107 protein-coding genes and 1 riboswitch (1 of these 108 running past the window's edge) are annotated in these 113,161 nt (G+C 71.5%); of the genes, 51 read left to right on the forward strand and 56 right to left on the reverse strand.

The features are described from left to right. Positions 1-83: 83 nt before the first annotated feature. Positions 84-698, forward strand: coding sequence for a TetR/AcrR family transcriptional regulator (locus AC3X7R_RS12425; protein ID WP_489965979.1), 615 nt, complete (start codon positions 84-86; stop codon positions 696-698). Positions 699-777: 79 nt separating this feature from the next. Here the strand turns inward: AC3X7R_RS12425 and AC3X7R_RS12430 are convergent, their stop codons facing one another. Continuing rightward, complete coding sequence (locus AC3X7R_RS12430; protein WP_489965980.1) at positions 778-1,827, reverse strand: CDP-glycerol glycerophosphotransferase family protein; 1,050 nt, start codon at positions 1,825-1,827, stop codon at positions 778-780. A 158-nt stretch (positions 1,828-1,985) separates the two neighbouring features. Here AC3X7R_RS12430 and AC3X7R_RS12435 point away from each other — a divergent pair, with 158 nt between their 5' ends. The 3 genes from AC3X7R_RS12435 (at position 1,986) to AC3X7R_RS12445 (ending at position 5,051) form a co-directional block, all read left to right on the forward strand. Then, a complete protein-coding gene (locus tag AC3X7R_RS12435; RefSeq protein WP_489965981.1) occupies positions 1,986-3,488 on the forward strand; it encodes a mannitol dehydrogenase family protein in 1,503 nt (500 codons plus the stop codon). Continuing rightward, a complete protein-coding gene (locus tag AC3X7R_RS12440; protein WP_489965982.1) occupies positions 3,485-4,243 on the forward strand; it encodes an HAD family hydrolase in 759 nt (252 codons plus the stop codon). The genes AC3X7R_RS12435 and AC3X7R_RS12440 overlap by 4 nt, the downstream gene beginning before the upstream one ends. Positions 4,244-4,358: 115 nt before the next feature. After that, complete coding sequence (locus tag AC3X7R_RS12445; protein ID WP_489965983.1) at positions 4,359-5,051, forward strand: ANTAR domain-containing protein; 693 nt, start codon at positions 4,359-4,361, stop codon at positions 5,049-5,051. Here the strand turns inward: AC3X7R_RS12445 and AC3X7R_RS12450 are convergent. From AC3X7R_RS12450 to AC3X7R_RS12460, 3 genes are read right to left on the reverse strand one after another with little or no spacing between them, the layout of a single operon-like run. Beyond that, positions 5,048-5,722 (reverse strand): TetR/AcrR family transcriptional regulator, encoded by a 675-nt coding sequence (locus tag AC3X7R_RS12450; RefSeq protein WP_489965984.1) that lies wholly within the window; start codon positions 5,720-5,722, stop codon positions 5,048-5,050. The genes AC3X7R_RS12445 and AC3X7R_RS12450 overlap by 4 nt on opposite strands. A 43-nt stretch (positions 5,723-5,765) precedes the next feature. Beyond that, positions 5,766-6,440, reverse strand: a complete 675-nt coding sequence (locus tag AC3X7R_RS12455) for an ABC transporter ATP-binding protein (RefSeq protein ID WP_489965985.1) — start codon at positions 6,438-6,440, stop codon at positions 5,766-5,768. After that, on the reverse strand, positions 6,437-7,576 hold the full coding sequence (locus AC3X7R_RS12460) for an ABC transporter permease (RefSeq protein WP_489965986.1): 1,140 nt from the start codon (positions 7,574-7,576) through the stop codon (positions 6,437-6,439). The genes AC3X7R_RS12455 and AC3X7R_RS12460 overlap by 4 nt, the downstream gene beginning before the upstream one ends. A 194-nt stretch (positions 7,577-7,770) precedes the next feature. Here AC3X7R_RS12460 and AC3X7R_RS12465 point away from each other — a divergent pair, with 194 nt between their 5' ends. Both AC3X7R_RS12465 and AC3X7R_RS12470 read left to right on the forward strand, forming a co-directional pair. Beyond that, positions 7,771-9,510, forward strand: coding sequence for an ABC transporter ATP-binding protein (locus AC3X7R_RS12465; protein ID WP_489965987.1), 1,740 nt, complete (start codon positions 7,771-7,773; stop codon positions 9,508-9,510). Between the two features lie 86 nt (positions 9,511-9,596). Beyond that, the gene (locus AC3X7R_RS12470; RefSeq protein WP_489966488.1) at positions 9,597-11,438 is read left to right on the forward strand and encodes an ABC transporter ATP-binding protein; all 1,842 of its coding nucleotides are present in this window, start codon (positions 9,597-9,599) and stop codon (positions 11,436-11,438) included. Positions 11,439-11,462: 24 nt separating this feature from the next. Here the strand turns inward: AC3X7R_RS12470 and AC3X7R_RS12475 are convergent, their stop codons facing one another. From AC3X7R_RS12475 to AC3X7R_RS12490, 4 genes are read right to left on the reverse strand one after another with little or no spacing between them, the layout of a single operon-like run. Next, entirely contained in the window at positions 11,463-13,745 is a 2,283-nt protein-coding gene (locus tag AC3X7R_RS12475) for a DUF5005 domain-containing protein (RefSeq protein ID WP_489965988.1), read from the reverse strand. 60 nt (positions 13,746-13,805) lie between these two features. Further along, positions 13,806-14,276, reverse strand: coding sequence for a hypothetical protein (locus AC3X7R_RS12480; protein WP_489965989.1), 471 nt, complete (start codon positions 14,274-14,276; stop codon positions 13,806-13,808). A 59-nt stretch (positions 14,277-14,335) separates the two neighbouring features. Continuing rightward, positions 14,336-15,418 carry a DNA polymerase IV gene (locus AC3X7R_RS12485; protein WP_489965990.1) on the reverse strand — a complete coding sequence of 361 codons (1,083 nt, stop codon included), beginning with the start codon at positions 15,416-15,418 and terminating at the stop codon, positions 14,336-14,338. A 54-nt stretch (positions 15,419-15,472) separates the two neighbouring features. Beyond that, entirely contained in the window at positions 15,473-16,114 is a 642-nt protein-coding gene (locus AC3X7R_RS12490; RefSeq protein ID WP_489965991.1) for a trimeric intracellular cation channel family protein, read from the reverse strand. A gap of 85 nt (positions 16,115-16,199) precedes the next feature. On the opposite strand from AC3X7R_RS12490, the gene AC3X7R_RS12495 reads away from it, so the two are divergent. Both AC3X7R_RS12495 and AC3X7R_RS12500 read left to right on the forward strand, forming a co-directional pair. Further along, positions 16,200-16,862 carry a DUF2238 domain-containing protein gene (locus AC3X7R_RS12495; protein ID WP_489965992.1) on the forward strand — a complete coding sequence of 221 codons (663 nt, stop codon included), beginning with the start codon at positions 16,200-16,202 and terminating at the stop codon, positions 16,860-16,862. 9 nt (positions 16,863-16,871) lie between these two features. After that, positions 16,872-17,618, forward strand: coding sequence for an acyltransferase (locus AC3X7R_RS12500; protein WP_489965993.1), 747 nt, complete (start codon positions 16,872-16,874; stop codon positions 17,616-17,618). Here AC3X7R_RS12500 and AC3X7R_RS12505 read toward each other — a convergent pair. After that, positions 17,598-19,094 carry a gamma-glutamyltransferase gene (locus tag AC3X7R_RS12505; protein WP_489965994.1) on the reverse strand — a complete coding sequence of 499 codons (1,497 nt, stop codon included), beginning with the start codon at positions 19,092-19,094 and terminating at the stop codon, positions 17,598-17,600. The two genes, AC3X7R_RS12500 and AC3X7R_RS12505, sit on opposite strands and share 21 nt — an antisense overlap. Further along, positions 19,091-20,617, reverse strand: coding sequence for a sulfatase family protein (locus tag AC3X7R_RS12510; protein WP_489965995.1), 1,527 nt, complete (start codon positions 20,615-20,617; stop codon positions 19,091-19,093). The genes AC3X7R_RS12505 and AC3X7R_RS12510 overlap by 4 nt, the downstream gene beginning before the upstream one ends. Before the next feature lie 234 nt (positions 20,618-20,851). On the opposite strand from AC3X7R_RS12510, the gene AC3X7R_RS12515 reads away from it, so the two are divergent. From AC3X7R_RS12515 to AC3X7R_RS12575, 13 genes are all read left to right on the forward strand, one after another. Then, positions 20,852-22,234 carry a hemolysin family protein gene (locus AC3X7R_RS12515; RefSeq protein WP_489965996.1) on the forward strand — a complete coding sequence of 461 codons (1,383 nt, stop codon included), beginning with the start codon at positions 20,852-20,854 and terminating at the stop codon, positions 22,232-22,234. Next, positions 22,231-23,280: a hemolysin family protein gene (locus tag AC3X7R_RS12520; protein WP_489965997.1), complete on the forward strand. Its 1,050-nt coding sequence runs from the start codon at positions 22,231-22,233 to the stop codon at positions 23,278-23,280. The genes AC3X7R_RS12515 and AC3X7R_RS12520 overlap by 4 nt, the downstream gene beginning before the upstream one ends. Before the next feature lie 62 nt (positions 23,281-23,342). Next, positions 23,343-23,891 (forward strand): cardiolipin synthase ClsA, encoded by a 549-nt coding sequence (gene clsA / locus AC3X7R_RS12525; protein ID WP_489965998.1) that lies wholly within the window; start codon positions 23,343-23,345, stop codon positions 23,889-23,891. Further along, on the forward strand, positions 23,888-24,805 hold the full coding sequence (locus tag AC3X7R_RS12530; protein WP_489965999.1) for a DUF881 domain-containing protein: 918 nt from the start codon (positions 23,888-23,890) through the stop codon (positions 24,803-24,805). The genes clsA and AC3X7R_RS12530 overlap by 4 nt, the downstream gene beginning before the upstream one ends. Continuing rightward, entirely contained in the window at positions 24,802-25,134 is a 333-nt protein-coding gene (locus AC3X7R_RS12535; RefSeq protein WP_489966000.1) for a small basic family protein, read from the forward strand. Before AC3X7R_RS12530 ends, AC3X7R_RS12535 begins: the two co-directional genes overlap by 4 nt. Further along, positions 25,127-25,861 (forward strand): DUF881 domain-containing protein, encoded by a 735-nt coding sequence (locus AC3X7R_RS12540; protein ID WP_489966001.1) that lies wholly within the window; start codon positions 25,127-25,129, stop codon positions 25,859-25,861. Before AC3X7R_RS12535 ends, AC3X7R_RS12540 begins: the two co-directional genes overlap by 8 nt. A 55-nt stretch (positions 25,862-25,916) precedes the next feature. After that, positions 25,917-26,303 carry a glycine cleavage system protein GcvH gene (gene gcvH, locus AC3X7R_RS12545; RefSeq protein WP_489966002.1) on the forward strand — a complete coding sequence of 129 codons (387 nt, stop codon included), beginning with the start codon at positions 25,917-25,919 and terminating at the stop codon, positions 26,301-26,303. A gap of 108 nt (positions 26,304-26,411) precedes the next feature. Then, positions 26,412-26,930 (forward strand): zinc-ribbon and FHA domain-containing protein, encoded by a 519-nt coding sequence (locus tag AC3X7R_RS12550; protein ID WP_489966003.1) that lies wholly within the window; start codon positions 26,412-26,414, stop codon positions 26,928-26,930. 65 nt (positions 26,931-26,995) lie between these two features. Then, on the forward strand, positions 26,996-27,694 hold the full coding sequence (ftsR, locus tag AC3X7R_RS12555) for a transcriptional regulator FtsR (protein ID WP_489966004.1): 699 nt from the start codon (positions 26,996-26,998) through the stop codon (positions 27,692-27,694). A 31-nt stretch (positions 27,695-27,725) separates the two neighbouring features. Further along, positions 27,726-28,193: a bifunctional nuclease family protein gene (locus AC3X7R_RS12560; protein ID WP_489966005.1), complete on the forward strand. Its 468-nt coding sequence runs from the start codon at positions 27,726-27,728 to the stop codon at positions 28,191-28,193. Between the two features lie 196 nt (positions 28,194-28,389). Then, positions 28,390-28,992, forward strand: coding sequence for a MerR family transcriptional regulator (locus AC3X7R_RS12565; protein WP_489966006.1), 603 nt, complete (start codon positions 28,390-28,392; stop codon positions 28,990-28,992). Between the two features lie 46 nt (positions 28,993-29,038). Further along, a riboswitch (glycine riboswitch) is annotated at positions 29,039-29,135 on the forward strand. Between the two features lie 77 nt (positions 29,136-29,212). Further along, positions 29,213-32,086, forward strand: coding sequence for an aminomethyl-transferring glycine dehydrogenase (gcvP, locus tag AC3X7R_RS12570; RefSeq protein WP_489966007.1), 2,874 nt, complete (start codon positions 29,213-29,215; stop codon positions 32,084-32,086). Next, positions 32,083-33,333, forward strand: a complete 1,251-nt coding sequence (locus AC3X7R_RS12575) for a serine hydrolase domain-containing protein (RefSeq protein ID WP_489966008.1) — start codon at positions 32,083-32,085, stop codon at positions 33,331-33,333. Before gcvP ends, AC3X7R_RS12575 begins: the two co-directional genes overlap by 4 nt. Before the next feature lie 91 nt (positions 33,334-33,424). Here AC3X7R_RS12575 and AC3X7R_RS12580 read toward each other — a convergent pair whose 3' ends face one another. After that, the gene (locus AC3X7R_RS12580) at positions 33,425-34,819 is read right to left on the reverse strand and encodes a metallopeptidase TldD-related protein (RefSeq protein WP_489966009.1); all 1,395 of its coding nucleotides are present in this window, start codon (positions 34,817-34,819) and stop codon (positions 33,425-33,427) included. Then, a complete protein-coding gene (locus AC3X7R_RS12585) occupies positions 34,816-36,336 on the reverse strand; it encodes a TldD/PmbA family protein (RefSeq protein WP_489966010.1) in 1,521 nt (506 codons plus the stop codon). Before AC3X7R_RS12585 ends, AC3X7R_RS12580 begins: the two co-directional genes overlap by 4 nt. Before the next feature lie 35 nt (positions 36,337-36,371). On the opposite strand from AC3X7R_RS12585, the gene AC3X7R_RS12590 reads away from it, so the two are divergent. After that, the gene (locus tag AC3X7R_RS12590; RefSeq protein ID WP_489966011.1) at positions 36,372-37,073 is read left to right on the forward strand and encodes a sulfotransferase family protein; all 702 of its coding nucleotides are present in this window, start codon (positions 36,372-36,374) and stop codon (positions 37,071-37,073) included. A gap of 40 nt (positions 37,074-37,113) precedes the next feature. Here AC3X7R_RS12590 and AC3X7R_RS12595 read toward each other — a convergent pair whose 3' ends face one another. From AC3X7R_RS12595 to pepN, 4 genes are all read right to left on the reverse strand, one after another. Further along, the gene (locus tag AC3X7R_RS12595; protein WP_489966012.1) at positions 37,114-40,146 is read right to left on the reverse strand and encodes an AAA family ATPase; all 3,033 of its coding nucleotides are present in this window, start codon (positions 40,144-40,146) and stop codon (positions 37,114-37,116) included. Continuing rightward, the gene (locus tag AC3X7R_RS12600) at positions 40,146-41,312 is read right to left on the reverse strand and encodes an exonuclease SbcCD subunit D (RefSeq protein ID WP_489966013.1); all 1,167 of its coding nucleotides are present in this window, start codon (positions 41,310-41,312) and stop codon (positions 40,146-40,148) included. The genes AC3X7R_RS12595 and AC3X7R_RS12600 overlap by 1 nt, the downstream gene beginning before the upstream one ends. Before the next feature lie 57 nt (positions 41,313-41,369). Beyond that, positions 41,370-42,167, reverse strand: a complete 798-nt coding sequence (locus tag AC3X7R_RS12605; protein WP_489966014.1) for a formate dehydrogenase accessory sulfurtransferase FdhD — start codon at positions 42,165-42,167, stop codon at positions 41,370-41,372. A 70-nt stretch (positions 42,168-42,237) separates the two neighbouring features. Further along, positions 42,238-44,700 carry an aminopeptidase N gene (gene pepN / locus AC3X7R_RS12610; RefSeq protein ID WP_489966015.1) on the reverse strand — a complete coding sequence of 821 codons (2,463 nt, stop codon included), beginning with the start codon at positions 44,698-44,700 and terminating at the stop codon, positions 42,238-42,240. Positions 44,701-44,782: 82 nt separating this feature from the next. Here pepN and AC3X7R_RS12615 point away from each other — a divergent pair, with 82 nt between their 5' ends. Then, positions 44,783-45,241 (forward strand): OsmC family protein, encoded by a 459-nt coding sequence (locus AC3X7R_RS12615; protein WP_489966016.1) that lies wholly within the window; start codon positions 44,783-44,785, stop codon positions 45,239-45,241. A gap of 48 nt (positions 45,242-45,289) precedes the next feature. Here the strand turns inward: AC3X7R_RS12615 and AC3X7R_RS12620 are convergent, their stop codons facing one another. Further along, positions 45,290-45,970, reverse strand: a complete 681-nt coding sequence (locus AC3X7R_RS12620) for a peptidylprolyl isomerase (protein WP_489966017.1) — start codon at positions 45,968-45,970, stop codon at positions 45,290-45,292. Positions 45,971-46,004: 34 nt separating this feature from the next. Next, positions 46,005-47,144 carry a matrixin family metalloprotease gene (locus AC3X7R_RS12625; RefSeq protein WP_489966018.1) on the reverse strand — a complete coding sequence of 380 codons (1,140 nt, stop codon included), beginning with the start codon at positions 47,142-47,144 and terminating at the stop codon, positions 46,005-46,007. 191 nt (positions 47,145-47,335) lie between these two features. On the opposite strand from AC3X7R_RS12625, the gene bsh reads away from it, so the two are divergent. Together bsh and AC3X7R_RS12635 are read left to right on the forward strand one after the other, a co-directional pair. After that, positions 47,336-48,283 carry a choloylglycine hydrolase gene (bsh, locus tag AC3X7R_RS12630; RefSeq protein ID WP_489966019.1) on the forward strand — a complete coding sequence of 316 codons (948 nt, stop codon included), beginning with the start codon at positions 47,336-47,338 and terminating at the stop codon, positions 48,281-48,283. Positions 48,284-48,409: 126 nt separating this feature from the next. Then, positions 48,410-49,375: an alpha/beta hydrolase gene (locus AC3X7R_RS12635; protein WP_489966020.1), complete on the forward strand. Its 966-nt coding sequence runs from the start codon at positions 48,410-48,412 to the stop codon at positions 49,373-49,375. A 145-nt stretch (positions 49,376-49,520) separates the two neighbouring features. Here the strand turns inward: AC3X7R_RS12635 and AC3X7R_RS12640 are convergent, their stop codons facing one another. Continuing rightward, positions 49,521-50,543, reverse strand: coding sequence for a cyclase family protein (locus AC3X7R_RS12640; protein WP_489966021.1), 1,023 nt, complete (start codon positions 50,541-50,543; stop codon positions 49,521-49,523). Positions 50,544-50,756: 213 nt separating this feature from the next. On the opposite strand from AC3X7R_RS12640, the gene AC3X7R_RS12645 reads away from it, so the two are divergent. Both AC3X7R_RS12645 and AC3X7R_RS12650 read left to right on the forward strand, forming a co-directional pair. Further along, positions 50,757-51,242, forward strand: coding sequence for a VanZ family protein (locus AC3X7R_RS12645; RefSeq protein ID WP_489966022.1), 486 nt, complete (start codon positions 50,757-50,759; stop codon positions 51,240-51,242). Positions 51,243-51,292: 50 nt separating this feature from the next. Continuing rightward, a complete protein-coding gene (locus AC3X7R_RS12650) occupies positions 51,293-51,901 on the forward strand; it encodes an FMN-binding negative transcriptional regulator (protein ID WP_489966023.1) in 609 nt (202 codons plus the stop codon). Positions 51,902-51,940: 39 nt separating this feature from the next. On the opposite strand, the gene AC3X7R_RS12655 is transcribed toward AC3X7R_RS12650, so the two are convergent. Continuing rightward, entirely contained in the window at positions 51,941-52,369 is a 429-nt protein-coding gene (locus tag AC3X7R_RS12655; RefSeq protein ID WP_489966024.1) for an SRPBCC family protein, read from the reverse strand. A gap of 84 nt (positions 52,370-52,453) precedes the next feature. Here AC3X7R_RS12655 and AC3X7R_RS12660 point away from each other — a divergent pair, with 84 nt between their 5' ends. After that, positions 52,454-52,957 carry a hypothetical protein gene (locus AC3X7R_RS12660; RefSeq protein WP_489966025.1) on the forward strand — a complete coding sequence of 168 codons (504 nt, stop codon included), beginning with the start codon at positions 52,454-52,456 and terminating at the stop codon, positions 52,955-52,957. A gap of 54 nt (positions 52,958-53,011) precedes the next feature. On the opposite strand, the gene AC3X7R_RS12665 is transcribed toward AC3X7R_RS12660, so the two are convergent. From AC3X7R_RS12665 to AC3X7R_RS12705, 9 genes are read right to left on the reverse strand one after another with little or no spacing between them, the layout of a single operon-like run. Continuing rightward, positions 53,012-55,390, reverse strand: coding sequence for an ATP-binding cassette domain-containing protein (locus tag AC3X7R_RS12665; RefSeq protein ID WP_489966026.1), 2,379 nt, complete (start codon positions 55,388-55,390; stop codon positions 53,012-53,014). Positions 55,391-55,436: 46 nt separating this feature from the next. After that, on the reverse strand, positions 55,437-56,369 hold the full coding sequence (locus tag AC3X7R_RS12670) for an urea transporter (RefSeq protein ID WP_489966027.1): 933 nt from the start codon (positions 56,367-56,369) through the stop codon (positions 55,437-55,439). Between the two features lie 48 nt (positions 56,370-56,417). After that, positions 56,418-57,395: an urease accessory protein UreD gene (locus tag AC3X7R_RS12675; protein ID WP_489966028.1), complete on the reverse strand. Its 978-nt coding sequence runs from the start codon at positions 57,393-57,395 to the stop codon at positions 56,418-56,420. Positions 57,396-57,399: 4 nt separating this feature from the next. Beyond that, entirely contained in the window at positions 57,400-58,035 is a 636-nt protein-coding gene (gene ureG / locus AC3X7R_RS12680) for an urease accessory protein UreG (RefSeq protein ID WP_489966029.1), read from the reverse strand. Positions 58,036-58,073: 38 nt separating this feature from the next. Further along, positions 58,074-58,781 carry an urease accessory protein UreF gene (locus tag AC3X7R_RS12685; RefSeq protein WP_489966030.1) on the reverse strand — a complete coding sequence of 236 codons (708 nt, stop codon included), beginning with the start codon at positions 58,779-58,781 and terminating at the stop codon, positions 58,074-58,076. 7 nt (positions 58,782-58,788) lie between these two features. Beyond that, positions 58,789-60,513, reverse strand: a complete 1,725-nt coding sequence (ureC, locus tag AC3X7R_RS12690; RefSeq protein WP_489966031.1) for an urease subunit alpha — start codon at positions 60,511-60,513, stop codon at positions 58,789-58,791. Next, on the reverse strand, positions 60,513-60,974 hold the full coding sequence (locus AC3X7R_RS12695) for an urease subunit beta (RefSeq protein WP_489966032.1): 462 nt from the start codon (positions 60,972-60,974) through the stop codon (positions 60,513-60,515). Before AC3X7R_RS12695 ends, ureC begins: the two co-directional genes overlap by 1 nt. Continuing rightward, positions 60,968-61,831 carry a sirohydrochlorin chelatase gene (locus tag AC3X7R_RS12700; RefSeq protein WP_489966033.1) on the reverse strand — a complete coding sequence of 288 codons (864 nt, stop codon included), beginning with the start codon at positions 61,829-61,831 and terminating at the stop codon, positions 60,968-60,970. The genes AC3X7R_RS12695 and AC3X7R_RS12700 overlap by 7 nt, the downstream gene beginning before the upstream one ends. Before the next feature lie 2 nt (positions 61,832-61,833). Beyond that, on the reverse strand, positions 61,834-62,139 hold the full coding sequence (locus tag AC3X7R_RS12705) for an urease subunit gamma (RefSeq protein WP_489966034.1): 306 nt from the start codon (positions 62,137-62,139) through the stop codon (positions 61,834-61,836). A 284-nt stretch (positions 62,140-62,423) separates the two neighbouring features. Between AC3X7R_RS12705 and AC3X7R_RS12710 the strand changes: the two genes are divergently transcribed. Genes AC3X7R_RS12710 through AC3X7R_RS12720 form a run of 3 tightly spaced genes read left to right on the forward strand, consistent with a single transcriptional unit; the run spans position 62,424 to position 66,865 of the window. Further along, positions 62,424-62,969, forward strand: a complete 546-nt coding sequence (locus AC3X7R_RS12710; RefSeq protein ID WP_489966035.1) for a fluoride efflux transporter FluC — start codon at positions 62,424-62,426, stop codon at positions 62,967-62,969. Between the two features lie 14 nt (positions 62,970-62,983). After that, on the forward strand, positions 62,984-63,343 hold the full coding sequence (locus AC3X7R_RS12715) for a fluoride efflux transporter FluC (RefSeq protein ID WP_489966036.1): 360 nt from the start codon (positions 62,984-62,986) through the stop codon (positions 63,341-63,343). Between the two features lie 42 nt (positions 63,344-63,385). Next, the gene (locus AC3X7R_RS12720; RefSeq protein ID WP_489966037.1) at positions 63,386-66,865 is read left to right on the forward strand and encodes an FUSC family protein; all 3,480 of its coding nucleotides are present in this window, start codon (positions 63,386-63,388) and stop codon (positions 66,863-66,865) included. Positions 66,866-66,955: 90 nt separating this feature from the next. Here the strand turns inward: AC3X7R_RS12720 and AC3X7R_RS12725 are convergent, their stop codons facing one another. Next, complete coding sequence (locus AC3X7R_RS12725; protein WP_489966038.1) at positions 66,956-67,453, reverse strand: DUF1269 domain-containing protein; 498 nt, start codon at positions 67,451-67,453, stop codon at positions 66,956-66,958. Positions 67,454-67,641: 188 nt separating this feature from the next. On the opposite strand from AC3X7R_RS12725, the gene AC3X7R_RS12730 reads away from it, so the two are divergent. The 4 genes from AC3X7R_RS12730 (at position 67,642) to AC3X7R_RS12745 (ending at position 71,944) form a co-directional block, all read left to right on the forward strand. Further along, entirely contained in the window at positions 67,642-69,168 is a 1,527-nt protein-coding gene (locus AC3X7R_RS12730; RefSeq protein WP_489966039.1) for a UDP-N-acetylglucosamine 1-carboxyvinyltransferase, read from the forward strand. A 36-nt stretch (positions 69,169-69,204) separates the two neighbouring features. Next, positions 69,205-70,002 carry a glycerophosphodiester phosphodiesterase family protein gene (locus AC3X7R_RS12735; protein ID WP_489966040.1) on the forward strand — a complete coding sequence of 266 codons (798 nt, stop codon included), beginning with the start codon at positions 69,205-69,207 and terminating at the stop codon, positions 70,000-70,002. Beyond that, on the forward strand, positions 70,003-71,367 hold the full coding sequence (locus AC3X7R_RS12740; protein WP_489966041.1) for an MFS transporter: 1,365 nt from the start codon (positions 70,003-70,005) through the stop codon (positions 71,365-71,367). It begins immediately after the preceding gene. A 190-nt stretch (positions 71,368-71,557) separates the two neighbouring features. Next, on the forward strand, positions 71,558-71,944 hold the full coding sequence (locus tag AC3X7R_RS12745; protein WP_489966042.1) for an RNA polymerase-binding protein RbpA: 387 nt from the start codon (positions 71,558-71,560) through the stop codon (positions 71,942-71,944). Between the two features lie 32 nt (positions 71,945-71,976). Here AC3X7R_RS12745 and AC3X7R_RS12750 read toward each other — a convergent pair whose 3' ends face one another. The 7 genes from AC3X7R_RS12750 to kdd all read right to left on the reverse strand — a co-directional run bounded on the left by AC3X7R_RS12750 (position 71,977) and on the right by kdd (position 78,969). Continuing rightward, positions 71,977-72,471: an FxsA family protein gene (locus AC3X7R_RS12750; RefSeq protein WP_489966043.1), complete on the reverse strand. Its 495-nt coding sequence runs from the start codon at positions 72,469-72,471 to the stop codon at positions 71,977-71,979. Positions 72,472-72,478: 7 nt separating this feature from the next. Continuing rightward, positions 72,479-73,240: a polyprenol monophosphomannose synthase gene (locus AC3X7R_RS12755; protein WP_489966044.1), complete on the reverse strand. Its 762-nt coding sequence runs from the start codon at positions 73,238-73,240 to the stop codon at positions 72,479-72,481. A gap of 10 nt (positions 73,241-73,250) precedes the next feature. Then, positions 73,251-74,768 carry an apolipoprotein N-acyltransferase gene (lnt, locus tag AC3X7R_RS12760; RefSeq protein ID WP_489966045.1) on the reverse strand — a complete coding sequence of 506 codons (1,518 nt, stop codon included), beginning with the start codon at positions 74,766-74,768 and terminating at the stop codon, positions 73,251-73,253. A 364-nt stretch (positions 74,769-75,132) separates the two neighbouring features. Further along, entirely contained in the window at positions 75,133-75,549 is a 417-nt protein-coding gene (kal, locus tag AC3X7R_RS12765; protein ID WP_489966046.1) for a 3-aminobutyryl-CoA ammonia lyase, read from the reverse strand. Beyond that, positions 75,546-76,307 (reverse strand): lysine 5,6-aminomutase subunit beta, encoded by a 762-nt coding sequence (kamE, locus tag AC3X7R_RS12770; RefSeq protein WP_489966047.1) that lies wholly within the window; start codon positions 76,305-76,307, stop codon positions 75,546-75,548. The genes kal and kamE overlap by 4 nt, the downstream gene beginning before the upstream one ends. After that, positions 76,304-77,929, reverse strand: coding sequence for a lysine 5,6-aminomutase subunit alpha (gene kamD, locus AC3X7R_RS12775; protein WP_489966048.1), 1,626 nt, complete (start codon positions 77,927-77,929; stop codon positions 76,304-76,306). Before kamD ends, kamE begins: the two co-directional genes overlap by 4 nt. Next, positions 77,926-78,969, reverse strand: coding sequence for an L-erythro-3,5-diaminohexanoate dehydrogenase (gene kdd / locus AC3X7R_RS12780; RefSeq protein WP_489966049.1), 1,044 nt, complete (start codon positions 78,967-78,969; stop codon positions 77,926-77,928). The genes kamD and kdd overlap by 4 nt, the downstream gene beginning before the upstream one ends. Positions 78,970-79,121: 152 nt before the next feature. Here kdd and AC3X7R_RS12785 point away from each other — a divergent pair, with 152 nt between their 5' ends. Both AC3X7R_RS12785 and AC3X7R_RS12790 read left to right on the forward strand, forming a co-directional pair. Next, a complete protein-coding gene (locus tag AC3X7R_RS12785) occupies positions 79,122-80,576 on the forward strand; it encodes a KamA family radical SAM protein (RefSeq protein ID WP_489966050.1) in 1,455 nt (484 codons plus the stop codon). 177 nt (positions 80,577-80,753) lie between these two features. Further along, positions 80,754-81,713 (forward strand): type IV toxin-antitoxin system AbiEi family antitoxin, encoded by a 960-nt coding sequence (locus AC3X7R_RS12790; RefSeq protein WP_489966051.1) that lies wholly within the window; start codon positions 80,754-80,756, stop codon positions 81,711-81,713. A gap of 96 nt (positions 81,714-81,809) precedes the next feature. Here AC3X7R_RS12790 and AC3X7R_RS12795 read toward each other — a convergent pair whose 3' ends face one another. Further along, positions 81,810-82,268, reverse strand: coding sequence for an Lrp/AsnC family transcriptional regulator (locus tag AC3X7R_RS12795; protein ID WP_489966052.1), 459 nt, complete (start codon positions 82,266-82,268; stop codon positions 81,810-81,812). 305 nt (positions 82,269-82,573) lie between these two features. On the opposite strand from AC3X7R_RS12795, the gene urtA reads away from it, so the two are divergent. From urtA to AC3X7R_RS12860, 13 genes are all read left to right on the forward strand, one after another. After that, positions 82,574-83,818, forward strand: a complete 1,245-nt coding sequence (urtA, locus tag AC3X7R_RS12800) for an urea ABC transporter substrate-binding protein (RefSeq protein WP_489966053.1) — start codon at positions 82,574-82,576, stop codon at positions 83,816-83,818. A 102-nt stretch (positions 83,819-83,920) separates the two neighbouring features. After that, positions 83,921-84,805 carry an urea ABC transporter permease subunit UrtB gene (gene urtB / locus AC3X7R_RS12805; protein ID WP_489966054.1) on the forward strand — a complete coding sequence of 295 codons (885 nt, stop codon included), beginning with the start codon at positions 83,921-83,923 and terminating at the stop codon, positions 84,803-84,805. Next, complete coding sequence (urtC, locus tag AC3X7R_RS12810; RefSeq protein WP_489966055.1) at positions 84,802-85,941, forward strand: urea ABC transporter permease subunit UrtC; 1,140 nt, start codon at positions 84,802-84,804, stop codon at positions 85,939-85,941. The genes urtB and urtC overlap by 4 nt, the downstream gene beginning before the upstream one ends. Beyond that, positions 85,938-86,693: an urea ABC transporter ATP-binding protein UrtD gene (urtD, locus tag AC3X7R_RS12815; protein ID WP_489966056.1), complete on the forward strand. Its 756-nt coding sequence runs from the start codon at positions 85,938-85,940 to the stop codon at positions 86,691-86,693. The genes urtC and urtD overlap by 4 nt, the downstream gene beginning before the upstream one ends. Next, a complete protein-coding gene (locus AC3X7R_RS12820; protein ID WP_489966057.1) occupies positions 86,693-87,376 on the forward strand; it encodes an ATP-binding cassette domain-containing protein in 684 nt (227 codons plus the stop codon). Before urtD ends, AC3X7R_RS12820 begins: the two co-directional genes overlap by 1 nt. Before the next feature lie 3 nt (positions 87,377-87,379). Continuing rightward, the gene (locus tag AC3X7R_RS12825; protein ID WP_489966058.1) at positions 87,380-87,682 is read left to right on the forward strand and encodes an urease subunit gamma; all 303 of its coding nucleotides are present in this window, start codon (positions 87,380-87,382) and stop codon (positions 87,680-87,682) included. Positions 87,683-87,689: 7 nt separating this feature from the next. After that, a complete protein-coding gene (gene ureB, locus AC3X7R_RS12830) occupies positions 87,690-88,028 on the forward strand; it encodes an urease subunit beta (protein ID WP_489966059.1) in 339 nt (112 codons plus the stop codon). Then, entirely contained in the window at positions 88,021-89,724 is a 1,704-nt protein-coding gene (locus AC3X7R_RS12835) for an urease subunit alpha (RefSeq protein ID WP_489966060.1), read from the forward strand. The genes ureB and AC3X7R_RS12835 overlap by 8 nt, the downstream gene beginning before the upstream one ends. Positions 89,725-89,727: 3 nt before the next feature. Then, positions 89,728-90,435, forward strand: coding sequence for an urease accessory protein UreF (locus AC3X7R_RS12840; RefSeq protein WP_489966061.1), 708 nt, complete (start codon positions 89,728-89,730; stop codon positions 90,433-90,435). Further along, complete coding sequence (gene ureG / locus AC3X7R_RS12845; protein WP_489966062.1) at positions 90,428-91,159, forward strand: urease accessory protein UreG; 732 nt, start codon at positions 90,428-90,430, stop codon at positions 91,157-91,159. The genes AC3X7R_RS12840 and ureG (AC3X7R_RS12845) overlap by 8 nt, the downstream gene beginning before the upstream one ends. Positions 91,160-91,277: 118 nt before the next feature. Further along, positions 91,278-91,967, forward strand: a complete 690-nt coding sequence (locus AC3X7R_RS12850; RefSeq protein ID WP_489966063.1) for an urease accessory protein UreD — start codon at positions 91,278-91,280, stop codon at positions 91,965-91,967. A 17-nt stretch (positions 91,968-91,984) separates the two neighbouring features. Next, complete coding sequence (locus AC3X7R_RS12855) at positions 91,985-92,890, forward strand: 5'-3' exonuclease (RefSeq protein ID WP_489966489.1); 906 nt, start codon at positions 91,985-91,987, stop codon at positions 92,888-92,890. 55 nt (positions 92,891-92,945) lie between these two features. After that, positions 92,946-93,608 (forward strand): SDR family oxidoreductase, encoded by a 663-nt coding sequence (locus AC3X7R_RS12860; RefSeq protein ID WP_489966064.1) that lies wholly within the window; start codon positions 92,946-92,948, stop codon positions 93,606-93,608. On the opposite strand, the gene AC3X7R_RS12865 is transcribed toward AC3X7R_RS12860, so the two are convergent. The 9 genes from AC3X7R_RS12865 to pafA form a co-directional block, all read right to left on the reverse strand. Next, positions 93,598-96,393 (reverse strand): DEAD/DEAH box helicase, encoded by a 2,796-nt coding sequence (locus AC3X7R_RS12865; RefSeq protein ID WP_489966065.1) that lies wholly within the window; start codon positions 96,391-96,393, stop codon positions 93,598-93,600. The two genes, AC3X7R_RS12860 and AC3X7R_RS12865, sit on opposite strands and share 11 nt — an antisense overlap. Further along, on the reverse strand, positions 96,390-97,271 hold the full coding sequence (locus AC3X7R_RS12870; RefSeq protein ID WP_489966066.1) for a diacylglycerol kinase family protein: 882 nt from the start codon (positions 97,269-97,271) through the stop codon (positions 96,390-96,392). The genes AC3X7R_RS12865 and AC3X7R_RS12870 overlap by 4 nt, the downstream gene beginning before the upstream one ends. Positions 97,272-97,280: 9 nt before the next feature. Beyond that, entirely contained in the window at positions 97,281-97,706 is a 426-nt protein-coding gene (locus AC3X7R_RS12875; protein ID WP_489966067.1) for a hypothetical protein, read from the reverse strand. Positions 97,707-97,719: 13 nt separating this feature from the next. Next, the gene (tatC, locus tag AC3X7R_RS12880; RefSeq protein WP_489966068.1) at positions 97,720-98,559 is read right to left on the reverse strand and encodes a twin-arginine translocase subunit TatC; all 840 of its coding nucleotides are present in this window, start codon (positions 98,557-98,559) and stop codon (positions 97,720-97,722) included. A gap of 8 nt (positions 98,560-98,567) precedes the next feature. Continuing rightward, the gene (gene tatA / locus AC3X7R_RS12885) at positions 98,568-98,819 is read right to left on the reverse strand and encodes a twin-arginine translocase TatA/TatE family subunit (RefSeq protein ID WP_489966069.1); all 252 of its coding nucleotides are present in this window, start codon (positions 98,817-98,819) and stop codon (positions 98,568-98,570) included. A 36-nt stretch (positions 98,820-98,855) separates the two neighbouring features. Further along, a complete protein-coding gene (locus tag AC3X7R_RS12890; protein ID WP_489966070.1) occupies positions 98,856-99,848 on the reverse strand; it encodes a helix-turn-helix transcriptional regulator in 993 nt (330 codons plus the stop codon). Then, positions 99,845-100,822, reverse strand: a complete 978-nt coding sequence (locus AC3X7R_RS12895; protein ID WP_489966071.1) for a helix-turn-helix transcriptional regulator — start codon at positions 100,820-100,822, stop codon at positions 99,845-99,847. The genes AC3X7R_RS12890 and AC3X7R_RS12895 overlap by 4 nt, the downstream gene beginning before the upstream one ends. Positions 100,823-100,864: 42 nt before the next feature. Next, a complete protein-coding gene (locus AC3X7R_RS12900) occupies positions 100,865-101,803 on the reverse strand; it encodes an FKBP-type peptidyl-prolyl cis-trans isomerase (protein ID WP_489966072.1) in 939 nt (312 codons plus the stop codon). A gap of 73 nt (positions 101,804-101,876) precedes the next feature. Then, complete coding sequence (gene pafA, locus AC3X7R_RS12905) at positions 101,877-103,238, reverse strand: Pup--protein ligase (protein ID WP_489966073.1); 1,362 nt, start codon at positions 103,236-103,238, stop codon at positions 101,877-101,879. A gap of 102 nt (positions 103,239-103,340) precedes the next feature. On the opposite strand from pafA, the gene AC3X7R_RS12910 reads away from it, so the two are divergent. Then, the gene (locus AC3X7R_RS12910; protein ID WP_489966074.1) at positions 103,341-104,345 is read left to right on the forward strand and encodes a M28 family metallopeptidase; all 1,005 of its coding nucleotides are present in this window, start codon (positions 103,341-103,343) and stop codon (positions 104,343-104,345) included. On the opposite strand, the gene AC3X7R_RS12915 is transcribed toward AC3X7R_RS12910, so the two are convergent. The 9 genes from AC3X7R_RS12915 to AC3X7R_RS12955 all read right to left on the reverse strand — a co-directional run. Next, entirely contained in the window at positions 104,338-105,519 is a 1,182-nt protein-coding gene (locus AC3X7R_RS12915) for a CapA family protein (RefSeq protein WP_489966075.1), read from the reverse strand. The genes AC3X7R_RS12910 and AC3X7R_RS12915 overlap by 8 nt on opposite strands. Positions 105,520-105,671: 152 nt before the next feature. Continuing rightward, complete coding sequence (gene prcA, locus AC3X7R_RS12920) at positions 105,672-106,583, reverse strand: proteasome subunit alpha (protein ID WP_489966076.1); 912 nt, start codon at positions 106,581-106,583, stop codon at positions 105,672-105,674. 37 nt (positions 106,584-106,620) lie between these two features. Further along, a complete protein-coding gene (prcB, locus tag AC3X7R_RS12925; protein ID WP_489966077.1) occupies positions 106,621-107,457 on the reverse strand; it encodes a proteasome subunit beta in 837 nt (278 codons plus the stop codon). After that, entirely contained in the window at positions 107,458-107,655 is a 198-nt protein-coding gene (locus tag AC3X7R_RS12930) for a ubiquitin-like protein Pup (RefSeq protein ID WP_489966078.1), read from the reverse strand. It abuts the gene before it with no gap. 41 nt (positions 107,656-107,696) lie between these two features. Beyond that, entirely contained in the window at positions 107,697-109,202 is a 1,506-nt protein-coding gene (gene dop / locus AC3X7R_RS12935) for a depupylase/deamidase Dop (RefSeq protein ID WP_489966079.1), read from the reverse strand. Positions 109,203-109,218: 16 nt separating this feature from the next. After that, positions 109,219-109,569, reverse strand: a complete 351-nt coding sequence (locus AC3X7R_RS12940) for a hypothetical protein (protein WP_489966080.1) — start codon at positions 109,567-109,569, stop codon at positions 109,219-109,221. Further along, positions 109,566-111,311 carry a proteasome ATPase gene (gene arc / locus AC3X7R_RS12945; RefSeq protein WP_489966081.1) on the reverse strand — a complete coding sequence of 582 codons (1,746 nt, stop codon included), beginning with the start codon at positions 111,309-111,311 and terminating at the stop codon, positions 109,566-109,568. Before arc ends, AC3X7R_RS12940 begins: the two co-directional genes overlap by 4 nt. A gap of 123 nt (positions 111,312-111,434) precedes the next feature. After that, on the reverse strand, positions 111,435-112,412 hold the full coding sequence (locus AC3X7R_RS12950) for a tRNA (adenine-N1)-methyltransferase (RefSeq protein ID WP_489966082.1): 978 nt from the start codon (positions 112,410-112,412) through the stop codon (positions 111,435-111,437). Positions 112,413-112,422: 10 nt separating this feature from the next. Beyond that, a protein-coding gene (locus AC3X7R_RS12955) for a site-2 protease family protein (RefSeq protein ID WP_489966083.1) crosses the window boundary here: on the reverse strand, positions 112,423-113,161 show its 3' portion. Its footprint extends 425 nt past the window's final position; 739 of the gene's 1,164 nt are visible here — the last part of the coding sequence; the start codon falls outside the window, past its right edge — the gene reads right to left on this strand; its stop codon occupies positions 112,423-112,425.

Below are 113,161 nucleotides of genomic sequence, written 5' to 3' on the forward strand. Positions count from 1 at the left end.
GTCAGGCGAGATAATAAGTCACATGGCGTAACATGGTGAAAACGTAGGATCGGGGCGAGTCGTCAGTCGATGGAGAGGGAGTCATGCCGCGTCCGGATACCCGGGAGCCGCTTCTGGACGCCGCCGAGCGGCTCTTCGCCGAGCACGGCATCCCGACCGTCTCGGACCGCCAGGTCGCGGAGGCCGCCGGCAACAGCAACCACTCGGCGGTGCGCTACTACTTCGGCGGGCGCCAGGGCCTGCTCGACGCGTTGCTGGAGCGTCACTACGCCGCGGTCGAGCCCGCGCAGCGTCGCATGTTCGAGCGGTCCGACTCCTTGCTCGGCGACGTCCGTGCCCTGGTCATCCCGCTGACGGACGCGCTCGCCGCCCTGCCCACGCCCTCCTGGCGGGCGCGGTTCCTCCGTCAGGCGATGAACGACCCGGCCACGGCGGAGCTGATGCGCAAGGAAGGGGGGCGACCCGCCGTCTCAGGCCTGATCGTCGCCTCCGCCGCGGAGCGACTCTCGCAGCTGGACCGCACCATCGTGGAGGGGCGGGCCCGGCTGACGGTTCACCTAGTCAGCACCGCCTGCGCGGAGATCGAGGAGCGGGCGCAGGAGTCGGGCGAGCCGCCCCAGTGGACGGTGGTGGGGACCTTCCTCTGCGACGCGGTCGCCGGTCTGCTGCAAGGACCGATCACCAGCGGCAGACCGTGACCGGGTCTCCGGGCGTGGTGATCGACCAGATGATCGCCAGCACCGGATGCCGGCTGCCCCGGGCAGGGCTGCGTGCTGGTCAGAGTCCGAGGCGGTCCAGCAGGCGATCCGTCGCGTGGCCGTCCTCGAGCGAGCAGTACCTCGACCGGAACGCGGCATAGCGTTCGGTGGCTGCGGGCGGGTCGAGCAACGTGGCGACGAGCTGGTCGAGAGTGCTCACCAGAGGGCCGGGAGCCTCCGGGACGAGGTCGAAGTAGAAGCCGCGGACCGAGTCGCGGAAGTGGGCTAGGTCGTAGGTGTAGAAGACCAGCGGCTTGCCCGTGACGGCGAAGTCGAACATCGCGGAGGAGTAGTCGGTGACCAGGACGTCGGCCACCAGGTAGAGGTCGACCAGGTCGGGGTAGAGCGAGACGTCCCGCACCCCGGGCAGCTCGGGGATGCGACTGCGGCCGGTCACCAACGGGTGGAGCCGGGTGAGCACGACGTGCGACGGACCGAGCCGGGCGACCAGCTCCTCCAGGTCGAGGCCGAGGGGGACCTCCGGGGCACCCTCGGCGAACGCCTGGTCGTCTCGCCAGGTCGGGACGTAGAGCACGACGACGGCGTCGTCGTCGAGCTGCAGCTCCCTGCGGAGCCGTGCCGCACGCAGATCCCGGTCCGGAGCGCTGAGGGCGTCGTTGCGGGGATACCCGATCTCGAGCACCTCTCCGTCGTACCGGAAGCCCCGACGCAGGCGGGGAGTGCTCGCCGGGTTGGGCGAGACGAGGAGGTCCCACCGCGCGACGTCACGGTCGAGCCGGGCGAGACGGCCGGGCGGTGCCCACAGGACGTCGTGGTGGATCCGCTTGAGGGGGGTGCCGTGCCAGGTCTGGACGTACGTGGTGTCGCGGCCCTTGGTCCACTCGACCTCGGTGTGCGTGTTGGCGATCACCAGATCCGCGGACTCCAGCGCCGCCGTCGCGTCCGGGCTGTCCACGGGGACCGTCTTGGCCGAGGCGGGGAAGGAGTCGAGGTGCTCGGGGGCGGCCAGCCACAGGTGGTGCAGGGACGACCTGCCTGCGAGTCGTTCGTAGACAGCGCGCGGGTTGTCGGAGTAGCGCCCGTGGAAGCTGTTGTAGACGATCTGCACCCGCGCAGTGTGCCAGACCAGCGCGGCGCCGCACGTTTGCTCCGGGATGCCGGGGGTACTGCCCGGTTGCCTCACGCCCACGAGTCCGGGCAAAGCAGGAGGCAGCAGCGGTTCGATCTACCCCCGGCCGATGCTTCCCTGCCGCGAGAAGGGGTCTGATGGACCTGCGCAACGACACCCTCCATCTCCACCAGCACCGGATCAGCGTCCCCACCTACGACCGTGCCGCCCTTCGGCGTTCGGTCGTCCACCTCGGGGTCGGTGGCTTCCACCGAGCTCACCAGCTGGTCTACCTCGAGGGTCTGGCTCGCGGCGGCAACCGCGAGTGGGGAGAGACCGGTGTCGGGATGAACTCCCGGGCGATGAAGCAGGCCCTGCACCCGCAGGATGGTCTCTACACCGTCGTGGAGCGGGGTTCCTTCGGTGAGCGGGCCACCGTGGTGGGCGCGATGCGCGACTATCTCTTCGCCCCCGACGACCCACGGGCGGTGCTCGACCGGCTGGCTCACCCCGACACCCGGCTCGTCACCCTGACGGTCACCGGGGACGGCTACCAGCTGGATGAGAACGGCGAGCTCCGCGGCGACGACCGTGGGGCCAGGGAGGGCGGCGTCCCCACCACGTGGTTCGGCTACGTCGTCGCCGCGCTGGGCCGGCGACGAGCCGCGGGCCTGGGTGGGTTCACGGTCCTGTCCTGTGACAACCTCGCCGACAGCGGCGCCGCGGCCCGTGCGGCCGTCGTGGGCTGTGCGCGTGCCGCGGACCGCACCCTGGCCAGGTGGATCGAGCACCACGTGAGCTTCCCCGGGAGCATGGTGGACCGGATCACGCCGGTCACGGGGGAGGGGGAGAGGCGACTGGTGGCCGACAGGTTCGGTGTCGTCGACCGGGCCCCGATCCTCACCGAGCCCTTCACCCAGTGGGTGGTCGAGGACACCTTCGCGGCAGGCCGACCGCCGTTGGAGGACGTGGGGGTCCAGTTCACCACGGACGTCGCCCCGTACAAGCTGATGAAGTCGCGCCTGCTCAACGGCACGCACAGCGCCATGGCCTACCTGGGTCACCTGGCCGGCCACCGCAGCACCGCCGAGGTGATGAGGGACCCGGTGATGCACCACTACCTCGATCGCCTGATGTGCCAGGAGATCACCCCGCTGCTGGGTGAGGTCCCCGGCATCGACCTCTCCTCCTACCGCACGACCCTCCTGGGGCGCTTCGCCAACGAGCACCTCAGCGACGGGCTGGACCGGCTGAGCCGCCGCGGCTCCACCAAGGTCCCGGCGTACCTGCTGCCGTCCCTCATCGAGGCACGTCGCGCGGGGCGGCCCGCTCCGCTGCTCACGCTCGCGGTCGCGGGATGGTTCCGCTACCTCCGTGGCGAGGACCTCCTCGGGCGGCCCATCGAGGTCGCCGACCCGCGCCGCGACGAGCTCGTGCCGTTGGCCAGGGCGGGTGGGGGAGACCCGGCCCCGCTGCTGGGGGCCCGCTCGGTGATGGGGGCCCTCGGGGACGACGTGGGACTGCGACAGGAGCTCGCCTCCGCGCTCCACGACCTGGAGCGGCTCGGCGTGACGGGGGCCGTCGAGAAGTGCCTGGCCCGCCGGGTGAGACTGGTCCGACCGCTCAGGACGAGCGTGCTCGAGGACATGGGGATCGCATGAGCCAGCTGAGGATGACCGACCGGGCCGCCCTGTCCGAGGTGGAGGCCGTCACGACCCTGCTGTGCGATGCCGACGGAACGCTCTTCCCGTCGGAGGAGCCGGCCTACGCGGCTTCCGCGGGCGTGACCAACAGGTTCCTCGCCGCCCTGGGAGAGACACGGTCCTACGCTCCGCACGAGCTCCAGGAGCTCACGAACGGGAAGAACTTCAGAGCAGCTGCTGCGGAGTTCGCCGCGCACTATGGGGCGTCCGTGTCACCCGCGGAGATGGACGGGTGGGTCTCGGCCGAGAAGGACGTGGTCACCGCGCACCTGCGCGAGGTCCTGCGCCCCGACCGGGCCATCGGCGAGACGCTCGACGTGCTGCGGACGCGGTTCCTGCTCTCGGCCGTCACCTCCAGTGCCCTCTCCCGGCTCGACGCGTGCCTGGAGGTCACCGGGCTCGCCGGCCACTTCCCGGCGGGGCGCCGGTTCAGTGCCGAGGACTCCCTGCCCCGGCCGTCGAGCAAGCCGGACCCGGCCGTCTACCGGCTTGCCGTGCGAGCGCTCGGGATCGATCCGCGGGAGGGCCTGGCGATCGAGGACTCCGTCAACGGCACCCGGTCGGCGGTCGCTGCCGGCATCCGGACCGTGGGCACGGTCGAGTTCCTTCCTCCGGAGGAGAGGCCGGTCCGTGAGGCGGAGCTGCTCGAGTCAGGCGCCGTGGCCGTGGTGCACAACCTGAGCGACCTCTCGGTGCTGCTCGGCATCGGCTGACCCCTGCCCGGCCTGGAGGCCTGCTGTGTGGTGCGGGCGCACGGAGCGGCCGGTCGACCTCGGCATGCCGTGGACGGAGCGGGGTACGGAGCGACAGAGCGGACAGGGGTGGCGCATGAGACCAGTGCCGGAGACGGCTGAGGTGCTGCGGGACATGAGGGAGAACCATCAGGAGGGCTTGGCGCTCGCACTGCTGGGTGCGGCACGACGAGCCGAGGCGATCGTGCCCGAGTGCGTCGGCATGAGCGTGGGCCTGGTCGCTGACGGCGTCACCTTCACGCTCGTGACCGAGGAGCCCGAGCCGGCTCCCGAGGCGGCGCTGGATCCCGACCGGGAGCCACCCCTCGACCCAGCGGACCGTGCCGAGGTGGCCGCGGCCAGTGACCTCTTCGACGAGGGCTGCTGGCTGGTGCAGGCTCGTGCCAGCGCCGCAAAGGGGGTTGCCGCCACCCTCTCCCTGCCCATCCTCGACCACGGTGAGGTGGTCGGGAGCGTGAGTCTCTACGCCTCCACGCCGGGTGCGTTCGAGGGACGACACGAGGCGCTCGCTGAGGCATTGGGAGCCTCCGCCGAGGCGGTGGTGCGAAATGCGGACCTCTCCTTCGACACCCGGCGGCTCGCCGCGGAGTCGGCGCCCCGGAGGCGGAGCGTGACCGAGGTGGAGGTGGCGGTGGGAGTCCTCATGGGGCTCCACGGGTTGGACGCCGAGTCCGCCCGCGCGCGTCTGCGCCAGAGCGCTGCCCAGGCTGGGATCACCGAGGCCGAGGCTGCGCGCATCGTCACCGGATCGGGTGAGGACTCGACCTAGAGGTCAGCCGCCCCGTGGTCCGCCGACGAGGCGACGGACCCTTCTCCGCCGCCGCCGGTCGCCGCCGGGCCGGGGAGGTACCCGACGAGCAGCCGGCGAAGACGGGCCATCGCCAGCTCGCGTGGCGCGGCCGGGCCCGTGCAGCCTGAGGAGTCGTCCCCGACCGGCCGGACACCGCGCGAGGCGTGCACGATCATCGCCTCGATCAGGTCCGCGACTTCGGCCTCCTCGGGCTCGCCGAGCGCCCTGAGTGCCGCGCGGAGGGGGATCTGGAGCTGCTGGTGGAACCGCTCCATCGGCGCCTGGAGGACCTCGGGCTCCACCGCGTGGGCCAGGGCGCGGGCGAGGGACCGCTCAGGACCGGTCATCAGCTCCAGGTTGGCCTCGATGTAGGCCCAGACGCGCTCGCCGGGCGTGGTTGCGGCGTCGACCCGGTCCTGGACCCGCCGCGTCCAGTCCGGGAACACCTCGGCGACGACCGCTTCCAGGAGCGCCTCCGAGGAGCTGAAGTACTGGTAGACGCTGCTCCTCGCCAGGCCGGCGCGGCGTCCGACGGACGCGATCGAAGGGGCCCGCCCGGTCTCGGAGAGGAGTGCGCGTGCCGCCGAGATCAGCGCCTGACGGCGACGCGCGAGGTGCTCGGCCACGGTGGGTGCCTCGATGCGCGGCATGCGTGTCTCCCCCCTCGTCCGCACAGGACCCGACGGGACTGGGTCAGCCCCGCGCGAGTGCCAATCTGCCGTCGAGCATTTCATAGACCTGGTCGCAGTGGTGCAGGACGTCGTGGTCGTGGGTGACCATCACCGTCCCGACACCGTGCTCGTGGGTCTCCCGGGCCAGGAGCTCGACGACCTCCTGGCTGCGCCGCCTGTCCAGTGCCGCGGTGGGCTCGTCGACCAGCAGGAGCTGCGGTCGGGTGCTGAGAGCCCTGGCGATGCCGACCCGTTGGCGCTCGCCGCCGGAGAGCTCGTGCGGTCGGCGCTTCGCCTTGTGCTCCATGCCGACCTCGGCCAGCAGGGACAGCGGGTCGCGGGGTGCCGAGGCGCCGCCGAACGTGCGCGGCAGCCGCACCTGGTCGATCGCCGTCAGCGACGGGACCAGGTTGGTGCTCTGGAAGACGAACCCGATGCGGTCACGGCGCAACGTGTTGCGCTGCTTGCGCGTGGCGGCGACGAGGTCGATGTCTCCCAGCCTCACCTCGCCGGACGACGGAGTGGTCAGCGCCCCGGCCACGGCGAGCAGGCTCGACTTGCCGGACCCGGACGGGCCGACGATGCCGACGAGCTCCCCCGGCGCGACGGAGAGGGTGACCCGGTCCAGCGCGGTGACGGTCTCATCGCCGTCACCGAGGGTGAGGGTCACGTCGGAGAAGGTCAGAGCGGCGGTCATCGGTTGCCTCCGAGGGCGGTGAGGGGGTCGACCCGGGTGATGCGGAGCACTGCCACGCCGGCACCGAGGGCCCCGAGGCCGAGCAGCAGGGCGGCGGCGACCGCGATGGGGCCCGCCTCCAGCGCGAAGGGCATGTCCGTGGCCGCGATCGCGGTCCCGAGCCCGACGCCGACGGCGATCCCGAGTCCGGCGGAGAGGACCAGGAGCGTGATCGCCTGGATCAGGCTCTCGAGCAGCAGGTAGCCGGTGCTCGCCCCGAGGGCGCGCAGGACGGCGATCTCGCCGCGACGCTGGATGGTGAGGACGGTGAAGAACGCTCCCACCACGAGGGCGGAGATGGCGTAGAGGAAGACCTGGATGAGCTGGAGCGTCGAGGTCTCGGCGGTGTATCCGGGGGAGGCGTTGAAGGACTCCTCCAAGGTCATGGAGGTGGTGCCCGCCGCCTCGTCGCCGGCGGTGAGGTCGACCGCGTCAGGGTCGTCGGCCTGGACCGCCACGGCGGTGATCTCCTCGTAGGCCCGATCCGGGACGCTGTCGCCGCTGCGGGCTCCAGCCTTCGCCTCCTGCCAGCTCTTGAGCGAGATGTATCCGACGTCGACGTGGCCGTAGGTGTGCTGGTCGGCGAGGATGCCGACCACCTTGAGCTCCTGGCCGCTGGGGTCGAGGATCACGGTGTCGCCCAGCGACACGCCTGCGTCGGCCGCGGACCCGGAGATCACGATCTCGCCCTCGCCCTCCAGGGGGCGACCCTCGTCGACTGCCGGGTCCATGAACGAGCCGAGCTCGACGCCGAACAGGGCCAGGTCGATCTCCTCGCCTCCATCGGTCCGCCCGTTGACCAGGGTGTTCCCGAAGGGGGCCGCCGCGGTGACACCGGGCTGCCCGGCCCAGACGTCCACGGCGTCGGAGCTCAGCACGCTGCGGGAGTAGGCCGCGCTCTCGTCCACGTCCTCCTGGAAGGCGAGGGAGGTCGCGGGCAGGCGCTGCAGTCCGGAGACCCCGTCGTTGACCAGACCGACCGACAGGCCGCTGAGCAGCACCATCAGGACGGAGATCAGGGCGACGACCGAGCCCATCAGGACGAAGCGTCCGCGGGCGAAGGAGAGCTCCCGCAGGGCCAGGAACGAGGGCCTCACAGGACCCACCTCTTTGTCGACTGCATGTCGGCAAACGTACCGACAGCGTGTCGACAAACAAGCAAATCCATCCGTGACCCCAACCACACGACTACCGTGGGTACCGCGACCCGCGTCGCCACGTCCCTCAGGAGTCCCGTGTTACTCAGTCTGCCCGGTCGCCACCTCCTTCCGCCGCACCCAGGTGGCGGGACGTGCTGATCCGGCTGCTCCGCGAGCACCTGTCGCCCTACCGGTGGTGGCTGCTGGCGGTCATCGCGTTCCAGGGCATCGGCGTGCTCGCCGCGCTCTACCTGCCCAGCCTCAACGCCGACATCATCGACCGCGGCGTGACCACCGGGGACACCGGCTACATCGTCCGCACCGGGATCGCCATGCTGGCCGTCTCCCTCGTGCAGGTCGTCGGCTCGGTCGGCGCCGCCTGGTTCGGCGCCCGGACCGCGATGAGCCTCGGGCGTGACCTGCGGGCGGCCCTCTTCCACCGGGTCGGGAGCTTCTCCGCCCGCGAGCTGGGGCAGTTCGGCGCCCCCTCCCTCATCACCCGCACGACCAACGACGTGCAGCAGGTCCAGATGCTGGTGGCGATGGCGTGCATCATCGCGGTCACGTCGCCGCTGATGATGGTGGGCGGGGTCGTGATGGCCCTGCGGGAGGACGCCGGCCTGGGCTGGCTGCTGGCCGTCGTGGTGCCGGCCCTGTTCCTCGCCGTCGGCCTGGTGGTGAGCCGGATGGTGCCCAGCTTCCGTCTCATGCAGGTCCGCATCGACGCGGTGAACCGGATCCTCCGCGAGCAGATCGCCGGGATCCGGGTGGTGCGTGCCTTCGTCCGGGAACCCTACGAGACCAGGCGGTTCGCCGAGGCCAACGACGACCTCACCGAGGTCGCGGTGCGCGCCGGTCGCTGGATGGCCACCCTCTTCCCCCTGGTGATCCTGGTGGTCAACGTGGGGAGCGTGGCCGTGATCTGGTTCGGCGGCCACCGGGTCGATGCGGGGGAGACGGGGGTCGGTTCGCTGACCGCCTTCCTGTCCTACCTGATGCTGATCATGATGAGCGTGATGATGGCGACCTTCATGCTGATGCAGGTGCCGCGGGCCGCGGTCTGCGCCGATCGGATCACCGAGGTGCTGGACACCCGCACCTCGCTCACTGCGCCGACGGAGCCGCTCCCGCTCGATCCCGAGCGCCGCGGCTGGGTCGACCTCGACTCGGTCTCGTTCGCCTACCCCGGGGCCCAGGAGCCGGTCGTGCGGGAGGTCTCGTTCTCGGCCCGCCCCGGTCAGACCGTCGCGGTGGTGGGCTCCACCGGCTCCGGCAAGAGCACCCTGATCAACCTGATCGCCCGACTCGTCGACGTCAGTGGCGGGGAGGTCCGGGTCGGCGGCCACGACGTACGCCGGGTGGCGCCCGAGGACCTGTGGGCGGGGATGGGGCTGGTGCCGCAGAAGGCGTGGCTCTTCAGCGGCACCGTGCGCAGCAACCTGCTCCACGGCCGGCCCACGGCCACCGAGGAGGAGCTGTGGGCGGCCCTGGAGATCGCCCAGGCGCGCGACTTCGTGGAGGCACTGCCTGAGGGACTGGACGCCCCGGTCTCGCAGGGCGGCACGAACTTCTCCGGAGGTCAGCGGCAACGGCTCGCGATCGCCCGGGCGCTGGTGCGCCGCGCGGCCGTCTACCTCTTCGACGACTCCTTCTCCGCCCTGGACGTCGCCACCGACGCCCGCCTCCGCGCGGCGTTGCGACCGGCGACCAGGGAGGCGTCGGTGATCGTGGTCGCCCAACGGGTCTCCTCGATCCTGGAGGCCGACCAGATCGTGGTCCTCGACGACGGCCGGGTCGTGGGCCGAGGCACCCACGAGGAGCTGCTGGTCGACTGCCCCACCTACCAGGAGATCGTCGCCTCGCAGCTCGGGACCCAGGAGGCGACGGCGTGAGCGGGGACCGTCGGCCCCAGGGGCTCAGGACCACGGAGCGGATCACGCCTCCGGCCGGTGGCCCGGGCCACGGACCCGGGGGCGCCATGGTGGCGCAGAAGGCGGCGACCTTCGGTCCCTCCGCGAAGCGGCTGGTCGGCAGGCTGCGGCCCGATCGGGTCACCGCGCTGCTGGTCGTGCTCTTCGGTGCCGTCTCGGTCGGCCTCACCGCCGTCGGTCCCCGGATCCTGGGGCACGCGACCGACCTGGTCTTCGCCGGCTTCCTCGGTCGCGAGATCCCGCCCGGCACGCCCGACTCCGAGCTTCCCGAGGCGATCCAGGGCCAGGGCGTGGTGCCCGGTGCCGGCACCGACTTCGGCGCGGTCGGGCAGGTCCTCCTGATCGTCCTGGGGGTCTACGCCGCCGCCTCGTTGCTCGCCTGGCTGCAGGGTTTCCTGGTCAACGACGTGGTGCAGAAGACGGTTCGCCGGATGCGCGGCGAGGTGGAGGAGAAGCTGCACCGGCTCCCGTTGGCGTCGGTCGACAGATCGTCGCGCGGCGAGCTGCTGAGCCGGGTCACCAACGACATCGACAACGTCAGCCAGACCCTGCAGCAGACGATGAGCCAGCTCCTCACCGCGGTGCTGTCCCTCGTCGCAGTGCTGGGGATGATGCTGTGGATCTCGCCCGCGCTGGCTCTCGTCTCCCTGGTCTCGGTGCCGCTCTCCCTGCTGCTGACCCGCGCGATCATGAAGCGTTCCCAGGGCAAGTTCGTCGCGCAGTGGCGACGCACGGGCGCCCTGAACTCCCAGGTCGAGGAGGCGTTCTCCGGTCACGCCCTGGTGAAGGTCTTCGGTCGGCAGGACGAGGTGGAGAGGACGTTCGCGGAGGAGAACGAGGGCCTCTTCAGGGTCAGCTTCGGCGCGCAGTTCGTGAGCGGCCTGATCATGCCGGCGATGATGTTCCTCGGGAACCTGGGCTACGTGGTGATCGCGGTCGTCGGCGGCCTCCGGGTGGCGAGCGGGTCGCTCACCCTCGGCGAGGTCCAGGCGTTCATCCAGTACGCCCGGCAGTTCAACCAGCCCCTGACGCAGGTCGCCTCCATGGTCAACCTGCTGCAGTCGGGCGTAGCCTCCGCCGAGCGGGTCTTCGAGCTCCTCGACGCCGACGAGGAGCCGGCCGACCCTGCGCCCACCGGGGCGGTGGTCAGTCGGGGCGAGGTGGTCTTCGAGGACGTCTCCTTCGCCTACGACCCGGAACGCCCCCTGATCAGCCACCTGTCGCTGGTGGCGCACCCGGGGCAGACGGTCGCGATCGTGGGCCCGACCGGGGCCGGCAAGACGACGCTGGTCAACCTGGTGATGCGCTTCTACGACCTCGACGGGGGACGCATCACGGTCGACGGCCACGACATCGCGGCCCTGCCGCGCGCCGAGCTCCGCGGGCGCGTCGGGATGGTCCTCCAGGACGCCTGGCTCTTCGGCGGCACCATCCGCGACAACATCGCCTACGGCCGTCCCACCGCCACCGAGGAGGAGGTGCTGGCCGCGGCCCGTGCCACCTTCGTGGACCGGTTCGTGCACTCGCTCCCGGACGGGTACGACACCGTCATCGACGAGGAGGGCTCCAACCTGTCCGCCGGGGAACGGCAGCTGGTGACGATCGCCCGGGCGTTCCTCATCGATCCGGCGCTGCTGATCCTGGACGAGGCGACCTCCTCGGTCGACACCCGGACCGAGCTGCTCCTGCAACAGGCGATGGCCGCCCTTCGCACCGACCGCACGTCGTTCGTCATCGCCCACCGGCTCTCCACGATCCGCGACGCCGACCTCATCCTGGTGATGGAGGACGGAGCGATCGTCGAGCAGGGCACCCACGACGAGCTGGTCGCGGCGAAGGGAGCCTACGAGCGCCTCTACCGGGCCCAGTTCGCGGCAGCAGCCACCTGAGGGCGGCGCTGACCCGGCTGGCGGTCAGGGGAGGGGGACCCGCATGAAGCGCGGGCGATACTCCATCGGGTCGGCGAGCACCTCACCGATCGAGGTGCGGTTGCGGCTGTAGGAGACGATCACGCTGCCGGCCTGCGGCAGCAGGTCAGGATGGGCCAGCGGCATGTACCTGAGGTGACCGGTGTCGACGTTGGAGGGAAGCGGGGCCACCGGGCTCCCCTCGTCGAAGGGCCCCCATGGCTCCGGGGCGCTCCACACGACCACGTCGGATCCCAGGAACTCGTCCCGCTTGCTCAACGCGTACCAGGTCCCGTCGCGCTCGAAGACCGACAGGGTCTGCGACGTCCCTCCCTGGGCGGAGATGAGCTCCACGGCGTCCTCCTCCGACGCCGACCAGCCCTCGCCGTCCCAGTAGCGCCAGGCACCGAGGTCCTGGACCTGGTCGGGACGCACCCGGGCCAGGCGCAGCGCGTATCCGAAGGTGAGGTCCTCGGTGCTGCTCGCCGTCCCGTAGACGTAGGCCCAGTCGTCGTGGACCACCGAGGCGGCGCCCCAGGTGGGATGCGTGACGTCTGCCCGGTCGGGGCCGAGGTCGGTGACCGAGACGAGCTGGGGCGCGCGTCCGGGAGCCACGATGAAGACGGCCACCGCCCCGCCCAGGTTCTCGAAGTCGAACGGGCCGTCCCCGGTGGTGCGGACCCGCTGGGCCGCGACCGCCACCAGGTCGTAGCCGGGTCGAGGGCTCACGTTGACCGACATCGGCCAGTAGCCGACGGTCTCCCCGGCCCTCCCGCTGGGACGATCAGGGATGACGGCCCCGCCGTCAGCGGGCAGGACCCCCTGGATGCAGCCCGGGTCCAGGAGCAGCATCGAGTTGCGGACGAAGGTCTGGGTACCGTCCTCGAGCCGGCGCAGGGTGTCCCCGAAGACGAGCAGCCGTCGTCCGTCCTGGAGGAGAGCGCTCGCGCCGACGTCGCCCCCTCGGAACACTCCGGTGCCGCGGACCTTCCGCGAGATGCGGTTGAGGTCGTCCACGGTGTCCACGCGCCCGGTGGCGACGCACCGGGTCTGCGTCGCACCGTCAGGCACCGGGGCAGCCGCGGGAAGGTCGCCCGGGGCGACCAGGGTGAGGAGCAGCGCGAGCAGCGCGGCACTCGGGAGGACCACGACCGCGACCCGGAGCCGCCACCAGCGCACTCTCGGCGGCCGGGAGGACGACGAGCGGGCTCCCGATCCGCCGAGCGCCGTCCCCGGATCCGGACCTGAGGCCGCGCGTGCCCGCTCCCGGCGAGCAGCCGCCATCGCCAGGGTGGCGAGCGCGAACCAGGCGGCCAGGACGAGCGCCGCCCGCGTCGCGCCGGCCCCACCGAAGAGCGCGACCCCTTCGAGGGCCTGTCGCGTGGCACCCGCGGGGCTCCAGTCCTCCAGCAGTCGCCAGGGCTGCGGGAGCACGGAGGCGTCCATGCCCAGCAGCAGCGGCGTGGACAGGACGACGAAGAGCGAGACGCTCAGCGCCATGCCACCGAGTCCGAACAGCGCTCCAAGGGCGAGGGTGAGGGTGGCCGGAAGCAGCATCGCCGCCCCCAGGATGCCCGCCAGGGCCACCTGCTGGGTCCCGGACACGTCGAAGACCGACAGCGCGGCGGCGGCGCCCAGGAGCAGGCTGGCCACGGCCAGCGCCGCCACCCGGCGCCCCCCGCTGCGAAGCCTGGCCGGGGCGGGCCCGAAGAGCAGCGAGACGACCATGGCGACGAGGATCCCCAGCACGCTCGCGGCGACGCCGAGCGCCGAGGTCGTCGTGCGGGGGACGTCGGAGGACGAGGTGGTGGAGACCCGCATAGTGCGTCCGTTGGTCCGCAGGACCTGCCGGACCTGCTCCTCGACGGCCTCGTTGAGCTGCGGCGCGCGACTCTCGTTGAGGATCAGCTCGTCCTCGGTGTGCGCCAGGTCCATCACCAGGGCACCGACGACGCGGCCCTGGGCGACGTCGCGCAGCGCGGCCGCGCGGCTCGTCGCGGGCACCCCCGCGAGGGGGGCGCCGGGGAGCCCGTCGGCCTTGGCCACCAGGGCGGAGCTCACCACCGCAGGCGCGACGATCGAGAAGGGGGCCTCGTGCAGGCGTGGCTCCGCGGCGGGCGGCACGAGCAGGGCGAGCAGGAGACCGGGCACGAGCAGGAGCGCCGAGCAGAGCACGAGGACCCGCGGCGGAAGGGCGTGGGCGAGCTGGGCGCGCCAGTCGGCCCGGCTCAGCGGCGAGCGCCCCGAGGGCGACCGGCGCGGGGCTGGGCGCTGCCCTCGTGGACTCACCGGACCATCATGGTTCACGGCGAGGGCGCGGCTGACACCCCCGGGACAACGGCGCCCGGATCAGTCCGTGAAGGGGACGGCCTTGCGGACGGCCTTGCCCGAGGCCTTCGCCCCGCTCTTGGCAGCACCGACGATGCCCTGGCTCAGCAGCGTCAGCCCCGCGCCCACCAGCCACACGTCCTTGGCGACCGCGATGCCGTCGGGGCTCGGGCGGATCCCGTCGTCCAGGGTCATCGAGGGCGTCCTGAGATACATGCCCACCAGGCTCGCGCCGAAGCCGGTCAGGGCGGCGCCGGCCACGGTGGCGGGAACCATCGGGGCCAGCAGGGCGGCCCCCACGGCGATCTCGCTGTAGGCCAGGAGCTGAGTGAAGCTCTGGGGCTTCATCTCCTTGAAGAGCGCGGGGTAGGCGCCGACCGCGGCACCGTGCAGGTACTGCGCCGTGCCTTCGTCGGCGCCCAGCTTCCCGACGCCGGAGTTGAGGATGAAGGCGCCGGTGGCGACTCGCAGCGGCACGTGGGTCGGGTGCATTTCGTCTCCTGGATCGCGAGCTGGTGAGCGGACTGGTTCGACCATAGTCGTCGGGCCCGTCAGGGGACAGGACCGTGGCGCCGTCCGGTGGTCCGGGCGGCTCGGTCGCCGGCGGGCACCATCTCGGCGCGCACCCCCAGCAACCGGATGGGACGGTCGTCGTCCAGGTCGTGGAGGAGCTCCAGGGCGGTCGCGGCGAGGGTGGCCACGTCGTAGGTCGGCTCCGCCAGCTTCCGGACCCGGGTCGTGGTGAAGAACGGCGCGAACCGGACCTTCAGGCCCACCCGCAGGCAGGCCCTGCCCTCCTGCCGGATGTCGGCGACCACCTGCTCGGCCAGGGCGGTCACCGCCGACCTCACCTCCTCGGGGTCCACCAGGTCGTGCTGATAGGTCGTCTCCCGGCCGTGCGCCCTCGGCACCCAGGGAGTGTCGTCCACCCGGGTCCGGCCCTGCCCGCGCCCCACCCGGCCGTAGTGGGGGCCCATGGTGGGGCCGAACTGGGAGACCAGGCTCTCCTCCGGCGCCGCGGCGAGCTCACGCACCGTGCTGATGCCGAGAGACTGCAGGCGGGCGCCGATCCTGGGGCCCACACCCCAGAGGGCGGTGGTGGGGCGGTCGCCCATCACCTCGAACCAGTTCTCCGCGGTGAGCCGGAAGGTGCCGCGCGGCTTCCCGAAGTCCGTGGCGATCTTGGCACGCAGCAGCGTGTCGCCGATGCCGACCGAGCAGTGCAGACCGGTGGCGCCGAGCACGGCGGACTGGAGCTCCCGGGCGACCGACTCCGGGTCGTCGGTGCGGAGCCCCACGAACGCCTCGTCCCACCCGAGGACCTCCACCACCGCGTCCGGGCGGGAACGCAGCGTCGTCATCACCGCCTCGGAGGCCTCCTCGTAGACCGGGCGGTCGACCGGCAGGAAGACGGCGTCGGGGCACCGCTTGAGGGCGGTGCGCAGCGGCATGCCCGAACGGATGCCGAACTCCCGTGCCTCGTAGGAGGCGGTGGAGACCACGGCCCGCTCGTGCGGGTCGCCGCGTCCCCCGACCACCAGCGGGAGTCCCGCCAGCTCCGGGCGGCGCAGCAGCTCGACCGCGGCGAGGAACTGGTCCATGTCGACGTGCAGCACCCACTCAGCGCCTGACATGGGGGGAACGGTAGCGCCGACGGCCTCGCCCCGGGAGGCCTCCCGCCGGATGGCTCAGGCGGTGTCCCGCCAGCCACGGGGGACAGGGGCGTTCAGCTGGAACCGGACCCCCACCATCCGGATGACGAAGCAGAGTGTCGCGCCACCCACCGCGGCCGGAACGCCGTACACGCCGGCCTGCTCGGTCACGGCGACGACGAGCGCCCCGGCCAGGGCCGGGATGGCGTAGAGCTCGCTGCGCAGCACGACCGGGACCCGGCCCAGCATCACGTCGCGCAGCGTCCCTCCTCCCACCGCCGTGACGGTGCCCAGGATGGCGGCCTGGGCGAGGCCCACCCCCGCGCCGAAGTCGAGTGCCTTGCTGGCGCCGGTGACCGCGAAGAGGCTGAGGCCGGCGGCGTCGAGGACCAGGACGGTGCCGACGTACCGGTCCAGGTGCGGCCCGAAGAGGAAGGCGATCAGGCTGCCGGCCGCGGCGACGGCGAGATAGCGCCAGTCGCTGAACGTGGCCGGGGGCTGCGCCCCCAGGAGCACGTCGCGCAGGATCCCGCCCCCCAGGGCGGTCATCATGCCGAGGGTCAGGACGCCCACCAGGTCGAGCCGGGCCACCCGGATGGCGATCAGGGCGCCGTTGAGTGCGAAGGCGAACGTGCCGGCGAGGTCGAGGGCCAGGAAGAGGGGAGACGGGGTGCCCATCGGACAGGTGTAGCACCCCCGCCTGCACATCGCGGCTCTGTCTTGATGACGCCCGGGTGCGCGGGTCCGGGTAGCATCCCGCCGAGTGAGCGTCGAGACGAACCCCAGCCCTCCGCCCGCCATGGGTGCCGTCCGGCAGCTCGACGTGGTGTTGAAGGGCCTGCTGCTCCTGATGCTGGCCTTCACCGTGATCGACCCCGCCTGGGCCAACCTGGAGGGGAAGGCCGCGGAGCTCCGCTCCATCACCTACCCGATGCTGGCCTTCACGGTGCCGGCCCTGTGGTGGGCCTTCTACCGGGACCGGGCGGCGTTCCCGTGGCTCCCCGACCTGCTGGTCACGATCACCTGCTTCTCCGACATCCTGGGCAACCGCCTGGACCTCTACGACAAGATCGTCTGGTTCGACGACTGGATGCACTTCTTCAACCTGGTGCTCATCGGTGCGGCCGCGGTCATGTTGACCCTGCCCCACGGCACCAGCCTGATGCGGTGCCTCGAGCGCTCCCTGGCGATCGGGTCGACGGGCGCGATCGCCTGGGAGATCGGTGAGTACTTCGCCTTCATCAGCGGTTCGGAGGAGCGTCGGTTCGCCTACGTCGACACCCTCGGCGACCTCGGCCTCGGGGTCGCCGGCGCCGTGGTGGGCGCCGTGGTGGTGCACCGGACCTGGCAGCGCGGGATCGCCCTGCCCGACGGTCCCGTGGTGGAGCTCGTAGGTTCACCCTCGGGCACCGCTACCAACGGGTAATCTCGCGCGGTGACCTCCCTGCAACGCCTCGTCAACCGCGCCCTGCACCGGGTCCACGCGCTGGTCGAGTGGTACGGCGCCATCGCGCCGGGCACAGATCGGGGCGACGAGTTCGGCTCACTCGGGCTGGGGAGCTGTCTGGCGTTCCCGCCCGGCTCGCTGATGGGGGTGGGCTCCATCCACATCGGGGAGCGGACCCTGGTGGGCAGGGGCTGCACCCTCTCGGTCGGCTACACCGAGGACGACCGCAACCGGCCCGCCCGGGGCCTGGTGATCGGGGACCGGTGCGTCATCGGCGCCCGCTCGACCCTCACCGCCCACGAGTCCATCGTGCTGGGCGACGACGTGTGGCTCGGGCAGGACGTCTTCGTCTCCGACGCCTCGCACGGATACCAGGACCCCGAGACCCCGATCGGGATGCAGCTGGGCGCACACCAGCCGGTGCGGATCGGGTCCGGAAGCTGGATCGGCCACGGCGCCATCGTGCTGCCCGGGACCGAGATCGGTCGCAACGTCGTGGTGGGGGCGGGCTCGGTGGTCCGCGGGACCGTGCCGGACCACTGCGTCGTGGTCGGCGTCCCGGCTCGGGTGGTGCGACGCCACGAGCCCGGACTGGGCTGGGTCAGCGCCGACGGGTCCGGCGACGTGCGCCCCGCCCTCTCCGCCGACGAGGTCGCGACGGCCCTGGCCACCCTGGAGGAGACCCACCCCGCGCGGACCCAGCTGAGGGACCGGCTACGAGCCCTGGCCGGCTGAGGGGTCGAGCACGGTGCGGACGCCGCCCTCCCGGCGCGGATCCGCCGCCGCCAGGAGCCGACCGTCCGGGTGGGCGAGGGTCGCGCCGACCCCGCCGAAGTACATCGAGAGCGCCGACTCGACCTGCACCTCCTCCTGAGGGGTCCCAGCCCGGTGCACGTGCACCCGGGGGTGGTTGACCGCCTCCTGGAGGCCCATGCCGCCGACGAAGCCGGCCAGCACCTGGACCACGGCGGTCGAGATCCGACTCGCGCCGGGGGAGCCGATGGCGAGGACCGAGCCGTCGTCGTGCCGGGCGACGGTGGGGGCCATGTTGGACTGGAGCCGGGTGCCCGGTGGTGCCGCGTGCAGCCCGCGCACGTTCAGCTCCTGCTCGCCGAGGCTGTTGTTGAGCCAGATGCCGGTCCCCTCCGCGACCATCCCGGAGAAGTAGCCGGAGGAGACGGTGACCGCGCACGCCCGGCCCTCGCTGTCGGCCGTCGAGACGTGGGCGGTCGAGCCCGAGCCGAGCACCTCCGGGCCACCGCCGTCGAGCAGGGCCAGAAGCTCCTGCGCCGCGGCCTCGGGGTCCTCGGCACGGTCGAGGTGGGTGTGCCGGTGGCCCAGCACGGCCCGTTGCACGCGGACCAGTCGGGCGACCTCGGCCTCGTCCCAGCCGCCGTGCGGGTGCCCGTCGAGGAGGCGCAGCATCGCGGCGACGCAGACGCCGCCGACCGACGGTGAGGGGGTGGTCGAGAGCACCCACGGCCCGGTCCGCTGCAGGATCGACGTCCTGATCACGGGCCGGTAGGAGGCGAGGTCCTCGGGTCCGAGGAGACCGCCCCGAGCACGGACATCGGCGCCGATGGCACGGCCGAGGTCGCCGGAGTTGAGGGCGTGGGGTCCGACCCTGGCCACGTGCTCGAGGGAGTCGACGAGTCCCGGCACCACGAGCGGGTCGGTGGTCACGTTGCCCTGCACGTCGTGGATCGCCGCGGCACTGACCGGGTCCCAGCCGAAGATGCTCTGGTGGACGTGCTCCAGGTAGTAGCGGGAGGCCGCACCGAGCCGGAAGCCGCCGCGGGCGACCTCCACCGCCGGCGCCACGACCTCCGCCCAGGGAAGTGCCCCTTCGCGAGCGTGCGCCTCGCCCAGCGCGAGCACCGCCCCATGGGTGGCCACCGAGCCCGGCCCGATGGTGATGTCGGTGCCACCGCCGTACTGGGTGTGGATGTCCCAGGTGGCGGTGCCTGCGGGGGCGCGGAGGCCGCGGCCGGGCATGTCCATCCAGCCGTCCACCGTGTAGGCGGCCGTGTCACCGGGGGGCTGCACCGTGACGAACCCGCCGGAGCTGAGGGAGACGAGGCCGACCTCGTTGACCATCGTGACCAGGACGGCAGCCACGGCCGCGTCGATCGCGTTCCCGCCGGCGCGCACCACCTGCTCCCCGGCGTCCGCCGAGGCTTCGTTGGGAGCGGCGATCGCGACGTCGGTCATGGCAGCACGCTAGCCGTGGGCTCGGGCACTGGGCCGAACCACCGGTTGCAGGCGGGTCCGGCACAGGTGAGCAGGGCGCTGCGGCGGCGGTCCAGCTCGGCCCGGACCTCGACGTAGGCCGGGTCGTCGGCCCGGTTGACCAGCTGGAAGGGGTCCTCGTCGAGGTCGTGCAGCACGGAGCCGCTTCCGTCCTCCCGGGCAGCGTAGAGGTAGCGCGAGGTACGGACCCCCCGCAGGTCCCACCCGTCTCCGTCGCTGCGGCCGGTCTGCACCAGGACCGTGTCCCGCCGGAGCCCCGCAGGTCCGGGCCAGGACCCCGACGTCGGCTCCGGGGCCGAGGATGACGGGTCACGGAGCAGCGGGGCGAGGGAGACGCCGTCCTGGAGACGTCGGGGGGTCACCCCGCTCAGGTCCGCGAACGTGGCCGGCAGGTCGACGAGAGTCACCGGTGCCTCGGAGGTGGAGCCGGCCGGGACGCCGGGGCCCGCGACCAGCAGCGGCACCTGCAGGGCCTCCTCGAGGAGCAGGTTCTTCCCCACGCGCCGGTGCTCGCCGAGCAGGTAGCCGTTGTCGGAGGTGAAGAAGAGGTAGGTGTTCTCCCACTCGTCGGTCTCCTTCAGCGTCCGCACCAGACTGGCGACCGCCCGGTCGACCGCCTGCAGGCTGCGGACCCGGGCCCGGAACTCCGCGCGCAGGTGGCCCGGGCGGCGCTGCGGCCGCCGCACGTCGACCCGGCCTCGGGCATCGACCTGGTCCCGGTTGAAGCTCGGCTTGTCGAAGACCGGGGGCCGGAGCCCGGAGAACCGGCCTCGGTCCCGCGGTGCCGCCGGGGGAGGGGTGCGGCGGCCGGTCTCGTCGAAGCGGTAGTGGGGCGCCAGGTGCCAGGACATGACCAGGAACGGCTCGTCGGCCGCCGAGAACTCCTCGACCATGCGGTTGGTTGCCTCCTCGATGACCTCGGTCACGTAGGAGTCCCGGTAGTGCTGCTCGTCGGTCCCGTCGTGGAGGCTGAAGTCCCGGTAGTCGTAGATGCCTCGGGTCAGTGCCGACCAGCGGCTCCACCCGGGCTGGGCGCCGTCTCCGGCGGCGTACTTGTTCAGGTACTTGCCGACGAAGCCGGTCCGGTAGCCGGCGCTGCGGAACCAGTCGCCCAGGGTCCGCGCGGGGTCCAGGGACCCGACGCCTCCGTGCGGCCCGTTGTTGTGACGCACCCCGTTGTTCTGCGCGTACTGCCCGGTGAGGAGCTCGGCGCGCGCCGGGCAGCACAGCGGGTGGGGCGAGAGGGCGTCGGTGAACTCCAGCCCGCCGTCGCGGAGGGCCTCGCGCGTCAGCGGCATCCACCGGAGCTCGGCGTCGCTCTGGTCATCGGTCAGGACCAGCACGATGTTGGGGCGGTCGTCCCGCGGGACGCCCCCGGACTCGGGGCGCTCAGCACTCGTGCGGTCGGTGAGGGTCACGGTGCCCAGGCCGGCCAGCAGGACGAGGACGGCACCGGTCGCGACGTGCTTCCAGGGTCTGGGCATGACGACGTGGAGCTCCCCGCCTCCGAGTGGGTCCGGACGACCCGTGCGGCAGCCGGGCCGGAGACGCCAACCATACGGTGACCCCGCTAGAGTGGCTCCATCGTTCGCCCGGATCCGAAGGAATGCCCCACAGCTCATGGACGGCCCTCAAAGTAGCCATCCCTTCCCGCCCTCCGTCGCGAGCCGCACCACACGGGTCGGACTCGCCGCGCATCCGCTCGGGGGTGCCGACCGGTGACGCCGTGGATCCTCCTCGCCGTCTCCCTGCTGCTGATGGGCGCCTGTGGGCTCTTCGTGGCCGCCGAGTTCTCCCTGGTCACGGTGGACCGCAGCGAGGTCGACCGGCTGGTGGAGCAGGGCGACCAGGGCGCCGCCGGGGTCCAGCAGGCGCTGCGCACCCTCTCCACCCAGCTCTCCGGGGCACAGGTGGGGATCACGATCACCAACCTCGCCATCGGCTTCCTCGCCGAGCCGGCGGTCGCGCAGCTGGTCGACGGTCCGTTGCTCGCCCTGGGGACGCCGGAGTCGTGGGTGACCCCCCTGGCGGTGGCGCTGGGGCTGGTGCTCTCGACCTTCTTCACCATGCTCGTCGGTGAGCTGGTGCCCAAGAACCTCGCCATCGCGGTCCCGCTGGCCACCGCGCGCGCCACCCAGGGCTTCATGCGGGGCTTCACCAAGGTGATGGCCTGGCCGATCCGTGGGCTCAACGAGTCCGCCAACTCGCTCGTGCGCAGGCTCGGGGTGGAGCCTCAAGAGGAGCTCCGCTCGGCGCGGAGCAGCCAGGAGCTGGCCTCGCTCGTGCAGCGCTCGGCCGACGAAGGCACCCTCGACGCCGAGACCGCCGAGCTGATGGAGCGGTCCGTGGAGTTCGGCACCCGGACGGCGGGCGAGATCATGACTCCCCGGGTGCGCACCACCAGCATCGACGTGGGGGACCGTGCCGCCGAGGTGATCGCGCTGGCCCGCCAGACCGGCCACTCCCGGTTCCCGGTGCTCGACGGCGAGGACACGGTCGTGGGGACGGTGCACGTCAAGCACGCCGTCGCCCTCCCGGTGCACGAGCGACCGACCACGCGGGTGAAGCACATCATGGTCAAGCCGATCGTGGTGCCCGACTCCCTGCGACTCGACCCGCTGCTGGCCCTGCTCCGCCAGGACGGCTTCCAGATGGCCGTGGTCCTCGACGAGTACGGCGGCCAGGCCGGCATCGTGACCCTCGAGGACGTGGTGGAGGAGATCGTCGGCGACATCTCCGACGAGCACGACCGCCTCGGTGACCGCGCCCGGCGCCGACGGGACGGGACCTGGTCCCTCTCCGGGCTGCTGCGACCTGACGAGGTCGAGGACGCGACCGGGATCGAGCTGCCCGAGCACGAGGACTACGACACCGTCGCCGGCCTGGTCGTGCGCGAGCTGGGCCGGGTCCCCTCGGCGGGAGACACGGTGCACCTGGCGGTCCCGGTGCGGGACGGGGAGGGCGACCTGCAGGAGCGGACGGTCACGCTGACCGTGGAGCGGATGGAGGGGCTTCGGGTGGACCGCGTCTCCCTGACACCCCCGTCGCCGGTCGGCTCCTTGCCGTCCCCGGCGGGCGCCACCGAGGGAGGTGCCTCGTGAGCGATCTCGTCGCCATCCTCCTGGCCGTCCTGCTGCTGGCCCTCAACGCCTTCTTCGTCGGGGCGGAGTTCGCCCTCATCTCGGCCCGACGCAGCCAGATCCAGCCGCGCGCGGAGGCGGGCTCGGCGATGGCCCGGACCACCCTGCGGGCCATGGAGCAGATCTCCGTGGTGATGGCGGGCGCCCAGCTCGGCATCACCATCTGCTCCCTGGGTCTGGGCGCCGTGGGGGAGCCCGCGGTCGCCCATCTGTTGGAGCCGGGCTTCGCCCGGCTGGGCGTCCCGGAGAGCCTGGTCCACCCGATCTCGTTCGTGATCGCCATGACGCTCGTGGTCTACCTGCACGTGGTGCTGGGCGAGATGGTGCCCAAGAACCTGGCGATCGCCGGTCCCGAGCGCTCCGCGCTGGTCCTGGGCCCGCCGATGATGGTGGTGGTGGCCCTGCTGCGACCGGTGATCGTGACGATCAACGCGTGCGCCAACGCCATCCTCCGCATGCTGCGGATCGAGCCGAGGGACGAGGTCGCCTCCACCTACACCCGCGAGCAGGTGGCCGCCCTGGTGGAGGAGTCACGCGGGGAGGGCCTGATCGAGGCCGACGAGTACAGTCGTCTCGCCGGGGCCCTGGGCTTCACCGAGAAGTCGGTGGGCTCGGTCCTGATGCCGACGCAGAGCCTGACCACGGTCCCCCGGGGGAGCACCGTGGCGACGGTCGAGGAGGTGTGCGCCGCGACCGGCTACTCACGGTTCCCGGTCGCGAGTGAGGACGGCGAGCTCCTGGGCTACCTGCACATCAAGGACGTGCTGGAGTCCGACGAGGCACGCCGCCAGCGGGTGGTGGACGACAAGTGGATCCGGCCCTTCGCCACCGTCCGGCCCGAGGTGCCGCTGCACACGGCGCTCGAGTCGCTGCAACGGCGTGGCGCCCACATGGGCCGGGTCATCGCTCCCGACGGCTCCCTGCTCGGACTCGTGACGCTCGAGGACGTGCTGGAGGAGCTGGTGGGGGAGATCCGCGACGCGGCTCACCACGACGAGCCGGTGTGAGCGCCGGTCAGGATCCGCTCGCTAGGGTTCACCGCGTGTGGACGGTCCCGAACATTCTCAGCATGCTGAGGCTGGCCAGCATCCCCCTCTTCCTGTGGCTGGTCCTGGGTCCCGAGGCGGACGGCTGGGCGCTGGGGCTCCTCATGCTCTCGGGCGTCACCGACTACCTGGACGGCTACCTCGCCCGGGTGCTCGACCAGCGCTCCGCGCTCGGTGAGCTGCTGGACCCCATCGCCGACCGTCTCTACATCCTGGCTGTGGTCGTGGGGCTCGCCCTGCGCGACGTCATCCCCTGGTGGGTGGCGCTCGCCCTGCCGCTGCGCGACCTGGCGCTGTGGGGCCTGGTCCCGCTGCTGCGGACCAGGGGCTACACCGCGCTGCCGGTCCACTTCCTCGGCAAGGCGGCGACCTTCAACCTGCTCTACGCGTTCCCCCTGCTCCTCCTCGGCGAGGGGGACGGGGTGGTGTCCACCCTCGCCAACGTCTTCGGCTGGGCGTTCGCACTGTGGGGGATCGGGCTCTACTGGTGGGCCGGGCTGCTCTACGCCTGGCAGGTGCGCACCCTGCTGCTGACCACCCCGCCGCTCCCACGTGAGGAGAGGCACCTGTGACCGGCCCGACGAAGAGGGCCGCGGGTGCCGCCGGCACCCCGGAGGACCCCGGGCCGGCGGCGCTTCCCCAGCACGTGACGCTGCCGCTGCTGTCGCTGATCACCGAGCAGTCGATGGACCAGGACTACCAGCACGCCGCCGCGCGACGGAAGCAGCAGCCCGTCGGGGACGACGACGAGGAGCGACGTCGGCGGCAGCGCCTGGTGACCGGCGCGGTGGTCGCCGTCTTCGGCGTCCTCGTCGCCGTCGCGGCTGTGCAGACCTCGCGCAACGCCGACGTCGACGCGCTGGGCCGGGCCAGTCTCGTCTCCCGGATCCAGGACGGCCGGACCGAGGTGCGCGGCCTGCAGGACCTGGCCGGAGAGCTGAGGGCGAGCAACGCCGCGGCCGAGGAGGGTCTGCGCGAGCTGCGGGAGAGCGAGGCCGAGGTCAGCCAGCGCGTCAGCCGCCTCGGCGTGCGGACCGGCTACCTCGCGGTGCGGGGCGCCGGCGTGCGGGTGACGGTCGACTCGGCGACGGGCGCGGTCGGCGACGACGTGCTCAAGGACGACGATCTCCTCTTCCTGGTCGACGGGCTGTGGGCTGCGGGGGCAGAGGCGATCGCCATCAACGGGCAGCGGCTGACCACCCTCTCCTCGATCCAGAACTCGGCGTCCGCCATCCACGTCAACGTGCGGCCCCTGACACCGCCGTACGTCGTCTCGGCCATCGGGAACCCGGAGACCCTGGAGGCGCGCCTGCTGCGCACCACGCACGGCGGAGTCTTCTACGCCCTGGCGCGTTCGTTGGAGTTCAGGTTCGAGATCGAGGATGATGACGACATCGAACTGCCGGCAGCCCGCGTGCGTCCACTGCCGCACGCCCGCGAGAGCGCCTCAGGGCCCTCCGAGAAGATGAAGGAGTTGGGACCGTGATCGCCGCACTCGGGCTGCTGCTCGGCATCCTCGCGGGCCTGTTGCTCCAGCCGGACATCCCGCAGGGGCTGGAGCAGTACCTGCCCATCGCCGTGGTGGCGGCACTGGACGCGGTCTTCGGCGGGCTGCGCGCGTTCCTCGACGGCATCTTCGACGACAAGGTCTTCGTCGTCTCGTTCGTCAGCAACGTCATCCTGGCCGCCAGCATCGTCTTCGTCGGCGACAAGCTGGGGGTCGGTAGCCAGCTGCAGACCGGAGTCATCGTCGTGCTGGGCATCCGGATCTTCTCCAACTCAGCGGCGATCCGCCGCCACCTGTTCCATGCCTGAGCCGGGCGGAGGCCGCCAGCGGCTGCGCAGCGCGCTGAGCCGCCCCTCCCGCTCCCAGGTGGTGGTGGCCGTCCTGCTCGCGGTCCTCGGGTTCGCCGCGGTCGCCCAGGTGCGCAGCACCGAGCTCGACGACACCTATGCGGGCCGGCGCGAGGAGGACCTGATCGAGATGCTCAACGGCCTGACGGGCACCTCGGACCGGGCACGGCGGGAGATCGCGCGGCTGGAGGGTGAGCGCCGCAACCTGCAGACCGACTCCAACGCCCGGCAGGCGGCGCTCGAGCAGTCCGCGGAGAAGCTGAAGACGCTCAACATCCTCGCCGGGCTCGTCCCCGTCAGTGGCCCCGGGCTGCGCATCACCATCACGGAGGACGTGACCCCGGTGCGGATCGACCGGCTGCTCGACATGGTCCAGGAGCTCCGCACCGCCGGTGCGGAGGCGATCGAGTTCAACGACACCGTGCGGCTCGTGGCGCAGAGCTCGTTCGAGGAGGTCGACGGCGTCGTCCAGGTGGACGGCGTGGCGCTCGAGCCCCCCTACGTGATCGAGGCGATCGGCGAGCCGGGGACGCTCGCGGGTGGGGTGAACTTCCCCAGTGGCCCGATCGCGGCGCTGCGTGGGCAGGACGGCGCGGACGTGGACATCGACGAGCCCGGCCAGGTCGTGATCGAGTCGGTGCGCGACCTGCCGAAGGCCGGCTTCGCGGAGCCCGCCCAGGGGCAGTAGCCTCGACGACCACCGCCTTCGGGTCCGTCGAGGATCCGCGAGCAAGAGGAGACGCATGTACCCGGAGGACCTGAAGTACAGCTCGGAGCACGAGTGGGTGCGGAGCTCGGAGGAGGCCGCCCCGGTGCGGGTGGGGATCACCCAGTTCGCCCAGGACGCGCTCGGAGACATCGTCTACGTCTCGCTGCCCGAGGTCGGCGACCTGGTCACCGCGGGGGACACCTGCGGCGAGCTCGAGTCGACGAAGTCGGTCAGCGACATCTACGCCCCCGTCAGCGGCGAGGTGGTGGCGCGCAACGAGTCGCTCGACGCCACACCCGAGCTGGTCAACAGCGACCCCTACGCCGGCGGGTGGCTCTTCGACGTCGCCCCCAGCGACCCGAGCGAGCTCGATGCCCTGATGGACTCCACCAGCTACCAGCAGAGCCTCGACCCCAGTTGAGCCTCCTGCGGTTGCGCAAACTGGTAGTTTCATAGGAACCTTCACCCTCAGTCGGGCCTTGAGAGTTATGGCCCCTCATCCGGCCCCGGACACGGAAGCGGAGGACACATGCCGTTCTGCACGGCCTGCGGAAAGCCCAACCCCGACGACGCACGGTTCTGCGCGCAGTGCGGCTCTCGGCTCACGGGCGGAGCGGGTGAGGAGCCCCAGGACTCCGGCGCGACGGACTCCACGGCGACGATCTCGATCCCGCACGAGCGGGCCGAGAGCTCGGACCGGGCACTCAGCCCGGTCGACGCGGCCGCCGTCGACGCCCTTCCGACCGGATCGGCCCTCCTCGTGGTGCAGCGTGGTCCGGGTGCGGGGAGCCGTTTCCTGCTGGACACCGACATGGTCGCCGCCGGTCGCCACCCCGACTCCGAGATCTTCCTGGACGACGTCACGGTCTCGCGTCGGCACGCGGAGTTCCGCCGCGACGGAGACACCTTCCGGGTCAGCGACGTCGGCAGCCTCAACGGCACCTACGTCAACCGGGACCGGATCGACTCGGTGGAGCTGACGGACGGTGACGAGGTGCAGATCGGCAAGTACCGACTTGTCTTCTTCGCCGGTCACGTGACCGGCTGAGGCGGGACGGCGTGGTCTCCCCAGCCTCCCCAGCTTCCTCCCCGCGTCCCTCCCCCCGGGGGCGGATGAACATCGGGCAGGTGCTCGACGTCCTCCGTCCCGACTTCCCCGGGATCACGATCCCCAAGATCCGGTTCCTCGAGGACAAGGGCCTGATCAAGCCCGAGCGCACCCCGGCGGGCTACCGCAAGTTCTCGCACGAGGACGTCGAGCGCCTGCGCTACGTCCTGCGGATGCAGCGCGACCACTACCTGCCGCTGAAGGTCATCGGGGAGCACCTCGACGCGATCGACCGCGGACTCGAGCCGCCGCCCATCGAGGCGGTGGTGCCGACCGTCCCCAAGGTGGCGCTCTCCAGCGACGGACTGCCGTCGCCGGAGTCCTTCTCCCGGCGCTCGGACGTGCGGCTCTCCCGCCGCGAGCTCGTCAAGATCGCCGAGATCACCGACGAGATGCTGGGGCAGCTCGAGCAGTTCGGGCTGATCACGCCGCGAGCCGGCACCGGTCACTACGACACGGACGCGCTGGTGATCGCGCGCACCGCCCGGGAGCTGGCGGACTTCGGGTTCGAGCCGCGACACCTGCGGGCCTTCAAGACCTCGGCCGACCGCGAGGTCGGCCTGGTGGAGCAGGTCGTGGCGCCGCTCAAGCGCGGACGTGACGCCGCCGCGCAGGCCCGGGCCGAGGAGGCCGTCAGCGAGATCGCGACGCTCTCGGTGCGTCTGCACGCGACCCTGGTCAAGAACGGGCTGCGGGGATCCTGACCCGTCTTCGCCGTCGGAGTAGGGTGACGGTGTGCGCGAGGTAGACGTCATCGGAGTCCGGGTCGAGATGCCCTCGAACCAACCCATCGTGCTGCTGCGCGAAGTGGCTGGCGACCGCTACCTCCCCATCTGGATCGGGGCGGTGGAGGCGACGGCGATCGCCTTCGCCCAGCAGGGCGTCGTCCCGCCGCGTCCCCTCACGCACGACCTGATGAAGGACGTCCTCGACGCGACCGGCGCACCGCTCGCCGAGGTGCGGATCACCGAGGTGCGTGACAACGTCTTCTACGCGGTCCTGGTCTTCGACTCCGGCGCCGAGGTGAGTGCGCGTCCGTCCGACTCCATCGCCCTGGCGCTGCGCACCGGCACCCGGATCGTGGTGGACGAGGGGGTCCTCGAGGAGGCCGGGCTCGCCGTCCCGGCCGAGCAGGAGGACGAGGTGGAGCGCTTCCGGGAGTTCCTGGACCAGGTCACGCCCGAGGATTTCGAAGCACCCTGACGCTGTCGCGTCCATCACCCTCATCCTGAGGTTGAGGGTTGCGACACACCGCGTGGCGCGTTGACCGCCCGGGAGTGGAGGCTTACCTTGGACTGTCTTCGTTGTAACTCCAACGTTGTGGTTGCCCTCAAGCATCCGCACACGTCCTTCCCCCAAGGGAGTTACGCTGAGCGGAGTAGACGACGGAGGGTCCCCAGTGGGCGTTGACGAGAACCAGCAGGGCAAGGTGGACGGCCTCGAGGCCGAGCGCGCCGCCGAGGTGGCCGAGGAGCAGGGTCTCCTCTTCACCGACGACGTGTCCCCGCTGCCCAGCGACGCCGGCTACCGCGGCCCGACGGCCTGCAACGCGGCAGGGATCACCTACCGCCAGCTCGACTACTGGGCCCGCACCGGGCTCGTGGAGCCCACCGTCCGCGGCGCCACCGGGTCGGGCTCGCAGCGGCTCTACTCCTTCCGCGACATCCTGCTCCTCAAGGTCGTCAAGCGGCTCCTGGACGCCGGCATCTCGCTCCAGCAGATCCGCACCGCGGTCCAGCACCTGCGGGCTCGCGGCACCGACGACCTCACGCGCGTCACGCTGATGAGCGACGGCGCCTCGGTCTACGAGTGCACCAGCAACGACGAGGTCATCGACCTCCTCCAGGGCGGCCAGGGCGTGTTCGGTATCGCCATCGGCGGTGTCTGGCGCGAGATCGAGGGCACCCTCTCGGAGCTCCCCAGCGAGCGGGCAGCCTCGGACTCCGGGCCGCTGCCCGGCGACGAGCTGGCCGCTCGTCGTGCTGCCCGCCGCACCGGCTGAGACGGTCGCCCGTCGTCCCTGCGGGTGATAGGTTCGTGGCCGCTGACGATCCCGCGCGGGAGAGTCCTGGTGGTACCCGCACCAGCGCCGAAGGGGCAATTCCTCCCCGGAACCTCTCAGGCACCAAGGACCGCGTGGTCAGGCAGCTCTGAAGCGTTGCGAGCACCGGGCGTGACAGAGGGGGAGGACGACCAGTCCTCGTCCGACCCTGGAGCGTGACATGTCCGACCAGACCACCCCGTCCTCCCTCTCGGGGACCGCTCCCTTCGTGGAGCGCCACATCGGCACCCGTCAGGACGACGTGACGGCGATGCTGAAGGTGCTGGGCCACGAGTCGCTCGAGAGCCTGATGGACGCCGCCGTCCCGCCGGCCATCCGCTCCGTCGAGCCGCTGCGGCTGCCCGAGCCGCTCACCGAGGCGGCGGCCGCGGCCGAGCTGCGGAGTCTCGCCTCCGCCAACCGGGTCGCCGAGAGCATGATCGGGCTGGGCTACCACGGCACCGTGACGCCCGCCGTCATCCGGCGCAACGTGCTGGAGGACCCCGCCTGGTACACCGCCTACACGCCGTACCAGCCGGAGATCTCCCAGGGCCGGCTGGAGGCTCTGCTCAACTTCCAGACCGTGATCGCCGAGCTGACCGGCCTGCCGACCGCCAATGCCTCGCTCCTCGACGAGGGGACGGCGGTGGCGGAGGCGATGACCCTGGTCCGGCGGGCCCAGCGCAAGGTGCGCGGTCCCTTCGTGGTCGACGCGGACGCACTGCCCCAGACGTGCGAGGTGGTGCGGACCCGGGCCCGGGCCATGGGCATCGAGGTGATCGTCGCCGACCTCGCCGGCGGACTGCCCGAGGGGGAGCTGAGCGGAGTGCTGGTGCAGTACCCCGGAGCCTCCGGACGGGTGCTCGACCCGCGTCCGCTGCTCCAGGAGGCCCACGAGCGTGGCGCCCTGGGTGTGGTGGCGGCCGACCTGCTGGCGCTCACCCTGCTGGAGGCTCCCGGCGAGCTGGGTGCGGACGTCGTGGTGGGCTCCTCGCAACGCTTCGGCGTTCCCCTCTTCTACGGCGGTCCGCACGCCGGGTACATGGCGGTCCGTGCGGGCCTCGAGCGGCACCTGCCCGGCCGCCTGGTGGGCGTCTCGGTGGATGCCGAAGGCCGCCCGGCCTACCGGCTGGCGCTGCAGACCCGCGAGCAGCACATCCGACGCGACAAGGCGACCTCCAACATCTGCACCGCGCAGGTGCTGCTGGCCGTGGTGGCCGGCATGTACGCGGTCTACCACGGGCCGGACGGCCTGCGGGAGATCGCTCGGCGTGTGCACGGCCATGCGGTCTCGCTGGCTGCCTCGCTGAGGTCCGCCGGCCTGGAGGTGGAGCACGCGGAGTTCTTCGACACGCTCTCGGTGCGGGTGCCCGACGCCGCCGAGCGGATCGTCGGGCGGGCCCGCGAGCTGGGGCTGCACCTGCGCCTGGTGGATCGGGACAGGGTCGGGATCTCCACCTCGGAGACGACCACGGAGGCGACCCTGGGCAAGGTGCGGCAGGCCTTCGGCCTCGGGCCCGAGCAGGCCGCGGACGTCGTCGGCGCCGAGGCGCTGCCCGAGTCGCTCCGCCGCCAGACGCCCTACCTCACCCACGCGGTCTTCGGCACGCACCGCAGCGAGACGCAGATGCTGCGCTACCTGCGCAGGCTCTCGGCCCGCGACTACGCGCTGGACCGCGGGATGATCCCGCTCGGGTCGTGCACCATGAAGCTCAACGCGACCACCGAGATGGAGCCGATCAGCCTGCCCGGCTTCGCGGACCTGCACCCGTTCGCACCGGCGCAGGACGCGGCCGGCTACCACCGCCTGGTCTCCGACCTGGAGTCGTGGCTCGCGGAGGTGACCGGCTACGACCAGGTGTCGGTGCAGCCCAACGCGGGCTCGCAGGGCGAGCTCGCTGGGCTGCTCGCCATCCGCGGCTACCACGAGGCGAACCACGACGGATCGGCTCCGGTCCGCGACGTCTGCCTCATCCCGTCCTCGGCCCACGGCACCAACGCCGCCTCGGCGGTGATGGCCGGGATGCGGGTCGTGGTGGTCAAGGCGGGGGACGACGGGTCGGTCGACCTCGACGACCTGCGGGTCAAGTGCGAGGAGCACGCCGCGACCCTGGCCGCGATCATGGTCACCTACCCCTCCACGCACGGCGCCTACGAGGACACCATCACCGAGCTCTGCGACGTGGTGCACGAGCACGGCGGCCAGGTCTACGTCGACGGCGCCAACCTCAACGCGCTGCTCGGCTACGCCCGGCCCGGCGAGTTCGGCGGGGACGTCTCCCACCTCAACCTGCACAAGACCTTCTGCATCCCGCACGGCGGTGGCGGGCCCGGGGTCGGACCGGTGGCGGTGCGAGCCCACCTCGCCCCCTACCTGCCCTCCCACCCCGACCACCCGGTCGCCTCCCGGCGCGAGGGCATCGGACCGATCAGTGCGGCCCCCTACGGGTCGGCCGGGATCCTCCCGATCTCCTGGGCCTACGTGCGGATGATGGGGGCCGAGGGCCTGACCAGGGCCACCGCCCACGCCGTGCTGGCGGCCAACTACGTCGCCGCCCGCCTGGAGGAGCACTTCCCGGTGCTCTACCGCGGCCACTCGGGCCTGGTGGCCCACGAGTGCATCCTCGACCTCCGGCCGCTCACGCGCGAGACAGGGGTGACGGTGGACGACGTCGCCAAGCGCCTCGTGGACTACGGGTTCCACGCCCCGACCATGTCGTTCCCGGTCGCGGGCACGCTGATGGTGGAGCCGACCGAGTCCGAGGACCTCGCGGAGATCGACCGCTTCGTCGAGGCGATGATCGCGATCCGCGCCGAGATCGACCGGGTGGCTCGCGGCGAGTGGAGCCCGGAGGAGTCGCCGCTGCGCAGGGCCCCGCACACCTCCGCCGCGGTGGTGGGGGAGTGGGACCGTCCCTACCCCCGCGAGCTCGGGGCCCTCCCGACCGGACCGGACCCCGACAAGTACTGGCCTCCCGTGGCCCGGATCGACCAGGCCTATGGTGATCGGAACCTGGTCTGCTCCTGTCCGCCTCCGGAGGCCTTCACCGAATGATCGAACGTCGCCAGAGCTGCCTGGACCTCGCGCAGTCGCGGGGCCGGCTCTCCTCGGTCCTGGGCGCGGTCTTCGACCGCTACGGAGTGGTCTGGGCCGGTGCCTCGGGGGAGGGCGCCGGGCTCGACGGGCAGTACCGCATCGGCTCCATCACCAAGACGATGACCGCGGTGCTGGTGATGCAGGCGCGCGACGCGGGGCTCCTGGACCTCGACGACCCGGTCGGGCGCCACCTCGGCGCCGTCGGCTACGCGGAGGCGACGCTGCGCCAGCTGCTGAGCCACACCGCGGGCATCCAGAGCGAGCCGTGCGGTCCCTGGTGGGAGCGCAACCGGGGGAGTGACTTCGCCGCGCTGGCGGCGGCGAACGACGGGTCGTGCCGGGTCGCCCGGCCCGGTGAGCTCTTCCACTACTCCAACCTGGGCTACGCGCTGCTGGGCGAGGTCCTGGTGCGTGCCACCGGGACCTCCTGGCGGCAGCTGGTCGTGGAAAGGCTGCTCATCCCCCTGGGGATGACCCAGACGTCCTACCTGCCGCGCCCCAACGCGCAGCCCGGCTGGAGCGTCGACCACTTCACCGGCGTACGCCGGCTCGAGCCCCTCACCAACACCGGGGCGATGGCGCCGGCCGGACAGCTCTGGTCGACGGTGGCCGACCTGGTCCTGTGGGGGCAGTTCCTCTCCGGTGCCAGGCCGGACATGCTCGACCCCGGCTCCCTCGCGGAGATGCTGCGGCCGGTGACCGAGGACTACGGCCTCGGCGCCCGTCTGCTCACCTCCACCGGCGGGATCCTGGTGGGGCACAACGGGTCGATGCCCGGCTACCTCGCGGCTCTCTACGTCGACCCCGGCTCGGGGATCGGTGCCACGGTGCTGACCAACGCCACGACCGGCATCGACCAGGCGCAGACGGTGCTCGACCTCATCGACGGGGACTTCGTCGACGAGGTGATCGAGCCGTGGGTCCCCACCGCGGAGGTCCCGTCCCTCCTCGCGGGGATCCCGGGGCTCTGGTTCTGGGGCAACACCGCGATCGAGGTGACCTGGCGCAACCAGCGCCTGGAGCTGCGCTCGATGACGCCTCCGGGCGGGCTGGACCGCTTCGAGCTGCGGGAGGGCGCTCTGGTGGGCGTCGAGGGCTACCACCGCGGTGAGACCCTCCACGTGGTCCGCAGGGACGACGGAGAGGTCTCACACCTCGAGGCCGCCACCTTCGTCTACACCCGGACGCCGTACGGCCTGGACTAGCCTGCCGCGATGAGCGGGACCGACCCACGGCAGCACCCGGCACACGGGACCTACGCGCTCCGACGGGCGGTCGGCTCGCTCCCCGCCAGGATCACAGGGCCTGCGAGACGCTCGACATGTTGAAGTCGGGCACCCGCAGCGCCGGCATCGCGGTGCGGCTGAAGTAGTCCTCACCCCACTCACGGCTGAACGCGGGCACGGTGGCGCTCGCGGCGGTGAAGCGGGAGAGCAGGTCGACCGGGCTCTCGTTGAACCGGAAGTTGTTGACCGCTCCGGTGATCTCCCCGTCCTCGACCAGGTAGACCCCGTCTCGGGTCAGCCCGGTGAGCAGCAGCCGCTGAGGGTCCACCTCCCGGATGTACCACAGGCAGGTCAGCAGGAGTCCCCGCTCGGTCCCGGCCACCAGGTCGCCCACGCTGCCGGCGCCTCCGTCGACCTCCAGGACCAGGTTGTCGATCCCCGGTGTCGTCGGCTGCCCGGTGAGGGTCGCGGAGTGCCGGGTCTGGACCAGCGCCGCCAGCCGCCCGTCCTCCACCCAGGGCGAACGGGCGAGGGACAGGCCGTTGTCGAAGACGGAGGAGGTGTTGCTCGAGGCGGGCGCCACCACGAACGGCGCGCACTCCAGCCCGGGGTAGGCGGGGTCGGAGAGGAGCCGCACCCCTGGAGCCACGATCTGCTCGCCGATCCGGGTGCCGCCCTCCCGTCGGCTGAAGACGGACTGGCCCTCGTGAGCCACCCGTGCGCCCGCGCTCCAGTAGGCGTCGATCATCAGGTCGGCGACCGCGGTGGGCGGCAGGATCGTGTCGTAGCGTCCGGCGGGGAGGTCCACCCGGCGTCGGGCCCACTCCAGGCGGGTCGCGAGCTCGGCGTCGAGCCGCAGGGCGTCGACGTCGGTGAAGTCGCGGGTCGCGCCTCCCACCCAGGCGCTGCGCGACAGGTCCGCGCTCTTGCCGGTGCAGCCGTAGTGGCCGGTGGGCTGGACGTGGCGCAGCCGGAGACCGGTGGAGGAGCCCAGGTAGGTCGTCGTCATCTCGTGGCTGACGAACCCGTAGAGGATGCGCTGGTCGGAGGATGCCATGCCGAAGGCCTCGCCCAGTGCCGGGGCGAAGGCACCGTAGACCCCGGCGTCGGTGCCTGGAGCCGCCTCGTCCCAGTCGGGGGAGACGGCCCCGGAGGCGAGGGATCCGGCGTCCTCCGCCGGCCCCGAGTCGCGCGCTGCCGCGTCGGCGGCAGCCACCAGGGCAGTGACCTGGTCGGACGAGGTGGCCGTGGAGGACGCGGAGCCGGTCGCCGTCCCGGACCCGGACCGGACGAAGGAGATCACCGTGACCTGGACCCGGTGCATCACCCCGTTGGTCGTCAGCGTGTTGTTCGCCCAGCGCAGGTTGGCGCTGGTGGTGTCCTGGACGAGGACCGTGCAGTCGTCCGCCGTCGACGCGGCGAGTGCCGTCTCGACGAGCTGCTGGGGGCTGGGGGAGAGGGTCATGCGCCGGCCTCCTCGGAGGTGTTCAGGATCCGCACGCCCCGGAAGAGCGCGCTCGGGCACCCGTGACTGACCGCAGCGACCTGCCCGGGCTGGGCCTTGCCGCAGTTGAAGGCGCCGCCCAGCTGCCAGGTCTCTGGTCCGCCGACCGCCTCCATCGATCCCCAGAAGTCGGTGGTGGTGGCCTGGTAGGCGACGTCGCGCACCTGGCCGGCCACGCGGCCCCCCTCGATGCGGAAGAAGCGCTGACCAGTGAACTGGAAGTTGAACCGCTGCATGTCGATCGACCAGCTGCGGTCCCCGACGACGTAGAGACCGTGCTCGACACCGGCGATGAGCTCGTCGGTGGAGGGACCGTCCGTCGCGGGCTGAAGGGAGACGTTGGCCATCCGCTGGATGGGGACGTGGCCGGGGGAGTCGGCGTAGGCGCACCCGTTGGACCGGCCCTCGTTCAGCTCCGGCTTGGCCCGGGCCATGGCCCGGTCCAGCTGGTAGCCGACCAGGATGCCGTCGCGGACGATGTCCCACGACTGGGTCTGCACGCCTTCGTCGTCGTACCCGGTGGTGGCGAGACCGTGCTCGACGGTCCGGTCGCCGGTCACCTGCATCACCGGGGAGCCGTAGACCAGGGAGCCGAGGCGGTCGTAGGTGGCGAAGGAGGTGCCCGCATAGCTCGCCTCGTAGCCCAGCGCCCGGTCGAGCTCGGTGGCGTGCCCGATCGACTCGTGGATGGTGAGCCACAGGTTGGAGGGGTCGATGACCAGGTCGTAGGTGCCGGGCTCGACGCTCGGCGCACGCAGCTTCTCACCGAGCAGGTCGGGGACCTCGGCGAGCTCGGAGTCCCAGTCCCAGGTGCCCCCGGTGAGGTACTCCCACCCGCGACCGACCGGCGGTGCCAGGGTGCTCATCGAGTCGAAGGTGCCGGAGCGGTCGTCCGAGCCCATCGCCTCGAACGTCGGCATCACCCTGACCCGTTGCTGGGTGGTCCGGGTGCCGCTCAGGTCGGCGTAGTACTTGTGCTCCAGCACCTGCTGGAGGCCGGCGGCGGCATGCTCCACGACAGGGTGCCGGGTGAGGCGGGCGGTCCAGTCGCGCAGCACGTCGACCTTCTCCCGGGTCGGCACGGTGAACGGGTCGATCTCGTAGGAGGAGCTCCAGGTGACGTCGGCGTGCACCGGCTCGGGCGCGAGCTCGACGGGGGCGGAGGTCATGGTGGCGGCGAGCTCGGCCACGGCCAGCGCCTGCTCGGTGACCCGGCGCACCTCCGGGGCCGTCAGGGAGACGCCGCTGGCGAAGCCCCAGGCTCCGCGGTGCACGACGCGCACCGCGAAGCCGAGGTCCTCCACGTCGCTGGCCCCCTGCAGGGCGGCGTCGCGCACCGACAGGTGCTGGTAGCGGTTCCGCTCCAGGCGGAAGTCGGCGTGGCTGGCTCCCCGGTCCGCGGCGAGCTCCAGCGCGACCCGGCCGAGCTGGTGCAGGGGCAGGCTCACGAACGTCGGATCGATCTCCCGATGGTCCATGGGGCGACCCTAGTGCCCCCGGTAGGGTCTCGCCCATGACCGCACCGGCCTGGCTCGGCATCGGGGCCCAACGCTCGGGGACGACCTGGTTCACCGACCTCCTCTGCCAGCACCCCGGGGTCGGGCTGGGCGTGAACGGCAAGAAGGAGCAGCACCTCCTGCACAAGGTGGGCGACGGGGTCGAGCCCCCCTCGGCGTACGCTGCTCTCTTCCCCGCGGACGGCCTGGCCCGGGGGGAGTGGACCCCGCAGTACCTGCGCCACTCGTCCGCCCCGTTCACCGCCGCCCGGGTCCTGGGCCCCGAGGCGCCGGTCCTGGCGATACTCCGCGACCCCGTCGAGCGCTTCCTCTCCGCGATGCGGCTCGCCGCCACCCGTGCGAAGTCGCCGTGGCCCTACCCGGTGCCGATCACGGTGCAGACCTTCAGCGGCTTCTACGCCGACCAGCTGGCGATGTGGGCCCACGCGGTGGGCCGTGAGCGGATGGTGGTGATGGTCTACGAGCAGGTCCGGCGCGACCCCCAGGCCGCCGTCGGGGCGGTCTGGGCCCGCTTGGCTCTCCCACCCGTTCCGCTCCAGGACGTGGACCGGCCGTCGAGATCCAGCAGCAACGCAGAGTGGAGCCCACCGGAGGGACTGGTGGAGTCGCTCAGGGTGCTCTACCGCCCCCAGGTCGCCCGCCTGGCCGACGAGTGGGAGCTCGACGTCTCGGACTGGACGACGACCACCGGGGCCTGACCGCGGGCGGCGACGCCCCGTGCGACACCGCGTGCGCGGGCTACACCCCCACCGTGGAGAGCGTGGAGCCGGCGCGGCCCTTGTGGACACGTAGCTGGGCGGGGATCCGCTCGCGCATCTCCGTCACGTGGCTCACCACACCGATGACCCGGCCCCGGTCGCGCAGCGCGTCGAGGGTGTCCAGCACGTCGTCGAGGGTGTCGGCGTCGAGCGAGCCGAAGCCCTCGTCGACGAAGAGGGTGTCGAGGTCGGCCCCGCCCGCCTCCTCGGTGATGACGTCTGCCAGCCCGAGTGCGAGGGCCAGCGAGACGACGAACGTCTCGCCCCCCGAGAGGGTGGCCGGGTCGCGCGCCTCACCGGACCAGTCGTCGCGGACCAGCAGGCCCAGCCCTCCCCGGGTCTCCCGGTTGCCCCGCCGGCCGGTGTGCTCGAGGGAGTACCGCCGGTCGCTCATCCCGGTCAGGCGGGCGTTGGCGGCGGCCACCACCTGGGAGAGCCGGTAGGCCAGCACGTAGGCGGCGAGCCGCATCTGCAGCCGGTTGTCGACCGACTTGCCCTCGACGAACGCAGCGAGATCGGCCACCGTGCGGTGCTCCTCGCGCAGCGGACGCCAGGCCGTCAGCAGGTCGTGCAGGTCCGTGACCAGGACGCCGATCCGCTCGGCCCGGATCCGGTCCGCGTCGTGGCGGGCGCGCAGCCGGTGCAGCTCCTCGCGGAGCTCCTCGTGCCGCCTCGCCAGCGCCTCGAGATCGGGGGCCTCCTCCTCGGCGAGGGCGACCACGTCAGGCTCGGCCAGCACCGCGAGGCACCGGGTCCGCTCGTCGCGGTAGTGCTCGACCTCGGTGCGCAGCCGCTCCACCGCGACCGGATCCCGGTGACCGGACCGCGCTCGGTCCACCTGGTCGAAGCCGTGCTCCGCCAGGCAGCGGGCGAGCGCCTCCTCCTGCTCGGTGGCTCGCCGTCCCGCCTGGGCCGCCAGGGTCTCGGCCTCGACCGCCCGGGCGACGAGCCGGTCGAGGTCCTGCACCTGGGCGATCAGGGCGCCGACGTCCGGGAGGCCGGTGCCCGCGAGCACCTCCTCGCGTGCCCGGGTGACCTCGGCCAGCTCCCGCTGCAATCCGTCGCGGCGCTCCATGAGCCGTGAGACCTCGGCGGTGGCGACGTCCAGCTCTGCCCGGGCACCTTCGAGACGGGCCTCGAGGTCGGAGAGCCCGGAGCGCAGCTCCTCGGCGCGCTCGCTGGCCTCCTCAGCCTCGGCGAGGGCAGCCGCGCTGGCCTCCCACGCCTCCGAGAGGCGCCCTGCGTCGTCGTCGCCGGCGACCGCACGCACCACCTCGAGCTGCGTGCGGAGCTGCTGGACCTGCTCGTCGTGGACGAGCTGGGTGGCCTTCGCGTCGTCCACCTCGCGGAGGGCGAGGCGCTCCGCCTCCGCGTCGGGGGCACCGGGCGAGGCGGCGGCCGGACTCGGGTGGCTGCACGAGCCGCAGACCGGGCAGGAACCGCCGACCGCGAGCGCCCCGGCGATCTCCGCTGCCATGCCCTGCAGGCGCGCCTCGCGCAGGTCCAGCCAGGTCTCGGTCAGCTCCTGGGTGCGGGCGACGCTGCCGCGGCGCGCCTCCTCGGCGGACTCCAGGTGCTGTTGGAGGACCTCGACCCGCGCATGGGCCGCGACGCGCGCGCGCAGCGCCTCCACCTCACGCCGACGAGCCTGTGTCGACCCCGCGAGCGCGGCGCTGGAGGCCAGCGCCACCCGCAGCCGCTCGATCCGGGGCGGCACCGCGGCCACCTGCTCCTCGCGCTCGCGCCGGGACCCGACCGCCGCCGCGAGCGCGTCGTCGGCCTCCGCCGCGGCGCCGGCCAACGAGCCGATCCGCTCGTCGTGTCGCCGGAGGGGGGCAAGGGCCTCGAGCCGGGACCGCACGGTCTCCCGGAGTGCGGAGAGCGGCGCGTCGGCGCCCACCGGCTGTGCCACGGACAGGGACGATCGGGTGCCCGGGTCTGCGAACGCCTCGGTCACCTCGTCGCGCAGCGCCTGGAGGCGCAGCCGCGCGGCGCTCGCCTCCCAGGTGACCCGTTCGGTGGCCTCGGCGAGCGGGATCACCGCCGCGGCGCGCAGCGCGACCTCAAGCTCCCGGGTGCGTCGCTCGTGCGCGTCCTGGGACTCCAGCAGCCGCAGGTGGGCCGAACGCGCGGCGTCCCGGCGGGCCAGGAGGTGGCTGGTCCGGGTGGCCGCGTCGAGCTCCTGGCGTGCCTGCTCCTCGGCGTGGCTGGCAGCGGGCACCAGGCCTGCGCCCTCCTGGAGCCGCTCCTCCGCCGAGGCGCGCAGGCCGTCGGCCCAGGAACCCAGGGAGCCGTCGGCGGCGGGGGCCTCCATCGCGTCGAAGTCCCACTCGGCGGCCGGGGGCTCACCAGCGGCCTCGGAGAGCCGGTTGACGCGTGCCACGACCTCGTCGTGCTGACGGCGCGACCGCCGGTGCAGCTGGAGTCTCCGGTCACGGAGCCACCCCTCGACGCGGGAGAAGCGCCCGGTGTGGAAGAGCTGCTGGAGCACCGCCTGGCGCTCGTCGGCGCGGGCACGGAGGAAGGCCTGGAAGCCACCCTGGGGCAGCATCGCCACCTGGCAGAACTGCGGCATGGTCATGCCGACGAGACCGATGACGAGGTCGCCGACCTCGTCGAGGCGACTGGAGAGCAGCACCTCCGCGCCGTCGACCAGCTCGGTCATGGTCACCGAGGCCTGCTGCTGCGTGGTCCCGGTACCGCGCTGCTTCGGTCGCTGCCAGGCCGGGGAGCGGACGAGGCGGAAGCGCCTGCCGGCCAGCGTGGCCTCGAGCGTGACCTGCGGGGCGACGTGGGCGGGGGCCTGGTCGGCGCGCAGGCGCTTGGCGACGCTCCGGTCGCCCGGCACGTCGCCGTAGAGCGCGAAGCAGACCGCGTCGAGGACGCTGGTCTTGCCCGCCCCGGTGGCGCCGGTCAGCAGGAAGAGACCGGAGGCGCTGAGCGCGTCGAAGTCGACCGCGGCGGTGTCGACGAAGGGGCCGAACGCGGTGACGGAGAGGTGGTGGAGCCGCATCAGCTCTCCCCGCCCGCGGTGACGAGGGTGTCGGCGACGTCGTCGCGGGACGCCTCGCACGCCTCGCGCAGCAGCCGGGCCTCGTCCTCGTCGGCCGGCTCGCCGCGCAGCTCCTCCACGAAGGCCAGGGCGATCGCGTGGTCGCTGAGCCCGGCGGTGCGCGCCTGCGGCGTCGGGCTCCCGTCGGTGCCTCCGGCGAAGCCGAGCACCAAGGTGTGGGGGAACCGGGTGCGCAGCTGGTCCATGGCGCGCAGCGGGCGCACCGGGTCGGTCAGGGTCGCCTGGACCCAGGACCCTTCGTGCTCGGCGAGAGCCGGCTCGGTGAGGAGCTGGGCGAGCTCGCCCTCGAGACGGACCAGGCGACGCGGCGTGGGGGCTGGGACGAACTCCGATCCCACGATCCCGTCGGCTCCGAGGTCGACCAGCCAGCACCCCTTGACCTGGTCGGCCTCGGAGAACGAGTAGGCCAGGGGGGAGCCGCTGTAGCGCACGGAGTCGCTCAGCTGCTGCGCCCCGTGCAGGTGACCGAGGGCGGTGTAGGTGATGGAGTCGAAGAGCGAGCTGGAGACCATGGAGACGCCACCGACGCTGATGTCCCGCTCGGAGTCGGACGGGGCGCAGCCGGCCACGAAGGCGTGCGCCAGGACCACCGACCGACTGGTGGGCGGGCGCGTCTCGAGGTCGGCGCGGACCCGCCGCATCGCCTCGGCGAGAGCCGCCTCGTGGCTGCGCCGCTCGAGCGCCCAGGGCCCACGCAGGGCATCGGGGTCCAGGTAGGGGATGCCGTAGACCAGGACGGGACCGTGCTCGTCCGCCAGCTCGACCGGCGTGCCCACGGTGGCTGCGTCGGTGCGGATGTGGACCCCGGCGGCATCGATCAGCCGGGACCCGAAGCCGAGCCGCAGCGCCGAGTCGTGGTTGCCGCTGGTGACCACGACCTTGGCGCGGGACGCGGCGAGGCGCGCGAAGGTGTCGTCGGCGAGCCGGACGGCGTCGACGTGGGGCAGCGCCCGGTCGTAGACGTCGCCAGCGACCACGACGAGGTCGACCTCACGGGACTCCACGACCTCGACCAGGTGGTCGACGAAGGCGCGCTGGTGCTCGAGCATCCCCTCACGGTGGAAGGAGCGCCCGAGGTGCCAGTCGGAGGTGTGGAGGATGCGCACGGGACGAACCTAGAGCGGTCCACCGACAGGGTGGCGCACCCACGCCGCAAGGGAGCCTCAGGCGTACTGGACGGCCCGGCCCGGGCGGGTGAATCCGTAGAGCGTCAGGCCGGCACGCCGCGCCAGGTCGACCGAGAGGCTGGTGGGCGCGCCGACGGCGACCAGGGCCCCGGTCCCCACCGCCACCGCCTTCTGGACCAGCTCGAAGCCGGCCCTGCCGCTGACCACCAGCACCGCCGCCGCCGGGTCCTCCCCGCCCAGCAGGCGGGCGCCGGTGACCTTGTCCACCGCGTTGTGGCGACCGACGTCCTCGCGCACGACCAGGCAGTCCCCGTCGGCGGTGAAGAGCCCGGCCGCGTGCGAGCCTCCTGTGCGGTCGAAGAGCGACTGCCGCTCCCGCAGCAGGTCGGGCAGCCGGCGCACGACCCCGGGGGAGGGGAGGGGGCCGTCCCAGCGGGTGCCCTCGGGGGCCTTGAGCGCCTCCTCGACGCTCTCCTTGCCGCAGACGCCGCACGCGGAGGTGGCCTGGCCGGGGTGCAGGTGGGCGTGGGCGGGCAGCGTGGGCGGGACCCCCGCCAGGGTGAGGGTCACCACGTTGAACTCCTGCTCGTGGCTCAGGGAGCGGTCGGTGCAGTAGGCCACCCGCTCCAGAGCCCCCGGGAGCAGGATCCCCTCGTGCCTGGCCCAGCCCGCGGCGAGCTCGAAGTCGTGCCCGGGTGTCCGCATGGTCAGCCAGGCCCTCTCGGCGGGTCGTCCCGGCCAGCCCAGACGCAGCTCGAGCGGCTCCTCGGTCACCACCCGGTCCTCCCTGGCACGCTCCGCGGGCCGGTCGTCGGAGAGGGTGTGCTCGGTCACCCGGATCCGGACACTGGGACCCGGGCGCCGGGGGAGACCGTCGGGGAGAGCCGGCACGGCCGGGGACCCCTCAGCCCTTCCCGAAGGCGTGCCGCACCGCGATGCGCCGGCAGAGCTCGTCGACGAGGTCCACCACGTTGCGTCGCACGGTGGGGTCGAGCGAGCCGTCCTCGGTGAGCAGCCGCGCACGCTCCGCCCACTCCGAGGACAGGTGCGTGAGGGGGAAGAACGAGCGGACAGCCGTGCCGAGCACCCAGCCCGCGTGCGCCTCGGGCAAGGCGGGCAGCGCCGCGAGGAACCGGTCGGCGTACTCCTCGGTGAGCTGCTCCTGGCCGACACGCCACATCCCCAGACCGGCGGCCTCGAGCTCGTAGTTGGAGACGTCGGCCTGCCCGGTGAACCGCTCCCAGGCCCAGGACTTGGCCTCGGCTGTGGGCAACGAGGCCTGCGCGCGGGCGTGCTCGACCCGGGAGCGCGCCGTGGGCTCCTGCGCCAGTGCCTCGTCGAGCTCCGCCACGTCGGTGGCACCCAGCGTCGCGAGCCTGACCAGCAGTGCCCACCTGAGGTCGGCGTCGAGGTCGAGACCGTCGGGGAGGTCGCCCGCGAGCCACGCGCGGAGCCGGGCCTCGTCCGTGGCGGTGGAGACGGTGGACTGGAAGGCTGCCAGCTGGAGGGTGCTTCCGGGCTCCGCGGTCTCGGTGCGCGCCCGCATCACCGCGTGGATCCGAGCGACGGCGGCCTCGGGGTCGTCGCTGAGGCCCGCGGCCCGGCTGATCGCCCAGGGCATGGTGTAGTGCAGCGCGTCGTCGTTCTCTTCCGTCGCCATGCCGGCCTCGACGAGGTCGAGGACGTCGGCGGGAGGGAGCAGCCCCTGGTGGAAGGTGCTGCGGACGCTGTTCCAGACCCCGGCGCGCAGCCGCTGGTCGTCGAGCCGCGGGAGGCGGCTCTTGAGCGACTGCACGCTCTCGGCGTCGAGCAGGGTGACCGCCCAGGTCTCCTCGAAGGGGTCCAGCACGACGGCGCTGCCGACCTTCGGCGCGAGGACCTGGTCGAGCGGGGTCTCGGCGCCTTCGACGCGGACCGGATGAGCCTCCCACCCGGCGGAGTCGATCACGGCGAGGCGGAACGTGTGGGTCCGGTCCGCGGGGTGCTCGGCCGGGGGCGTGCGGCGCAGGGTCCAGCCCTCGCCGACCTCCAGGGCGTCGGGCCCGGCCGTGCGCAGCCAGGCGTCGGTGAAGCCGCTGAGGTCGCTCGCACCCGCGCGCTCCCACGAGCCGAAGAGGTCGTGCATGGTGGCGTTGCCGAAGCGGTGGGAGTCGAAGTGGTCGATCACGCCACGGAAGAAGACCTCGTCGCCCAGCGTCGCGTTGAGCTGCTTGAGGATGCTGGAGCCCTTGGTGTAGGAGATCCCGTCGAAGTCCTGCAGCGCGGCGGTCGCGTCGACGGCCCCGTTGCCGGCGACCGGGTGGGTGCTGGGTCGCTGGTCGGCGACCAGGCCCCACTGACGTCGCGCGTAGGCGTTGTGGGTCCAGGCGTCGTCGTACTCGGTGACGTCGGCGGTCACCCGGTTGCCCATGTACTCGGCGAAGGACTCGTTGAGCCACAGGTCGTCCCACCACTTCGGGGTGGTGATGTTGCCGAACCACTGGTGCGCCATCTCGTGGGCGACCGTCGTGGCCCGCTGGATGCGCAGGCCTCGGGTGACCTTGCTGGAGAAGACCATCGAGTCGCGGAAGGTGATGCAGCCGGGGTTCTCCATCGCGCCGGCGTTGAACTCCGGGACGAAGGCCTGGTGGTAGGCGCCGAAGGGGTAGCGGATCCCGAAGAGGCGGTGGAACTCGTCGAAGCACGACCGGGTGAGGGTGAAGAGCTCGTCGGCGTCCTTCTCCAGGTCGGCCGCAAGGCTCTGGCGGGCGCTGAGCCCCAGCGGGATCCCGTCGTGCTGGTCCGCGAGCAGGTGGTAGGGACCGGCGACGAGGGTCACGAAGTAGGTGGAGAGCGGGGGAGTGGTGGTCAGCTCCCACCTCCCGGGCTCCACCTGCTCGGCGGCACCGTTGCCGAAGACCTTCCAGTCGGTCGGGGCGGTCACGTGGAAGGTGAACGGCGCCTTCAGGTCAGGCTGGTCGAAGCAGGCGAAGATGCTCGGCGCGGCGTCCATGAAGGACATCCCGTAGACGTAGCGGCGCCCGTCGGCCGGGTCCACGGAGTGATGGAGACCCTCACCGTCGTTGCGGAAGGCCATCACCGCCTCGACCTCCAGCTCGTGGTGCCCTGCCTGGGTCTCCAGGGGGAACCGGCCGCGATCGAGCAGTCCGGGGTCCAGCGGGCTCCCGTTGAGGCGGATCCGGAGAAGGCGCTGGGGCTTGAGGTCGAGGAACGTCGGACCGCCCTCGCTCCGGAACCGGATCAGGGTGCGGGAGGCGAACGTCAGCTCGTCGCTCGCCAGGTCGAGGGTGACGTCGTACGAGGTGACGTCGAGCAGCTCGTAGCGCCGTTGGGCCTCGACGTGCTGCAGGCTCTGGTGAGTGGTCACCCGGTCGAGCGTAGTCCCGGCCCCCTCGACCTGTGGTGACCAGTGGGCGCGACGAGGGGGGCACAGAACCTATGCTCGGGCGATGACCGAGCTGCCGACCACCCCGCCCGCACCCGAGGACTCGCACCGCGCCGTCACGCTCTCCCGGATCGGGGAGCGGAGGTACCGCGCCGACAACGGACGTGGGGGAGAGACGTTCATGGGCGCGGGAGGTCTCGATCCCGACTTCACGCCGGTCGAGCTGCTGCTGGCCGCCATCGCGGGCTGCAGCGCCGTCGACGTGGACATCATCACCGGCCGCCGCTCACCCGCGACCTCCTTCGAGGTCACGTGCGAGGGGGAGAAGGTGCGCGAGGACGACGGCAACCGGCTCCGGGACCTCCGGGTGACCTTCGACCTGACGTTCCCCGACGACGAGGCCGGACGCAGCGCCCGCGCCGAGATGGAGACGGCACTCAGGCTGACCCGCGACCGGCTCTGCAGCGTCAGCCGGACCGTGGCCCTCGGCACGCCCGTGGAGTTCCGTGACGCGGGCGCCTGAGCGGGCGCACGGTCTCACGGGTGCGTGCCTGGCCCGCGCCCCGGCGGCTCAGTCCGTGACGACCGAGGTGATGGTGACGGGCTCGGCCGGGGGCCCGTCGTAGCCACCGGTGGCGGTGCCCTGCGCCGCGACGTCGCGGATCACCTTGAGACCCTGCTCGTCGATCTCCCCGAAGACCGTGTAGTCCGAAGGAAGCTCGGTGTCCTCGTAGACGATGAAGAACTGGGAGCCGCCGCTGTCAGGCTGGCCCGTGTTGGCCATCGCCAGCACACCGGCGGGATAGCCGTCCTGGGCGCGCTCCAGCTCGTCGGGGATGGTGTAGCCGGGACCGCCGGTGCCGGAGGCGGTGGGGTCCCCGCACTGCAGCACGAACAGTCCGGAGGGCTGTCCCGGGGCAGCGGTGGTGAGCCGGTGGCACTCGGTGTCGTCGTAGAAGCCCTGCTCGGCGAGGGAGAGGAAGCTCTGCACGGTGCAGGGAGCCGCCTCAGCGTCCAGGACCGCGCCGATGCTGCCCACGCTCGTCTCCAGTGTCACCGGGAGCTCGCCGGCCAGCTCCGTGGTCTCTGCGGGGGGCGTGACCTCCCGGGAGGGCTCGCGCCCGTCGGAGACGAAGGCGCACTCGGTGCCGTCCGTCGCAGCCGGCTCCTCCTCCTCGCCGCACGCGGCGAGGAGGGGGAGCAGCAGGACGGACGCCACCAGGGCCAGGCCGGTGCGTGTCATCGAAGGCATGCCCCGATGCTAGAGGGGGCAGGCCCACAAAGGGTCAGGGGAGGGCGACGAGGAAGCCCGACTCCTGCGCCGAGGGCAGGTCGGCACCGCGGCGGCGGAGCTTCTTGACGCAGCCCTTCTGCTTGCCGATCTGGCGCATCCCGTTGAGGTCACCGGCACCGTAGACGTAGGGGCCCTCGACACCGGTCGCCATGATCTGGGTCGGGTCGGCGACGTGGCCCAGGCCGACGACGTGTCCCAGCTCGTGCAGGATCACGTCGTACGCCTTCATGAAGGGCCAGCCACCGGGGGTCAGCGCGTCGAAGGTGGCACCACCCTTGGTGATCTTGCCCAGCTTGCCTCGCTTGTCGCGTCCCCAGACGGCGTCCTGCGACCCGCCCCAGGCGTGGGCGCTCGAGAAGTCGAGGCTGGTCTGCTCGGGCCGGGCCCAGGCCACCACGATGTCGGTGTCGCGCTCCCACCGGCCGGTGCCGGGCAGGCCGCGGTAGATGGCCTCGGTGTAGCCCTTGAACTTGAACCGCATGCCCGTGGCGGCACCCATGGCCGCGAAGGCCTGGTGGATGGCGTCCTCGGTCCCGGCCGGCGCCTGTGCCACGTTGACCCGGTAGCTGATCGACTGGCAGGGGTTCCAGCGGAGGCGGGTCGAGGGGTTGAGGTAGGACCAGCTGTCGGGGCTGCCGGCCGGGACGAAGTCGGGGATCACGTTGACGCGCTGCGTCTTGGACTTCGCACCCGGGCTGCGCTTCTTCTTCTTGGTGACGACCCGCGACTTCATGGAGTACAGCCAGTGCGTCGGCACCTGGATGGCGTAGTCGCCCTTGCGGTTCGTCTTGGCGCTCGCGACGTTCTTCCACCCGTCGGCGTGCTTCATCTGCAGCACGACCTTGCGCTTGAGCTTGCCCTTGTCCTTGACCGTGCCGGTCACCGCGGCCAGGCCCTGGATCGGGACGGTCCCGGCGCTCCACGTGGCACGCACCTTGGTCCGGTTCTTCTTGCCCTTCTTCTTGTTCTTCTTCTTCTTCGGGCGTGCGGCGTCCTGCTGGTCGGCCGCGACGGCACCGGAGGAGGTCGAGGGCGACGGTGAGGGAGCGCGCTCCGCGCTGGCGACAGAGCCGGCGGCGGCCGGCGCCAGAAGACCGGCGAGGAGGGCGAGGGAAATGAGCAGGTGACGCACGGATGACTCCCGGAAACGGCTGGAATGGGGCTCAATCAGACCACACGGCGAGCGCTCCGACGAGAACCCACGCGCGTGGCGCTCCTGCCCGTGGCGAGGTGGTCTAGCACCGGGCCCCGGAAAGCTGGGGGTGTCGATCCAAGTGTTCCCGGCGTACGCTCCGAAGGACGACCAACGGCAGGGGCATCGTCATGTGCACGAGCATCAGGTTCTCCGACGGAAGCGGCAATCTCTACCTCGCCCGCAACCTTGATTGGACGAGCGGCTACGGCGAGCGAGTGGTGGTGACACCCACCGCGTACGCCCCGAGCTCTCCGTTCGGCGCGGTGCCGCGCATCCGGCACGCCGTCATCGGCATGGGGATCGTGGAGGAGGAGACGCCGCTGTACTTCGACTGCGGCAACGACGCGGGGCTGGCGGTGGCGGGCCTCAACTTCCCGGGCTACGCGAGCTACGCGACGGAGCCGGTCGCAGGTGCGACGAACGTCGCCGCCTTCGAGTTCCCGCTCTGGGTGGCCTCCCAGTTCACCAGCGTCGACGAGGTCGAGGCGGCGCTTCGTGACGCGGTCATCGTCGACAAGCCGATCAACGACAAGTACCCGAGCTCGCTGCTGCACTGGATCATCGGCGACGCGGCGCGCGCCATCGTCGTCGAGGCCACGAGCGAGGGCGTGCAGGTCTTCGACGACGACGTCGACGTCCTGGCCAACCAGCCGGGGTTCTCGTGGCACCACGAGAACCTGCGCAACTACCTCAACACGGCGCCAGACTTTCCCGAGGAGATGCCGCTCGGACGGGCGCACCTGGGGCCGTTCGGGTCGGGCTCGCACATGCGGGGGATCCCGGGGGACTACTACTCGCCGTCCCGGTTCGTGCGGGCCGCCTACGTCAACGCTCACTACCCGGACAAGGGGAGCGAGGAGGAGAACGTCAGCAGGGCGTTCCACACGCTGCAGCAGGTCGCGATGGTGGACGGCAGCGCAGCGATGGCCTCGGGGGAGTTCGAGAAGACCATCTACACCGGGCTCTACTCGGGGCGGACTCGGACGTACTACTGGAACAGCTACGACGACCCGGCGATCCAGAGCGTTGCGATGGCCGACCACGCGCCCGACGGAAGCAAGCTCGTCGTCGTCTGAGCGGTCAAGATCACGATTGGGTCACAGTCGGTCAGCGATCCACAGCACATATATCCTTATACGTTGCGCAGTCCTAGGTTGCGAGAAGGCGTGGGCGGTGCCGCGTCACGATCCTCGGGAGTGCGCATGAAGAAGCAGATCAAGGCCGCCATCACAGGTCTTCTGGCCGCTGTCACGGTGTCCGGGGGACTGCTCGCCCTGGCGCCGGGCGCCCAGGCCGCAGACGTGGCGTGCCGGAACTACAGCTCGTCGACGAGCACGTGCGTGAACACCCAGCTCGTGGTCGCAGGTCAGAGCCACAGCGTCGACTGGTACCTGCCCCAGGGCAGCGCCTCGGCACTGATGGTGCTCAACCACGGCTTCAGCCGCGGCTGCGGCAACCTGCGCGGCACCAGCAAGGCGATCGCCGAGAAGGGCGTGATGGTCCTGTGCGTCAACGGCGACATGACCGCCGGCAACCCGGCGCTCGCTGCCGCCCTGGGAGACGTGATGACTCGGCGCGCCCTGACTCCGCCGGCGGGTCGGTCCCTGCCCCAGCGCTACATCGTCGGCGGCCACTCGGCCGGAGGACACTTCGCCAGCGAGCTCGGCCGTCGCCTCGACGCCAACGGCTACCGCGACTTCGCGGGCGCCATCCTGTTCGACCCCGTCGCTGCGGGAGGCTTCACCGCGAACGTGCAGGCCATCTCGGACGCGGGTGCTCGTCCGGTCCTGGCCGTCACCGCCCGCCCGAGCGTGACCAACCTCTTCAACAACTCCGCCGAGGCTCTGGTCGGCCTGGCCAACCCCTACGTGGGCATCCAGCTCGTGTGGAGTCGGTACACCCTCGGCGTCCCGACGGGCGGCAGCTGCCACATCGACGTCGAGGGGGAGAACAGCGACGCGATCGGCGTGCTCGGCGCCGGCTGTGCCGCCAACGCCACGCAGACCGCCCGGCTGCGTGACTTCGCCTCGGCCTGGGCCAAGGACCTCGCCCACGGGACCCGCACCTCGGCGTACTACTGCGCGGATGCCGACGTGGTGTCGACCTGCGGCACCAAGGTCAGGTCGCTGGTCGATCTCCGCCTCCCGCTGGCCGCACCGATCCGGTGAGGGAGTGACGATCGCTTTCGAGAGGTCGAGAGGGGCTCAGTCAACATAGTGAATGACATAATGTAGATTATCGGCACTATACGCACGGGCCGGAGCGGGGCGCCGATCCTCGAGCCCGAACCAACAGTCGGCGACTTCGGCGCCCCTACTTGATGGCGATGGGATTGAGCATGGAGCCGACGCCGTGGGTGATCACCAGGGGCGGTGCGACGAGCAGGAATTCGTAGGTGCCGTCGGCGGCACAGTCGGCTGCGAGCTCATCGAGCTCCCACAGCTCACCGAGGGTGATGCCGAGGTCGACGAGGCCGGCTCGGTGCACGGGCAGCGGCGTGTCGCTCGGATCCTCGTTCGGCATGACCTCGAGACCGACGGTGTCGGCTGCCACCGCGGCGATGTCGTGACGACGCAGCCAGGCGATGCTCTCCTGCCCCAGTCCCGGCTCGCCACCCACGAGCCAGGCTTCCTTGTCTGCGGCCGTCTCGGCCCGCCACCACTTGGCGAGGTAGCCCGTGCGCAGCAGCACGATGTCCCCCGTCCTCAGCTCGACCTGCTGGGCCGCGGCGACCTCGTCGAGCAGGTCGGGGCCGAGGGCGAAACCGGCCTCGAGCCAGGTCGCGCCAAGATGTCTTGCGACGTCCAGCAACACGCCACGCCCGACGAAGCTCTTCCGCTGGTGCTCGATGCCCAGGCGGCGTGCGCCACCGTGCGCCGTGGTGTTTCCACACCAGTAGCCGTTGTAGTGCGTGTCCTCCACGGCGACGTGCGCCAACCCGTCCCACTGCGTCGAGCTCTGGGTGCACATGTCGAGGTTGTCGTCGTTCCAGGTGAAGCCGGGCGCCTGCTCGTTCCAGGGGGTGCCGGAGACGATGTCGGACCCCGACATCGAGAAGTAGTGCTTCGGGGTTGCCCGCCCGGGAAAGACCGGTGCTGCGGCGTCGATCGGAATCGCCAGTGAGAACACCTTGCCGCGACTCACAGAGGAAGCAGCCTGCTGGACGGCCGCCTCGGTGATGAGATTCGCGGTCCCACGCTGGTCGTCGTCGCCCCAGCGACCCCAGTTGTTCACCGGTCCTGGCGTGTACCCCCCGCGGACCTTCCCCTCCTCGTCCACCGAGTACGCGGGCGGTGTCCACGACTTCGCGTACGTGCCGCTCTGCTGACGTCCCATCTCACTCCCCCATTCATCGCCGCTCGCCGGCGAATGTGTCCTGCGTCACAACCTACTAGTAGGTCGATCCAGCAGGGCAAGGCCAGCCCGCGCCGGCGTTGATGTTCATCAACTAGCGCTTGCTGGGGCGCACGGACGTGATCGCCGGTCGTCATAGCTCGTCGCCTCGCGCCTGTGCCTGCCCGCTGAGGACGGGGCGGGCAGACTTGCGGGATGTTCCACCGACATCCCTTCCTCAGCCTCCTCAGCGGTGGCTACCTGGTCTTCGTCGCCTGGCTGACCCTGACGCCCCAACCGATCGGCGACCGTGAGACCAGGCTGGTGAACCGGGTGCTCGACGCCCTGCACCGTCGCGGGGTCGCCGAGTCGCTCGACTACTCCCGCGTCGAGTTCCTGGCCAACATCGCCCTCTTCGTGCCCATCGGGATGTTCCTGCTTCTCCTCTTCGGCGCCGGGGGTTGGTGGTTGGCGGCTATCGGCTCGCTCGTCCTCACGGCCTTCATCGAAACTGCCCAGCGGCAGATTCCTGGTCGTGTCCCGGACGAGCGCGACATCCTGGCCAACACGGCCGGCGGTCTGATCGGCATCGCCCTGACGCTGGTGCTCGTGCTCCCAGCGACCCTGCGACGCCGACGACATCGACAGGCACGACGCCAGGCCCGGTACGACGCGCGCAGCCACTCGAGCCGGAGGTCGTGAGCGCTTCGTCCACGATGTCGCAACCGGAGAGGATGTGGTGAAGTAGCAGGATGCGTCACACACCGTCCTTCCTGATGAATGAACCCGACGAGGTCAAGCGGCTGATCAGGAGACACCCCTGGGCGACCTTCGTGTCGTCGGTGAACGGCGAGCTCGTCGCCTCCCACTACCCCGTCATGCTCGACGAGACGGCTTCTGAAGGCTCGAACATCACCATCCTGAGTCACTTCGGGAGACCCGACGACGAGCTGCACGAGCTCGGTCAGCACCAGGTGCTCGTCATCATCCAGGGCCCGCACGACTACGTCTCGCCGAGCTGGTACCCGCCCGGCGAGGTGATCCCGACGTGGAACCACGTCACGGCACACCTCTACGGCACGCCAGAGATCCTGACGGACGCAGAGAACTACGCCGCTCTGCGGCAGCTCACCGAGCACTTCGAACGCCACTACCCGCACGGTCGCAGCTTGGACGAGGACGAGGCGGGCACCCGGAGAGCCGCACGAGGCACCCGGGGGCTGAGGATGGAAGTCGTCCGGTTCGATGCCCGCGCCAAGCTGAGCCAGAACAAGCCCCCGGAGGTCGTCGCCGACATCATCGATCAGCTCGACGACAGCAATCCCGAGCTCGCCGAGGAGATGCGCCGGCACCCTCGGTAGCCGGGCACCGCGCGCCCGCTCCCCTGACTCAGCGAGCGGTCAAGGGGCGGGTCCGGACTGTTCCGCGAGGCGGGCGAAGGTCTCCGCCTCGGTCGCGACCATCTCCCGGGTCTTGCGTCCGAGGAGCCGCTCCACCACCCGGCTCAGCGGGCCGGACCACTCGAGCACCAGCTCGAGCGTGGAGCCGTCGCCGTCGTCGCGCACCGAGTGCACTGCTCGGGTGCGGACGCCGGGGCTGGCTGAGACCCAGGTGAACGACGTCCCCGGATCCCACTGCGTGACCGTCCAGAGCGCCCGGGGCAACCCGGGCTGACGCACTTCGAACTTCGATCCCACGCCGACGGGCCCCTCGCCCAGGGGACGCACCGAGTCGACGGTGGAGAGTCGCTCTCCCCAGCGCTCGATCTCGCTCGCGACCAGCCACACGCGGTGGGCGGGCGCGGCAGACGCTGCCGAGGCGCGGATCACTCCACCATGATGCTCGTCCGGCCCCCGACGCACCAGGGCGAGACAGCAGGCCTCCGAGGTGCCCCCGTCGCTACTCTCCCCTCCATGACCGTGCGCACCTCTGCCGCCCCCGTGGCCGCCCTCGTCCTGGCGCTCCTCGCCTCCGCCCCGTCGACCGCCACGGCGGTGCCCGACCAGGAGTCATCCGAGGTTGCGTCTGCTTCTGCTGCTTCGGCCCAGGCGGCCGGGAAGTGCCTGCGGGAGGCGCTGAGCAAGAAGAAGCCCATCCGCGCCCGCAGCGGGGCCAAGCTCGGCACGGTCCAGGCGTTCGGGTCCCGCAACGGGGACGAGCTCGGTTTCTGCATCCGGATCACCCCCGTGCCGAGGCTGCGCAGCAACTCGACGATGGCCGGCTTCAAGTGGAAGGACTACGACGCCGAGGGAAACCTCGGCTCGAGCGGTGGGATCGGTGGTCCCGGCTACTGGCGTGACCCCTTCTTCCTGGAGGGGAACATCTACGAGATCGGCAGCGTGGTGAAGGGGGTGGCCGAGATCAAGGTGGCCGGCGGCCCCTCGGGCAAGGTCAAGCTGAAGGCGACGCTGCGCTGAAGGCGAGCCCTGGTCTGAGAGCCCTGGGCTGAGCATCCCCAGGTGGGCGGCGCCTCAGACTCCGACGTACGCGGCGAGGTGCTCGCCGGTCAGCGTCTTCCTCGTGGCCACCAGGTCCGCCGGCGTGCCCTCGAAGACGATCTGCCCACCGTCGTGACCTGCCCCCGGGCCCAGGTCGATGAGCCAGTCGGCGTGCGCCATCACAGCCTGGTGGTGCTCGATCACGATCACCGACTTGCCCGAGTCCACCAGCCGGTCCAGCAGGCCCAGCAGGTTCTCCACGTCGGCCAGGTGCAGGCCCGTGGTGGGCTCGTCCAGGACGTAGACGTCTCCCTTCTCAGCCATCTGGGTGGCGAGCTTGAGTCGCTGGCGCTCTCCCCCGGAGAGCGTGGTGAGGGGCTGCCCCAGCCTGACATAACCAAGGCCCACGTCGTGGAGCCGCTCGAGGAGCTTGTGGGCGGCCGGCACCCTCGCCTCGCCTGCGGCGAAGAAGCCGAGCGCCTCGGAGACCGACATCGCCAGGACCTCGGCGATGTCGCGCCCGCCCAGCTTGTAGTCGAGCACGGCCGCTTGGAACCGCTTGCCGCCGCACTCCTCACAGGTGGTGGCGACGGTCTCCATCACGCCCAGCTCGGTGTAGACGACTCCCGCGCCCTTGCAGGTGGAGCAGGCCCCCTCGGAGTTGGCGCTGAAGAGCGCCGGCTTGACCCCGTTGGCCTTGGCGAACGCTTTCCTGATCGGCTCGAGCAGCCCTGTGTAGGTGGCGGGGTTGCTCCGCCGCGAGCCCTTGATGGCGCCTTGGTCGATCACCACGACGCCGTCCCGCGGCGCGACGGACCCCTGGACCAGCGAGCTCTTCCCCGAGCCGGCGACCCCGGTCAGGACGCAGAGCACCCCGAGCGGCACGTCGACGTCGACACCCTGCAGGTTGTGGGTGGACGCACCCCTCACCTCCAGCGCGCCGGTGGGGCTGCGGACCGACTCCTTGAGCCGAGCCCGGTCGTCCAGGTGTCGTCCGGTGATCGTGCCGCTCCCCCGCAGTCCGTCCACGGACCCCTCGAAGCAGATGGTGCCCCCGTCGTCGCCGGCCCCGGGCCCGAGGTCGATCACGTGGTCGGCGATCGCGATCGTCTCCGGCTTGTGCTCGACGACCAGGACGGTGTTGCCCTTGTCGCGCAGCTGCAGCAGCAGCCGGTTCATCCGCTCGATGTCATGCGGGTGCAGGCCGATGGTCGGCTCGTCGAAGACGTACGTGACGTCGGTCAGGGACGAGCCGAGGTGTCGGATCATCTTCGTCCGCTGGGACTCTCCCCCGGAGAGGGTGCCCGCCGGACGGTCCAGGGAGAGGTAGCCGAGGCCGATCGCGACGAACGAGTCCAGCAGGTGGCTCAGCCCCGCGAGCAGCGGTGCCACGGCCGGCTCGTCCAGCCCTTCCACCCACTGGGCCAGGTCGCTGATCTGCATCCGGCACAGCTCGGCGATGTTCTTGCCGCGGATCCGCGAGGAGCGTGCCTCCGGGCTCAACCGCGTCCCCTCGCACTCCGGGCACACCTGGAAGGTCACGGCCCGCTCGACGAAGCGGCGCACGTGGGGTTGCATCGCCTCGGGGTCCTTGGAGAGCATCGACTTCTGGATCTTGGGGATGATCCCCTCGAAGGTCAGGTTGACCCCCTCGACCTTGACCTTGGTCGGCTCCGCGTAGAGCATCGTGTCGAGCTGCTTGGCGGTGAACGCGGCGATCGGCTTCCCCATCGGGAGCCCGACGCCCTCGAAGAGCCGGCCGTACCAGCCGTCCATGGAGTAGCCCGGCACCGTGATCGCTCCCTCGCTCAGCGACTTGGAGTCGTCGTAGAGCGCGCTCCGGTCGATGTCGCTGACGTGGCCCATGCCCTCGCACCGGGGACACATCCCGCCCAGGTAGACCGCGTCACGCACCACCTTCTTCTCGACCCGACCGCCCTTCTCCGTGGTCATCACTCCCCCGGCGCGGCGAGTCGGCACGTTGAAGGAGAACGCCGGCGGCGGTCCGACGTAGGGGTCGCCCAGGCGGCTGAACAGGATCCGTAGCAGTGCGTAGGCATCGGTCGCGGTGCCGACCGTGGAGCGTGGGTTGGCACCCATCCGCTCCTGGTCGACGATGATCGCCGTGGTCAGGCCCTCCAGGTGCTCCACGTCGGGTCTCGCCAAGGTCGGCATGAACCCCTGGACGAAGGCGCTGTAGGTCTCGTTGATCAGGCGCTGGGACTCGGCCGCGATGGTGGCGAAGACGAGCGAGCTCTTGCCGGAGCCGGAGACCCCGGTGAAGACGGTCAGGCGCCGCTTCGCGATCTCGACGCTGACGTCGCGCAGGTTGTTCTCCCGCGCTCCGTGCACCCGGATCAGGTCGTGGGTGTCCGCCGGGTGCGGCTTGTCGGGCGTGCGGCGCTCGTCCATGACAGGAAACTAGCGGAGCGCGCCCGAGCAGGCACCGCCTTCTCCCTCACGTGCGTCGCAGGGCAGCGATCGAGGCGCCCACCACCAGGAACACCCAGGTCGTGAGGATGTAGGGCCACGTGTAGTGCGGGAACGTGGTGAGGTCGTTCATGGCCAGGGTGACCACCGCGGTCACGACGGTGCCCACAACGGCGTAGCACCAGGACGTCACGCTGCTGTGGTGGAAGACGACCGCCAGCGCGATCGCCGTCAGCACACCGGCGTATCCGGCCAGCCCCTCCTCGATGGTGCTCGCGCTCTCCCCCAGCGCCAGCGCGCAGGCACTCCCGACCACGCTCCCCATCACGGCGGCCAGCCCGACCTGCCAGGAGGCGATGAAGAGCCCGACGAGGATCAGTGCCCCGCCCCACACGCTGTTGACCAGCACCACCTCGGAGACGTTCGTCAGCACCGAGCGCAGCAACGCGTCACCCGTCCCGTCGGTCACGTGCTTCGTCGAGGAGGTCACGTGCACGGAGGTGGACGCCGCGTAGAGGATCGAGGCGACGGTGCAGAACGGCGCGGTGGTCGAGGGCAGGTTGAACGCCTTGAGCGCCGGGGTCGCCAGCAGCCACCCGAACAGGGCGGTGGCGGGGGCACAGAGCAGCGCTCCCACCACCGTCAGCACGTACGACCACGCCTGTCCCCCGCACGCGGCGAAGACCGCCGCCCCGACCAGGCAGCCGTTGAACCCCTGCATCCCGAGCGCGACGTTGTCCGGCGCGACCCGCATGGCGCACCCGGCGAGCGTGGAGATCACCGTGCCGACTGCTGCCAGCAGCGCCATCTGCCAGTCCGCCACCAGGAACGCCGCCAGGATGAGCAGGCCCGTCCACGGGTTGGCCTGGAAGAAGATCTGCGAGACGCCCTGGCACAGGGAGCGCCAGGTCACCCCCTTGAGGCTGGTGGCCACGTCGGCCGAGGCGTTGATCCCTGACATCTCATCTCCTAGGAATGTGCGGACGTGCCGTGTGCCCTGGGCTGGGGCTCAGGACTTGCGGATCTCCGGAGCCTCCGTCCCGGTCAGCCGGAGTCGCAGCGCCCGCCAGGCGGCGGTGTTGGCCCGCGCGACCGCCATCGCGTCGTCGCCCACGATCCGTGCCCACACCCCCGCGTCGTCGGGCAGGGCGCTGACGCCCACGTGCAGGACGTCGCCGAACTCCGGGACGATCGCGGAGTGGACGAGCTCGGCGAGCTCGGCCACCGGCACCGTCGGGGTGAAGACGTAGAGCATCGAGAGCACGTCACGGTCGCCGAGCACCGCGGACCCGCCGGTCGCGCCGTCGACGGGGGTCAGACGCACCCGGTCGAGGGCGACCACCCGGCCGTCGGGTCGATGCACCTCGAAGTCGGCGGCCAGCACGGTGTAGCGGTGCCGCTCGCCACGACCCAACCTGCCGGCGATGACCGTCTCCCCCGCGAGCAGTGTGCCCGACTCGGAGAGGCGCACCCGGGTGCGCTGGTAGAGGCGTGCCTGGGCGAAGGCGACAATCGGGTCCGGGAGGTACTCCACGTAGGCACCGGGCTGCACGTCGAGGTTGACCTGGGCCACCGCGTAGTCGTGCTCCATCTTGAGCACCTTGGTGTAGGCCGAGGTGGTCACGTAGGCCGAGGAGTCGGCGCCGAACGTGAGATCCGTGCGCAGCCTGTCCCCCTGGATGATCCCGGCGCCGGTCGACATCAGGTAGGTGTAGGGCATGTCGGGTCGCAGCGGGTCGTAGTAGAGCGGGTGCATGATCTGCAGCGGCGACTTCTGGTAGTGCTGGACCAGCTGCGTGACCCCGCCCCGGCGGGCGAACTCGAGCTGGAGGAGACCGATCTTTCCTGGGCTGCCGGCCGGCAGGGTGTCCGGCACCCCGCTGTGACGGGCGACCGAGGAGGGGACGCGCTCGGGCTCGTAGTGGAGGGGCTGGAGCCGGGGGCCGCCGTAGCGGACGGCGGCGTCCCGAACTTGGCTCGTGGTCACGGGCTCACGTCACCAGGGCACCGGTACGCCGGTGCCAGCAGGCCAGGATCTGGTCCTGGAGCTCGTCGATGCCCTCGCCGGTCAGCGAGTTGGTCAGCACCACCGGCTTGTCGTCACGGACGCGGTGGGCGTCGGACTCCATGACCTGAAGGTCGGTGCGCACGTACTGGGCGATGTCGATCTTGTTGATCACCAGGATGTCGGACTCGGTGATGCCCGGGCCGCGCTTGCGGGGCATCTTCTCCCCCTCCGCGGTGTCGAGGACGAAGACGAAGACGTCCGCCAGTGCCGGTGAGAAGGTCAGGGTGAGGTTGTCCCCCCCGGACTCGTAGATCAACGTGTCGACCTCGGGGAACCGCTCGGTCATCTCCGCGCCCGCCGCGAGGTTCATGGTGGGGTCGTCGCGCACCGCTGTGTGCGGGCAGGCGCCGGTCTCGACGCCCACCACCCGCTCCGGGTCCAGAATGCCCGCGAGCTCCCGGCGTACGTGCTGCGCGTCCTCCTGGGTGTAGATGTCGTTGGTGATGACGGCAGGCTGTCGGCCTGCGGCGATCAGTCTCGGGACGAGCGCCTCGGTGAGCGCGGTCTTGCCGGACCCGACGGGCCCGCCGATCCCGATCCTCAGGATGTTCTCGGTCATGCCGACCTCTCGTTGCTGTCGTGGTTGTCGTGGTTGTCTCAGCTGGCGAAGAGCCGTGCCTCCGCGCGCTCGTGCTGCGCCGACATCACGTCGGCCATGGGGACGAAGCCGCCCATGTCAGCCAGGGGCCGGCACACCGCCTCCTCCGCCGCCTGGGCGATGTCGGGTGCGACGGCGTGCAGCACCACCTGCATGTGCCGGTGGTCGGTGAGCCGGAGCCGCAGAGCGGCCCCCAGGAAGCTCACGGCGAAGGCCGACATGTCGGAGACGGCCGCCTGCCGGCCGTCGACCCCCGCCGCCAGGTAGGCGACCGCGGAGGCCACCGGCTGGCAGCCGGGTGTCTCCTTGGCCTTGACCAGGCGCGCCCACTCGACGAGCGCCGGGCCCCCGAAGGTCTCCAGCGTGATGTCGGTGAGCTGGTGGCCGCTGCGGACCGACGCCTTGCGCATCTCGGTGTTGAGCTTGGCGGCGTGCAGCATCTGGTCGACCAGCACCACCCGCCTCCAGTCGCCCTCGCAGGCCGCGTCGTGCGCCCGGACGAGGGCGGTCGCGTCGCCCGGGCCGACGGAGTGCAGCAGCAGCCCTCGCAGCAGCCCCTCCACTCCGTCCGGCTCCACCATCCCGGCCTGGCTGAAGCCCTCCAGCCCGTGCGACATGGTGTAGAAGCCGCTGGGGAAGGCAGAGTCGGCGAGCTGGAGGCTCGCCAGCAGGCTGGTGGTCGTCGCCGTGGTCCGGGGCTCGGTCACTGGGTCCTCAGGCCAGGTAGAAGAGCTGGTTCATGGGCAGGCTCTGTGCCGGCTCGATGTGCGCCGGCTGGCCGTCGAAGGTGACCTTGTAGGTCTCGGGGTCCACCTCGATGACCGGCGTCCGGTCGTTGAGCACCATGTGGTCCTTGCCGATGCCCCGGCAACGCTTCACCGGCAGCACCTGGCTCTCCAGGCCGAGCTGCTCGGGGACGCCGTTGTCCACCGCCGCCTGCGACATGAAGGTCACCCGGGTGCTCTGCAGCGCCTTGCCGTACATCCCGAACATGGGCCGGTAGTAGACCGGCTGCGGGGTGGGCAGGGAGGAGTTGGGGTCGCCCATCAGGGCCCAGTTGATGAGCCCGCCCTTGATCACCATCTTGGGCTTCACCGCGAAGGAGTCGACCCGCCACAGCACGATGTCGGCGATCTTCCCGTCCTCCAGCGAGCCTACGTAGTCGGAGATGCCCTGGGTGATCGCGGGGTTGATCGTGACCTTGGCCAGGTAGCGCAGCACGCGGAAGTTGTCGTTGTCCTCGGCGTCCTCGGGGAGCTTCCCCCGCTTGTCCTTGTTGTGGTGCGCGGTCTGGAAAGCCCGCGTCACGCTCTCACCGATCCTGCCCATCGCCTGGGAGTCCGAGGAGAACATCGAGAGCACGCCCTCGTCGTGCAGGACGGTCTCGGCTGAGATCGTCTCGGCCCGAACGCGGGAGTCTGCGAAGGCGACGTCCTCCGGGATGTCGTGCGAGAGGTGGTGGCAGACCATCACCATGTCGAGCAGCTCGTCGACCGAGTTCACCGTGTAGGGCAGCGTCGGGTTGGTCGAGGAAGGCAGCACGTTGGGATAGCTGGCGGCCCTCATGATGTCGGGTGCGTGCCCTCCCCCGGCTCCCTCGGTGTGGTACGTGTGGATGGTGCGGCCGTTGATCGCCGACATGGTGTCCTCCACGAACCCCGCCTCGTTGAGGCTGTCGGTGTGGACCGAGACCTGCACGTCGTACTCGTCGGCCACCGTGAGGGCGTTGCTCAACGCCGCCGGCGTGGTCCCCCAGTCCTCGTGCACCTTCAGCGAGGAGGCGCCTGCCTCGATCTGCTCGACCAGCGCACCGGGCAGCGACCCGTTGCCCTTCCCGTGGAAGCCCATGTTGACCGGCACGTCCTCGGCCGCCTCCAGCATCCGGTGGATGTGCCACGCGCCGGGCGTGGTGGTCACGCCGTTGGTGGCGTCGGTCGGGCCGGTGCCACCACCGAAGAGGGTCGTGATGCCGTTGGACAGCGCGTGGATGGCCTGCTGCGGCGAGATGTAGTGGACGTGACTGTCGATGGCCCCCGCCGTCGCGATCAGATGCTCCCCCGCGATCACCTCGGTGACCGCACCCACCACCAGCCGCGGGTCGACGTTCTTCTGCAGGTGCGGGTTGCCCGACTTGCCGATCCCGACGATCCTGCCGTCCTTGACACCGATGTCGCCCTTGACCACGCCCAGGACGGGGTCCAGGACGACGGCGTTGGTGATGACGAGGTCGAGGCCGCCACGAGCGCTGGTGGTCTGGGGATCGGCCGCCATCCCGTCCCGAGCGGTCTTGCCGCCGCCGTAGACGACCTCGTCGCCGTAGCTCCCCTCGCTGTAGTCCATCTCGATCTCGATCACCAGGTTGGAGTCGGCGAGGGTGAGTCGGTCCCCGGTCGTGGGACCGAAGAGGTCGGTGTACTGCTTGCGCGAGATGGTGGCCATCAGCTCTTGCCCTTCGTCTTCTTGGTGGAGCGCTGGTTGCTGCTGCTGCTGGACCCGCCGGATCCCTTGCCTGACGCCCGCGCCGTCGGCTTGCCGTTCTTGAAGCCACGCTCGGTCATCCGGGTCATCGCGTCCGCGCGGGTCTGCTCGGCGTCGAGGCCGCCGTCGACGAGGCTGTTGAAGCCGATGACGCGGCGTGCCCCTGCGTAGGCGGTGAGCCTCACCTCGCGGGTGTCCCCCGGCTCGAAGCGGACGCCGGTCCCGGCAGGGATGTCCAGGTGCATGCCGTAGGCGAGCTCGCGCTCGAACATCAGGGCGCGGTTGGCCTCGAAGAAGTGGAAGTGGGAGCCGACCTGGATCCCCCGGTCGCCGGTGTTGGTGACGTTGAGGGTGACGGTCGGTCGTCCGGCGTTGATCTCGATGTCGTCGCCGGTGTGGTGGTACTTCGGGCTGCCTAGCATGGCTGTGCCTCCAAGCTCTCGGATGTGTTCCTCGTGTGCTGCGCGGGGGGCCTCGGGGCACCGTGTGCGTGCCCGTGGCCGTGGTCTCCTTCGTGGCCGTCCGGCCCGTGGGAGTGGGCGTAGCCGTGCCCGTGGTCTGCGAGGAGACCGGCGTCGATCCCGTCGTGGCCGTGGTCGAGCAGGTGCAGGGCCACCGCCACGCGCTGCCGCACGACCTGGCTGGCGGCCGCGACGGACAGGAGCGGGCCGTGGAAGCTGACGCTGTCGAGCTCGCCGCCGACCTGGCACGACCCGGCGAACCCCGCCGGGACGACCTCCACCTCCGCCATCCCTAGGCGTCGGCAGCGCTCCACGGCGTGCTCGAGGTCCGCTCGGTCGCGCACGCAAGCCACCTCGACCTCGGTCGCGGCCCCGTGCGTACGCACGAGGTGCCCCAGCCGATACAGCTCGGCGTCGTCAAAGGGATTGCTGGCGTGTGCGGCGATCAGCACTCCGGCCTGGGGACGCAGGCCGGCCGTCTCGCGGACGGCCCGCCGCAGGTGTGCCACGAGGTGGTCGGCGGTGCCGAACCCGTCGCAGAGTGCCAGCCGTCCGGCCCCGGGTCCGGAGGCCAGCCAGTTGAGCGTCTTGGCGGTGTCGGCCACCATGCCCGGGTCGCGTCCCCAGGTCATCGGCAGCACCAGGACCGGCCTCTCCCCCGCCGTGAGGAGCCGCGTGACCTCGTGGTGGAGCGGCCCTCCCGCTGCGGAGACGACCGATCCGGGTCGCGCCGCGGCGAGTTGCCCCACGACGCTCTCCCCGGCGGCCTCGTGGCCGGTCACCAGCACCAGAGCGGGAGCCTGTCCGCCCGCCTCCATGATCAGGCCGCCACGGGATCGTGGCAGGACACGAGCTTGCTTCCGTCGGCGAACGTGGCCTCGACCTGCAGGAGCGAGAGACGCTGCCGCACGCCGTCCATGCAGTCCGCCTCCGAGACGACGTGCTTGCCGAGCTCCATGCACTCGGCGACCGACTTCCCGTCCCGCGCGGCCTCCAGGATGGCCTCACAGATCAGCGCCTGCGCCTCGCTGATGTTGAGCTTGGTGCCCCGGTCTCGGCGTCGCCGGGCGATCTCGGCGACCTGGTAGATGTACAGCTTGTCAATTTCCTTGGGGGTGAGGTCCATGGGAGGAAATGCCTTTCGAGAAGCGCGGATGAATCCCTGCGCGACATTCCTTTCGAAGCCGTGCAGTCCACCATGACCCACCTGAGAATCGGTGCAAGAGTGCAAGCGGAACACCGTTGCGCACTGCTCCGACCAAGGCGATCATCGTGCCTTCGTAACTGGTCTACGGTCATTTCTCCCGCCGAGGAAGGGCCCAATTCCCCTGCCGGCAGGGACCTTCGGGGACGGGTCACCGGGCCGATGGGCCCTGTTGTGCTCCGATCCACGCAACGTACGGTCCTGACATGGCGGACGACGACCAGCACCCCTCGTCCCGGCACGCCCCGGGACGCAGCAGCGCACGCGCCGGGAAGCCTTCCGACCACGGTCCGCCCGACCACGCCCCGCACGGGGCGACGCCGCGCCCGGACTACCTCCACGCGATCTCCATCGCGACCGTGGTCGTCGGGGCCTTCTTCGGGGTCGCGATCCGCGAGGGATTGTCACTCACCATCCCCGAGGTCGACCGGGTGCCCGTGGTCATCCCGGTCGTCAACGTGATCGGCGCCTTCGTCCTCGGCCTGCTCTACGAGGGTCTGGCCCGTGCCGCACCGCCCAAGCAGGTCGTCGGTCGACTGAAGCTGCTGCTCGGGACCGGTTTCTGCGGAGGCCTCACCACCTACAGCTCGCTGGCCACCGACACCGCGGTGCTCTTCGACGACTCGCGACTCGGCATGGGCGCCTTCTACGCCCTCGGCACCGTCGCCCTCGGCGCCGCCGCGACCTTCCTCGGCATCCTGGCCGCCTCCCTGGTGGAGCGACCCACGCAACCCGCGGACGGCAGGTCATGACGCCGGGGCTCTTCGTGTTGCTCGTCCTCGCCGGCGGCGTGGGGGCGGGCGTGCGGTTCGTCGTCGACGGGGCGCTCCGGGCGCGCCTGACGAGCAGGTTCTCCTGGCCCACGGCGCTGATCAACATGTCCGGGTCCCTGCTCCTGGGACTGCTGACCGGTCTGGTGGCCGGCGGGCTGGCCTCGACCGAGGCGAGCGCCGTGCTGGGCACCGGCTTCCTCGGGGGGTACACGACCTTCAGCACCGCCAGCTACGAGACCGTGCAGCTGGTGAGGAACAGGGACTACGCGACAGCCGCCGCCTACGGCTTCGGGGTGCTCGTGGTGAGCGTCGCCCTGGCGCTTCTCGGCTACCGATGGGGTGCGTCCTACTGATCCACGAGTACTTCGACGATATTCCGACGAGGAGTGGTGCGAGTGGACACGCTGTGGCTGGCCCTCGGGATCGTGGTCCTCACCGCCACCCTGCTCGACGTGTTCCTCACCGCCCTGAACTTCGACGAGGCAGGCTTCATCACCGGGCGCGTGACCGCCGCGCAGTGGCGGGTGCTGCGTCGGGTGACCCGCCGCCTCCCGCGCCGGTGGCGCGCCGTGGGCCTGCGGCAGGTGACCGGTCTGCAGCTGGTCATCGTGGTGGTCGTCTGGCTGTTCGGCGTCATCGTCGGCTTCGGCCTGATCTACCGCGCGAAGATGACGGACTCGGCGTTCTCCGTCTCCGGGACCGGAGCGAGCCTCGACCTCTTCGACGCGATGTACTTCAGCGCCGCCCAGCTGGCCACCGTCGGTGGTTCGGCACTCACTGCGGAGACTGACCTGCTGCGTTTCCTCAGCATCGCCGAGTCACTGACCGGAGTCGTGCTGATCTCCCTCACGCTGACGTTCCTGCTGGGCGTCTACGACGTGATCGGCAGCCTCAACGTCCTGTGCCGGCAGTTCTCCAGCACCGAACGGGGGGCGGGGTCCCCCGTGGCGAGTCTCGCGCCCTACTTCAGGGAGGGAGAGCCCCACGGGCTGGACGGGCATCTCGACGACATCGCGGACGCCTTCACCTCCTACATGGACGGCCTGCGGCTGCACCACGCCGCCTACTACTTCCAGAGTGGCCGCGACCAGTTCGCCCTCCCCTACGCGCTCAGGATGCTGGGCGGGACGATCAGCGCACTGCGGTGGGGCATGCCGGGCGGGCACCCTGCGTCGTCGGAGCCGACGCTCACGACCCTGACCTTCCACTACCTCGAGTTCGGGGACTACCTCCAGACCCGGCTGGGCTGGTCGGACATCCACGTCCCCGAGGTGGTCTCCCGCGACGTCTTCCTCGCTCATCTGCCGACCGCTGCCGCGCCGTCCTCGGCCCGTGACGCCTGGGTCACGCAGTTCGTCGAGCTCGAGCTCGCCCTCACGCCCCTGGCCGGGGCTGACCCGCTCGCCGACGCCGAGGACGCGTACGCGCGCTACTCCGCATGGCTCCCCTTCGCCTATCGCGCCCGTCAGATGGTCCTCGCGGTGAGCACCGACCTCGACTACCAGCCGCTGATCGTCGCCGACGAGCCTGTCTCGGTCCTCCGCTCCCGCGACGCCTCCGCGCTGGCGAGCGTCGAGGAGGTGCCGGGAGCCACGCCCTGGGCGGTCCGCGACGCGTCCGGCGCCGCTGCCCCCTGGTACACCCGCTGGCGAAGCCTGCTGGCGAGCCGCACGGGCGAGGTCGACCCCGGTCATGCGCGCCGCCGCATGGCCAGCAGGGCCGTGCTGGCCGCGGCCGCCGCCTTCACCACGGTCCATCTGCTCTTCGAGGCCCTCGGCGAGACGGCGCTCCCCCCGGCGATCTTCGGGGGGTTCGTGGCCATGCTGAGCGCCGGCATCAGTGTCGACAAGACGCTGCGGGGCCGCCAGCTCACCTCGCTGCTGGTGGTCGTGCCGATCGGCCTGGTGCTGCTCCTCGGGGCGCTGGTGGCCGACTCGCCCCTCGGGGGTGGGCTGCTCCTCGTGCTCGTCGCCTTCGCCGGAGTGGCCGCGGCCAGGTTCGGCGGGCGGTGGGGGGCTCTGGGACGGGTCACCTTCATGGCCTACTACTTCGCGCTCATCCTCCAGCTCCAGCTCGAGGACGTGCTCTGGTACACCGCTGCGGCCGTCGTGGGTGTGGTCTGGGCCTACCTGCTCACCTACGTGTTCCTGCCCGATCGCCCCCGAGCGGTGCTGCGCAGCGGCGTCGACGCCTTCGGGAACGAGATGGTGACCATGGTGAGCACCTTGGTGGACGCGGTCTCCTGGGCCCGCTGGGACCCGGAAGTCCGTCGGCGCGCAGCCCACGACCTGCAGCGGATGCACCGCGGCGCAGCCTTCCTGGCCGGTCAGCTGAACGGCGAGCCGGACGCCACCGGGATCGACGAGGCCCATGGATCCAGGTTGCGCCTGAGGGTCTTCGACGCCGAGCTCGCGGCGGTGAACCTCCAGCATGCCGCCCGGGACGTGACCGGCACGACCACGTCGCTGGAGATGCGGGCGCGGCTCGCCGGGCGCCTCGAGCTCCTCAAGACGCACCTGCAGAGCAGCGTCCGGCTGCTGCACGACGGGAACGGCGCGGCAGCACCCGCGCCGCGGGGAGCTCCGCCCGCCCTGCCGCCATGGGAGGAGGAGCCACCGCCCGGCCACTGGCCGCCGGCCGCCCGGCGCCTCTTCCGGGCCGCCGAGGAGTTCCACCGCGCCGTCGCAGCCCTGACCGGGTGGGAGTCCGGGCGCGATGGTGACACGCAGCGACCGGTGGACCCGTTGGAGCCGCTCGACCCGCTCGACCCGTACGACGAGGCGGAGGCAGCGGCTCTGGGCGCGCTGGACCAGTCCTCTCCGGTCCCGTCCGCCAACCGGTCGACCGGCCGGGTGGCGCCGCCGGTGCGACGCGGCGTGCAGGCCGCCGTCGCCACGGGGGCGTCGCTGGCACTGGCCGAGGCGTTCTACGAGACTCACCAGTACTGGGCGCCCCTGGCGGCGTTCCAGGTCCTGGGAGGAACCGACGGCGAGACGTTCGTCAAAGGCCTCCAGCGGATCGGTGGGACGGTCGCCGGTGCGGCTGTGGGTTTCGGCCTCGCGATCGGAACCGGAGCCCCGAGCTGGGTGATGGTCCCCGTGCTGGCCCTGGCCGTCTACGCCTCGGTCTACTACCGCCCTGTCTCCGCGGCTCGGGCCACCTTCTGGACGACCCTCATCTTCGCCTCGATCTACGAGTTCCTGGGCCACCTCACCACCCTCACCCTGGAGATCCGGGTCCTGGAGACGCTCGTCGGAGCCGCGATCGCGCTGCTGGTGGCCTGGCGGGTGCTGCCGACCCATACCCGGCGCCAGCTCAACAGGGACTTCTCCACGCTGGTCGCAGACGTGCAGGTGGTGATAGCCGGAAGCCTGGAGCGGCTGAACGGCAGCACGGAGATCTCCGTCGGGGCGATCCAGCACCGGCTCCTCGTGATCGACCAGCACGTCAGGGCGATCAACTCCACCGCGGCGCCGCTGAGGAGCTCGGGGGGCGCACTCGACGTGGGGGCGATCGAGGCGCAGCTCACCGCGGTCTGGTCCCTGACCTACTCCACGAGGCGCCTGGTGAGGGCCGCTGCCGAGGCCGTCTCGCAGGGCGCCGACGTCTCGGGAGGCGACTGGGCCACGCTGCGTCGCGTCCTGGACCAGAACCTGGGGGCCCTCAGCGCGGCACTGGCGGACCGGGTGCCGGGTGCCGTGGAGAGCGCGCTGCCGGGTGTCGACGACGCCGCCGCCGCGACCTCACCGGTGGTGGACGAGATCGTCGCCCACGTGGAGCACGTCAACCAGACGGTGATCGCGCTGCTCGGCGACATCTCTCCGGACCTGGTGGACGACCGGCGGGCTCCGACCTCCGGAGCCTCGCCGGCCTGATCGTGACTCCGCACTCCCCCACGGGCAGGGCGCCGGGAACGACCGACCGGCCGGCCCCTGGGGGACCAGCCGGTGGGTGGTGCGCAGCGGTCAGGCGGACTCCTCGAGCATGGTGCGCAGGTTGGCCTCCTCCTCGGCCGAGAGGTTCGTCTCGATCAGCTCACCGTGGATCCCCTGCTCCCGCAGGGACTCGTGGACCCGGTCGAGCACCGCACCCGAGGTCAGCACGAAGAGCGCCGAGGTCCCGGGGGTGACCTTCTCGCGCACCGAGTCGATGAAGTCGTCGTCGATCCCGATGTCGGTCAGCGAGCCGACGAGGGCCCCCGAGGCGGCGCCCACCACCAGCCCGATCAACGGGACGAAGAAGATGACACCGAAGACCAGGCCCCAGAACATCCCGCCGAGGATGCCGGGTGCCATCAGGTCGTTGGCCTGACGCGTCTTGGGCTTCTTCTTGCCTTCGGGCCACGACACCGTCGCCGCGTCCAGCACCTGCACCAGCTCCTTCTTCTGCAGGGCCAGCAGAGCCTCCTCGGCCACTTGTGCCCCGTCGGGACTGTCGAACTTCCACACTGTGAGAGTTGCCACGTCGTGCTCCTGCCTCGTCGTCGGTCGGGCCCAGGCGGCGTGCCTCGCTCCCAGGCGCCTCTGAGGCGAACGTAGTGCTGCGCGGATCCGCTATCCACGGTCAAAGGACCCGCGCGCCGGGCCTTATGGCCCGGTCACCTGGCGCGTCCACGGCTTGGGTTATCTCATATCTGAGATACCGTGAAGCCATGACGCAGGACTACCTCGGGCGCATCGGAAACATCATTCGCGACGCCCGCAAGCACCGTGGACTCACGCAGCAACAGCTGGCGGAGACCCTGGGCACCAGCCAGAGCGCGATCAACCGCATCGAGAAGGGGCACCAGAACCTCTCGCTGGAGATGTTGGCACGCATCGGCAGCGCGCTCGACTCCGAGATCGTCGCTGTCGGCGCCGGTCCCACCCACCTCCGGGTCACCGGGCCGACCACGCTCTCCGGGCAGATCGACGTGAAGACCTCCAAGAACGCCGGGGTCGCGCTGCTGTGCGCCTCGCTGCTCAACCGGGGCCGCACCACGTTGCGCAAGGTGGCTCGGATCGAGGAGGTCAACCGGCTCCTGGAGGTCCTCCAGTCGCTCGGTGTCCAGACCCGCTGGCTCAACGACGAGAACGACCTGGAGATCGTCCCGCCGGCCGAGCTCGACCTGAGCGCGATCGACGAGGAGGCTGCCCGCCGTACCCGCTCGGTGATCATGTTCCTCGGTCCGCTGCTCCACCAGGCGAGCTCGTTCGACCTGCCCTACGCCGGAGGTTGCAACCTCGGGACCCGGACGGTCGAGCCCCACATGTCGGCCCTGCGACCCTTCGGCCTCGAGGTGAAGGCCAGCGACGGCGCCTACCACGCCCAGGTCAACCGGGCCATCGTGCCCGAGCGCCCGATCGTGCTCACCGAGCGTGGCGACACGGTCACCGAGAACGCGTTGATGGCCGCGGCGCTCCATCCCGGACGGACGGTCATCCGCAACGCCTCCTCCAACTACATGGTCCAGGACCTCTGCTTCTACCTGCAGAAGCTCGGGGTCGAGGTCGAGGGCGTCGGCACCACCACCCTGACGGTCAGCGGGGTGGAGCGCATCGACGTGGATGTCGACTACTCCCCCAGCGAGGACCCGATCGAGGCGATGTCCCTGCTCGCCGCCGCCATCGTCACCAGCTCCGAGATCACCATCAACCGGGCGCCGATCGAGTTCCTCGAGATCGAGCTGGCGCTGCTGGAGGAGATGGGGTTCCAGTACTCCCGCTCCGAGGAGTACGTCGCCAACAACGGCCACACCCGGCTCGTCGACCTCACCACCCGTCAGTCGGAGCTGCGCGCTCCGCTCGACAAGGTGCACCCGATGCCCTTCCCGGGCCTCAACATCGACAACCTCCCCTTCTTCGCCGTGATCGGGGCCGTGGCCCAGGGGCAGACCCTGCTGCACGACTGGGTCTACGAGAACCGCGCCATCTACCTCACCGAGCTCAACAAGCTCGGCGCGGACGTGAAGCTGCTGGACCCGCACCGGGTGATGATCGAGGGGCCCACCCGCTTCTCGGGCACCGAGATCGTCTGTCCGCCCGCCCTACGTCCTGCGGTGGTGATCCTGCTGGCGATGCTCGCCTCGAAGGGGACCTCCGTGCTGCGCTCGACCTACGTGATCCACCGTGGCTACGAGGACCTCGCCGAGCGGCTCAACACGCTGGGCGCCAACATCGAGCCGTTCCGCGACATCTGAGCACGGCCCGGGACCCGGGTCGTGGATACTGCACGGGTGATCGGACCAGCCACCGGGATGCCCTTCCTCGACGAGGGTGCGCCGATGTTGGCGTTCGCTCACCGGGGAGGCTCCTACCACCCGGAGCTGGAGGGCCTGGAGAACACCCTGGCCGCCTTCACCCACGCGGTCGAGCTCGGCTACCGCTACCTCGAGACCGACGTCCACGTGACGCGCGACGGGGTGCTCCTGGCCTTCCACGACTCCGTGCTCGACCGCGTCACGGACCGGACCGGGGAGGTCGCCCAGAGCACCCACGCCGAGGTGCGGGACGCGCTCATCGCCGAGCGCGAGCGCATCCCGACCCTGGGCGAGCTCCTCGCCGCCTTCCCGCAGGTCCGTTTCAACATCGACCTCAAGGCCGACGGCGCCGTCGAGCCCCTGGCCCGCCTCATCGAGGAGGAGCGGGCCTGGGACAGGGTCCTGGTCGGCTCGTTCTCGGCGCGCCGCCTCCGGGCCTTCCGCCGGCTCGCCGGCCCCCGGGTCGCCACCTCCGCCCACCCCTGGGAGGTCGTCGCCTTCCGGCTGCTGCCGAGCGCGAGGCTGGCACGCCGGTTCGTCGGCAGCGGGTGCCGCGCGCTGCAGGTGCCGCACACCCGAGGGCGCCTCACCGTCGTCACCCCCGGCCTGGTGCGTCGCGCCCACGCCGCCGGACTCCACGTGCATGTGTGGACGATCGACGACCCCCGCGAGATGGCGGTCCTGCTGGACCGTGGCGTCGACGGGCTCATGACCGACCGCACCGACATCCTCCGGGACGTCCTGCGGCAACGCACGCTGTGGAGGGAGAGCTAGATGACACACGAGGCCGCGTCTGCGACCGGGGTCGCTGAGCGGGGGCTGACCTGGCCGGTGGTCGCCTGGAGCCTCTGGGACTGGGGGTCAGCCGCGTTCAACGCGGTCATCACGACCTTCGTCTTCAGCGTCTACATCACCTCCGACTCCTTCGGTGACGGGGCGAGCGGGAAGTTCGGCTTGGCGATGGCCACCTCCGGCATCCTGATCGCCCTCTTCGCGCCGGTCAGCGGGCTTCGTGCCGACCGGTCGGGACGGCGTACCTTCTGGCTCGCGGTCAACACCGGTCTCGTCGTGCTGGCGTCGCTGGGGATGTTCTTCGTCAAGCCCTCCCCCGACTACCTGTGGCTCGGCCTGCTGCTGCTCGCCGCCGGGAACGTCTTCTTCGAGTTCGCCCAGGTCAACTACAACGCCATGCTCAACCAGATCTCCACCCCTCAGACGGTGGGCCGGGTCTCGGGGCTCGGCTGGGGGCTGGGCTACCTCGGCGGGATCGTGCTCCTGCTCGTCGTCTACTTCGGCCTGATCGACCCCGAGGTGGGGCTGTTCGGGATCACCGACGACGAGGGCATGGACGTGCGCGTCGCGATGCTCTTCTGCGCGGCCTGGACTGTCCTCTTCAGCCTGCCGGTCATCCTCACCCTGCGTGACGAGACGACGGCACGCGCGGAGGTCGCCAAGGTGGGGATCGTCGACTCCTACCGACAGGTCTTGCGGACCGTCCGCGACCTGTGGCGCGACGACCGCAACACGGCGCGCTTCCTCATCGCCTCCGCCGTCTTCCGCGACGGGCTGGCGGGAGTCTTCACCTTCGGTGGCGTCCTGGCCGCGGGCGCCTTCGGCTTCTCCCCGGGCGACGTCATCATCTTCGGAGTGGCCGCCAACGTCGTGGCGGGGATCGCCACCATCGCCTCCGGAGCCCTCGACGACCGGCTGGGGCCCAAGCGGGTGATCGTGATCTCCCTGAGCTTCATGCTGGTGGCGGGCGCGTGCGTCTTCGCCTTCCAGGAGGGCGGCACCACGATGTTCTGGATCTTCGGACTGATCCTGTGCATCTTCGTGGGGCCCGCGCAGTCGGCTTCGCGCACCTTCCTCTCCCGACTGATCCCCGAGGGTGAGGAGGGCGAGATCTTCGGCCTCTACGCAACGACCGGGCGGGCGGTCAGCTTCATGGCGCCGGCGGCGTGGTCGCTCTCCATCGCCGTGGGCGCGGCGCTCACCGGGGTGACCGACTCCGACGACGCGATGCACTGGGGCATCCTCGGGATCCTGGCCGTGCTGGCGGCGGGTCTGGCCCTCCTGATCCCGGTCTCAAGCGGGATTCGCAGGGACTCCGCCCTCGTCACCCACGCGCCCCTGCCCTGACCGTCACCCTCGTGACCATCGTCATGCCCCACTTTGGGTATGTTGGACACGTGGAATCTTCTGCGGCTGGCTACCGTTGAAGAAGAAACGACGGCCGACGCCCTCCCCTTGAGCGTCGGGGAACCTGGTTCCTGCCGTCTCACGCCCGTCAACCGCGGGCTGGACACATGACTTTTCTGGAGGTGGCTCAATGGCGGAGCGCACATTGCGGGGCGCACGGCTCGGTGGGCAGAGTTTCGAGGACGAGCGCGGGATCGAGTTCGCCGCACGTCAGCAGGTCGGCTACCGGTGCCAGCACGGTCACGAGTTCGAGATCACCATGTCGGACGAGGCGGAGATCCCGGCCAACTGGGAGTGTCCGCGCTGCGGCGCCGAGGCGCTGAGCACCGCGGGGATCCTGCCCGAGGAGAAGGTCGAGAAGCCCGCCCGTACCCACTGGGACATGCTGCTGGAGCGCCGGTCGGAGAAGGAACTCGAGGAGATCCTCAAGGAGCGGCTCGATCTCCTGCGCGGCGGCGAGATCGGCCCCGCCCACCTGCACCGGGCCAACGCCAAGAAGCGGGTCCGCTCCGCCTGACCACGGTGCGGCCCGGCGGTCGCCCCACCAGCTCAGGGATCGATCACCTCACCCCGGACGACGGGCCCCTCGGGCCCGTGTCCGGGGTGTCGTGCGTCTCGGACCGGTCCGGCCGGCGTCTCCGCCACGGTCACGGAGAGTGCCAGGAACCGGCGCCCCAGGGCGGCGAGGAGGACCTTGCGGGCCACGGGCCGGGTCAGGGGCAGGATGAGCAGCACGCCGATGGCGTCGCTGACGAAGCCGGGCGCGAGCATCAGCGCCCCGCCCAGCACGATGAGCGCGGCGTCGGCGAGCTCGGTGGCGGGCATCCGGCCGGCGGAGAGGGTCGAGGTGAGCGCACGCCAGGCCCGCGCCCCCTCCCGCTTGATCAGCCACCCGCCGAGCAGGCTCATCAGCACCAGCAGCCCGATCGTCCACCAGGCACCGATCACCCGCCCCACCCGGATGAGCGTCCACAGCTCGGCGAGCGGAAGGACGACCAGGAGGACGAAGAGGACCCATAGCGGAACGCGACGACCGGAGCTCATGCCTCCATCATGCAGAACGACGCCCAAGACGGCCCCGCAGCTGGTCCCGCCGCTCCTGCAGGCCCCAGACCGTGATCCGGCGCAGCGACTCGGTGGCGACCGCACGGCTCATCTTGGAGTCGCCGCGCTCGCGCTCCACGAACTCGATCGGCACCTCGACCACCTTGAGGCCCCGGCGCATCGTCCGGTAGGCCATGTCGGTCTGGAAGACGTACCCGGTCGAGCGGACCGAGTCCAGGTCGATGGCCTCCAGGGTCTCGCGACGGAAGAGCCGGTACCCGGCGGTCGCGTCCCGCACCGGCATCCCGAGCAGGATGCGGGTGTAGAGGTTGCCGGCCCGAGAGAGCACCTCACGGCCCTTCGACCAGTTGACGATCGACCCACCCGGGATCCAGCGGGAGCCGATCACGAGATCGGCCCCGTCCGCCAGGGCGTCCATCAGCCGCTCCAGCTGCTCGGGCTGGTGCGAGCCGTCGGCGTCCATCTCGCCGATCACGTCGAAGCCCATGTCGAGGGCGACCCGGAAGCCGTGGAGGTACGCGGCCCCCAGACCCGCCTTCTCCGTGCGGTGGAGGACGTGCACGTGGTCGTCGTGGGCCGCCATCTCCTCGACCATCCGGCCGGTGCCGTCCGGAGAGCCGTCGTCCACGACCAGGACGTGGACCTCCGGCTGGGCCTTGCGCAGACGCTGGATGATCCACTCGATGTTGGCCGCCTCGTTGTAGGTCGGCACGACCATCACGGTTCGACCGAGACGGGACGGATTCACTCAGGTCTCCTCAGCTCACGGAAGGGTCGGCGGAGCGCCCGGGCGAGCATAGGGCATCCGGCCGTCGCCTGGCACCGCTCACGCACGCCACCACGGACAAGAGCACGGCGACCCGTCCGGGCCACGGACCCATGGCGACCGCGGGCGTCGTCCGGTCGATCAGGGGGACGTCCTGGACCAGCACGCTCGTGGTCTGCGGAGGCGCCTCGTCGACGACCTCCCCGTCCGGGCCGATGATCCCGCTCAGGCCGTTGGTGGCGGCGACGGCGACCGCGCGGCCCGTCTCGAGCGCCCGGAGTCGGGTGATCTCGAACTGCTGCTCGATCTGCGGGGTCCTGATGAACATCGCGTTGCTGCTCTGGACCACCAGCAGGCGCGCCCCCCGGCGCAGCTGGGCGTGGATGGCGTCGTCATAGGCCACGTCGAAGCAGATGGCGTCGGCCACCTGGGTCTCCCCCACCGTCAAGGGCGTGTCCCGGGTGCCGCTCATCATGTCGCGGGCGACGAGCCGGAGCTTGCCGAAGTTCCCGGTGAAGACGGTGTCGCGCCACGGGATGTACTCACCGAACGGGACCGGGTGACGCTTGGTGTAGCGATCGCCTCCGCCGGTTCCCGGCGACCAGACGATGCCCTGGTTGAGCACGGCGTCCGGCTCCTCGGCATCGGTCATGGCGCCGACCAGGACCGGGGCGCCGACCGCCTGCACGGCGCGCTCGATCCCCGTCCTGACCTCGACGTCGCGGAACGGGTCGACCGCGGTGGAGTTCTCCGGCCAGAGCACGAGGTCCGGTGGTGCCTCCTCCCCCGCGGCGACCCGCTCCCCCAGCGCCACCGTGGCCTCGACGTGGTTGCGTGTGACGTCCCGGTGGACCGAGACCAGGTCGTCCCCGCTGCCCGGCACGTCGCCCTGCACCACGGCCACGCGGAGCGAGCCCTCCGGCTGGGCCTGCCACGGCACGGCCACGCCCCACAGCGAGGCGCCGGCCAGCGTGAGTCCCACCAGCGCCACCTTGGGCAGGGACGGCCTCGTCGCCCAGCACCAGGCGAGGGCACAGCCGATGCCGGCCACGAGCAGGCTGACTCCGGTGAAGCCGAACCACGGCAGCGCCGCGGCCCACCAGGTGTCGGCGACGGCGTAGGAGAGGCGGCCCCACGGCAGTCCGCCGAAGGGCCAGGCTCCCCGGACCGTCTCCACCGCGACCCAGCACAGGGCCGAGAGGAGCGGCCACCACCGGAGCCGGCCGACCAGGGCGAGAGCGCTCCCGAGCGGCGCCATGACCAGTGCCTGTGCGGCCGAGAGCGCCAGCCAGGCGTCCCAGCCCACCGCGCGCATCCACCACAGGAGCACGAAGAAGTAGGCGCAGCCGAAGGCCAGACCGGGGAGCCACGCCCTCCTCGCGGACATGCCACGGACGGCGAGCACCAGACCGGCCACGGCGAGCGGAGCCAGCAGGGCCAGGCCCAGGGGCTCGGAGGCGAGAGCCAGGAGGAGCCCCGCTCCACCGGCCAGGAGCGAGCGGCGCAGCACGTGGTCAACCTACCCGGTGCGGGCAACGAGCCCGGAGGTCGACGGGCAGGAGGACGGAAGGAGCAGCAGCGCTTCGGACCGACGCGACGACCACTGGAGGTGACCGGCGAGAAGTTGTCTAAGGGACTGCTGCTCCTCCCGTGCCCACCCTCGCAGCGGCGGGACCGACCTCCGTGAACCAGGTGGGTCGGATGGTGGTGCCCCACCCGCCAACCCGCTCACCCGGACGTCGGTCCGCCGCGCACGATCTGCACAGGCGGACACCGCACTCTGCGGCGGATCGGAGGTCGCTGTCAACCGGTTCCCGCAGATTGTGCGGGACACGCCGGGGAGTGCCGCGACACGCCGCCCGGGCCCGGCAGGCTCAGGTCTGCGTCGGCGCAGGCACCACCACGGTGCCGACGGCGGTGGTCGCGACCAGGGGCTCGCGGAGGGCGCGAGCCGCACCGGGGGCACCGGCGGAGCCGTCGCCCCGCGCCACGACGCGCAGCTCGAACTCCATCTCCCGTGACCTCCGGCCGGCGCGGACCAGCCGGCACCGGATCTCCACCACGTCGCCGGCGCGCACCGGGGCGAGGAACTGCACGTCGGAGTAGGAGGCGAACAGGCCCTCGTCACCGTCGGTGCGGATGCACATCTCGGTGGCCACGTCGCCGAAGAGGCTCAGGGAGTAGGCGCCGTCCACCAGGTTGCCGGCGTAGTGGGCGTGCGAGTAGGGCACGTAGCGACGATGGATCACCAGCTCACCGACGAGGTCGTCGGGGGTGCGGTGCTCGGTCATGGTGCGGTCCTTCCTGTGGCGGGCTCCCGGCTGGGCCTGCCAGCCAGGCGGTGCACCAGGAAGGACGCCACCTCCCCCGGTGTGGTGCCCCGGGAGAAGACCCGGTCCACGCCCAGGGCGTCGGCCATCTTCTCGTCGAACCTGGGACCTCCCACGACCAGCACCGGGCGCCGGTGCTCGGGGAACGCCTCGCGGAAGGCGGCGGACATCTCGCGGGTGTTGAGCAGGTGCGCGTCGCGCTGCGTGACCACCTGGGAGACCAGGACGGCGTCGGCCTGCTCGGTGCGTGCGGTCTCGACCAGCTCGGGCACCGAGACCTGAGCCCCGAGGTTCACCACCTTCATCTCCCGGTGGTACTCGAGCCCCTTCTCCCCCGCGAAGCCCTTGATGTTGAGGATCGCGTCGATGCCGACCGTGTGCGCGTCGGTGCCGATGCACGCCCCGACGACGACGAGGCGCCGTTGCAGGGCGCGTTTGATCCCGGCGTTGATCTCCGCCGGGGTGAGCAGGGGGTAGTCCCGCGCGACGACCTCCACCTGGTCGGTGTCGACCAGGTGGTTCACCCGCCCGTAGACGACGAAGAACGTGTAGCCGTCGCCCACGGGCCGGGCGTGCACCACCATCGCGGGCTCCATCCCCATCCGGTTGGCCAGCTGCTCGGCGGCCCCCTCCGCGACCTTGGAGTGGCTCATGGGCAGCGTGAAGGAGAGCTGGGCCATGCCGTCGCCCGTGGTGTCGCCGTACGGTCGGATGATCACGAGGACTCCTCAAGGAGCTCGGTGGCGGGGTTGTAGTAGGCGCCCGACTTGGCCGCCACCCCGTCGAGCCCCCGCCCGCGGTCGGGGGGCCGGCGCATCAGGCCGAACGTGCCGTCGGCGATCGCGTCGAGGAGGCCACGGGCACTGTCCTGCCCCGGGCCCTGCTCCCCCACGATGCGCTCGAGCAGCGTCACCGACTCGGCCAGCACCTCCCGGGCCCGCCGGGCGATGAAGCCGTCCGGGGCCGGGACGAAGTCCTCGTGGAGGTTGCCGGCCGCGTTCAGCACGTAGCGGACGTTCTCCAGGGCCAGGTCGCGATCGGAGAGCCAAGGGGTGACGACGGCCTCCGTCATCATGCCGACCAGCAGGATGCCCTGTCCGGTGAGGGCGCCGGCCAGGTTGAAGAAACCGTCCAGGAGGTACCCGCGGAAGACGTCGCCGGTCATGTGCCGCGTCGGGGGCATCCACTTCAGCGGAGCGTCCGGGAAGAGCTCGCGCGCCAGCAGGGCGTGCGCCAGCTCGAGGCGGAAGGAGTCGGGGACCTCCGGGTCGATCTCGAAGGCGTGGCCCAGGCCCAGCTGCCAGTCCTCGAGGCCCGCCTCCTTGGCGAAGAACTCGTTGAGGAGCTGGCTGGTGGTGACGGTGTGGGCTGCCTCGACGGCGTCCGCCGTGGTGAGGTAGTTGTCCTCGCCGGTGTTGATGATGATGCCGGCCCGCGCGTGCACCTGGCGACTGAAGCGCTGGTCCACGAAGGTGCGGATCGGGTTGATGTCGCGGAAGAGGATCCCGTACATCGAGTCGTTCAGCATCATGTCGAGCCGCTCCAGCCCGGCGAGGGCCGCGATCTCGGGCATGCACAGCCCCGAGGCGTAGTTGGTGAGGCGGACGTAACGGCCGAGCTCCCGGCTCGTCTCGTCGAGCGCCGCCCGCATCAGCCGGAAGTTCTCCTGGGTGGCATAGGTGCCCGCGAACCCCTCCCGGGTCGCCCCCTCCGGCACGTAGTCGAGGAGCGACTGGCCGGTGCTGCGGATCACCGCGATCACGTCGGCACCCGCCCGCGCGGCCGCCTGGGCCTGCGGGATGTCCTCGTGGATGTCGCCGGTGGCCACGATCAGGTAGATCCAGGGCGTACGCGGGGCGTCGCCCACCTCGGCGACCAGCCGCTCACGCTCGGCGCGGCGCTCGTCGAGGCGGCGTACGCCGTGCCCGACGGCGAGCCGGGCGGCGCGCCTGGCGAGCGCGGCCTCCTCGCCCTGGGGCACCCGGAACCGGACCGAGCCGGCCCCGGCCCGGCGGGCCAGCGTGGCCAGGTCGGGCGCCTCTCCGCGGGCGAGCGCGTCCCAGACCGGCAGGCTGATCCCGTGCGCCAGACCGCCCTCGTCGTGCAGGTCGGCGCGGACCGCGTCGGTGAGCCGGTTGACCCACGGGATGCCGTCCGGGTCGGCGCCGTCGAGCCCGGCGAGGCGGAGCGTGGCTCGCTCCACCGAGACCGTGGTGTGCCGGCGCGCCAGGTCGACGATCGGCTGCCCGGCACGGGCGGCGAGCTGACGCGCCCGGGCCACCTGCTCGTCGGGGAGCGAGAGGCGGGGGGTGCGGCTCCGGGTCTCAGGGGCGGCTGTCACCGGAGCCTGCTCTCGAAGAGGGCGCGGACGCCGGCGTGCCTGCGCACGAGCTCGAGGGCGTAGTCGGCGTGCCCCGGCACGTAGCCGTTGCCGACCAGCATGGTGACGTCGGCGGCCAGCCCCTCCGCGCCGAGGGCCGCCGCGGAGAACGACGTGGCCATCGAGAAGAAGACGACCGTGCCGCGGTCGGCGGTCGCGAGCACCGCGCCGCCCTCGGACCCGGGGACGTCGACGCAGACGACGGTGACGTCGGCCGGGCCGCCCGCGGCCAGCACCGCCTTCCGCAGCGCGGCGGGGTCACGCGCGTCCGCGACCACCACCTCGTCTGCCAGCCCCGCCCGGCGCAGCACCTCGGCCTCGGCCTCGTGGGGCACGACGCCGATCGTGCGGCGGGCTCCGGCCTCGCCCGCGGCCGCGAGGCTGAGGCTCCCGGACTTCCCGGCCGCACCGATGACGGCGACCGTCGGGGCGTCGTACCCCGCGACCACGCGCCGGGTCAGGGCCGGGGCCCCGCACACGTCCATCACCGCCAGGGCGAGGGGGGTGGACATGTCGTCGGGGAGCACGGCGGCGACGGAGCGGCCGAAGAGCACCGCGTAGCCGTCGCAGGGAACCTGCTCGCCCTCGCCGTCCCATCGGGTCAGCCCGTCCTCGATGACCAGGGGGGTCAGCGACAGGGAGACGAGGGTGGCCACCCGGTCCCCCACCCGGAGGCCGAGCGGGGAGAGCGCCCCGACCTCCTCGACCGTCCCGATCAGCATGCCGCCCGACCCGGTCTCCGGGTTCTGCATCTTGCCGCGCGCCCCGACGATCTCGAGCACCTCGGCGCGCACCGCGGCGCCGTCCCCGCGGTGCTTCTGCTCGAGCTGGCGGAAGGAGGCCGCGTCGAGGTTGAGGCGCTCGACCCGCACCCTGACCTCGTCCGGCCACAGCTCATGACGGGTGTCGAGGCGTCGCGCCGCCTGTGGCAGCACCCCGGCCCCGTCCAGCACCCGGTGGAGTCCGACCGGATCACTTCCTCCTACCGACAGGGTCAGCACCGCCAATTCCTCTCTCGAACTGGTCGCGATCAGGAGAATCTCCTGCGGGATCATGGACGCACCGCATGTTCTCCTCGTACTCTGACAGAAATGCGACGTGGGTCACAACAGGCACGCCGCCATCCGACGTCCCCCGTCGCCCGAGGAGGGCCATGAGCATCGAGACCACGGTCGTCCCCAGCGCCGCTCAGCCGTACCTCTACCGCCGCGCCGAGCTGGTGGAGCCGGACTGGACCCGCTTCCCGGGATGGTCCTCGGTGACCGCCGCGGAGTGGGGGTCCGTCCAGTGGCAGCGGGCCCACTGCGTGAAGAGCGTCCGCCAGCTGCGCGAGCTGATGGGCGACCTGCTCGACGACCGGCTCTACGCCGACCTCGAGCGCGACCAGGCCGAGCGGGCGACCATGTCGATGCTGGTCCCGCCGCAGATGATGAACACGATGGTGCCCGACTCGGCGCCCGCCGGCCCGGGCTCGCTCACCGAGGCGTTCTACGCCGACCCGGTGCGCCGCTACATGCTCCCGCTCTTCTCCGACCGGCGCACCGACTGGCCCTCGCACCCGCACGCGTCCCGGGACTCGCTGCACGAGCACGACATGTGGGCCACCGAGGGGCTGACCCACCGCTACCCCACCAAGGTGCTCGCCGAGCTGCTCCCCACCTGTCCGCAGTACTGCGGCCACTGCACCCGGATGGACCTGGTCGGCAACTCCACCCCCGTGATCGAGAAGCTCAAGTTCGTGGCCAAGCCGAACGACCGCCTCGCGGACATGCTCGACTACCTCCGCCGCACTCCTCAGGTGCGCGATGTCGTCGTCTCCGGCGGCGACGTGGCCAACATGCCGTGGCCGCGCCTGGAGTCCTTCCTCACCGAGCTGCTGGCGATCGAGAACATCCGCGACATCCGGCTCGCCACCAAGGCGCTCATCGGCCTGCCCCAGCACTGGCTCCAACCCGACGTCGTCGAGGGCGTCGCCCGGGTAGCGGGGCTGGCGCGCTCTCGTGGGGTCTCGCTGGCGATGCACACGCACGCGAACCACGCGAGCTCGATCACCCCGCTGGTGGCCGACGCCTCGCGCGCCATGCTCGACGCGGGGCTGCGCGACGTGCGCAACCAGGGCGTGCTCCTCAACGGCGTCAACGCCGACCCGCACACCCTGCTCGACCTCTGCTTCCGGCTGCTCGACGGTGCCCAGGTCACGCCGTACTACTTCTACCTGTGCGACATGATCCCGTTCTCGGAGCACTGGCGGGTCTCCGTCGCCGAGGCCCAGCGCCTCCAGCACCACCTGATGGGCTACCTGCCCGGCTTCGCCACCCCGCGGATCGTCTGCGACGTCCCCTTCGTGGGGAAGCGCTGGGTGCACCAGCTCGCCGACTACGACACCGAGCGCGGCATCTCCTCCTGGACGAAGAACTACCGGACGTCGATCGAGGCCTCCGACCCCGAGGCCCTCTCCCGACACTACGAGTACTACGACCCGATCCACACGCTCCCGCCCACGGGGCAGCAGTGGTGGGAGGAGCACGGACGCCTCGAGGAGAGCAGCCTGCGGGCGGCCGAGGTCGCCGAGGCGTCGCGGCGCACCGCGGCCCTCCAGGCCCGCTGAGCGGGGCTGTGGATCCCCGCACAGGCGGGGAACCACAGGGTTCGTGGCCTCTGTTTGCCCCACGAACCCCATGAAGACCGTGCCACCCCTTCTCCACAGACCAGCCGACACTCGCCCTCCTCCACAACCCGCAGCATCTCCCCGTGGTGACCGGCGCAGCGGCACCAGGCTGGCGGCATGGCGCTCCCCCAGCTCGTTGACCTGACCGACCTCGTGGTGCTGCGCAGAGACGCGCTCGCGCAGGGCTACACCGACACCCACATCCGCTCCCTGGTGCGCTCCGGTGTCTGGCACCGCGTGCGCCGAGGCGCCTATGTCGAGGGCGAGGTGTGGCGCTCCCTCTCCGACGTCGACCAGTACCGACTGCGTGCGCGAGCGGTGCTGCGGACCGCACACGAGACCGCTGTGCTGACCCACGTGACGGCCGCCCTGGAGTGGGGCGCGCCGGTGTGGGGCATGCCTCTCGAGCACGTGCACGTCACCCGGACGGACGGCGCCGGCGGTCGGCGCGAGGCTGGCGTCGTGCACCACAGAGGCGCCATGCCCGCCTCGCAGTCATCCACGGTGAACGGCGTCCCGGTCAGCTCACCCGCCCGCTGTGCCGTCGAGATCATCACCCTCGCCTCTGTGGAACAGGCTCTGGTGACGGTCAACGGCCTGCTGCACGCCGGACTGGCCAAACCGGCGGAGATCGCCGCCCTGGCCCACGAACACCGGTTCTGGCCCTCCACCCTCAACGCCAACCTGGTGACCCGACTGGCCGATCCTCGGCTGGAGTCGCCGGGCGAGACACGGACGGCGTACTTCTTGTGGGCCCACCACCTACCCCGACCGGTTCCGCAGTACGAGATCCGGGACTCCACCGGCCGCTTCGTCGCCCGCGTGGACTTCGCCCTCCCGGAGCACGAGGTCTTCCTGGAGTTCGACGGCCTGGCGAAGTATCGCGACCATCGGCGCCCCGGCGAGTCGCTCGAGGACTACCTCCTACGGGAGAAGCACCGGGAGGAACGGATCTGCCAGCTCACCGGCTGGACCTGCGTGCGCATCCGGTGGACGGACCTGGACCACCCCGCCGATCTGGCTTCCCGGATCCGTCAGGTACTAGCCCGTCGAGCCCCTGCCGGTCGCGTCGACTGACGCGCCTGGTGGGGCTTCCACGGGGTTCGTGGGGCATGCATGCGCCACGAACCCTGTGGATCCCCGGTTGAGCGGGGATCCACGGCAGCAGCGCCCCTACTCCCCCGCGAGGGGGCGGTTCTCGTACGGCGTGGAGAGCACGATGGTGGTGCGGGTGCTGACGTTGGCCGCGGCGCGGATCCGGGCGAGCAGCTCCTCGAGGTCGGCGGGCGTGCCGACGCGCACCTTGAGGATGTAGGACTCGTCCCCCGCCACCGACCAGCACGACTCCACGGCGCCGATCCCCGCGACCCGGTCCGGGTAGTCGTCGGGCTGGGTGGGGTCGAGCGGCGTGATGGAGATGAACGCCGTCAAGGGGCGGCCCAGCTGCTGGTGGTCGACCGTCGCCCCGTAGCCCAGGATGAGGCCGCGCTGCTCGAGCCTCTTCACCCGCTGGTGGACGGCTGAGGTGGAGAGACCGGTGGCCTTCCCCAGATCGGTGTAGGACATCCGGCCGTCGGCCGCCAGCAGACTGAGGATCTTGCGGTCGGTGGACTCGACCTCCGAGGTGTTCACGCGCCGACCCTAGGGGAATGCCATCGGGTCGAGGCAGGTGTTCAGCACGTGGCACCCGCCGCTGCATGCCCACCTCTATCGCACCGCACCGGCCCTGCGGCGACGGTTCCACACCCTCTGGACGCGACCTCAACCGGAAACGCGCTGTTACGGGCGTGACACGCGGGGCGCCACGGGACGAAACACGGCCTCACGAAAATCGACCACGTCCCCCAGGGGCACCCCTTTCCGGAAGTACGGCTGGTGCTCCCGGAATCCATGCCCGTCGGTCAGCGCCGGGCAGTCCGACGAGAGGGTCGTACGCCGTGAACTCCAGAACCCCCCGCACCATCACCGCCGCGCTCAGCGCGGTCGCCCTGGCCGGCGCCCTGGCCGGCTGTGGCGCCAAGGCCGGCGAGACCGCCGAGGCCGGCGACTCCTGCGTCAAGACCGACGGTGACAGCATCAAGATCGGGTTCCTCAACTCGCTCTCGGGCACCATGGCGATCAGCGAGACGACGGTCTTCAAGTCGCTCTCGATGGCCGCCGACGAGATCAACGCCGACGGTGGCGTCCTGGGCAAGAAGCTGGAGATCGTCAGTGAGGACGGGCAGTCCGAGCCGACGGTCTTCGCCGAGAAGGCGACCAAGCTGATCGACCAGGACTGCGTGGCGGCGGTCTTCGGCGGATGGACCTCCAGCTCGCGCAAGGCGATGCTGCCGGTCTTCGAGGGCAAGAACGCGCTGCTCTTCTACCCGGTCCAGTACGAGGGGCTCGAGGCCTCCAAGAACATCTTCTACACCGGAGCCACGACCAACCAGCAGATCATCCCCGGCCTCGACTACCTCAAGGACGAGAAGGGGATCAAGTCCATCTTCCTGGTGGGCTCCGACTACGTCTTCCCGCGGACGGCGAACGCGATCATCAAGGCGTACGCCGAGGAGCACGACATCGAGGTCCTCGGGGAGGAGTACCAGCCGCTCGGCTCCACCAGCTTCGGCACGGTGGTCGACAAGGTGAAGTCCGCCGGCGCGGACGCCGTCTTCAACACGCTCAACGGGGACTCCAACGTGGCGTTCTTCAAGGAGTACAAGGGCAAGGGACTGACCGCCGAGGCGATGCCGGTGGTCTCGGTCTCGATCGCCGAGGAGGAGGTCCCGGGCGTCGGCGTCGACAACCTGGTCGGCCAGTACACCGCGTGGAACTACTACCAGACCATCGACACCCCGGTGAACGAGGAGTTCGTCACGGCGTTCAAGGAGGCCAACGGCGCCGAGGCCGTCACCTCCGACCCGATGGAGGCCGCCTACACCTCCCTCCACCTGTGGAAGGGGATGGTCGAGAAGGCCGACTCCTTCGCGGTCGACGACGTCGTCGAGGCCGCCGGCGGCGTGAGCTACGAGGCACCCGAGGGCACCGTCACCGTCAACGGCGACAACCACCACATCGCCAAGACCGCCCTGGTCGGACAGATCCGCAAGGACGGCCTGATCGAGACGGTCTGGAGCTCCGACGGCCCGATCGAGCCGGACCCGTTCCTCGAGGGCTACTCCTGGTGGGAGGGCGAGTGAGGGCCTGAGGCCCCCCCGGCCGGGGCGCGGACCACCGGTCCGCGCCCCGGCACCCCGTCCCGACGACCGGAGCCTTCGGCTCCTGAAGAGGAGGCACGTCTCGTGGAGGTGTTCCTTTCCCAGGTCTTCACCGGCCTCTCGGCCGGTGCGGTCCTGCTGCTCATCGCCGTCGGCCTGACACTCACGTTCGGGCAGATGGGCGTCATCAACATGGCCCACGGCGAGTTCCTGATGGCCGGGGCCTACACCGCCTACGTGATCAACGTGCTGATCGGCGACGCCGGGCTCGGCCTGCTGGTGGCCCTCCCGGTCGGGTTCCTGGTCGGCGGGCTCCTCGGGGTCGTCCTGGAGGCGGGGGTCATCCGCTGGATGTACCACCGCCCGCTCGACACCCTGCTCGTCACCTACGGCGTCGGCCTGGTCCTGCAGCAGGTCGCCCGCGACATCTTCGGCGCCCCCGCCAAGGACGTCCCGGCGCCCTCCTGGCTCGGCGGCTCCGTGCCCGTCCTCGGCTACGACTTCCCGATGACGCGCCTCTTCCTGCTCCTCCTCTCGGTGGGCTGCCTGCTCGCCGTCCTGGCGGTCCTGAAGCGCACCGCGCTGGGCCGCCAGGTCCGCGCCACCGTCGACAACCGCGACCTGGCCGAGACGCTCGGCATCTCGACGCGGCGCACCGACCGCATCACCTTCTTCCTCGGCTCCGGGCTCGCCGGCGTGGCGGGTGTCGCGCTCACCCTGCTGGGCTCCACCGGTCCCACCATCGGGGCCTCCTACATCGTGGAGGCCTTCCTGGTCGTCGTGGTCGGCGGCATCGGACAGCTCAAGGGGACGGTGATCGCGGCGTTCTCGATCGGCGTCCTCCAGGCGTTCCTCGAGTACGCCACCTCGGGCAGCATCGCCAAGGTCGTGGTCTTCCTGGCCATCGTGGTCTTCCTGCAGGTGCGCCCGCAGGGGATCTTCGCGGTGCGGACGAGGAGCCTGGCATGAGCCGCCGGACGAGGCTACTCACGCTGCTGGCCTGGGCCGCGCTGGCCGGGGCCCTGCTGGGTCTGGCCCCCGCCCTGCTCAGCGACTTCCGGCTGGGCCTGCTGGCCAAGTACTGCTGCTACGCGATCGCCGCCGTCGGGATCGGCCTCGCCTGGGGACGCGGCGGGATGCTCGTCCTGGGCCAGGGCCTCTACTTCGGGCTCGGCGCCTACGCGATGGCGATGCACCTGAAGCTGACCGACGCGGGACCGGGCAACGTGCCCGACTTCATGGTGCTCTACGCCGGTGGCGAGATGCCGTGGTGGTGGGAGCCGTTCCGGAGCCCGGCCGTCACCCTGCTGGCCATCGTGCTGCTGCCGGTGGTGGTGGCCGGGGTGCTGGGCGCCGCGATCTTCAAGCGCCGGGTCAAGGGCGCCTACTTCGCGATCCTCTCCCAAGCCCTCACCGCCGCCTTCGCCATCCTGCTCATCGGCCAGGTCAAGACCACCGGCGGCTTCAACGGCCTCAACAACTTCCAGAGCTTCTTCGGCTACTCCCTCTACGACCCGGTCAACAAGCGGATGCTCTACTTCCTGGCGGCCGGGACGCTGCTCGCCGCGGTCGCGCTGATGAGCCAGCTCTACCGGAGCCGCTTCGGTGAGCTCCTGGTCGCCACCCGGGACGCCGAGGAGCGGGTCCGCTTCCTCGGACACGACCCGGCCAACGTCAAGCTGGTCGCCTACGTGGTGGCCGCGGTGCTGGCCAGCGTCGGCGGTGCCCTCTTCGTGCCCATCGTGGGGATCATCTCCCCCGAGGACGTCGGCGTCGGTGCCTCGATCGCGCTGGTGGCCGGGGTGGCTCTCGGGGGGCGTGCCTCGCTGATGGGTCCCGCGCTGGGCGCGCTGCTCGTGGGCTACGCCGAGACCACGCTGTCGGAGTCGTTCCCCGGGTCGTGGTCCTACTTCCAGGGGGGCCTCTTCATCCTCGTGGTGCTGCTGCTCCCCGGCGGCCTGGCCCAGCTCCTCTCCCGGGCCGGCGCGCTGCGGGGACGGCCGGGCCCGACCGGGCGCCGGAGGCTCGCGAAGGGCGAGGCACGCGAGTCCTCCGGGCAGACACCCGAGAGCACCGACGACGCCCCCCAGGAGGTCAGGGCATGAGCACCAGCAGGCGCGACTACCTGGAGGTCCGCGGCATCAGGGTCGAGTTCGACGGCTTCGTGGCCGTCGACGGGGTCGACCTGACCCTCCTCCAGGGGCAGGTCCACTTCCTGATCGGTCCCAACGGGGCCGGCAAGACCACGGTGGTCGACGCGCTGACCGGCCTGGTCAAGGCCACCGGGCTGGCGTCGTACGACAACCAGAACCTCCTCGACAAGCCGTCGCACGCGATCGTCCGGCTCGGTGTCGGGCGGACCTTCCAGACCGCGACGGTCTTCGAGGAGCTGACGGTCCTGCAGAACCTCGACATCGCCGGCGGCGTGCACCGGCGCACCCGCTCGCTGCTTCGGCGGCGCCGCGAGGTCCCCGAGTTCGTCCACTCCGCCCTGGAGACGATCGGCCTCACCGAGCTCGCGGACCGACCAGCCGGCGTGCTCTCCCACGGTCAGAAGCAGTGGCTCGAGATCGGGATGCTGCTGGTGCAGGACGCCCGGGTGATGCTGCTCGACGAGCCGGTCGCCGGGATGTCCGCCGAGGAGCGCAAGGCGACCGGTGAGCTGCTGCACCGCATCGGCAAGGAACGCACCATCGTGGTGATCGAGCACGACATGGACTTCGTCCGGGACTTCGCCGACGTCGTCACCGTGATGAGCGGAGGACGGGTGCTGGCCCACGGCACCGTCGCGGAGATCCGCGCCAACCCCGAGGTCCAGCGCGTCTACCTCGGCCACACCGTGGAAGGAGCAGCGTGATGCTCGAGCTCAAGGACGTGGTCGCGGCCTACGGCCGGACCGAGGTGCTGCACGGGGTCTCGGTGAGCGTGCCGACCGGAGGCGCCGCCTCGGTGATCGGCCACAACGGTGCCGGCAAGACCTCGCTGCTGCGGGCGGCGGTGGGGCTCCTCCCCGTCCGCTCCGGCCAGGTCCTCCTCGACGGGGAGGACGTCACCCGCCTCCGTCCCCACCAGCGGGTACGCCGGGGCATCGGCTACGTGCCGCAGGGTCAGCAGTCCTTCGGTCAGATGACCACCCTGGAGAACCTGCAGCTGGTGGCCGGGCGCGACCGCGCGGCCATCGACGAGGTGCTGGACACCTTCCCTGCCCTGACCGGGCTGCTGTCGCGGCGCGCGGGCCTGCTCTCAGGCGGCCAGCGCCAGCAGCTCTCGATCGCCCGCACGCTGCTGACCCGGCCCAGGATGCTCATCCTCGACGAGCCGACCGAGGGCATCCAGCCCAACGTGGTCGCCGAGATCGAACGGGTCATCATCGACCTGACCACCCGGGGCGACCTCTCGGTCCTCCTCGTCGAGCAGCACGTGGGCTTCGCCCTGCGCGCCACCCAGGACTACTACGTCCTGGCCAGCGGGCGGATGGTGGCGCACGGGGCGGCCGGCCTCGAGGCGGCGGACGACGTGCGCTCGGTCATGGCGGTCTGACCCGTGCACCTGACACCTGCCGACACCGAGAAGCTCCTGCTCTCCGTGGCGGGCATGGTCGCCCGCGACCGGCTCGCCCGGGGGGTCCTGCTCAACCATCCCGAGGCCGTGGCACTGCTGGCCACCTGGGTGCTGGAGAGAGCTCGTGAGGGCCGGTCGGTGGCCGACCTGATGGCCGCGGGCCGCGACGTCCTGACCCGCGACCAGGTCATGCCCGGCGTCGCCGAGATGCTCCACGACGTCCAGGTCGAGGCGACCTTCCCCGACGGCCGCAAGCTCGTCACGCTGCACGACCCGATCAGCTAGGAGAGTCATGTCGACATCAGCAGAGGGCCCCGGGGCCCTGCGCCCCGCGGCCGGGACGGTCGTGCTCAACGCGGACCGCGGAGCCGACGAGCGGCTGAGCCTGGTCGTCCTCAACACCGGCGACCGGCCGGTGCAGATCGGGTCCCACCTCCACCTGCCCGACGCCAACGCCGCCCTGGAGTTCGACCGGGAGGCCGCCCACGGGTTCCGGCTCGACATCCCCTCGGGGACCTCGCGACGCTTCGAGCCCGGGGCGTCCCGCTCGGTCGACCTGGTGGCCCTGCGCGGCCTGCGGATCGTGCCGGGCCTCCAGCGGGGCAAGGACGGCGGCGCACTCGATGGTTGAGATCAGCCGGGCCCAGTACGCCGCCCTCTACGGCCCGACCACCGGCGACCAGCTGCGGCTCGGCGACACCGACCTGTGGATCGAGGTCGAGCGCGACCTCACCTTCGGCGGTGAGGAGGCGGTCTTCGGCGGCGGGAAGTCGATCCGGGAGTCGATGGCGCAATCCACCCGGAGTCGGGCCACGGGGGTGCCCGACACGGTGATCACCAACGTCGTGGTCCTCGACCACTGGGGCGTGGTGCGGGCCGACGTGGGGATCCGGGACGGCCGGATCGTCGCCCTGGGCCGGGCCGGGAACCCCGACATCGCCGACGGAGTCCACCCCGACCTGGTGATCGGGCCCTCCACCGACATCGTCTCCGGCGAGGGGAGGATCCTCACCGCGGGCGCGGTCGACGTCCACGTCCACTTCCTCTCCACCTCCCAGGTGCACGAGGCGCTGGCCACCGGCACGACCACGGTGGGGGGCGGCGGCACCGGTCCCTCGGAAGGGTCCAAGGCCACCACCGTGACCCCCGGGTCCTGGCACCTGCGCACGGTCCACCGCGCGCTGGACCGGCTGCCGGTCAACGTGCTGCTGATGGGGAAGGGCAACACCGTCAGTGCCGCGGGGCTGCGGGAGCAGGCGCTCGGCGGTGCGGCGGCCTACAAGGTGCACGAGGACTGGGGCTCCACCCCGGCGGCGATCGACGCCGCGCTGCGGGCCGCCGAGGAGCACGGCCTGCAGGTCACCCTCCACTCCGACAGCCTCAACGAGGCCGGCTTCCTGGAGTCCACCCTCGCCGCGATCGACGGCCGCGGCATCCACGCCTTCCACGCCGAGGGCGCCGGCGGGGGCCACGCCCCCGACATCATGAAGGTCGCCTCACTCCCCCACGTGATCCCCGGTTCGACCAACCCGACGCTGCCCCACACCGTCAACACCGTGGCCGAGCACCTCGACATGCTGATGGTCTGCCACCACCTCAACCCGCGCGTCCCGGAGGACCTGGCCTTCGCGGAGTCCCGGATCCGGGCGACCACCATCGCCGCGGAGGACGTCCTGCACGACATGGGGGCCATGTCGATCACCTCCAGCGACGCTCAGGCGATGGGGCGGATCGGGGAGGTCGTCTGTCGCACCTGGCAGGTGGCCCACGTGATGAAGCTGCGGCGCGGGAGCCTCGGGGAGTCGATGCCGGCTGACAACGAGCGGGCGCGCCGCTACGTCGCCAAGTACACCATCAACCCGGCGATCGCCCACGGGATCGACTCCGAGGTGGGCTCCGTCGAGGTCGGGAAGATGGCCGACCTCGTCCTCTGGGACCCCCGGTTCTTCGGCATCCGGCCCGAGCTCGTCATCAAGGGCGGGGCGCTGGTCAGGGCCGCCCTGGGCGACCCCAACGCCTCCATCCCCACGCCGCAGCCCGTGCTGCTACGACCCACGCTCGTGGACGGTGACGGGAGCGACCACGCGGTCACGTTCGTCTCGCCGGCGGCGCTCGCCGACGGGCTGAAGGGGCGGCTCGGCCTCTCCCGCAGGCTGGTCGGGATCGCTGACACCCGTGGCGTGGGCAAGGCCGAGATGGTGAACAACGACGTGCGTCCCCGCATCGACATCGATCCCGAGACCTTCGCGATCGACGTGGACGGCGAGCGGGTGGAGCCCGCGCCCGCCGAGCGGCTCCCCCTGGCCCAGCTCTACTCCCTGTTCTGAGCCATGGACCCCATCCTCCCGCCCCGTTCCCCGGGCGCCGTAGGCACCGTCTCCCCGACCTCCGCGACCGTCTCCCTGCTGCTGGCCGACGCCCGGCTCCCGGTCGGGGGGCACACCCAGTCAGGGGGCCTCGAGCCGGCGCTGAACCACGGGATGAGCCCGGAAGCGGTGCCCGGCTACTGCCGGACCCGGCTGGCGACCGTCGTCCTGACGGAGGCGGCCACGGCCGTCGTCGCGGCGCACGCCCTGCGTCACGGCGGGGACCTGACGGCCGTGCACGCGCACTGGGCGGCGCGCACGCCCGCCGAGGCCCAGCGGGCGACGGCGCTCGAGTTGGGACGCGGGCTGCTCCGACTCGCCCAGCGGGTGTGGCCGGACCACCCGGTGCTGACCCCGTGGTCGGTGCCGACCGCCCGCCCCCTCGTCCTCGGCGCCCTCGCCGTGGCCGGCGGGGTGGCGTCGGCCGACCTGGCCCGGGTGGTCGGCTACGACGACGTGCAGACCGTGATCGCCGCCGGTCTCAAGCTCTCACCCGGCGACCCGCTGCAGAGCGTCGCGTGGACGTGGGAGCTGCTGCCGGCCGTGGACGCCCTGGTCAGTTCCGTGGCCGGCCTGACCGAGGCTGCCGACATCCCGTCCAGCAGCGCCCCCCAGATCGAGGAGTGGGCACAGGCCCACTCCCGCACCACCAGGAGGTTGTTCCGTGCCTGAGCCCCGCAAGACCCTGAGACTCGGCGTGTGCGGCCCGGTGGGGACCGGCAAGAGCTCCCTGATCGCCATGCTCTGCCGGGAGCTGGCCGGGACCCACGCGCTCGCGGTGGTCACCAACGACATCTACACCGACGAGGACGCCCGCTTCCTGCGATCCGCCGGCGTGCTCGACCCCGAGCGGATCGTCGGGGTGGAGACGGGAGCCTGCCCGCACACCGCGATCCGCGACGACATCAGCGCGAACCTGACGACGGTGGAGGACCTGGAGGCGCGGTTCGCCCCGCTCGACCTCGTGCTGGTCGAGTCCGGCGGGGACAACCTCACCGCGACCTTCTCCCCCGCCCTGGTCGACGTCCAGATCTTCGTGCTCGACGTGGCCGGCGGCGGCGACGTCGCCCGCAAGGGAGGTCCCGGCATCGAGCGCGCCGACCTGCTGGTCGTCAACAAGACCGATCTCGCCCCGCACGTGGGCGTCGACCTGGGGCGGATGGTCTCCGACGCTCTGGAGGCCCGGCGCGGCAGCCCCGTGGTGGCCCTCTCCAGGCACGACGCGGAGTCTGTCTCGGCCGTGACCGCCTGGGTGCTGGCCCAGCTGGCGCGACTGCGGACCGGGGTGCTTGAACCGCAGGACCCCGGTCCGATGGCAGCCCACTCCCACCCTCACGACGACGCCCACCACCACACCCACGACCACGACCAGCCCCGTGCCGCCTCCCCCGTCTGAGCGCCTCCTGAGCCGGTCCGCTCCCCAGACGACCCGCCTGGCTGCGTTCGCGGACACCCGCGGGGAGGCCGGGGGTCGTGGGCGGGCCTCGGTCCGGATGGGCGGTGGCCTCTTCCGGGTGGCGGTCCTGGACCGCGACGTGGCCCGGGTCCACGTGGCTCTCGTCCCGACCACGGCGCTGCTGCTGGCCGGGGACCGGGTGCGGCTCGAGGTGGAGGTCGGCCCCCGGTGCCTGCTGGAGATCACCGAGCCTGCCGGCACCGTGGCCTACGACATGGACGGCCAGGGCGCGACCTGGGAGGTGGACGTGCGCATCCGCGCGGGAGGGGCGCTGGTGTGGCAGGCGCCCGAGTTCGTGGTCAGCCAAGGAGCCCGGGTGGATCGCACGACCTCGGTGGCGCTCGAGGGCACCGCCTCGTGCCTGTGGCGGGAGACGCTGGTGCTCGGCCGCACCGGTGAGGCGCCGGGACACCTGACGAGCAGCACCCACGTCATCCGTGACGGTCTGCCCGTCCTCGTCGAGCAGCTGACGGCCGACCCGTCGGCCCAGGTGCCGGGCGTCCTGGGCCACCACCGCGTCGTCGACCAGATCCTCGACCTGCGACACCCGCATCCCCTCGGGGACCCAGCCGAGGCCAGGCCGGCGGACGACGAGGAGTCCGGGGCGATGCGCCTGGGGGCCGGTGGACTCCTGTACCGGCGGCTCGCGAGAGCCGCCCACGAAGGGTCCCTGGACCCCACCTGGGTGAGGCTCGCCGACGAGCACCGAGAGCGCCGGACAGCGCCTCTGGCAGGATCGGCCGGGTGACCGACTCGAAGCGCCTGATGCTGCTGGACACCGCCTCGCTCTACTTCCGCGCGTTCTTCGGGGTGCCCGAGATCAAGGCGCCCGACGGCACGAACGTCAACGCCGTGCGCGGCCTTCTCGACTTCATCGCCCGCCTGGTCACCGACTACCACCCCACCGACCTGGTCTGCTGCTGGGACGACGACTGGCGGCCCCAGTGGCGGGTCGACCTGCTGCCCACCTACAAGGCGCACCGGGTGGTGGCCGAGCGCGAGCAGTCGCCCGACGTGGAGGAGGTCCCGGACCCGCTCGAGGCACAGATCCCGATCATCCGCGAGGTGCTCGCGGCACTCGGCATCACAGTGGTCGGGGCGGCCCATCACGAGGCCGACGACGTGATCGGCACCCTGGCCACCGGCGCGGGGATGCCGGTCGACATCGTCACCGGTGACCGGGACCTCTTCCAGCTGATCGACGACGAGGCCGAGGTCCGGGTGCTCTACACCGCCCGGGGCGTGGGCAAGCACGAGCGGGTGACGAACTCGGTGGTCCAGGAGAAGTACGGGGTGGACGCCCGCCAGTACGCCGACTTCGCCACCCTGCGCGGTGACGCCTCCGACGGCCTTCCGGGGGTGCCGGGCGTCGGTGACAAGACCGCCGCGACCCTGCTTGGCCGCTTCGGGGACATCCAGGGCATCCGGGCCGCCGCCGAGGAGCCCGACGCCGACCTCGCCCCCGGGCCTCGCCGCAAGATCAAGGATGCCGCGGACTACCTCGCCGTCGCGCCCCGGGTGGTCGCCGTGGTCCGCGACCTGGATCTCGGCGAGGTCGACACCGAGCTTCCGCGCACCCCGGCGGACCCCGACGCGGTGGTCGCTCTGGCGGCCTCCTGGAACCTCGAGGGAGCCCTCGCCCGAGCCGTCACCGCCCTCTCCGAGCGCTGACCCGCCGGCGCCCGCCCGGACGGACTCCTTTGGCGGGGGTTCCTAGGGTGGCTCCATGACTCGTATCGCTGTCGTCGGGGGCCACGGCCAGGTGGCCCGTCGCCTGCACCCGCTCCTCGTCGAGGCCGGCCACCAACCCGTCGCGCTGGTCCGCAAGGAGGAGTACCGCGACGAGCTCGAGGCGCAGGGTGCCGAGGTGCGTCTGCTGGACATCGAGTCCGCTGCCGCCACGGAGTTCGCTCGCGCCTTCGACGGCTGCCACGCGGTGGTCTTCGCCGCCGGCGGGGGCCCGGACGGCAACATCGAGCGGAAGCGGAGCGTCGACCTCGAGGGCTCGCTCAAGTCGATCGAGGGGGCGCGCCAGGCTGGGATCACCCGCTTCGTCCAGGTCTCCGCGATCTCGGTCGACGACCCCCTCCCCGAGGACACGGCCCCCGTGTGGCGCGCCTACGTGGAGGCCAAGCGGGACGCCGACGCGGCGCTGCGCGAGAGCGGGCTCGACTGGACCATCCTGCGACCCGGAGCGCTCCTCGACGACGACCCGACCGGCCACGTGCGGCTGGCCCCGAAGGTCGAGCCCGGCAGCGTCCCCCGCGGCGACGTGGCGGCCGTGCTCGCCGCCGTCCTCGACACCGGCGCCGGCATCGGAGCCACCTGGGAGCTGGTCTCCGGGGAGACCCCCGTCGCGGAGGCGGTGGCGACCGCGCCTACTCGGTGAGCGCGGAGTAGGCCACCACCCCGCGGCGCAGCCGGTCGACGGTCTGCCGGGCGACCTTGCGCAACGGGGAGTCCGCCGCGGCGTCGGCCACCTGCCCGGCCAGGTCCAGCAGCTGCTTCATCCAGCGCACGAAGTCGCCGGCGGCCAGGTCCACGGCGCCGAGGACCTCGTCCAGCTCGTCCCCCTCGGCCCAGCGGTACGCCGCCCAGGCGAAGCCGAGGTCCGGCTCACGCAGGAAGTCGAGCCGGTGGTCCTTCTCCAGGGCGTCGAGCTGCGCCCACAGGCGCACCATCTCGCCGATCACGTCGCGGGCCTGGCCCGCCGGAAGCCTCGGTGGCGAGGCGTCGTCCGCCCGCCGCGTCTCGTAGACCAGGACGGAGAGCACGGCGGCCAGCTCCGAGGGGTCCAGGTCGTCCCACAGACCCAGGCGCAGCGACTCCGCGGCCACCAGGTCCATGTCGGTGTAGATCCGGCGGAGCCGGCCCCCGCGCTCGGTCACGGTGTCGCCGTCCAAGTAGTCGAGCGCCACCAGCACCTCGCAGACACGGTCGAAGACGCGAGCCACGGTGTTGGTCCGCTGCTCCACCCGGCGGCGCAGCGTCGCGGAGTCACGGGAGAGCTTGAACCACCGCTCCGCCCAGCGGGCGTGGTCCTCGCGCTCCGGGCACTGGTGGCACGGGTGCTCCTTCAGGCGGCGCCGCAGGTCGTCGATACGCCGCTCCGCGGCCGACTGACCGGGGGCCGCTCCCCCCGCAGACCGCCGCCGCGCGGGCGGGGGTGGCGTGAGGTCGTGGGTGCGGGCCCGCAGGGCGCTGGCCAGGTCCCGCCGCATCTGGGGGTTGCGACCGTTGAAAGCGCGGGGCACGCGGACGCGGGTCACCGGCTCGACGGGTGAGGGGAAGTCGATCGGGGAGAGCCTGCGGGCCTGACGCTCCGCGGTCACCACGTAGGGCCGGGGCTCGTCGGGGTTGCCCAGGCCGGGGTCCACCACCACGGCGAACCCGGAGAACTTCCCGGCGGGCACCACGATGACGTCGCCCGGCTTGAGCCGCTGCAGCGAGGTCAGCGCCTCGTCGCGCTGGCTCGACCTGCGCTCCCGCGCGGCGGCCTTCTCCTCGTCGGAGATCTGGCGGCGCAGCGCTGCGTACTCCATGAAGTCGCCCAGGTGACAGGTGGCCGACTCGGCGTACCCGTCCAGCGCCTCCTCGGCCTTGTGCAGCTGGCGGGCGAGCCCGACCACCGCACGATCGGCCTGGAACTGGGCGAACGACATCTCCAGCAGCTCACGGGCGCGTTCGCGGCCGAACTGGTGGACCAGGTTGACGGCCATGTTGTAGGAGGGCCGGAACGACGAGCGGAGCGGGTAGGTGCGGGTGGAGGCGAGGCCGGCCAGCTCCCGGGGGTCCGTCCCGGGCTGCCACAGGACCACCGCGTGGCCCTCCACGTCCAGGCCGCGGCGCCCCGCGCGCCCGGTCAGCTGGGTGTACTCCCCCGGGGTGATGTCGGCGTGATTCTCCCCGTTCCACTTCGACAGCTTCTCGATGACCACGGTCCGGGCCGGCATGTTGATGCCGAGCGCCAGTGTCTCGGTGGCGAAGACGACCTTGCAGAGCCCGCGGACGAAGAGCTCCTCCACGCACTGCTTGAAGGTGGGGAGCATGCCGGCGTGGTGGGAGGCCACGCCGCGGGTGAGACCCTCGAGGAACTCGTGGTAGCCGAGCACCTGCAGGTCCTCGTCGGGCAGGTGCCGGCAACGCTCCTCGACGAAGGCGAAGATCTCCTCGCGCTCCGCCGGCGTCGTGAGCCGCACGTTGGCGGAGAGGCACTGGGTGACGGCGGCGTCGCAGCCGACGCGGCTGAAGATGAAGACGATGGCCGGCAGCATGCCCCGGCGCTCCAGCTGGTCGATCACGTCCACCCGGCTGGGGATCCAGACCCGGCGCCCGTTGCCCACGTTCCTGGGGTTCTTCGACGAGCCCGGCTTCCCCTTCCGGGGCGACCGGCGGTCGCGCATGAGCCGGGTGCTGGCCCAGTCGTCGCGGGCGACCTTCAGCAGCTCCTCGTTGACCGGCGCCCCCTCCTTGACGAAGCCGGCGCTGGCGTCGACGTCGGAGCTGGCGAAGAGGTCGAGGATGCGTCGCCCCACCATGACGTGCTGGAAGAGCGGGACCGGACGACGCTCCTCCACGATCGTGGCGGTGTCGCCCCGCACGGTGGCCAGCCACTCACCGAACTCCTCGGCGTTGGAGACCGTGGCGGAGAGCGAGACCACCGAGACCGACTCCGGCAGGTGGATGATCACCTCCTCCCAGACCGCGCCCCGGGCGCGGTCCGCCAGGTAGTGCACCTCGTCCATCACCACGAAGCCCAGCCCGGCCAGGGTGTGCGACCCGGCGTAGAGCATGTTGCGGAGGACCTCGGTGGTCATCACGACCACCGGCGCCTCCCCGTTGACGGTGTGGTCGCCGGTCAGCAGCCCCACGTTGCCGGCGCCGTGCCGCTCCACCAGGTCGTGGTACTTCTGGTTGGAGAGCGCCTTGATCGGGGTGGTGTAGAAGCACTTGCGGCCGGTGGAGAGCGCCAGGTGCACCGCGAACTCGCCGACCACGGTCTTGCCCGAGCCCGTCGGGGCGGCCACCAGGACCCCCCGGCCCTCCTCGATCTCACGACAGGCGCGCAGCTGGAAGTCGTCGAGGCCGAAGGGGTAGCTTCCGGCGAACTCGGCGAGGACGGGGTGCTGGCGCTGCTTGCGGTAGGCGGCGTACGCCTCGGAGGGACTGGTCATGACCACACCTTCAGCGCCGCGGGGACGCACTCGATCGTCAGGGGTAGCGGGCCGAGGCGCTCACCGTCCGCGTAGGCGACGATGCCCGGCGCGGCGATGGTCACCTTCCGGACCCGGTGGTGCTCGTACTGCGGAAGGGTCACGTGGCTGCCGGTGAGGAGGCGCGGGTAGCTCCGGACCAGGGCGGTGCGGCTCATCGGGCGGATGATCACCACGTCGAGCAGCCCGTCGTCGAGCAGGGCCCCCTCGGTGATCCTCAGCCCGCCCCCGAAGGAGGGACCGTTGCCCACCGCGACCAGCATGGCGTCCACCTTGCGTGCCACGCCGTCCAGGTCGAGCCGGTAGGTGAGGGGTCGGAAGCTCCTGAGCTCGGCCAGGGTCGCGAGACCGTAGCGCGCCTGGCCCCACGGCCGGCGCATCGTGCCGGCACGCTCGTGGACGACCGCGTCGAAGCCGGCCGCCAGCACGGTCGCGAAGAAGCGACCACCGGATCTCGCCACGTCGACGGTGCGGGTCCGGTTGGCCACGACCCGGTCGGCGGCCGCCTCGGGATCGTCGCGCGGGAGGCTGAAGTAGCCGGCCACGTCGTTGCTGCTCCCGGTCGGGACCAGGCCGATCGGCACGTCGGTCCCTGCCACCGCCTGCAGCCCGAGGTGGAAGATCCCGTCACCGCCGCAGACCACCACTCCGTCGACGCCGTCCGCGACGCTCTGCCGAGCCAGGTCGAGCGTCTCGTCGCAGTCGCGGCCGACGAGGTCGCGGACCACGAGGCCGCTGTCGCGCAGCCGCGCCACGGCCCGCGGTCCGTGGGAGCGCGCACGTCCCCGACCCGCGACGGGGTCGGTGAGGAACGCGATCTCTCGGCGGCTTCGGGTCACCCCTCGACCCTAGCGACCGGTCGAACCACGTCGCGGAGACTGGGCCCCGATGCGCAGGTGGGCGGCGAACCTCTCCGGCGAACCCCCGACGGCTCGCGCCAACCTGGCGAGGGACTCCAGGACGAGGTCGGCGTCGAACCGCGTGCCCGGGACGGCCAGGGTGAGCCGGCCGACCCGGTGGCCGAGCAGCACCTGCCCGTGCTGCCACGCCTGGTGGGCCCGGGCCCGCCGGTCGTTCGCGACCACCGGCGCCGGATAGGCCTCGTCGACGGCCAGCAGGTCGCAGTGGAGGGAGTCTCGCTCAGGGGTGGTGAGCTCCCCGGCGACCAGGTGACCGGTCCGCAGCCCCACCTCGGGGGTCCAGGTGACCTCGCGGGTGCCCAGCCACTCGGGGAGGTCGAAGGGGTCGACGTCGACGATCTCGGGGGGTTGCACGGGACCCACCCTCTCAGAGGGGTGAAGCCTCGTCGTCGGCCCACGTCGGCTCGGCCGCCGTGCGCCGCGCCCGCACCCGGTCGAGGGTCCGGGCCACCACCTCGGCGACCACGAAGAGAAGCAGCATCGGGATGGCGAGCGCGAGCATCGAGAAGGGGTCGGTGGAGGGCGTCGCGATCGCTGCGAAGACGAAGGTCCCGACGATGATCCAAGGGCGGAACCGTCCGATCGCCGCCCCGCTCACCACTCCGGCGAGGTTGAGCATGATCACGAAGAGCGGGATCTCGAAGGCGACGCCGAAGACGAGCAGCATCCGGCTCAGGAAGGAGAAGTAGGTGCCGAACTCGACCAGGCTCTGCAGCTGGTCGGGGGTGAAGCCGATCAGCACCTCGAGCCCCTTCGGCAGCACGTAGTAGCCGGTCGCCACCCCGGCCAGGAAGAGCGGACCCGCCACCGCCGCGAAGATCCGCGACCAGCGCCGCTCGTCTCGGTGGAGCCCGGGGAGGATGAAGCCCCAGATCTGGGAGAGCCAGTAGGGGCTGGAGATGACGATCGCCGCGACCCCGCAGAGCTTCAGCTGGAGCAGCAGGGGCCCCGTCGCACCCTCCACGTAGGCCATCGTCTGGACGTCCTCATCCAGCTGGGCCCGGGCGCTGTTGTAGGGGTCGAGCACCAGGCCGAGAAGCTCCTCGTAGAAGAAGAGCGCGGCCACGAAGACCGTGACCAGGACCAGGGCGGCACGGAGCACCCGCGCCCTGAGCTCGCGGAAGTGGTCGCTCAGCGGCATCCGGCCGTCCGGGCCCACCGGGTGCTGAGGGGTGCCCCGCAGGACGGCGAGCGACGCTCTCAGCATCACCCGGCTCAGAGGGTGTCGTCGCGGCGCGGCTCGTCGTGGCCGGCGCGGGCCTGACGAGCCTCGAGCTCACGCTGCTCGGGGGTCTTGTCGTCGTCGTCCATCAGGCCCTTGGTCTCCGCCTTGAAGATCCGCAGGGCGCGACCGCTCCCCCGAGCCAGCTCGGGGAGCTTGGAGGCACCGAAGAGGAGGACGATGACAGCCAGGATGATGAGCAGCTCGGTCGGGCCGAGACCGGCGATCTGCGCGTTCAGGTTCATGTCGTTCCTCGGGTGGGCGGGTGGGAGGCTTCCATGCTACTTCGGCAATGTTTCGTAGAGCGCCAGGGCGTCGCGGGCGGCCTCCCGGCACGCCTCGGCCAGCTCGGGGGGTGCCACCACCTCCGCGTGCGGGGCCAGCCGGAGCACCAGGCGGGTCAGCCAGCGTGCGTCGCCGACGAGCAGCTCGACCTCGAGCCGCCCGTCGTCGAGGTGACGGACCTCCTCCACGGGGAAGTACTCCGGCACCCAGTGGGCGCCGGGTCCCAGTCGGAGGGTGACCCGCTGCCCGGCCCGGGCGTGCTCGAAGAGCGCCTCGGAGAGGTCCGTGGGCGCCTCGTCGTGCCGCGCCGCGGGCTCCTCGAGGACCTCGAGGGCGTGGATCCGGTCGAGACGGAAGACCCGCCGCCCCTCGGCGGAGCGGCACCAGCCCTCCAGGTAGTCGAACCCGTCGGCACGCCAGAGCCGCACCGGGTCGACCACCCGCTCACCCGCCTCGTCGCGGGTGGGCACCCAGTAGGTCAGCCGCACCTGCCGCTGGGCGGCCAGCGCCCGCTCGAGCGACGCGCGGATCTCCGCCACCCCCTGGTCGGTGTGGTCCAGCTCGACCTGCCGGTGGGCACTCCCGTCGGCGGCGGCCTGCTCGAGCTTGGCCAGGGTCCGGTCGACGACCTCCCGGGTGGGACCGGGCGAGCTGTCCCGCACCGCCCGCAGCGCCACGATCAGGGCGGTGGCCTCGGTGGGGCTGAGCCGGAGCGGGCGGGAGAGGTAGTCGGCGTTCGAGACCCGGATGACGCCGTCCGCCCCCTCACCCTCGAGGGCGTCGAGGTCGACGTCGATGAGGTCGTCGGGGTAGCCCCCGGGCAGGCCGCACATCAGGAGGACCTTGAGGTCGCGCACCACCTGCGAGGTGGTGGTCCCCAGGGCCTGGGCCGCGTCCTCGAGCCGCACGGAGCCGCGGGCGTGCAGGAACGGCACCAGGGTGAGCAGGCGGGCGACCTGCTCCCGGGCCCCGCTGCCTGCCGAGCTCATGCCGCTCCCCCGCTCCGCGCCAGTCCGGCCAGCCGGTCGCGGACCTGCTCCCTGAGGGATTCCGGTGACTCCACGCAGGCGTTCGCACCGTAGGTCAGCACCTCGTCGGCCACCGCGCGGGGGCTCCCGAGGAGGCGGAGCCGGTCCCACTGCGAGGTGCGGTCGGGTCCGGGCACGTCGTTCTCGACCGCCTCGGCCATCCTGCGCAGGCCGTGCCCGGTGCCGGCCCGCACCAGGACGGTGAGGGGCTCGTTCTCGGGCGCCGGGACCAGGCGGGTGGTCACGGCACGGATGTCGGTGCCCGCGGGGACGTCGTAGCCGCCGGGCGGACCGACCAGGCGGGCCCGGCCCGCGATCCTGGAGAGCCGGAACACCCGCTCCCCGCGGCGGTCGGTGTCGAACCCCACCGCGTACCAGCGGCCGGAGTAGCGGACCACGCCCCAGGGCTGCAGGTGCCGGGTGGTCGGCTCCCTCTCGCCGGCGCGCCGGTAGTCGAAGACGACCGCGCGACGTTCCTGCGTCGCCTGCCAGAACGCGTCGAACGTCGGCTCGTCGGCCCCGATGTGGGGCTCCACGATGTCGAGCGCGCCCACGTCGACCGGCACGTTGGCTGCCGCCAGCTTGCGCAGCGCCTCGGTCGTGGCCTCGGCCAGGGTCGCGTGCTGCCAGACCTTGCCGGCGAGCCCCACCACGGCCGCCTCGTCGGCGTCGAGACTGATCTCGGGGAGGGCGAGCTCGTCGGGACGGATCCGGTAGCCGACCTCGTCATCGAAGTAGGCGTCCAGCGTGCCGACCTCGACCGGGACCCCCAGGCTGCGCAGCTCCTCCTTGTCGCGGTCGAACATCCGCTCGAAGGCCTCCTCGCCCTGGCCCGGGTAGAGGATCTCCCGGATCCGCGACTTGGGGACGAAGCGCTGCTGCACCAGCAGCATGATCAGCAGGTTGAGCAACCGCTCGCTCTTCCGGTTGGTCACCGACGCCCCGCCCCCTCCCCCTCGTCCTCTCCGCCGGCCGGGTCAGCCCGCGGCGAGGATGTCGACCACGAAGTAGAGGGTGTCGGTCCCCTTGATCCCGGCGTCCGGCTGTCCCTTCTTGCCGTAGCCCAGCGCCGGCGGGATCGCGACGATGACGCGGGAGCCGACCGTCTCGCCGACGAGCGCCTGGTCCCAGCCCTCCACGACCGCGCCGACCCCGATCTGGAAGGGGACGGGCTCCCCCTTGGAGTAGGACTCGTCGAAGGGCTTCTTGCCCTTGTAGACCTGACCGAGGTAGTTGGCGTAGACCGTCTGGCCCTTCTTGACGACCGGGCCGTCGCCCTTGACCGACTTGGTCACCCAGAGCTTGCCGTTGGGGGCGGGCGCGCCGCTGAAGTCGAAGCCGGTGATCAGACCGTCCTTCTCGACCAGCTCGGGCGCCCACTTCGCGGGGGCGCGGTCCTCACCCTGAGGACCGTCCAGCACCTTGGTGACCAGCTCGGTCACGAAGAGCACACCGTCCTTGTTGCCGATCCCGAGCTGGGAGTTGCCGGCCTCCCCGTAGGCGTCCTCGGCGGAGGCGGCGACGGCGACGGTCGAGCCGATCTTCTGGCCGACGAGGCTCGCGCGCAGGCCGGGCAGCAGGGTGTCGTCGATGGTGATCATCTGGGGCTGGCCCTGCTCGTAGGAGTTGTACGCCTCCTCCTTGTCGAAGCCGTTGCCGATCCAGATGTGGGCGACCACCATGTCTCCGCTCTCGGTCTCCTCGCCGTCGCCCTCGACGAGCACGTCGGTCTCGACCTCGTCGGGGCCGAGCTGCTCGTTCCAGGTCACGTCGGGAGCCTTCCCGGACTCCGCCGAGATGGTCACCGCCTCCAGGCCGGCGCCGGAGCCGGCGTCGTCGCCGGAGTCACTTCCGCAGGCGGCGAGCGCGAGGAGGCTCAGGGCGAGGGTGGAGGCTGCCAGGGCACGACGAGGCACAGGGGTCAACTTTCGCGAGGTGATAGGAGCGCGGCCACCATATAGGGGGTACCTGAGAAACGACCGAACTCCCTCACATGCCGTCGATGAGCCGCTGCACCCGCTCGTCGTGGGACCGGAAGGGATCCTTGCAGAGCACGGTCCGCTGCGCCTGGTCGTTGAGCTTGAGGTGGACCCAGTCGACGGTGAAGTCGCGGCGCCGCTCCTGGGCGGTCCGGATGAACTCCCCGCGCAGCCGGGCGCGGGTGTTCTGAGGCGGCACGGACTTGGCCTCGAAGATCTTCAGGTCGGTGGTGACCCGCGCGACGGCTCCGCGCTTCTCGAGGAGGTAGTAGAGACCACGGCCTCGGTGGATGTCGTGGTAGGCGAGGTCGAGCTGGGCGATCCTGGCGTGCCCCAGGGGCAGCCCGTGCTTGTGGCGGTACCGCTCGATGAGCTTCCACTTGATGACCCAGTCCAGCTCACGGTCGACGAGGCCGAGGTCCTCGGACTCCACCGCCTTGAGCCCCCGCTCCCACAGGTCGAGGGTCCGCTCGATCAGCGGCGTGGAGATCCCCCGCCGGTCCACGAACTCCCGCGCCTTGCCGAGGTACTCGGCCTGGATCTCCAGTGCGCTGGCCTCCCGCCCGTTGGCCAGCCGCACCTTGCGCCGGCCCGTCATGTCGTGGGAGATCTCCCGGATGGCACGGATCGGGTTCTCCATGGTGAGGTCGCGCATCACCACGCCCTCCTCGATCATCCGCAGCACCAGGTCGCACGAGGCGAGCTTGAGCATGGTGGTGGTCTCGCTCATGTTGGAGTCGCCGACGATCACGTGCAGCCGGCGGTACTTCTCCGCGTCCGCGTGCGGCTCGTCGCGGGTGTTGATGATCGGCCTGCTCCGGGTGGTGGCGCTGGAGACGCCCTCCCAGATGTGCTCGGCCCGCTGGGAGACGGCGTACGACGCCCCACGTGGCGTCTGGCTCACCTTCCCTGCCCCCACCAGGATCTGCCGGGTGACCAGGAACGGGATGAGCACCTCGGCGAGCCGGCTGAACTCCCCCGCACGTCCCACGAGGTAGTTCTCGTGGCACCCGTAGGAGTTGCCCGCCGAGTCGGTGTTGTTCTTGAACAGGTAGATGTCCCCGGAGATGCCCTCGTCGTGGAGGCGTTGCTCGGCGTCGAGCAGCAGCCCCTCCAGGATCCGCTCCCCGGCCTTGTCGTGGGTGACCAGCTCGGTGATGTCGTCGCACTCGGGCGTCGCGTACTCCGGGTGGCTGCCGACGTCGAGGTAGAGGCGCGAGCCGTTGCGGAGGAAGACGTTGCTGCTGCGTCCCCACGAGACGACCTTGCGGAAGAGGTAGCGGGCCACCTCGTCGGGACTGAGGCGGCGCTGACCCTTGAACGTGCACGTGACGCCGTACTCGTTCTCGATCCCGAAGATCCGACGGTCCATGAACCCACCCTAGGGGCAGGCACCAGGCCTGGCCCCGAACCTGGCCCCGAACCCGGCCCGCAATCTGCTCGGGCACCGCGTCGGAGGGTGCGACCATGGGGCGTGCGCCCAGCCGCCCTCGCCCTCGTCCCGCTCGTCCTCGCGGGGCTGCTCTCGGCCTGCCAGGACTCCGGGACGCAGGCGCAGGACCGGCCCCCCACCGAGGCGCCGGTCCGGAGCCAGGCCCCCGATGCCACGCCCTCCGCTGCGCCGTCCGAGCAGCCGACCACGCAGCCGGCACCTCGGCCACGGCTGGTACGACCAGGGGACCTGGACCCTCGGACGGCGATGCGGGTCGTGCGGCACCTGGCGGGGCGGATCGGCCCCCGTCCCGCCACCGGAGCCGCCTTCGAGCAGGCGGCGCGGTGGGTGGCCGCGGAGCTCGACGAGGCCGGGTGGCAGACCAGGACGACCCGGTTCGCCGTGCCGTCAGGAGACTCCTGGGGCGTGCCCGTCCCGGCCGGTCGCTCGGCCAACGTGGTGGCCACCCGGCCGGGCTTCTCCCCCGAGGAGCCGCACCTGCTCGTGGGGGCCCACCTCGACACGGTGCCCGTCGCGGCCGGCGCCGAGGACAACGCCTCCGGGGTAGGGGTGCTCGTCGCGGTGGCGCAGGCGCTCTCGGGGACCCGCGGCCGGTTGCCGGTCGTGCTGGTGGCCTTCGGTGCCGAGGAGCCGCGCGGCCCCGGCGACGACGATCACCACTACGGGTCCCGGCACTACGTGAGCACCATGTCGGCCCCCCAGCGCCGAGCCCTGCGCGGCATGGTGTCGCTGGACCGGGTCGGTGTGGGCGTCCGGGTCCCCGTCTGCAGCGCCCAGGACCCCGACCGCCTTCGTGCCCAGGTCCTGGCGGGCGCAGCGCGTGCGAGAGTGCCGGTGACGCCGTGCCAGGAGAACAGGGCCAGTGACCACTGGTCGTTCGTCCGGGCGGGTCTGCCCGGGGTACGCCTGGGGAGCACCCCGTACGCCGGCTACCACAGCGCCGCCGACACCCCCGAGGTGGTGGACCCCGCCCAGCTGGTGCGCACAGGACGTGTCGCCCTGGCCTGGCTCGGCCGGGTCACCTGAGCGCGAAGGGGCCGGTGCTCGCCCGCCACACGTCGCCCAGGATCTCCGCGGCCTCCGACGGCCCTGCCGGTCGGGGGGCGAAGCCCTCCCCCATCCGGTAGGGCAGCAGCTCGACGCCCTTGAGCTCCTCGCCCCAGAAGACCGCCTCCAGCAGCACGCCCTGCTGGGTCTGGGTCATGAAGTCCATGTCGAAGACGAAGTTGCCCAGGGAGTGGGCGAGCAGGCGGCCTCGGTGCCACTGGAGGCCCTGCACCCAGTGCGGGTGGCCGCCCACCACCAGGTCGGCCCCGGCCTCGATGAGCTGGCGTCCGACCTCGCGCTGCACCGGCTCGGCCCGGTGGGTGTACTGGGTGCCCCAGTGCGGAAGCACCACGACCACGTCGACCCGGCGGTCCAGCCGCCGGACACCGGCCAGCACGCGGTCGAGATCGGCCCGCACCAGCGGACCGGTGCGAGGAGGCATGCGCACCGAGGAGGCTCCGGGGGTCTTCCGGGTGGCTGCGGGGGTCTCCCCGATCGCGTTGAAGCCGAGGAGCCCGAACCGGACCCCGCCGCGGTCCAGGATGGCGGGGGCCGCGGCCCGCGCGAGGTCCTGGCCCGCGCCGAAGGGGACCACCGAGGAGTCCCGGAGCCGGGAGACGGTCTCCACGAGCGCGGCGGGACCGTAGTCGCCGGTGTGGTTGTTGGCCAGGGAGACGGCATCGAACCCGGCCGACTCCAGGATCCCCAGCACTGACGGCTCCGCGCCGAAGGAGTCGCCGCCCTGGGTCGGTGAGCCGGCTCGGGACAGGGTGCCCTCGAGGTTCGCCACCGTCAGGTCTGCCTGCGCCAGGCGGGAGGAGAGCGGTGCCAGGGCGGCCGCCGGGTCGGTGACCCCTCGGGTGAGCATCACGTCCCCAGCCACCGTCAGGGTGACCGGACGCCCCGGAGCCTCGGGCGCGATCACCTGGAGGGGGTACCGGCCCGGGTCGCGCAGCGGGTCGATCCCGGCGACCACCGCGGTGCGCACCCGCGCGTCGACCGCCCGGGCCGGCACCACCCCCAGCGCCCTGGGATCTGCCAGGACCCGGCGCACCTCGGCGCTCGCGGGCGCAGACGTGTCGCGGGCCGTGACCAGTCGCCGCGCCCGGGCCAGGCCGAGGCGAGGTCGCGGACGGGTGGCGTGCCCGATCACCACCAGTGGCTCGCGGTGCCCGGGCTCCGCCGAGGAGCGAGGCCGAGGCGCCGCGTCGCGCGGTGGCCTGTCACCGGGACCGGACAGGTCGGAGCAGGCGGGGAGGACGAGCAGGCAGACCAGGGCGACCGCACCTGCCCTCCCCGCGCATCTCACGCCAGAGGGTCCAGGGGATCCACGGGCGGCCGCGGACCCGGCTCGTCCTCCTGCGGGCGCACCGGGGAGGCAGCAGGATCCCCCGGTGCGGTCGGTGGGGACGCCGGAGCCGCGCTCGGAGGCGCAAGAGGCGGCGACACAGGGGCTGGTGCGGAGGCGGGCTGCTCGGCCTCCGCTCGGGTCGCGTCCTGCTCGGGACCCGGCGTCGCGGCCCGCTCCCCCAGGACCGCGTTCAGGCGGTCGCCACGCACCCGGTGGAACTTGCGCATCTGCGTGCGGCTCCGGTCGAGCACCGCGACCTCCAGGTCGCTCACCGGGATCACCCGGTCGGTGGACTCGGAGTGTCCCAGGGCCGCCACCGCGAGGCGGATCGCCTCGTCGAGGCCGAGTCCTGGGCTGTAGTGCTCCTTGAGGTGCGCCGCCACCACGTCGGCAGCGCCGCCCATCACGGCGAAGCCGTGCTCGTCGGCCACCTGGCCGTCGTAGGTGAGCCGGTAGATCTGGTCGTCCTCGGCGGCGTCGCCGATCTCGGCGACGAAGAGCTCCACCTCGTAGGGCTTCTCGCCGCCACTGCTGAAGATGGTGCCCAGGGTCTGCGCGTAGGCGTTGGCCAGCCCCCGGCAGGTCACGTCGCGGCGGTCGTAGGAGTAGCCGCGGATGTCGGCGAGCCGCACCCCCGCGATCCGGAGGTTCTCGAACTCGTTGTAGCGACCCACCGCGGCGAAGGCGATGCGGTCGTAGATCTCGGAGACCTTGTGCAGCGCCTGGGAGGGGTTCTCGGAGACGAAGAGCACCCCGTCGGCGTACTGCACCACGACCACCGACCGACCGCGTGCGATCCCCTTGCGGGCGAAGTCGGCACGGTCCTTCATCTGCTGCTCGGGCGAGACGTAGAACGGCATGCTCATCGGATCTGGTCCTCCTGGACGTCTGGGGTACGGCGGATCACGTGAGCGAGGCAGCGGGACCGTCGGGCCGGAGCATCCGGCTCGCCACGATCCGGTCGGCGACGGCGGCCACCTCGTCGTCGGCCAGGCGGCGGCCGCCGTCGGCGGTGATCACGTGGACGACCGGGAAGATGCGCCGCGCGAGGTCGGGTCCACCCGTGGCGGAGTCGTCGTCGGCGGCGTCGTAGAGCGCCTGGACGACCGCGGTCACGCAGCCCTCGGCGTCGAGATCCTCGCGGTAGAGCTTCTTGAGGGACCCGCGGGCGAAGAGGGAGCCGGAGCCGACGGCGTGGAAGGCCGTCTCCTCGTAGCGCCCGCCGGTCACGTCGTAGGAGAAGATCCGGCCCTGGCCGGCCGCGACGTCGAAGCCGGCGAAGAGCGGCACGACGGCCAGGCCCTGCATGGCCATGCCCAGGTTGGAGCGGATCAGTGCGGCGAGCCGGTTGGCCTTGCCGTCCATGGAGAGCGTGGTGCCCTCGATCTTCTCGTAGTGCTCCAGCTCCGTCTGGAACAGGCGCACCATCTCCACCGCCAGGCCCGCCGTGCCGGCGATCCCGACGCACGAGAACTCGTCGGCGGGGAAGACCTTCTCGATGTCGCGCTGGGCGATGATGTTGCCCATGGTGGCGCGCCGGTCGCCCGCCATCATCACGCCGCCGGGGAAGGTGGCCGCGACGATGGTGGTCCCGTGCGGGGCCAGCTGGGAGGCGTCGACGGGCGGCAGCGCCCGACGCGACGGCAGCAGCTCGGGGGCCTCCTCCGCGAGGAAGTCCGCGAAGGACGAGGAGCCGGGCTGCAGGTAGGCCGGGCGCAGGCGGGGGGTCCCGTCGCTCACCTACTCGCCGCCCTTCTGGATGAAGGACTTCACGAAGTCCTCGGCGTTGGTCTCCAGCACGTCGTCGATCTCGTCGAGGATCGCGTCGACGTCGTCGTCGAGGGCGTCCTTGCGCTCGGCGACGTCGTTCTCCACGACCTCCTCGCCGAGCTCCTCCTCCTGGGAGGACTTCCGCGGCTGCTTCTGCTCCTGGGACATGTCAGCGACCCTATCGGTAGGGCCCGCACGAGGCGGGCGACTTAGGTGGTCAGGGCGACGAAGAGCTGCTCGGCGGTGTCGCAGCGGTCCAGCAGCGCCCCGACGTGCGCGCGGGTGCCGCGCAGCGGGTCGACGGTCGGGATGCGCTGCAGGGACTCCCGGCCGGGGAGGTCGAAGATGACCGAGTCCCAGGAGGCGGCGGCGATGTCGGCCGGGTACTTCTCCAGGCACCTGCCGCGGAAGTAGGCACGGGTGTCGGTGGGGGGCTCGTGCATCGCGGCCTCGACCGTCGCGTCGTCGAGGAGGCGTTCGACCCGCCCGGCTCGCACGAGCCGCTGGTAGAGGCCCTTCTCCGGCCGGATGTCGGAGTACTGCAGGTCGATCAGCTGCAGCTTCGCGTCGTCCCAGTCGAGCCCGTCACGGTCGCGGTACTGGGTGAGCAGCTTGAGCTTGGCCACCCAGTCCAGCTCGGCGGCACAGAGGAAGGGGTCGCGCTCCAGACGGTCGAGGACCGACTCCCAGCGCAGCAGCACGTCGGCGGTCTGGGGGTCGTCGGCGCCACCGGTGCTCTCGACGTACTTGCGGGTCATCTCCAGGTACTCCCACTGCAGCTGCACGGCGGTCAGCCGCCGCCCGTCCGCCAGGGTGAGGAGGTGGGCCAGCGACGGGTCGTGCGAGACCGCGCGCAGGGAGGAGACCGGGTTGTGCACGGTCAGGTCGGCACTGATGAACCGGTCCTCGATCATGGCCAGGACCAGCGAGGTGGTGCCGACCTTGAGATAGGTGGAGACCTCGGCGAGGTTGGCGTCGCCGATGATCACGTGGAGGCGGCGGTACTTCTCAGGGTCGGCGTGCGGCTCGTCCCGGGTGTTGATGATCGGCCGCTTGAGCGTGGTCTCCAGGCCGACCTCCACCTCGAAGAAGTCGGCTCGCTGGCTCACCTGGAAGCCGTGCTCCCGCCCCTCCTGTCCCAGTCCGACCCGGCCCGCCCCGCAGACGACCTGGCGGCTGACGAAGAACGGGACCAGGTGCCGGACGATCTCCTGGAACGGCGTCGAGCGTCGCATCAGGTAGTTCTCGTGGGCCCCGTAGGAGGCGCCCTTGTTGTCGGTGTTGTTCTTGTAGAGCAGGATCTGGGGCGCCCCCGGCAGCTGACGTGCGAGCGCCGCGGCGTCGAGCATCACCAGCTCTCCCGCCTTGTCCCAGCGGACGACGTCCAGGGGGGTGGTGACCTCGGGCGTGGAGTACTCCGGGTGGGCGTGGTCCACGTAGAGCCGGGCGCCGTTGGTCAGGATCACGTTGGCCAGGCCCAGGTCCTCGTCGGTGAGCTGGCTGACGTCGGCGACCTGGCGGGACATGTCGTAGCCGCGGGCGTCACGCAGCGGGGACTCCTCCTCGAAGTCCCACCGCGCGCGACGCGCCTTCAGCGTCGCGGTGGCGTAGGCGTTCACCACCTGCGAGGAGGCCACCATCGGGTTGGCCTGCGGGTGGCCGGCGACCGAGATGCCGTACTCGATCTCCGTCCCCATCACGCGTCGCACGCTCATGTGCCCACCGTACGTCTCAGGGGTGACGGCTCTGCCAGGCGTGGGCCAGGTTGACGGCCACGATGGCCGCCAGGGTCACCAGCAGGGCGAACCCCTGGCCGTGGATGCCCAGGACGATGCCCAGGGGGATGAAGGAGACCAGCGAGACGATCGCCAGGGCGAGCTGCCGCGGCCCGGCGTCGTCCTGCCTGCGCTGGGTCCGGTCGCGCTGCTGCCGCTCGAGCTCGGACCGCTGTCGCACCACCTGCTCGATCCGGTCGGCGAAGCCGTCGACCAGCTCCGGCTCCAGGGCGGGTCCGAGGTCCTGCCGCACCCTCAGGACGGCCTCGCTCTCGGCCCGCTCGAGGTGCTCCCCCGGGGCACTCACAGGTACTGCCCGGTGTTGGAGACGGTGTCGATCGAGCGCCCGGGCTCAGTGCCCTGCTTGCCGGTGATCAGGGTCCTGATGAAGACGATCCGCTCCCCCTTCTTGCCGGAGATGCGAGCCCAGTCGTCGGGGTTCGTGGTGTTGGGCAGGTCCTCGTTCTCCTTGAACTCGTCGACGCAGGCCTGGAGCAGGTGCTGGACCCGCAGGCCGCGCTGGTCGAGGTCGAGGAGGTCCTTGATCGCCATCTTCTTCGCGCGGTCGACGATGTTCTGGATCATCGCCCCGGAGTTGAAGTCCTTGAAGTACAGGACCTCCTTGTCGCCGTTGGCGTAGGTGACCTCCAGGAACCGGTTCTCCTCCGACTCGGTGTACATCCGCTCCACCGTCGCCCGGATCATGGCGTTGACGCAGGCGTCACGGTCGCCGCCGAACTCCGCGAGGTCGTCGGCGTGCAGCGGCAGGTCGGGGGTGAGGTACTTGGAGAAGATGTCGCGGGCCGACTCGGCGTCGGGACGCTCGATCTTGATCTTCACGTCGAGGCGCCCGGGCCGCAGGATGGCGGGGTCGATCATGTCCTCGCGGTTCGAGGCGCCGATGACCAGCACGTTCTCCAGCGTCTCGACGCCGTCGATCTCGCTGAGGAGCTGCGGCACGATGGTGTTCTCCACGTCGGAGGAGACACCCGAGCCCCGGGTCCGGAAGAGGGAGTCCATCTCGTCGAAGAAGACGATGACCGGCGTGCCCATGCTCGCCTTCTCCCGGGCTCGCTGGAAGACCAGCCGGATGTGCCTCTCGGTCTCGCCGACGTACTTGTTGAGCAGCTCGGGGCCCTTGATGTTGAGGAAGTAGGACTTGCCCTCGGCACCGGTCTTGGCGGCGACCTTCTTGGCCAGCGAGTTGGCCACCGCCTTGGCGATGAGCGTCTTGCCGCACCCGGGCGGTCCGTAGAGCAGCACGCCCTTCGGGGGCTTGAGCTTGTGCTCGAGGAACAGGTCGGGGTGGAGATAGGGCAGCTCGACGGCGTCCCTGATCGCGTCGATCTGGCTGACCAGCCCGCCGATCGACTCGTAGGCGATGTCCGGGACCTCCTCTAGGACCAGCTCCTCGACCTCCGACTTGGGCACCTTCTCGTAGGCGTAGCCGGACCGGCTGTCGAGCAGCAGCGAGTCGCCCGCCCGCAGGTGGATCTCCAACAGGGGCTGCGCGAGCCTCACCACCCGCTCCTCGTCGGCGTTGCCGATCACCAACGCGCGGGTGCCGTCCTCGAGGAGCTCCTTGAGCATCACCACCTCGCCCACCTGCTCGAAGCCGTGGGCGGCGACCACGTTGAGGGCCTCGTTGAGCATGACCTCCTGGCCGCGGACCAGGTCGTCGACCTCCACCGACGGGCTCACGTTGACCCGGAGCTTGCGGCCGCCGGTGAAGACGTCGACGGAGCCGTCGGCGTTCCTCGTCAGGAAGGTCCCGAAGCCGGCGGGCGGCTGGGCGAGGCGGTCCACCTCCTCCTTGAGCTTCATGATCTGGTCGCGCGCCTCGCGCAGGGTGTGGGCCAGCCGCTCGTTCTGGCTGGTCACCGCGGCCAGTGAGCGCTCCGTCTCGGCCAGCCGGAGCTCGAGCCCGCGGCCCTGGCCCGGCGTCTCGGCCAGCCTGCGGCGCAGCTCGGCGACCTCCTGCTCGAGCGCCCGTGCGTGCCTGACCTGCTCCTCGGGGCCCAGCCCCGGTGCACCTTCCGAGTACGACATGGCGTCACCTCCTGCTCAGTGACACTACCCATGCCGCCAGGGATCGGAAGTCCATATCCAGATGTGTCGGTGAGGATCCGGGGCCCGCCACTCACGGGGAGGGCCGTGTGGACGCCGACGGCCTCACTCCTCGAGGGGCTCCTCGACCGGCTGCGGCGGCAGGTCGGCGGGGCGAGGACCGGTGTAGTCGACCCCGTAGGCGCCCGGCGCGGGTCGCCGCTTCTTCTTCGGCGGTCGCTCCCCCGGCGCCATCCGCCGGGCGGTGACCAGGAAGGCTGTGTGCCCGATCATCTTGTGCCCCGGTCGCACCGCGAGCCCCTCCACGTGCCAGTCGCGGACCAGGGACTCCCACGCCTGCGGCTCGGTGAACTCCCCGTGCGCCCGCAGCGTCTCCACGACCTTGGAGAGCTGGGTCGTGGTGGCCACGTAGGCGCAGACGATCCCGCCCGGCACGAGCGCCCCGGCCACGGCGTCGACGCACTCCCAGGGCGCCAGCATGTCCAGGATGATGCGGTCGACCTTCTCCTCCGGGGCGGCGGTCGCGGCCGGGAGCTCGTCGGCGAGGTCGCCGAGGCGGAGGTCCCAGGCCGGGTGCGGCCCACCGAAGAACTGCTCCACGTTGCGCCGGGCGACCTGCGCGAACTCCTCCCGTCGCTCCCAGCTGATGACGCGTCCGTGCGGGCCCACCGCGCGGAGCAGCGAACAGGTCAGGGCGCCGGAACCGGCTCCCGCCTCGACCACCCGGGCGCCGGGGAAGATGTCGGCGGAGGAGACGATCTGCGCCGCGTCCTTCGGATAGACCACGGCCGCGCCGCGGGGCATCGAGACGACGAACTCGGAGAGCAGGGGCCGGAACACCAGGTACTCCCCGCCGGCCGAGGAGGTGACCGTGAAGCCCTCCTCGCGCCCGATCAGGTCGTCGTGCTCGAGGTGTCCGCGGTTGGAGAAGAACCGCTTCCCCGGGACCAGCTCGAAGTTGTGGCGGCGTCCCTTCTGGTCCAGCAGCCGGACCCACTCGCCCGCCCGCAGGGGGCCGCGGTGGACGCCCGAGAAGGCCTCGTGCGGGACGTCTGGGGTGCGTGGGGCCTGGGATTCCGACATGGCCGGAACCTTAGTGCGCCACCTCGCGGAAGGCGCGATCGACGTCCGCTGCGGAGAGCACACCATGGAGGGCACCGTCCGGACCGACCAGCAGGTACTCCGGGAACGGGTGGCGCGAGATCGCCGACACCAGCTCCTCGCCGGCGATCTCCACCGGCAGCGACATCCCCTCCTCCATGCTGCGGGCGAGGCTGGAGACCGGGATCCAGGCACGCCGCTCCTGCGGGGTGGCCAGGAGCGCGGCCTCGCTCACGATGCAGAGCGGCCGCCCGTCCGGCGAGACGGCCACGATGGCGCCCGCGCGGGCGGCCTGCGCCAACCGCACCGCCTCGCCGACCGGCAGCTCGGGTGCGACGGTGAGCGCGCGACGGGCCAGCGGACGGGCTGCCAGGGCGGGGAGCCGCCGGCGCAGCCGTGCCTGGAGCAGGGTCGCGGTGGCGCCCGCCCACAGGAAGCCGCCCAGCAGGAGGACGAGGAGGTAGTCGAAGAGCCCCGGCGCCACCCCCAGGACCTCCGACTGCACCAGGGGCCACGCCAGCACCAGCACGGCGACGACGCGTCCGCCCCAGGCGGCGGCCACAGTGCCGCGGTGGACGCTGCCGCTGAGCCGCCACACCAGGGACTTCAGGACCCGGCCGCCGTCCAACGGCAGACCCGGCACCAGGTTGAGGACGCCCAGGAGCAGGTTCGCGCCGGCCAGGCCCTCCACGGCGATCCGGAGCAGCCCGTCGGGCGTGACGAACCAGAGA

This window comes from Nocardioides sp. Z22_16, from assembly GCF_058134365.1.

Bases quoted from the DNA above. Each gene is read 5' to 3' on its own strand.
- AC3X7R_RS12425 (WP_489965979.1), top strand. From the start codon at position 84: ATGCCGCGTCCGGATACCCGGGAGCCGCTTCTGGACGCCGCCGAGCGG.
- AC3X7R_RS12435 (WP_489965981.1), top strand. From the start codon at position 1,986: ATGGACCTGCGCAACGACACCCTCCATCTCCACCAGCACCGGATCAGC.
- AC3X7R_RS12440 (WP_489965982.1), top strand. From the start codon at position 3,485: ATGAGCCAGCTGAGGATGACCGACCGGGCCGCCCTGTCCGAGGTGGAG.
- AC3X7R_RS12445 (WP_489965983.1), top strand. From the start codon at position 4,359: ATGAGACCAGTGCCGGAGACGGCTGAGGTGCTGCGGGACATGAGGGAG.
- AC3X7R_RS12450 (WP_489965984.1), bottom strand. From the start codon at position 5,722: ATGCCGCGCATCGAGGCACCCACCGTGGCCGAGCACCTCGCGCGTCGC.
- AC3X7R_RS12455 (WP_489965985.1), bottom strand. From the start codon at position 6,440: ATGACCGCCGCTCTGACCTTCTCCGACGTGACCCTCACCCTCGGTGAC.
- AC3X7R_RS12470 (WP_489966488.1), top strand. From the start codon at position 9,597: ATGGTGGCGCAGAAGGCGGCGACCTTCGGTCCCTCCGCGAAGCGGCTG.
- AC3X7R_RS12480 (WP_489965989.1), bottom strand. From the start codon at position 14,276: ATGCACCCGACCCACGTGCCGCTGCGAGTCGCCACCGGCGCCTTCATC.
- AC3X7R_RS12485 (WP_489965990.1), bottom strand. From the start codon at position 15,418: ATGTCAGGCGCTGAGTGGGTGCTGCACGTCGACATGGACCAGTTCCTC.
- AC3X7R_RS12490 (WP_489965991.1), bottom strand. From the start codon at position 16,114: ATGGGCACCCCGTCTCCCCTCTTCCTGGCCCTCGACCTCGCCGGCACG.
- AC3X7R_RS12505 (WP_489965994.1), bottom strand. From the start codon at position 19,094: ATGACCGACGTCGCGATCGCCGCTCCCAACGAAGCCTCGGCGGACGCC.
- AC3X7R_RS12510 (WP_489965995.1), bottom strand. From the start codon at position 20,617: ATGCCCAGACCCTGGAAGCACGTCGCGACCGGTGCCGTCCTCGTCCTG.
- clsA (WP_489965998.1), top strand. From the start codon at position 23,343: ATGCTGAGGCTGGCCAGCATCCCCCTCTTCCTGTGGCTGGTCCTGGGT.
- AC3X7R_RS12540 (WP_489966001.1), top strand. From the start codon at position 25,127: ATGCCTGAGCCGGGCGGAGGCCGCCAGCGGCTGCGCAGCGCGCTGAGC.
- gcvH (WP_489966002.1), top strand. From the start codon at position 25,917: ATGTACCCGGAGGACCTGAAGTACAGCTCGGAGCACGAGTGGGTGCGG.
- AC3X7R_RS12550 (WP_489966003.1), top strand. From the start codon at position 26,412: ATGCCGTTCTGCACGGCCTGCGGAAAGCCCAACCCCGACGACGCACGG.
- ftsR (WP_489966004.1), top strand. From the start codon at position 26,996: ATGAACATCGGGCAGGTGCTCGACGTCCTCCGTCCCGACTTCCCCGGG.
- gcvP (WP_489966007.1), top strand. From the start codon at position 29,213: ATGTCCGACCAGACCACCCCGTCCTCCCTCTCGGGGACCGCTCCCTTC.
- AC3X7R_RS12575 (WP_489966008.1), top strand. From the start codon at position 32,083: ATGATCGAACGTCGCCAGAGCTGCCTGGACCTCGCGCAGTCGCGGGGC.
- AC3X7R_RS12580 (WP_489966009.1), bottom strand. From the start codon at position 34,819: ATGACCCTCTCCCCCAGCCCCCAGCAGCTCGTCGAGACGGCACTCGCC.
- AC3X7R_RS12585 (WP_489966010.1), bottom strand. From the start codon at position 36,336: ATGGACCATCGGGAGATCGATCCGACGTTCGTGAGCCTGCCCCTGCAC.
- AC3X7R_RS12590 (WP_489966011.1), top strand. From the start codon at position 36,372: ATGACCGCACCGGCCTGGCTCGGCATCGGGGCCCAACGCTCGGGGACG.
- AC3X7R_RS12595 (WP_489966012.1), bottom strand. From the start codon at position 40,146: ATGCGGCTCCACCACCTCTCCGTCACCGCGTTCGGCCCCTTCGTCGAC.
- AC3X7R_RS12615 (WP_489966016.1), top strand. From the start codon at position 44,783: ATGACCGAGCTGCCGACCACCCCGCCCGCACCCGAGGACTCGCACCGC.
- AC3X7R_RS12620 (WP_489966017.1), bottom strand. From the start codon at position 45,970: ATGCCTTCGATGACACGCACCGGCCTGGCCCTGGTGGCGTCCGTCCTG.
- bsh (WP_489966019.1), top strand. From the start codon at position 47,336: ATGTGCACGAGCATCAGGTTCTCCGACGGAAGCGGCAATCTCTACCTC.
- AC3X7R_RS12635 (WP_489966020.1), top strand. From the start codon at position 48,410: ATGAAGAAGCAGATCAAGGCCGCCATCACAGGTCTTCTGGCCGCTGTC.
- AC3X7R_RS12640 (WP_489966021.1), bottom strand. From the start codon at position 50,543: ATGGGACGTCAGCAGAGCGGCACGTACGCGAAGTCGTGGACACCGCCC.
- AC3X7R_RS12645 (WP_489966022.1), top strand. From the start codon at position 50,757: ATGTTCCACCGACATCCCTTCCTCAGCCTCCTCAGCGGTGGCTACCTG.
- AC3X7R_RS12650 (WP_489966023.1), top strand. From the start codon at position 51,293: ATGCGTCACACACCGTCCTTCCTGATGAATGAACCCGACGAGGTCAAG.
- AC3X7R_RS12660 (WP_489966025.1), top strand. From the start codon at position 52,454: ATGACCGTGCGCACCTCTGCCGCCCCCGTGGCCGCCCTCGTCCTGGCG.
- AC3X7R_RS12665 (WP_489966026.1), bottom strand. From the start codon at position 55,390: ATGGACGAGCGCCGCACGCCCGACAAGCCGCACCCGGCGGACACCCAC.
- AC3X7R_RS12670 (WP_489966027.1), bottom strand. From the start codon at position 56,369: ATGTCAGGGATCAACGCCTCGGCCGACGTGGCCACCAGCCTCAAGGGG.
- ureG (WP_489966029.1), bottom strand. From the start codon at position 58,035: ATGACCGAGAACATCCTGAGGATCGGGATCGGCGGGCCCGTCGGGTCC.
- ureC (WP_489966031.1), bottom strand. From the start codon at position 60,513: ATGGCCACCATCTCGCGCAAGCAGTACACCGACCTCTTCGGTCCCACG.
- AC3X7R_RS12695 (WP_489966032.1), bottom strand. From the start codon at position 60,974: ATGCTAGGCAGCCCGAAGTACCACCACACCGGCGACGACATCGAGATC.
- AC3X7R_RS12700 (WP_489966033.1), bottom strand. From the start codon at position 61,831: ATGGAGGCGGGCGGACAGGCTCCCGCTCTGGTGCTGGTGACCGGCCAC.
- AC3X7R_RS12705 (WP_489966034.1), bottom strand. From the start codon at position 62,139: ATGGACCTCACCCCCAAGGAAATTGACAAGCTGTACATCTACCAGGTC.
- AC3X7R_RS12710 (WP_489966035.1), top strand. From the start codon at position 62,424: ATGGCGGACGACGACCAGCACCCCTCGTCCCGGCACGCCCCGGGACGC.
- AC3X7R_RS12730 (WP_489966039.1), top strand. From the start codon at position 67,642: ATGACGCAGGACTACCTCGGGCGCATCGGAAACATCATTCGCGACGCC.
- AC3X7R_RS12740 (WP_489966041.1), top strand. From the start codon at position 70,003: ATGACACACGAGGCCGCGTCTGCGACCGGGGTCGCTGAGCGGGGGCTG.
- AC3X7R_RS12745 (WP_489966042.1), top strand. From the start codon at position 71,558: ATGGCGGAGCGCACATTGCGGGGCGCACGGCTCGGTGGGCAGAGTTTC.
- AC3X7R_RS12750 (WP_489966043.1), bottom strand. From the start codon at position 72,471: ATGAGCTCCGGTCGTCGCGTTCCGCTATGGGTCCTCTTCGTCCTCCTG.
- kal (WP_489966046.1), bottom strand. From the start codon at position 75,549: ATGACCGAGCACCGCACCCCCGACGACCTCGTCGGTGAGCTGGTGATC.
- AC3X7R_RS12785 (WP_489966050.1), top strand. From the start codon at position 79,122: ATGAGCATCGAGACCACGGTCGTCCCCAGCGCCGCTCAGCCGTACCTC.
- AC3X7R_RS12790 (WP_489966051.1), top strand. From the start codon at position 80,754: ATGGCGCTCCCCCAGCTCGTTGACCTGACCGACCTCGTGGTGCTGCGC.
- urtC (WP_489966055.1), top strand. From the start codon at position 84,802: ATGAGCCGCCGGACGAGGCTACTCACGCTGCTGGCCTGGGCCGCGCTG.
- urtD (WP_489966056.1), top strand. From the start codon at position 85,938: ATGAGCACCAGCAGGCGCGACTACCTGGAGGTCCGCGGCATCAGGGTC.
- AC3X7R_RS12820 (WP_489966057.1), top strand. From the start codon at position 86,693: ATGCTCGAGCTCAAGGACGTGGTCGCGGCCTACGGCCGGACCGAGGTG.
- ureB (WP_489966059.1), top strand. From the start codon at position 87,690: ATGTCGACATCAGCAGAGGGCCCCGGGGCCCTGCGCCCCGCGGCCGGG.
- AC3X7R_RS12835 (WP_489966060.1), top strand. From the start codon at position 88,021: ATGGTTGAGATCAGCCGGGCCCAGTACGCCGCCCTCTACGGCCCGACC.
- AC3X7R_RS12840 (WP_489966061.1), top strand. From the start codon at position 89,728: ATGGACCCCATCCTCCCGCCCCGTTCCCCGGGCGCCGTAGGCACCGTC.
- AC3X7R_RS12855 (WP_489966489.1), top strand. From the start codon at position 91,985: ATGCTGCTGGACACCGCCTCGCTCTACTTCCGCGCGTTCTTCGGGGTG.
- AC3X7R_RS12860 (WP_489966064.1), top strand. From the start codon at position 92,946: ATGACTCGTATCGCTGTCGTCGGGGGCCACGGCCAGGTGGCCCGTCGC.
- AC3X7R_RS12865 (WP_489966065.1), bottom strand. From the start codon at position 96,393: ATGACCAGTCCCTCCGAGGCGTACGCCGCCTACCGCAAGCAGCGCCAG.
- tatC (WP_489966068.1), bottom strand. From the start codon at position 98,559: ATGCTGAGAGCGTCGCTCGCCGTCCTGCGGGGCACCCCTCAGCACCCG.
- tatA (WP_489966069.1), bottom strand. From the start codon at position 98,819: ATGAACCTGAACGCGCAGATCGCCGGTCTCGGCCCGACCGAGCTGCTC.
- AC3X7R_RS12890 (WP_489966070.1), bottom strand. From the start codon at position 99,848: ATGAGCTCGGCAGGCAGCGGGGCCCGGGAGCAGGTCGCCCGCCTGCTC.
- pafA (WP_489966073.1), bottom strand. From the start codon at position 103,238: ATGGACCGTCGGATCTTCGGGATCGAGAACGAGTACGGCGTCACGTGC.
- prcA (WP_489966076.1), bottom strand. From the start codon at position 106,583: ATGAGCATGCCGTTCTACGTCTCGCCCGAGCAGCAGATGAAGGACCGT.
- AC3X7R_RS12930 (WP_489966078.1), bottom strand. From the start codon at position 107,655: ATGTCCCAGGAGCAGAAGCAGCCGCGGAAGTCCTCCCAGGAGGAGGAG.
- dop (WP_489966079.1), bottom strand. From the start codon at position 109,202: ATGAGCGTGCGACGCGTGATGGGGACGGAGATCGAGTACGGCATCTCG.
- arc (WP_489966081.1), bottom strand. From the start codon at position 111,311: ATGTCGTACTCGGAAGGTGCACCGGGGCTGGGCCCCGAGGAGCAGGTC.
- AC3X7R_RS12950 (WP_489966082.1), bottom strand. From the start codon at position 112,412: ATGTCGGAATCCCAGGCCCCACGCACCCCAGACGTCCCGCACGAGGCC.